We start from the raw sequence: 115,343 nt of genomic DNA, 5'->3' as shown, positions 1-115,343 counted from the left end.
GCGGAGGCTGGCAGTCGCGGGCAGCGGCCTGGCGACCATGGGCATCGGACTGGCGGGCGTCGCCGGACTGCGCGGAGGCATACCGGCGAGCGCCATGGATCTGGCGAACCACGAACCAGATGATGCCGATGATGCCGATGAGCATCGGCAGCCAGACCATGGGGTGTATGAATGCGTATGATTCGATGTTCGTGAAGCCGAACATCAGACCGCCGAAACCGAAAATCGACAGTCCGACGGAGAAGAAGTCGGCTTTGGCGGAAGGGTCGTGCACGCCGAAATTGCGCAGTCCGAAGAATGCCAGGAACAGTGAGATCACGCCGATGATCGTCAAGGTGAAGAAAATCGAACGCCAGCCGTTCAGATCGGTCTGTATGCCGCCCAAAGTGGGGCCGATGGCCGGTGCGACGCTCATGGCCATGCCCACGGTGCCCATGGCCATGCCTCGGCGTGCCAACGGGTAGATCGAGAAGACGGTGATCTGCAGCACCGGCCACATCACACCGGTTCCAACCGCTTCCAGCAGGCGGCCGATCAGCACCAGCGCGAAGGTGGAGCCCAGCCATGCGAATACGGATCCGACGGTGAATACGGTCATCGAGGCGAGTACGATCTGACGGGTCGAGAAGCGGCGGGTCAGGTATGCCGTAAGCGGAACCATCACGCCCATGACCAGCTGGAAAATCGAGGTCAGCCACTGCCCGGTCGTGACGGAAATGCCGAAATCGGTCACGATGGTCGGCAGGGCGGCGCTCAGCTGCAGCTGCGTGAAGTTGCCGACGAAGGTGATGAACGTCAGAATCGCGATGGAAACGAAAGCCGCATGCGTCAAATGGCCGTTGACATAAGCCTCATCACGCGTAAGCACCTGCGATTTTCCCCTCATACCGTTTTTCATGCACCACCTCTGAAACGCCATAATGACTCCAGAATTCTATGCCTACGGTTGGGCATTGCACCGGTGGGCGCAACCCGGCCAGGGGCTGGTTCAGACCTTGCCGAGGAAGGTGAGGATGATGAGGAGAACGTTGAGTGCGACGATCAGCGCGGCGACGGCGATGTTGAGCGCATGTTTGAACGGACCGTCCGCATATTCGCCCATAAGATCCCTGTCATGCGTGTAGCGCATGAGCGGAATGATCGCGAACGGGATGCCGATTGACAGCACCACCTGTCCGACGATCAGCGCTTCGGTCGGATTGCCCGCGAACCACAGCACAATTAGCGCCGGCACCAGCGTAACGATCCGGCAGGCCCACATCGGCGCCTTGATCCGCAGCAATCCATGCATGATCTCGGAGCCCGCGTACGTGCCGACGGACGTGGAGCTCAGACTGGAGGCCAGCAGTCCTACGGAGAAAATCGTGCCGACGACCGGACCCAGCACACTCGCGATCGCATGCTGCGCACCTTCGATCGTATCCGTGCCGGTCATGCCGTACAGCGAATTCGCAGCCAGGATCAACAGCGACAAATTCACGGAACCGGCCAACAGCAGCGCCCAAAACACATCGATCTTGCTACCGTGCAACAGCTGACGGACGGTCGGTTTGTGCTGACCGGGCGCATAATGGTCGTTCACCAGCGTGGAATGCAGGTAGATGGCGTGCGGCATGACGGTGGCGCCCAGCATGGAAGTGGCCATCAACACCGTTGCGGAACCTTTGAAACGCGGAATCAGACCGGACGCCACCGCCCTCGGATCCGGCGGAGCCATGAACAGGCCTGCGATGAAGCCGAACGTGATCACCAGCAGCAATGCGATGATGAGTTTCTCGAAAATGCGATGCGTGGCGCCTTTCTGGAAAATCAGCAGAATCGTGGAAACCACGCCGATGATGCATCCACCGAGAAACAGCGGCAAACCGAACAGCAGGTTGAGGGCGATGGCACCGCCGATCACTTCGGCCAGATCGGTGGCGATGGCGATGACCTCGGCCTGCATGAAGAACATGAACCGACCGCCGTCGCCCATGCGCTCACCAAGGATTTCCGGCAGGCTTTTGCCGGTGACGATGCCAAGCTTGGCGGATTGGTATTGGATCAGTACGCTCATGCAGTTGGCGATTACGAGCACCCAGACCAGCAGATAGCCGTATCGTGCGCCGGAAGTGATGTTGGCGGCCACGTTGCCCGGATCCACATAGGCTACGGCCGCCACGAAAGCCGGTCCGAGAATGCCCGCCAGCGCGTGTCCGTGACGTTCCTTGCCCATGCCTTCCATGCCCTTCCCCGTGATTGGCGGCTAACGAGCAACGTTATAGCGCGATTATGTTACCTTGGCCTGTATTTCAGCTCTCCGGAATGGCCTGCGCGGGGCAGCTGTGGAGTACCGACAGCATGGCCCGCTTCTCCTTGGTGGTCACGGTCAGACCGTACTTGTCTTTCACGCCGATCTGACGCGCGACGTAATCGCAACGGTAATCGCCGTTGGTGGGCAGCCAGTAGGCGGCCGAGGCGGAACCCTTCTCCTGGTTGGCCGGACCATCGACGGCCAGCAGATTGTACATGTCATTGCCGTACTCGTAGCGTTTGGCCTTGCTCCATTCGCTCGCTCCGGACTGCCACGCGTTCTCGAGCGCCACCACGTGGTCGATCTGCACGGCGCTGGACGTATCGCGTCCGCGCTGGAAATGAATGGTCTTGCCGGTGTACGGGTCATCGAGCGTGCCGGACTGCACCTTGCAACCGCCGGCACTTTTGTACTGCACATCCGTCAGGTCGCGGGCCAGCACGTCCTCGCGTACGTCACAGCCGTTGCCGTCCGCGTCCGTCTCACGATAGCCGAATGAGGTACGGTCGTAGCCGGCTTTGCTGGGATTGTCGTCAACCGTGAGTTTCTCCAACGTTTCCGCGGCGGTGCCGGTCGCCGTATACTCGCCGGTGATCTCACCGACGGTCGGGCTTGTTTTCGGCAGAATCAGGCCGATGGTGACGCCGATCACCGCGGCAATCACCAGCAGGCACAGTATGCGTTCGACCGGACCTTCCGCGTTGAAACGCTTCTTGCGAAAGTGGGTGGCGTTACGGCGTCGTGGCATGGGAATCCTTAATCTACGGGGCACTTATGACGCAAACTCGTGGGCTGGCGGGCCGGCTCACCGGAAAACGGTGCCGGTTGCCGGGAATCGCCGATTAGGCGGTTTCCGGAGATATTCGGAATCTCCGGTATTGTCGGCGATTCTCAAAGGGCTTCGACAATGCCGATTCGGCGGTTTCCGGAAGAATCGCGTCGGGTCACCGAATCAGGCGTAGGTGAAGGTAAGCGGATCATGGCCGGCGCGAGTCGGGCCGTCGAGCGCGTCGATGGCCGCATGCTCCTCCTGCGTCAGCGCGAATCCGAACAGGTCAAGGTTCTCCTTCTGACGTTGCGCATGCACCGACTTGGGGATGATGATGGTACCGTTCTCGATGTGCCACCGCAGAATCGCCTGTGCCGGGCTTACATGATGGGCTTGCGCGATGCGTTCGATCGTGCCGTCCCCCGCATTCAGATCGGCGCCGCGGGCCATCGGCGAATACGCTTCGATTGCGATCCCATGTTCCTTGCAGTATGCGACGACCTCACGCTGCTGCCAGGTGGGATGCAGTTCGATCTGGTTGATGGCAGGGTATTCGCCGGTCTCCTCATGCAAGCGGTCAAGATGCTCCGGAAGGAAGTTGCACACACCAAGCGTCTTCACACGGCCTTCCGCACGGAATTCAGCGAAGGCCTTCCAGGTTTCGCCGCTGCGCCAGTCGAACGGGGTCGGCCAATGCAGCATGTACATGTCGACATACTCGAGCTGCAGCAAACCGAGCTGGCGGTCGAAGGCCTTGCGGGCGGAATCATAGCCCTGCTCGGAATCGCGCAGCTTGGTGGTGACCCAGATATCCGCGCGCTTGTCGCCGGTGTTGTAGCCGGTGTTCGCGAGCGCGCGACCTACGCCGGCCTCGTTGTTGTAGCCGGCGGCACCGTCGATATGGCGATATCCGACTGCGATGGCGTTTTCGACGACCGGTGTCACGCCTTCGTCATCGATGCGCAGCACGCCGAGGCCGACTTGCGGAATTCTGTTGCCGTCGCTCAGCGTGATCATTGGCACGTTGTGTTCCTGTGGCTTTTGTGGTTCCCGTGGCTCTGCCATTGCGTTTCCTTCCGCCCGTTGCGTTTCCGTCCGGTTCGGCGAGCCCATCCGATTCGATGATTCCGCCGGATTCGACGGTTTTCACCTGGCTCGATGGTTCCACGCCAACCGACCTTTATTTATTCTTGTGATACTTCCCAGACTAGCTTTATGCCGCCCCGACGCATTCGATCTGTGGCGTGCCATTGCTTGTCGTGTGGGTTTTTGTTGGGGATCGGGATACGGGCCGCCCGGCGGGCGGCGTCCCGCCCGCCGCGCACGCGCCGCGTACGGTCCTTCGGGCCTGGGGTCCCGTCCCGTCTCGCGCACGATCCGCGTCCAAGGCGCTTTGCGCGTATCGTGCGCCCGTGTCCCTCCGGAAACCCGTCCCAGGGGCATGGCTCCCGGCCCCAATCCTCCCGGAACGGACCGTACGGGGGTGCCGGTCGGCGTCGTCCGGGAACACGATCCTCCAAAACCGCCCGGACCGCGCATCGTGCGCGACCACCGGCCGTGGCGGATTCCGGGAATGCGGGCGGCGAATGCCGGCGCGGCCACAGGGGCGATCCGGCGCGCCGATGCGATGTCGTATGCGGCGGGGACCGGCAGGATACCAGGCGCGTTCCACCCGGCAGGGATCGCTACAGGCCATAGGCATCCGGACCGCGCGACCACCGGCCGCCCGCATGCGGGGCGGGGTCCACATCCGGCGGCCCGACCTGACGGGAGGCGCACGATCCGCAAGACCGACCCCACCAACCAACCGGCAATACCGTAGACAATCCGTCGACAAACGGAAATCAGGGGAATCTCGAACATAATCAAATCCCAACAATCCACCTATTTATGCACAAGCAAAAGACGTCACAGCGACTTATCCACAGCAACACGCCGAACATGCATCCTTCGACCACAACTCCCGAATGGACTGGACTACTCACTGCGCCTAGTCATAGCGTCGAAACATGAATGGCAATGAAGCATATAAACCGATGCAACGGATCGCGCTCTCCCAGACGCAACGGCAGGCGCTGCACGAATGCAAGGCCTTCGGGGTGCGCCATCCTGTCAGACATGAGACCGCACTCGCAATATGGGGCATCGAGCAGCCTTCCGGCAACGGTCATTGTCGCTCACGAGCCATGCGGTCTGATCGTGACGAAATCATCGGATATCCCGAATATCCGCCTTCCGATTATGGCTATGCGGAAGATCGCATATCCGCCGAAACGTGGAATGATCCGACCGACACCATGGCGGGCAATGCGCTGATACATGTCGTGCTGTGCAACCGCAATGATCGCAGGGTGCGGAAGAACATTCGCATGCACGTATGGAAGGGGTTGGAGAGCAAGCATGTGCTGGTGATTGACGGGGTGCAGGTGCTTGCGCCCGCACCGACATGGGCGTTGATGGCGGGACCGTTGGATATCGGAGAGCTGGTTATGATTGCGGAATCGATGATCCGGCACCGCCGATTAACGCTCAATGAGCTGCAGGAATTTGTGGACACGGCCCAAATTCCATATCGCAGCAAATGCTTGGATGCGCTTGCGCTGGTGCGGGAAGGATCGGATTCTCCCAAGGAGACCGAGATGAGGTTGGTACTGGAACGATATGGCCTTCCCTCGATGATGATCAATCACACGGTTTCGGATGTGCTATTCGGCAACGGTGCCATGGCGACGCTCGATCTGGCGGACCCGGCACGCAAGTTCGGTTTGGAGTATGACGGCGACCATCATCGCACGGACAAGTGGCAATGGAGGCGGGACAGGGACAAGCGTACGCGGCTCGCCTCCGCCGGTTGGGTGGTGCTGGTGGCGACGCAGCTGGATCTTTCGGATGAGTTGCATCGCGCGGCATTCGCCATGAACGTGGCGCATGCGTTGTCGAATATTGATGGACAGCCGATTACGGTGAATACGCCGATGCCATGGAATGAACTTGCACGTCGGCGGCGGAAGATGGCTCGACCGCGACGTGCGAGAAAACGCTGTCGATGATGGTGGGATTTACAGTTGGCGCTCAGGTGAGTGGATTTTGTAGTGTCGCTGATTGGTTGGTGGGGTCGGTCTTGCGGATCGTGCGCCTCCCGTCAGGTCGGGCCGCCGGATGTGGACCCCGCCCCGCATGCGGGCGGCCGGTGGTCGCGCGGTCCGGATGCCTATGGCCTGTAGCGATCCCTGCCGGGTGGAACGCGCCTGGTATCCTGCCGGTCCCCGCCGCATACGACATCGCATCGGCGCGCCGGATCGCCCCTGTGGCCGCGCCGGCATTCGCCGCCCGCATTCCCGGAATCCGCCACGGCCGGTGGTCGCGCACGATGCGCGGTCCGGGCGGTTTTGGAGGATCGTGTTCCCGGACGACGCCGACCGGCACCCCCGTACGGTCCGTTCCGGGAGGATTGGGGCCGGGAGCCATGCCCCTGGGACGGGTTTCCGGAGGGACACGGGCGCACGATACGCGCAAAGCGCCTTGGACGCGGATCGTGCGCGACACGGGACGGGACCCCAGGCCCGAAGGACCGTACGCGGCGCGTGCGCGGCGGGCGGGACGCCGCCCGGCCGCCGGCCCTATCCCGATCCCCAACAAAAACCCACACGACAAGGAACAAAACACCGTTAGTTGGAACACATGGTGCGCCCTAATCTCCAGCGGGAGCACGCCCGGCAGGAGACAAGACATCGCCCGCCGGCGGGCCTATGCCCGGGTGGTGGCCCGGGCGATGACACGTGACTGGGTGGTAATCAGGGCGGGATCGAGGTGACGTCCGTTGATGCGGTCGATGATGCGACTGACCGCAGTGGGGGCAATCCAGTCGAGGCAGGAGTCCATGGTGGTCAGCGGCGGCTGGAAATACGCGGCTTCCTCGATGTTGTCAAAACCGATCACCTGCACCTGATCGGGCACACCGATACCATTGGCGGCCAAAGTAAACAGGGCACCCAACGCCAACTGATCATTGAAGGCAACGATGCCGTCGAACGGCACACCGGAATCGATGAGCCGCTGCGTCACACGGGCACCGGAACCGATGGTCCAGTCATAGCCGGTGTTGCCGAGCAGACGCGAATCGAACGCGACCCCATGCGCGTTGTACGCCTCAAGTACGCCACGCAGACGCAGCTGGGCATTGCCCTCCACGGCATCGAGCAGACCATCCAGATCCTCGGGCGCGGTTCTGGCACCCACCACGGCAATTCGAATCGCACCGCGGTCGAATAGGTATTCCGTCGCTTGCCTGGCTTCCTGCACATCGTCGGGGGTCACATGATCGGCCTTGCCATGCGTGTCCCGCGCGCCGACGCAGACGAGCGGGTAGTCGACATCAAGATCTTCCGGGGACAGGTCCTCCACTTCGGAGATGGACAGGATCATGCCGTCCGACACGGTGGTGTTGAAGTCTTCGAGCAACGCGCGAGCGCCGCCTGCGGAACCTTCCGCATAAGTGGTGACGTAGACGGAATAGCCGTGCAATCGGGCCGCGTCGATCACGCGATTGGCCAGTTCGGCCAGATATGGCGCGGTGAGGCTCGGTACGGCGAGGGTGATGAATCCGGTGTTGCCGCGATTGAGGTTACGAGCGGCGACGTTCACACGGTAGCCCAGCCGATCGATAACCTCCTGCACCTTTTCGCGCGTGCTTTCAGTCATGCGTCCGCTGTTGTTGATCACGTTGGAGGCGGTTTTCAGCGAAACACCGGCCTCTTCGGCCACATCGCGCAATGTGATGCGCCTTCTGTCCGGTTTCGTTTCGCTCATATCGGGGCTCCTTGCCTGCTTTTCGACCTACGTGTGGCAGATGTACCGGTTCTTCCGCAGCTTTCTGGCTTACATGTGGCAGGTATTCAGCGAAAACCGAAATATTACCATTGCCATGATAAGGCCCGAATCCCGAGTTTTACGATTCATCTGCCACATATAGGACGATTAGGCGCGGAGGAACCGGCGCATTCGACGCCCGCCACCGGCATCGGCACCCCCTGTTACCGCTTGGTAATCAGTATGCCGTTGCGATGAATGACATAGGAGCCCGGTTCTTCCGGCCCAACCTCGCTTTGGAACCGGCAGATCGGTTCGCCTTCGATGCCACACAATGTAACCTCCTGCTTGCCGCGGGGCATGTAGAAGTCGAAGGTCGCATCAGCGGATTTGCGCACGGTATGCAGCACATCGCCGCGCTGGCGGCTGCCATCGCAATCCGAAGTCGTGAGATTGGTGCGGACGAACCTAGTCAGATCGGCCACGTTCAGGTCGCAGCCCACAAAGTAGGCGGTACCGGCACCGTACGGATTGCGGGTGATGGCGGCGGTGCCGTCCAACTCCCATTCGTCCGCCGCCTCTCCCGAATAGGTGGCGAGCACTTCGGTGCCGACGCCTTCCACGTTCACGTCGTTCTGCCACAGGCGGGTCACGGCGCCGGCCATACCGCCGCCCAGCTCGATCGCGCATGGCTCACCTTCCGCCTCACACCCGAGAATGTTGAATTCCTCGCCGCGAATGCCAAGCATCGTGCGCAACAGACCATCGCCGGCACCTGGATATCCGCCGAGCCAGGTGTGGAAATGCTCGTCGATCAGGCCGGTCGCATAGCCGATCACCACCTTGCCGCCGGCGGCCGTGAAGTCGGCAAGCCGTTGCGTGTCGGCGGCGCTCAGCATCAGTACACTCGGCAGCACCACCACGGAGTATGCGCTCCAGTCGTACTTGAGCGGCACCACATCGGCCCGCTCCCCCGCGTCCAGAAATGCGCGGTACCAGTCACGCACGTCATGCCAGTGGCTGAGTTTCATGCTCGGCAGGGTTTCACTGCGCGTGGCCCACTCGGATTCGGCACTGAACAGGATCGCCGTATCGGAGCGCTCGAGCACGCTTCCCTGCATGCCTGCGGCACTCAGATCCCTGAGCACCGACCCGAGCTCGCATACCTGACGGAACACTTTGGTATCCTCTCCGGCATGCGGCAGCATGGCGGAATGGAAGGCTTCGGCACCAAATTCGGAGGCGCGCCATTGGAAAAAAATTGATGGCATCGGCGCCCATGGCCACATGAGCGAGGGAGTCTCGTACGAGCTCGCCCTTGCGCTTGCGGGTGTTGAGCGGCTTCCACTGCACCGCCGAGGTGGAGTGTTCCATCACATACCATGGCTTGCCGAGCGCCAACGAATCCATGAGCGCGTCGGAGCAGGCGAGTTCGTCAAGATGCGATTCGCCTTCATGGAAGTAATGGTCGTTGGAGACGAAGTCCACTTCTTCGGCCCAATCGGCATAGTCCATGCAGCACTGGTCGGTGGAGACCATGAAGTTCGTGGTGAATGGCTTGTCGGGGCAAATTTCGGCGATGGCGTCACGTTCGGCCTTGTAGAAGTCGAGCAGCATATCGTTGCCGAATCGCTCGAAATCCAGCTTCTGCCCGGGATTGACCATGCTGTCGGCACCCATGAAGCGCGGGATGAGCACTTCGTCGAAGCCGTTCATCTCCTGCCCCCAGAAGGTGGTGCCCCAGGCCGCGTTGAGCGCCTCGATGGTGCCGTACTTGCGTTCGCACCATCTGCGGAAGGCGGCCAAGGCGTTGTCGGAGTAGTCTTCGCGGTTGTTCCAGCCGTATTCGTTGCCCATATGCCAGGCGGTGATGTACGGATTGGTGCCGTAGCGTTCGGCGAGTTTGCGGCACATGGTGAGCGCGTATTCCTTGAATACCGGGCTGGTCGGGCTCCACGACTGCCGTGATCCGGCGTTGATCTGATGGCCGTATTTGTCCCGCGGAAGGACCTCCGGATGGCTTTCGTACAGCCACAGCGGAGCGGTGGCGGTGGCGGAGGCCAGGTCGACCGCGATGCCCGCCTTGCCGAGCTTGTCGATGATGCGGTCAAGCCAGCCGAAATCCCAACGATCCTCAGTGGGTTGGATGCGATCCCAGCTGAAGATAGCGAGGGCCACGGTGTTGACGCCGGCCTGCTTCATCAGTCGAATGTCGTCGTCCCACGTCGATTCCGGCCACTGGTCCGGATTGTAGTCGCCGCCGAACGCCATGCCACCGCCATTGCGAGTCAACAGTTTCGGCCAGGAAAATGTTCTTCTTGTCGTCATATAAGCCTCCTGAAAAAACGTTTGCCGCTTCGGATTCTTTGCCAGTCCACATGATACAACGGTGTATCAACGCCCTCCGAATCGATATCTCGCATGGTATGGCGAACCATGCCCCGCCAGGCATGGTCCGCCCCACCTCATTCCTTGACTGCGCCGGCGGCGAGGCCGGACTGCCAATACCTCTGCAAACACAGGAACGCGATCACCAACGGCACGATCGTGACCAACGAACCCGTGATCACCAGGTTCTGGATCGCCTGCCCGCCCGCCGTGGAGGCCTGGTCCTTCCACTGGTTCAACCCGATCGTGAGCGGATACCAATCCGAATCCTTGAGCATGATCAACGGCAGGAAATAATTGTTCCACGTCGCCACGATCGCGAACAGGGCCGTGGTCACGATACCCGGCGCCAGCAAGGGCAGGCTCACCTGGAAGAACGTACGGAACTCGCCCGCACCGTCCACGCGCGCCGCCTCGAGCAGCTCGGTGGGCACGGCCTGGTCCGAGAAGATCCACATCAGGTACAGGCCGAACGTGGACACCAGGCTCGGGATGATCATGGCCCACGGCGTGTTGGTCAGGTTCAGCTTGGCGAACAGCAGGAACTGCGGCACCGCCAACGCGATGCCCGGCACGCTGATCGCGCCGATGATGACCGCGAACACGGCCCTGCGCCCCGGGAAACGGAACTTCGCCAGACCGTAGCCGCCCATGATGGCCAGCAGCGTGGCCCCTCCCGCGCCGGCCACCACGTACAGGACGGTGTTGAGGAACCAGCGGCCGAAGATCCCGCCGTCATAGGTGAACACGGTCCTGATGTTGTCCCACAGGGCGAACGTGCGGCCCAGGCCCAGGCCGAAGGTCGACGTGAAGTCCGCCTGCGTCTTGGTCGCGTTGACCAGCAGGTAGAAGAACGGGAACAGGCAGTACACGGCGAACACCGCGCACACCAGGGTCAGCAGCCCGCTGCGCCTGGGGTTCGCGACGTTCGCGAACCCCGACCTCGCGGCCCTCGCCCGCTCCGCCCGCTCGTCCCTGGCGACGCGGCGCCGGCGCCGCCTCTCCGCCTTCCTGGCGTCCCTCTCCCGCTCCCCCGGCCCCGCCGCGGCGACATTGCTTGCATTGCTCATCTCGATGCTCCTTCGAATCCCTTTGCCCGTGAGGGCGGCGCGACGGCGCGCGCCTACCTCATCTGCTCCTTCATGCTCCTGAGCTGCACCACGTACGCGATCGCCATCGTGATCACCGCCATCGCGATCGCCAGGGCGGCCGCGTAGTTGCTCTGGTTGCCCGAGAAGCTCAGGTTGTACGCGTACATGTTCGGCGTGTAGTACGTGCTGATGGCGTTGCCCGGCACCATGTTCTGCATGATGCTCGGCTCGTTGAACAACTGGAACGAGCCGATGATCGAGAAGATCACCGTGATCGCCAGGCTCCCGCGCAGCTCCGGCAGCTTGATGGCCCTGACGATCTGCCACTCGCTCGCCCCGTCGATCGACGCGGCCTCGTACAGCGAATGCGGGATCGTGGACAGCGAGCTGTAGAAGATCAGCATGTTGTAGCCCGTGAACTCCCAGGTCACGATGTTGCCGATCGAGGCGAGCAGCACGCCCGGGGCGAGCACGTCCAGATGCGTGCCGAAAAAGCCGTTGAACGATCCCACCAGCCCGTACTTCGCGCCGTACATGAACCCCCAGATCAGCGTGGAGACCACGGCCGGCACCGCGTACGGCAGGAACGTGGAGATACGGAAGAACCTCGTGCCGTGCAGCTTCATGGAATCCAGGGCCAACGCCATCGCGGCGGCCAGGAACAGCATGACCGGCACCTGCACGACCGTGAACAGCGCCACCCGGCCCACCGCGCTCCAGAACTGCCGGTCGTGCAGCAGGCGCGCGTAGTTGTCGAACCCCACGAACCGCGTGCCACCGATCATCCGCTGCTGGAAGAAACTGATATAGACCGCGTACATGATCGGAATGACGAACACGAACACGAACACCAGGGCGAACGGCCACACGAACTTCCAACCACGCCAATCCGCACGATGCCTATTAACACGGACCTGCTCGACGGGCGTGTGCAATGGCGCCGCGACGTTTGATGCTGCCTGAGTCATGATTACCTCCTTCTTGCTGCGTTGCGATTGTTGCCGCCGACCGCCTTCGTCGCCTTTCACAATCGCAAGGCATTGCGATTTTCCCACGATTCCCGACATGCGAAGGGCGGGGATTCGCGGGATATCTCCCCGCCTTCTTCCGCCCCCCGCAGTCGGCGTGCATGAGGACCAGCCGGTTTGTTCAGCCCTTGTTGCTGACGGTGTAGCCTTGCTGGGTGCCATGTTCAGCGAGCGCCTTGCCGTAGTTGGCGAAGGCCTCCTCCAAGGTGATCTCCTTGTTGTAGGCCTTGGAGATCTGGTCGCCGAAGGAGGACTGCGCGAACGGGTTGTATGGCAGGTAGGAGAACTCGGAAACCTTGCGTTGGGCGGCCTCGGAGAGCACTTCGTTCACGTTCTGGCCGCCGAAGTAGTCGTTGACCTTCTTGTTGGCCTCGGTGGTCGGGTCGGTAAAATCATCGGAGGTGAGGATGCTCTTGAGGCTCGGGAAGGTGCCGGTATCGGCCATGGTCTTGGCGCCTTCGCCATGGGTCAGGTATTCCACGAACTTGTAGGCCGCGGCCTGCTGCTTGGACTGGGAGACGACGGCGAGTGCGGAGCCGCCGTCCTCGGCGGAGGCCTCATCGCCCTCCTCCCATTGTGGCAGCTGGGCCACGCGCCAGTTGCCGGCCTGGTCGGGAGCGCCGTTCATGAGGTTGACCGGCATCCAGCCGCCGATGGTCAGCGAGGCGATGGTGCCGTCGTTGAGTTCGCGGTTCCAATCGTCGGACCAGTTGGCCGTTTTGGTGTCGATGAGGTCTTCGTCGATGAGTTTCTGCTGGAATTCGATGTACTTCTTCATGCCGGCATCCTTGGTCATGTCGATGGTGAGGTTTTCACCGTCGACTTTCCAGGGTTGGGCTCCGGCTTGCCAGGCTTGCGCGGTGAAGGGCTGGTATTCCATGCTGGAGCCGGAGTTGTTGGTCATGTAGGATCCGATGGCCCTGACCTTCTTGGCGGCCTCGTAGTAGTCGTCCCAGGTCTTGATTTGGGTGCCGTCGACGCCGGCCTTCTTGAATACCGCGTCGTTATAGAAGAACATTTCCGGGCCGGAGTCGATCGGCAGCGCGTACGGTTTGCCGTTGTACTGCAGCTTGTTCCACGGGCCTGCGGAGAAATCGTCGGCGAGCTTGTCCGCACCGAATTGGCTCAGATCGACCAGATCGCCGGTCACCGCGAACTGCGTGACGGTCGGATCCTCGAGCATGACCACGTCTGGCGCGCCCTTGCCTGCCGCGATGGCGTTGCTCAGTGCGGTCTGCGTGTCGGACGCGGTGCCGGTGTTGTTGAACTTCACGGTGATGCCGGGGTTCGCCTTCTGGAAGTCTTTGATGAGGTCGCTCATGGTGTGGCCGGTGTCCCAGCCCCAGAACACGAGTTCGGCCTTGTCGGCGTCACCGGCATTGCCTGCATTGCCGGCATTGCCGCAAGCGGCCAGACCAGTGAGGGTCATCACCGCGGTCATCACCGCGAGAACCTTCTGAGAGTTGCGCATGTTTCCTCCTTCACGAGCCGGCATCGGGCCGTCTTTGCCCAATACGTTCAGAAGCTGCGCCCCGTTTTGATATACCGCTGTACCAACGATGACAGTGGTATATGTATTCCTTGCGTGCGACTTGGGGGGGCTGTTTCTGGGTGGCTCCGTTTCCTTCCTGATACAACTGTGTATCATTGCCTTTTATGATACACAGTTGTATCAGGAAGTCAAATTCACCCTCCCAAGCGTTTGCGTTTCAACCGGTCCTTCGGCGTTTCGCAACCGCCTCATGCCGTTTTCCAATCCATCTCGGCATACCCGATAATCGGGAATCCTCGATAGCCGGGAATCCCTGCCTTGTCCGGAACGGGTTCCCGTAATCGTGCAGAGTTCATGGAACCTTCAGCCGCGAAGAGCGGCGCCTCGGTACGGCACATCCGTTTCGATATGGCATATCCGCGTATCCGGCAGCGCACGATTCCCGAAAAACCGGTTCGTTTGGGAAACGTGCACGCAAGTGAATCCCAAATCATGGGTTAGGGGGTATAAATCCGAGAGACAGTCTCGGAGAACTCCGAGGATGGTTATCCGGGAATGGCAATGCAGAGGGTTGCTGCAAACACGATCTCCGCAAATCCTTGGGATCCGGAATCGTGCACGCCTCCCATCGACCGAATCACCATTTTTCCGACGACATCATCCTCAACGGCGCTCCGATTCATACCCCGGCCCAGCGAAACGTTACAAAGCCGACTCCTGCAGTCATCCGTAATACAAGCCCGAAGCGGGCATCTTCGCCCCGACGGCCAGACCATACGCAACCGGCCTCCGCCCTCAACCGGAACGAGAGCGAAGGCCCTTGCGGCATGGAGCTGGCTACAGACTCAGGAAAAGCTCGTGGATGCGGGTGTCGTCGGTAAGTTCGGGATGGAAGGCCGTGGCGAGGATATTGCCCTGACGCAAACCGACCACGTTGCCGTCCACCGACGTTGCCACCGTCACGGCCGATCCGACCTCAGCCACGAACGGCCCGCGGATGAACACCAGCGGGAAATCCTTCAGCACGACATCAGCCGAGGGAACCCCCACGGCAGTATGCCCGTCGGGATTCCGAACCGAATCCGCTGCCGCACCCGACACAGCCTTCGAGGATGGCGCGGCGAATCCCGGAACATGTTCGCCCGGCGCGACCACGACGGCGGAATCGCCGGCAGCGGAGCCGAAATCGGCGGTGGCGGCAAAGGAGCCGAGCTGGCGACCGTAGGCGTTACGGCGCACCACGGCATCAAGCGCACCGAAGTAGACGTTCGGATCGTTCTCCAGCCGCCGGGCCAGCAGGATCATACCGGCGCAGGTTCCGAACACCGGCTTGCCGGCGGCGATATGCGCGGCGATGGGTTCGAACAGGCCGGTTGCGCGAAGCAGCTTGCCCTGGGTGGTGCTTTCACCGCCCGGCAGGATCACACGGTCGATGGAGTCGTCGAAATCCTCGGCCGCACGCAGCAGCTTCCACGGGGCGCCAAGCCCATCAAGCATGGCGGCATGTTCGGCGAACGCACCCTGCACGGCAAGAATGCCGGTCACGCCATGGCGGGCGGATTCGGCGCCTGAGGCCACATCGGCCGACTTTTCCTTTGCGATGTACTCAACGGCTACAACCATCAGGTCTCCTTGTGCGACGGCAGGCGGGGGCGGAAATCATACGATTCCTTAACCCACCGCACCTGCCGGGAACGGCTGGAATAACTGGAATCATTGGAATGACCGGAACGACGGAGGGCGAACGCCCGCACGGAACGGCGGAACTGGCACGCTCCACCCGCCGGAACGATACGGGTGGAACGGATCACTCGCCCCTGGCGGCCATGATGGTCTCGATCTCGTCCTCGTTGATGCCGACCATGGCCTCGCCAAGATTTTCGGACAGCCGCGCGAGCAGGTCGGCATCCTGCCAGTTGGCGGTGGCCTGCACGATGGCGGCGGCGCGCTTGGCCGGGTCGCCGGACTTGAAGATGCCGGATCCCACGAACACGCCCTCCGCGCCAAGCTCCATCATGAGGGCCGCGTCGGCCGGGGTCGCGACGCCGCCGGCGGCGAAGTTGACGACCGGCAGACGGCCGTTGTCATGCACGTATTCGGCGAGATCGTACGGCACGGCCAGCTGCTTGGCGGCCTCGTACACCTCGTCGTCACGCAGGGAGACGAGCTCGCGGATCTGCTTGTTCATGGTGCGCATGTGGCGCACGGCCTGGATCACGTCGCCCGTGCCCGGTTCGCCCTTGGTGCGGATCATGGACGCGCCTTCCGCAATGCGGCGCAGCGCCTCGCCCAGATTCTTCGCGCCGCACACGAATGGCACGTCGAACCGGCTCTTGTCGATGTGGTACACGTCGTCGGCCGGGCTGAGCACTTCGGATTCGTCGATGTAGTCGATGTCGATGGCCTGCAGAATACGCGCCTCGGCGATGTGGCCGATGCGCACCTTGGCCATGACCGGAATGGACACGGCCTCCTGAATGCCCTTGATCATGGCCGGATCGCTCATACGGGAGACGCCGCCGGCGGCGCGGATGTCGGCCGGGATGCGCTCGAGCGCCATCACCGCGCATGCGCCGGCATCCTGCGCGATCTTCGCCTGTTCCGGGGTGGTGACGTCCATGATCACGCCGCCCTTGAGCATCTGCGCCAGATTCTTATTCAGTTCGTTCCTGTTGTTGGCCATCGCCAGCCTTTCGTCGGTAGTCTTACACTTGATACAGATACTAACGATTTGCGATTACCAAATCATATAAACTGAATATTTCAGTGATTTAAAAAGTTGTTTTTCTTAAATTTCAGGCCCGTTTTTCATCATCAATCATTTTCCTGCGATTTCGATTCCGTCGACAATCGTACGATTTCGCCCGGTTTTCTTGCCTCGCCGGCCGACCGCGCTTTCGAATCGCCGGCAACGCGCGGTATCGGAAAACCGAGCGGCCGACGATTGCCGCACGACCACATTGCGGACGCCTACATGTGCACGATCCCGTCGGCGATGCGCATGGTGGAATCACGGTGCGAGACGAGCACGACCGCACTCCCCTGCCCCGCAAGCCCGTTGATCGACTGCAGGATCACCGACTCGTTATAGGCGTCAAGACGACTGGTCGGCTCATCGAAGAGCACCAGATCGGCGTGACGCAGGAAGACGCGCGCCAGGCCGATGCGTTGACGCTCGCCTTCGGACAGCCGCCCGCCAAGCTCACCGACCGGGGTATCAAGGCCCTGCGGAAGCGAGTCGACCAGCTCAAGTACGGAGGCCTTGCGGAGCGCATCGCGAAGCGTACGGTCGAGATCCGCGTCGTTCCGCGGCCCGGCGGTGGCGGAACCGTCAGCGCACACGCTCTGCGGCAGTGCAATCACCAGATTCTCGCGAATCGTGCCGTCGAACAGGTAGGTTTCCTGCCCCATCATGGTCTGCACACGCCGACGCCAGCAAGCGTCGACCTGCGGCAGCGGCGTTCCCGACAGCTCGACCGCGCCCGACTGCGGATCCCAATACCGCATGAGCAGCTTGAGCAACGTGGACTTGCCCCGGCCAGACGGGCCTTGAATGCCGAGGATTCCATGCTCCGGCACGTCAAGCGAGATGTGCGACAGAACGGGAGTCGTGGAATCAGCTGCTGGGGCATCCGTCGGAACGCAATCCGCCGGGGCAAGGTCGGGCGCTTCGGAATCGCTGGCATGCGCGGCCGTACCGGAATGCGTCGACCCATATCCGAACGTCACATCCCGCACGGTCATGCCATGGTATTCCGGATGTGCGGTTCCGGTCTCGACCACCGCAGGCGCCTCGTCCATCAGCGCGAACAGGCGACGGGCGGAAGCGAAGGTCTGCGTCAGGCTCGCAGGCAGCGCGCTCAACGCGAGCGTCGGGCCGAAGGAGCTCGCAATCAGCACGAACGCGGCGATGAGCTGCGAGACGTTCAACTGCACGGCAATCGGCATGACGGCATTCGATCCGGCATACACGGCGAAATCAGGCATGACCATCGCAAGGAAGACCGCCAGTGCGGTGAACAGCATCACCAACACCGCACCGAGTCCGGCGAAATCGCCATTGCGCGCGCTCAGGCGAGCACGACGGGACCACAGGGAACGGGTGCGTGCGGCAATGCCGGCAAGCCGCGGCCCACCCTGACCGAAGCGGATGATCTCGTCGAGGCCGCGCATGTCGTCAAGCATCTCATCATCAAGCGCGGCGGATTCCTTACGGATTCCGGAGCCCAGGCCACGCACCGCGAGCGCGAACAGCTTCGGCAGCGCCACACCGACCACAAGATGGGCCACGATCAGCAGGATGGCGAAGATCGGGCTCAGCGCAAGCAATGCGATGGCGTAGATGACGGTGGTCACGACGGCGATCACGACCGGCGAGATGGTGTGTGCGAAGAAGATCTCAAGCAGTTCCACGTCGGTGGTGACCAACGCGATCAGGTCGCCCTTGCCCTTGCCCGCAAGTTTGGCGGGCGCAAGACGACGCAATGCGGCGAACGCCTTGGAGCGGAACAGCGCAAGCAGGCGGAAGGCCACATTGTGGTTCATGTACTGCTCGGCGTAGCGCATGCCGCCGCGGATCAGTGCGCAGACAATCATGGCCGCAATCGCCGCGGTCAGATTCATATGCCAGATCGGCAGGCCGATCGCCGCGAATGCCGCGGCCACGCCGAAGACCGGCAGGAAGGTGGCCGCGAGATGACCAAGTGTGCCGCAGGTACAGGCGATGATCATGTACTTGCGCAGGGGGCCGACCTCATGCAGAAGTCGCTTCACGAGCTGCCAGTCCGACATGGAGCCGCCGTCGGAGGGTTTCCGGTCTGCGGCGCCAAGGTCCGGTTCCGCTGCTTCATGCATGTTCGGTTCGGCGGAGTCGGACGAATTCGGGATCCGGGTACCGTTCTGGATGGCCGGTTCGGCGGAATCGGACATTCGGAGGCTCTGGACGGGCGCATCATAGCCCGGTTCCTCCCGCCTTCCGACTCGTTCCACATCGTCCTGCGCGCGGAACAGCCCGGCATATGTGCCGTTGGCCGCCATGAGTTCGGCGTGCGTACCGGTTTCAACGGTTGCACCGTGCGCGAACACCACCACCTGATCCGCATCGACCGCATTGGCCATGCGGTGCGTGACCATGATGACGGTTTTGCCACTGTCGGCAAGCTCGCGGATCGTCTGTAGAATCACCGTTTCGCTTTCCACGTCGACACTGCTGGTCGCCTCGTCGAATACGTAGACGGCGCTGCCGCGCAGGAGCGCACGGGCGATGGCGATGCGCTGACGCTGGCCACCTGACAGATTCGCCGCACCTTGGTCGATGCGCAGGTCGAGCCCCTGCGGGTCGGCCTGTACGAAATCCGCGATTCGTGCCGCGTCAAGGGCGCGCCACAGGTCGTCATCGGTGGCGCCGGGACGTGCCATCAGCAGATTCTCGCGCAACGTTCCGGCGAACAGGTGGCTGTTGGCGCCGACCAAGGTGACGTTATGGGTCAGCGATTCGGAAGTCAGGTCACGCAGCTCGCACGTGGGGCCGCCATGCCCGTCGGGCATGCCTGCGGCCGCCGACGGCGAGTCAGTCAACGGATCAGCCAAGGTGATGGAGCCTTCATACCCGGTCAGGGAACCGGCGAGAAGCTCGGCCACGGTGGATTTGCCGGAGCCGGAGGGCCCTACGATCGCGGTCAGATCGCCGGGGGCTGCGGTGAAGGAGATGCCTTGCAGGGCATCGCCCTCAGTCGCGCCGCGCACGGCGGTTTCCGATTGTGCAGGGTTGGAAAGCGGGGCGTAACGGAAGGTGACGTCTTGGAGGGTGACGGTGACGCCATCGTCGCAAGCGGGCAGCTCGGCCGTACCTCGAGCCGGCTCAGGCGCATCCAGCAAGGCGAAGATGCGCTTTGTGGATGTCATGCCGTTCATGGCGACGTGGAAGAACGAGCCCAACTGCCGCAGCGGAATGAAGAAGTCGGCGGACAGCAGGATCACAATCAGCACTCCGGCAAGCGGCAGCGAGTCCAAATTGGCGAAACGGAAGAAATTCGGCAGCCAGCCATACATGCCGGCCGGATACGATCCGCCAACCATGTATTGCCAGACCGCCACGATGATGCCGGCGGCCGCTCCGCCGTAGGCGACCACATCCATCGCGGTCAGCGAGCGCAGCTGGATCTGCAACACGTTCATGGTCATCACGCGGAATTGCTCGGCCTTGTCGTCCATCCGCCGTGCGGCGCGGGCGTCGGCGTCGAAGGTCTTCAACGTTTCAAGCCCCTGCAGATCGTCAAGGAACGCGGAGCCCATGTCCGTGTATTTGCCCCAGTATTGCTTGAAGACGCGGGCGGCGCGCATCGCCACCAGCCCCACGATCAATACGATGAGCGGAGCGCAGACGAGCAACGTCACGGCGGTCGGCATGTTGATCGGCGCGACGAAAAGGAACAATGTGATCGGAGCCAGTACGGCGTAGAACAATTGCGGCAGGAACAGTTCGAAGAAACTCTGAATCTGCTCGATGCCCTCGCCGGCGGACTGCACCACGTCGGCGGTGCTCACGCGCTGCGAGTATGAGGGCCCCAGCGCAAGCATCTTGTTGAACAGCCTTTCGCGCAACGCGAGTTTGACGCGTTCAGCCGCCTCGGTGCCGAAGTAGGCGGCGGAACGCAGCATGAGGAAGCGGATCACCATGGCGAAGACAATGACGATCGCATAGGCTGCGAGCGCCTCCCCCGGCAACCCCGTGCTGCCGAAGTGGTCGGCGAGGCCGATGATCCGGCCGCTCAGTACGGTGATTTCCGTGCCGAACAGCAGGTACTCGAGCAAGTGCACCAAAGTGAAGACGAAGACGATGTTCGCGAGCAGACCCACCCATTGACACAGCACCTTCGCGGCCACCAGCCGGCCGACGCCGGGAGCCAGGGAGAATAGTCGTTTGTCGAACATCATGCCTCTTTCACAAGTCTCAATACGTCTCACGTCGCAAAGTCGCAAAGATGCGGCATATACGAGTCCACGTCTCAGGCTACCGACTGCGCGTTGCATGCACAACGGTTTTTTCTCACAGCCGGCCCCGGTGACTTCAGGTCAGGGGGTATTTGGAATCCCGTGCATCCTTCGAAAGGCGTGCGGCATCAAAAAAGGCTGGATGTTCGCCATTGAGCAGGCAGCCTTGGCGCAAGGGGTAATTGCGCCAATCGAAAGTCTACACGGACAACGTAGCGATATTCAACAAGCTTCCGAAGAATCAGACATGTTTCGTTTCGGCGGCAACCCCCCTACCGTTTTTCCTCGATCCGTTCGGATTTTCCTATTCCACATCACATCAGGCCTTTTCCCGGGCCGATCATCGTACGGATCCCGGCATTCCCATTTGACGGTTCCGTTCCGTTTGTCAGTTCATACAAAGCGGGTCGAAGTTTTCTTGTCGTTTCTCACAATGCAGACCTACGCTACCGTAACCTATGATATGCAAGGCGTCTCAAGGGTGCATACCCCCTTGCGCAGAGGATCACGCGGCAACACCGCACCGTCACGCGGCCGACTTCCGCGAGAAAAGAGAACACTTCATGCTCACCGAGTACACGACCCCAGGCACATCCGTTGAGGTGCGCGACGACGAATCCATTTACTCCCTGCTCACGGAACGCATTGCACGCACCGGCGAGGACACGGTGATCGCCGCCCGCAAAACCGGGCCGGGCCGGTGGGCGAACGTAACCACCGGCGATTTCCACCGGGCCGTCGTCGCGGCCGCGAAGGGCCTGATCACTTTCGGCATCGAGCGGGGCGACGCGGTGACCATCTTCTCCGCCACCCGCTACGAGTGGGGCGTGCTCGATTTCGCACTGGCCGCCATCGGCGCCGTCAGCGTGCCGATCTACGACACCGATTCCGCCGCCCAGGCCGAACGCATTCTCAACGATTCCGGGGTGAAGCTGGCCATCGCGGACAATCATGAGCGATTCGACCGCCTCGATTCCGTAATCGACCACTGCCCTTCACTGGAGCACATTCTCATGCTCGACGCCAACGCCATGGGCGCATTGGAAGGCATGGGCGTGGCCGTGTCCGACGAGGAGCTTTCCGCACGTGTGAGCATGGTGAAGGCCGACGATCTGGCGACCATCGTATACACGTCCGGCTCCACCGGAGCCCCGAAGGGCGCGGAGCTCTCGCATCGCAATTTCGTTGCGATCACGCGTGCCGCAAGCATGGCCCTGCACGAGATGATCACTGATGATCATCCGCGTCTGCTGCTGTTCCTGCCGTTGGCGCACTGTTTCGCACGTTTCATCCAGTATTGTTCGATTGCCTCCGATGACGGCGTCGTCGGCTATCTGCCGGACACCAAGACGCTGCTTCCGGACGTACGCTCCTTCGAACCGACCTATCTGCTGGGCGTGCCGCGCGTGTTCGAAAAGGTCTACAACGCCGCCTCCCGCAAGGCCGGCACCGGCTGGAAGGGACGCCTGTTCTTCAAAGCCGCCGAGGCCGCGCGCGATTGGTCGCGCATGGAACAGGCCGGCGAGAAGCCGACCATGAAGCAGACCGCGCAGCATCTGTCGTATGAGGCTTCCGTATATCGCACCGTGCGCGGCGCGCTTGGCCCGAAGATCCGTTATGTCGCTTGCGGCGGCGCTCCGCTGGACGCATCGCTGGCGCATTTCTTCGCCGGCATCGGTCTGCCGATGATTCAGGGCTACGGCATGACGGAGACCGCGGCACCGTTCGCCGCGACCCGCGTCACCGACAATGTGATCGGCACCGTCGGCCAGCCGGCACCGGGTTCGTCCGTGCGCATTTCCACGGATGGCGAGTTGCAGGTGAAGGGCCCGAACGTCTTTCTGGGCTACCACAATCTGCCCGACAGGACGGCCGAAGTGTTCACCGAGGACGGATGGCTATGCACCGGAGACCTTGCCTCGATCGACGATGAAGGGCGCATTACAATCACCGGCCGCAAGAAGGACATCATCATTACGGCCGGCGGCAAGAATGTCTCCCCCATTCCGATGGAGCAGGAGATTGCGAAGTGCCCGATTGTGGAGCATGCGGTGGTCGTCGGCGACAATCGCCCGTTCATCGGCGCATTGGTTACGTTGGATCCGGAAGGATTGGCGGCTTGGCTGCCGACCGTCGGCCTGTCGGCGGACACGCCGCTGGATCGCGTGGCCACCACCGCCGCCGTGCACGATGAGATTCAGCAGTATGTGGATAAGGCGAATGCGACGGTCTCGCGCGCCGAGTCCGTTCGCAAGTTCGTGGTCTTGGACACGCAGTTCACGCAGGGCAACAAGTGCCTGACGCCGTCGCTGAAAGTGGTGCGTCCGGCGGTGAACCGCGTCTTCTCCGACGTGATCGACCAGCAACTGTATACCGGCAAGCGCTGAGGCGTTCACAGGCCGCACACGCAGTAGGCGTCGGTGGATGGGGAATCCGCTCAATCTACCGACGTCTAAGTATGTCTGAGCGTCGGTAGATTGGATACCACCCAATCTGCCGACGCTCACCGTGTCCCAGCGTCGGCGGTTTGGGCGCTTCCCCGGACCGCCGACGCTTACGGCACATCGCCTCAGTGACGGTTGTTGAGACGGTGGTACATCTCGCTGATCTCGAGATCGCGCTCGAAATCGCGGGCGGTGGTGTTCTCGTCGATGGTGGCGAGCTCGACGCCGGCGATGCGGGCGAAGTCCTCCCAGGCCTCACGGCCGACGGAGGTGGTCATGCAGGTGTGGTGTGAGGCGCCGGAACGCAGCCAGCACTCGGCGGAGGTCTTCAGGTTCGGGCGCGGCACCCACAGGGCACGGGCGCACGGCAGTTCCTTGAGGGAGCCGTCCGGCTCGACGATATCGACTACGTTCATGGTCAGACGGAAGCGTTCGCGCACATCCGACATGGACACGACCACGGCATCCTTCTTCGGGGCGCCGGTGAAGACCAGGCGCACCGGATCGGCCTTGCCGCCGATGCCGAGCGGATGGATCTCCAGCTTCGGCCTGGCGATGGTGCCGATGGACGGGGAGGCTTCGAGCATGTGGGAGCCCATGATCTTCTCACGGCCCGGCACGAAGTTGTAGGAGTAGTCCTCCATGAGGGACGCGCCGCCGTCGAGGCCATGGCCCATCACGGCGCCGATGCGTACGAGCACGGCGGTCTTCCAGTCGCCTTCGGCGGAGAAGCCGAAGCCGTACTCGGAGGGGAAGCGCTGCGGGCCGACGCCCGGCAACTGCGGCAGGGAGCCGAGGTCTTCGAAGTTGTCGACGCCGGCGGTGCAGCCGTTGGCTCGCATCATGTTGATCATGGCGGCCTCTTCCTTGGCTGCGATGAACAGGGAGTCGTACCTGGCGTCGAGCAGTTCCGGATCGATGTCGTACTTGGCTTTGTAGTCTTCGATGATCCCCTTGACCTGGTCGTCCTTGACGGCGTCGTAGGCTGCGCACAGTTCGTTGACGGCCCAGGTGTTGATGGAGGCACCGAACACGCGCTCGGCCTCGGTCTTGTCGCCTTCGGTGACGGCCACGTTACGCATGTTGTCGCCCCAGCGCATGACCTTCATGTTGTTGGAAGCGTCCCAGCCGGCGCAGGCGCGGGTCCAGGTGGCGATCCGCTCGGCGACTTCCGGGTCGGTGTAGTGACCGACGACGATCTTGCGATTGATGCCCAGACGGGTCAGGATGTAGCCGAACTCGCGGTCGCCGTGGGCGGCCTGGTTCAGGTTCATGAAGTCCATGTCAATGGTTTCCCACGGAATCTCGAAATGATGCTGGGTGTTGAGTTGCAGCAGCGGCTTGGTGAGCACTTCGAGGCCGCGGATCCACATCTTGGCCGGCGAGAAGGTGTGGCACCAGGTGATTACGCCGATGACGTTCGGGTTGGCGGAGGCTTCGACCATGAAGGCCTTGACGCCGTCGGAGGATTTCAGGGTGGGCTTCAGCACGAGCTTGACCGGAATCCTGCCGGTGGCGTTGAGCGCGTCGACGATTTCGGCGGATTGCTCGGCGACCTGGCGCAGCGCCTCCTCGCCGTAGAGGTCCTGCGAGCCGACGCCGAACCAGACTTCCTTGCCTTCGAACGGGTTTTCCATTGTCATGTTGTTTCCTTTACTTCGTTGTTGTTGCGATCGTTGATTGTGCTTTGTCGATTATGTTGCGTTGCCATCTCTGGCGAAGGAACGTTGTCAGTGCTGCCCGTAAACGTTCTGGTAGCGGTCGTTCAGCTTGTCGATGTCCTCCTGCGGAATCGGGATGATGTCGCCCAGCTGCCTGGCGGCCCACATGGTGTGCGCCACCTCCTCGGTCATGGCGGCGGCCTTGACGGCGCCTTCCGCATCCTTGCCGATGGTGAATGGGCCATGGTTCTGCATGAGCACGGCCGGGGACTTCGGATACTTCTTCAGGGTCTCCACCACGCCCTCGCCAATGGCCTCGGATCCGATGAGGCGGAACGGTCCGACCGGTACCGGCCCACCGAACTCGTCACCCATCATGGTCAGGCCGCACGGGATGTTCTGGCCGGTGGCCGCCCAGGCGGTCGCGTAGGTGGAGTGGGTGTGCACCACGCCGTACACGTCGGGCATGTGGCGGTAGATGTAGGCATGGGAGGCGGTGTCGGAGCTCGGCGCCTCGGAGCCGTCGACCACGTTGCCGTCCAGATCGCACACGACCATGCTCGACGGGGTCAGGTACTCGTAGCGCAGGCCGGACGGCTTGATGACCATCAGGTCGGCGGTGCGCAGACGCTGGGACACGTTGCCGGCCGTCCATACGACCAGATTCCACTTGATCAGCTGCTCGTGCAGGGTTGCGACGATTTCGCGCACCTGCCTGACCTCGGCACGGACCTCGGGACCATAATCAGCCAAAGTTGCCATTGTTGTTTTTCCTTTCGTCGGGTCTTGATGTGATTGGCGATGACGTTTGTTCGGAACCCCATGATGCGTGCGGCTCCAAGGCGCGGGACACGAAGTCGTGCGGAAGGTGCGTCGGGCGTTCCGCAATGCGGAGGGCGTTCCTTTATTTGGTTTCCAGAGGGATGTTCGCGATTGCGGCATGCTCGATCGGCAGCCCTTTGCGGAAGCGGTCGAAGAACTCCTCGAAGCCGGCCACGTCGGCGGCATCCGGCGCTTCCGTGGTGGATTCGGCATCGGCGAAGACGCGGGAGTCGAGGAATTCGTCGAGCGGCTGGTCGGCGTGGAACAGGTAGTCGGCAAGGACCGCCATGCCCCATGCTCCGCCTTCCGCCGCGGTGGACATCACCTTGATCGGAGTGTCGAACGCGGCCGCGAGGATTTTCTGCGCGACCTTCGGCGTGGTGAAGATGCCACCATGGCCGACGAGCGAATCGACGGCCACGCCCTCGTCCTTGGTCATGACGTCCATACCGATCTTGACCGGCGAGAAGGCGCTGAACAGTTGGGCGCGCATGAAGTTACCCAGGCTCATGGCGGCTTCCGGACCGCGGACGAACAGCGGACGGCCTTCCGGAAGGCCGGCGAGGAATTCGCCGGAGCGGAACGGGTAGTTGATCAGGCCTCCGCAGTTGGAGTCGACGTCGTCCTCGATTGCGGCGCGGAACAGCGTTCCGTACAGGGTCCCTGCATCGACCGGCTGGCCGATGGCGTCCGCGAACTGGCCGAACAGTCCGACCCAGGCATTCAGGTCGGAGGTGAAGTTGTTGGCATGGCTCATGCCGGCCAGGTCACCGGCCGGAGTGGTGACGAGGTCGACTTCCGGGTGCAGGCGGGCAAGCTTATGTTCAAGCACGACCATGGCGAAAATCGAGGTGCCTGCGGAAACGTTGCCGGTACGTACACGTACGGAGTTCGTGGCGACCATGCCGGTGCCGGCGTCGCCCTCCGGCGGCGCGAAGGTGATGCCCGGCTGCAGGGTGCCGGTCGGGTCGAGAAGCCTGGCACCCTCTTCGGTGAGTTCGCCCGCCGGGGTGCCGGCCACAAGCGGCTCGGGCAGCAGGTCGGCGAGGTTCCATGGCTGCGCCGCGACCTCCGGCAGCGCATTGAACCGTTCGATGAATGCGGTTTCGTAGGCGTGGGTGGCCGGGTCAATCGGGAACATGCCGGAGGCGTCGCCCACACCGAGCACTTTGTTGCCGGTGAGCTTCCAATGCACGTAACCGGCGAGGGTGGTGATGAAACGCACTTTGCCGATATGCTCCTCGCCGTTCAGCACGCATTGGTAGAGGTGTGCGATGGACCAGCGTTCCGGAATGTTGTATTGGAACAGTTCGGAAAGCTTGCCATGCGCTTCGGAGGTGTTGGTGTTCTGCCATGTGCGGAACGGCACGAGCAGCTCGCCATGCTCATCGAAGGCGAGGTAGCCGTGCATCATGGCGGAGAAGCCGATGCGCCCGACATGCGTGAGTTTTTCGCCGTATGCCGATTCCACATCGGCGGCGAGTCTGGCATACGCGGTCCGCAGACCCGTCCAGATCTCCTCCTGAGTGTAGCTCCACAGGCCGTTTTCCAGATGACTGGCCCAGCCGTAGTCGCCAGCCGCGATGGTGGCATACGTGTCGTCGATGAGCACGGCCTTGATGCGGGTGGAGCCGAATTCGATGCCCAGGCTTGTTTTGCCTGCGCGAATCTTTTCGGCAGTCAAGGCGACCCGGTCGTCAAGCTTCTGCTCTTGCGCCATAGTGACAATCTCCTTAGTTTCAAGCGCCTCGCACTTCGTTGTCGATTGAATGTTAGCGCTCACTGTTAACGCTCACTATTCTAAACAGAAACCAGGGACCACACAAGTCCGCCGTGTCATGCCGTTCCCACAAGGCGACCGATTCCGGAAAATCGGACACTCGGACCGCTTCGAACGGCCTGCATCCGTCCGATTCGCCGGAATCGGACACCCACAGGCAGGAAATCGATGAAGCGAGGCGGAACTCAGCGGTGACGCACGGGGCCAAGGGAACTACGGTTCATGACCTTGGCCGGAATAAGGCCCACACCATGCTGCGATGCGGAGAACGAGTTCTCGTCGCCCTCCCCCAGCAGATACAACGCCTCACGCATGGCGGCGGTGCCAAGACGCTCGAAATCCGGGTGAATCGTGGTCAACGGCGGGAACATGTTATCCATCGCGGGCATGTCGTCGAAGCCGACGACGCTGACATCCTGCGGAATGCGCACGCCATGCTCATGCAGCGCGCGGGCCACGCCCACGGCCTGGCTATCGTTCGCGCATACCACGCACGTCGGCAGCTCGCCACCGGTGCGTCCGATGTTGTCAAGCACATGATTCATCTTGCCGTACGCCTCGGCGGCGTCCCACGATTCGCACTGCACGGTCACGGAGCTGACCGAGTTCGCCCCGCACAGCTTATTCCATGCGACCAGTCGGGTCGTCGCATCGCGCCATTCCTTCGGGCCGGCGAAATACAGCACGGAACGGTGACCATATTCGCTCACCATATGCATCACGTCCGCCATGGCACCCCACTGGTCCACACCCACCACGGAAACGCGGCGGCGGTCGGCGGCAGGCATCAGGCGCAGACCCTCCTGCACGCTTACGCTACCATGAGTGGAGGTGACGATCACACGCGGCTGTGAGATCTGCGCACGGCATGCGGCGGAGAACATCACGTCGGTCGGCGTCAGGAAGATGAACGCATCCACGTTCTGCTCGTCGAAGGTGCGGCACAGACCGTCGAATTCGCTTTGCGTGCACAACGCCTCGTGCACCATGCTCACCGACATGAACAGCCCATGGGCTCGGGCCATGGATTCGATGGCGGAAATCGCGGAGATCGGGCCATAGAAGCGTTGCCCGCCGGCGATCAGGCCGATGGTGCGCGAACGATGCGAGGCCAGGGCGCGCGCGGAATTGCTCGGGCGGTAGCCAAGCTCGTCAATGGCTTTCTGCACTTTCTCGCGCGTGGCATCCGACACGTCGGGCGAATGGTTGATGACGCGCGACACCGTCTGGTGGCTCACCCCGGCGAGCTTGGCGACTTCGAACATGGAAGGACGCTTATTCGCCGTTTTCCGTTTGATTGCCATGCCTCATCGCCCTCCACACACGACCGTCGTTGCCTCCGACCATTCTACACGCAACTTCAGTTAGCGCTAACAGGCGTTCTCTCCGCCTGTTTGCCGCAGTATCCGCATGTGTCGGTCGCCGCTGGGACGGCTACGCTCATTCAGCCGCCAGACGGGCAAGCCGAGCCGCGAAATTCGGCCAGTCGGCACGCATGGCGGTCAGGAGCCTGCGCTTGGGCACCTCATCGATCGGTACCCACTCGATCTCCATGCTTTCATCGTCGTTCGCGGCCGGATGCACGTGATGGCCGGGCTTTTCGAAGGCGAAGACGGTGGTGTACGCCCATGGACCGTGGTCCTCACGGTAGGAGCCGACCACTTCGATGTCTTCCGGAGTGATGTTGGCCTCCTCATAGGATTCGCGCAACGCGCCTTCGATCGGACTCTCGCCGTCGGCAGTGGCGCCGCCAGGAATGCCCCACGTGCCGCCTTCCGCGCTCCAGACCGCGCGATGCTGCATGACGATATGCGTCACCTCGCCGGTCGTTTCATCGCGGCGGGCCAGCAATACGCCGGAAGCGCCGTTGATTCCCCAGTGCTTACGGCCGCAGGCACAGTCCACCCAGCCGTCGCCGGGCTGTCGCACGTTCTCCTTGGGAGGCAACGGCTTTGCCGCACCGGTTTTCGCATCATGAGCCACACTCGGGTATCGGTCCTCACGCGTCACATTCCACAGATCGGTCCATTCCACGCCCAGCTCGGCCGCCAGTCGGCGCGCCAGCGGCAGGCTCAGTCCGATGATGCCATGCGGATCGCCCTCGATGGAATCGATGAACGCGCCGCCGAAACCTTCCAGCGTAAAGGATCCGGCGACCTCCAGAGGCTCACCGGTGGCGATGTAGCGTTCGATGTCACGGTCGGTATACTCGCAGAAGTGCAATGTGGCCTTGCTCGCGCCACGGACCACGCGACCGGTGGCGAAGTCGATCATGCAGTGGCCGGTCCATAGTTCGCCGGTGGCGCCTCGCATGGCACGCAGCCGTTCACGGGCGACGGCTTCGCTGTGCGGCTTGCCGTAGCATTCGCCGTCAAGCAGGAACATGGAATCGCAGCCGAGGATCAGAGGTCCGACGGTGGCGCGGGTGAGTCCCGGCTGCCCCTCGACCTCATCGGTGATCGGTTCGGTGACGGTCGGAATGGCGACACCGGAAAAATCGCGGGTCCGCACATCGTCGGAATCCTGGACCGCCTCCGGTCGCAACGTAACGGAATCAGCAGCGGAGCCGGTCTCGAAACCGGCGACTGCCGTATCTCCCGCAATCTCACGGGATTTCAACGGATATCCGATGATTCTCTCGCCCGATGCGGCGGCCGCCGTCGCAGCGACGTCACGATACGCCTCATGCACGGCCTCGGCCTTGGCGGAGGCCAGGATCATCACACGCCGTTCGACCGACAGGTCAGCGACGCCGACCCCGGCTTCGGCGGCGGCACGCTCCAGCGCGGCCGGCTCGTCGACATGCGAAACGCGGATGGTCGGGCAGATGCCCGCCGAGAACAGCACGTCACGACGCGGTTTGGATTTCGAAGCGAGAATCAGCGGAACGGAAGTGCTCATATGCGCTCCACCTGCACGCCCTTGGTGTCGACGCCAAGATGCAGCACACGCCAATGGCCGGAGGCAAGCTCTTCAGCGGCGATCCGCTCGAGCTCCTCACGGGCGTCGCCATGATGCAGCACCAGCACGCACGGGCCTGCACCGGAAACGGTGGAGGCGAACCCGTAGGAGCGCATCTTCTCGATCAGGGCCCAGGACGGTTCCATCAGGGACGCACGGTACGGCTGGTGCAGACGATCCTGCGTGGCGGCATACAGCAGCGCATTGGCGTTCTTCTTCTGGCCGAGGGCGAGCATGCCCGGATTCATGGCGGCCGGCAGCAGGCTCACGCGAGACACATTGTGCACGGCATCCTTGAAAGCGACTTTGTTCGGCAGGGCCTGACGGGCCTTCTCGGTGGACAGCTCGTAATCCGGCACGAACACCGCGGCGGTCAGATCGTCGGCCACACGGTAGTTGATGGTGTGGAAGCCGTTGTGCAGCGGATCGCCGCCCGGGATCGGCACGGAGCCGACGCCTTCCGCGGTCTCCATATCCCACGACATGGTCAGGCCTCCGTACACGGCCGGCGCCACATTGTCGGGATGGCCCTCGATGGCTGCGGCCAGCTCGAACACGGCGTCTCTATTGAGTTCGTCATCCTGCGCGAAGGCGGCCGCCGCGGCGATGCCCGCCACGATGGCCTCGGCGGAGGATCCCATGCCACGGGCCTGCGGAATGCGGTTGTTCGCCTGAAGGATGAAGCCGACACGGCCCAGGCCGAAGGTCTGGCATGCGCGGCGGAAGGTGGAGACCACCAGGTGGGTTTCGTCGCGAGGCAGGGTGTTGGCGCCCTCGCCTTCGATCATCACCTGCGCCGCGGTGTTCACCGGGTCGGCGCTCAGCGTGAATTCAAGTTCGTCGTGGTAGTCCAGGGCCAGTCCGACCGTATCGAAGCCGGAGCCGAGGTTGGCGCTGGTGGCCGGAACGCTTACACGCACCTTGCGAGTAACTGGGGTCATGTCTCGTCGTCCTTCGTCACATCTTCATTACAAACCATGCACCGTATACCCGAACCGGTACAACAGTCAAATCACGGCAGCCGATCATCATCAAAGTCGGGGCCCACGCTTGCCTTGCCTGCAACCGTGGGCCCATCCGATCAGTTCAATACGCGCAGAATCGACGGTTCGCCGACCACGCAGTCAAGCTTGCACACGTCTTCGACGGTTTCGCGCAGGGTGAGCTCGTCGGTCATATGCGTGACCAGACGCAGCTGCTGCAGTTCGCCGTCATAGCCCGGATCCTTGAGGGTGGGCTTCAGATCCTGGTTCACACCGTTGATGGACACGCCATGTTCGGCGAACTTGGCCGCGATGGCGGCGAGCACTCCCGGATTGTCGTGAATCACGAAACGTACGGCGAACTCGGCCCTGGAAGCCTCGATCGGCGCCTTCTTCAGGTCGTTGTACAGAGGAATGACCGGACCGGTGCAGCCCTGCGCGATATGACGCGCCTCGGTGACCACATCGCCGACCACCGCGGAGGCGGTGGGGGCGCCGCCTGCGCCACGGCCGTAGAACATAAGGTCGTCGGCGGCCTCGGCCTTGACGAACACGGCATTGAAGGAGCCATGCACGGATGCCAGCGGATGGCTGTTGGAGATCAGCGCCGGATACACACGTGCGGAGACGCCCGCCTCGGTGTTCTCCACGACGGCCAGCAGCTTGATGACCTTGTCTTCGGCGGTGGCCGCGGCGATGTCGTCGGCGGTGATCCTGGTGATGCCCTCGACGGACACGTCGTCGATGGTCACGTTGGTATGGAAGCCGAGGGTGGCCATGATGGCGGCCTTGTTGGCGGCGTCATGGCCTTCGATGTCGCCGGTCGGATCGGCCTCGGCATACCCCTTGGCCTGAGCGTCCCTGAGCACGTCGTCGAAATCGAGGCCCTTGGTGGTCATCTCGTCGAGAATGTAGTTGGTGGTGCCGTTGACGATGCCGAGCATGCTCGTCACCCTGTCGCCGACCAACGATTCGCGCAGGGGCCTGAGGAACGGGATGGCACCGCCCACGGAGGCCTCGAAGTAGATGTCGACGCCCTTGGCCTCGGCGGCCGCGTAGATCTCCGGACCGTATTTGGCGAGCAGGGCCTTGTTGGCGGTGACCACGGATGCGCCGGATTCGATAGCGGCGAGAACGAACTTGCGAGCCACGCCGGTGCCGCCGATCAACTCGATGACGATATCGGAATTGGTGGCCACGCTCATGGTGTCGGTGGTGACCACGGACTTGTCGATCCACGGGAACGGATCGGTTTCGGCGGGATCGAGGCAGGCGACGCCGGTCAGTTCGATCGGCCGGCCGATGCGCGCCGCAAGCTCGTCCTTCTGCTCCACCAGCAGACGTGCGGTCTGGGAGCCGACGGTACCCGCACCCAGCAATCCAACGCGAATCGGTGCAACATCTTCCTGTGCCAAGGCATCCTCCCTCGAATGTGAAATATCGGTATGACGTTGCTCATTGTACGGGTCTGATATGACGAGCAGCGGTGGAATTCCAAGAAAGGAGTCGCCATTTGCGGTAATTCTGCCACGTACGTCCCTACATGTGACGTACCATGTTCAGTAAACGGTAACCACGAATGCGTTCGTGTCGGCTTCAACGTTGAGCTTCCACCGAACGAAGTCCATGAAAGGGCATGCAATGGCAGGATTCTTCGCTTCTCTGTTCCACAAGAAGGCCGATGCCTCCGTTTCGGATTCCGACGAGGACGCCCTTGTCACATCACCCGCCGACGATTCCTGCGCGGAGCCTCTGCAGGAGGAACGGCTGCCGGTGCGAATCGAACTTTGCTCGCCCGCCGACGGAGCCGCAAAATCGTTGGAGGAAGTGGCCGACGACGTATTCTCCACGAAGGTGCTCGGCGACGGTTTCGCCGTGACGCCGAGCAACGGCCTGATTGTGGCGCCGGTCAGCGGCACCATCACGACCATCGCCAATGCTAAGCATGCGGTGGGCATCACAACGGAGAGCGGCATCGAGGCGCTGGTGCACATCGGCATCGACACGGTGCAGCTCGAAGGCGGACCGTTCACCTTGCTGGTGCAGCCCGGGCAGAGGATCAGCGCCGGCGAGCCGATCGACCAAGTCGACCTAGCGGCCGTGCATGCGGCCGGAAAGCTCACCGACGTGATCGTGGTGTTCACGAACGCCGACAATGTCGACGCAATCGACATCACCGCCCACGGCGCCGTACTTGCCGGCAGTCCGGTGGGCGCCCTGATCACACACTGAGATCACGCGCTGACGTTCCCGTCAGCGCACCCCCGTTACCGGCTGACGTCCCACCCCAGAAGGTCGTCGATGCTCTGACGGCGGATCATCACATGCGCGCCGGCCTCGCCGACGCCCACAACCGCCGGAATCAACGCCTGATTGTAGTTGCTGGCCATGGTGCGCCCGTATGCGCCGGTGACCGGCACGGCAAGGATGTCGCCGCGCGTGATGTCGGCAGGCAACCGCACCTCGTTCACGATGATGTCGCCGGATTCGCAGTGCATGCCCACCACACGGCACAGTCTGGTTTCCGTGGAACCCTTACGATTGGCGAGACGTGCGGTGTAGTCGGAGCCGTACAGGGCCGGACGGATGTTGTCGCTCATGCCACCGTCGACGGATACGTATACGCGTTCATGCACCGGATTGCCGGCCCTGTCGGTGACGTCGCCGGTCAATTGCACCGGCTTGACGGTGCCCACGCGGTAGAGCGTCACGCCGGTCGGCGCGACCGTCCAGCGGCCCGGTTCGAAGGAGATGACCGGAGCGGGCATGCCAAGTGCACGGTTCACGGTGGCGACCGCGTCGGCGAGACGGCCGAGCTCCACGTCGATGTCCATGGAATCCTCGCCATCGGTGTAGGCCACGGAATAGCCGCCGCCCAGATCGACCTCCGGCAACGTGTACGCATCGGTCGCGTAGAAGGTCTTGCGCAGGAGCATCATGCGCTTGGCCGCCTGGATGAAGGCGTCCGCATCATGGATGTTGGAACCGATATGCGAATGCACGCCGACCAGTTCCAGCGCATCCTGACGGCGATGGATGTCCTTCAGCACGGCGAGCGCCGGACCGTCGGCCACCATGGTCATGGCCTCGGCGAGCCTGCGATCGGCTTGCGAGACCTGTTCGTGGCTCATGTCGTACGGGTACCTGATGTCATACCGCAGGCCGGCCTCGCCCGTCTTCTCCCCCGGCCTTGCATTGCTCCCCGCCGGGGTCACGTCCGCCAGGTCGTCCAGTACGTTCAGCCTGCCCGCGTCGGCGCCCGCCGGCAGCAAGGCCACGCCGAACTTCTGGTCCTCGTGCGCGGTCGAGACGAATTCGTGGCCGCCCGCATGGATGCCGGAGGTGACGCGCAGCATCACGCGTGCACGCTTGCCGAGACGTTTCGCGATGTCGGCGATGCGGGCGGGCTCGTTCGGCTCGTCCACCACGATCTTGGCGAAGCCCTGTTCGATGGCGAGCGCGATCTCCTCGTCGGATTTGTTGTTGCCGTGCAATACGAGCCTGCGGCCCGGCACGCCGGCGGCGAGCGCGATGCGCATCTCACCCATGGTGCAGGTGTCGATGAGCATGCCCTCCTCGGTGACGATGCGGCAGATCTCCTTGGACAGCAACGCCTTGCCGGCGAAGCTCACGTGCGTGACGGTGTTGTTGAACGCATGGGCCGCGGATCTCACGAATTTCGAGGCGCGCGCACGCACCTCATCGGTGTCGACGACGTATAGCGGCGAGCCGAACTCGTCAAGCAGGCTTGCGGCGGTACGACCGTGGAAGGTGATCTCACCGTTGCCGTTCACGGCCGACCCGGCCGGCCAAATCGGGGTGATGGGCATTGTCCACCTCACATCCTGTCGGGGGCGGCGACGCCGAGCAGGTCAAGGCCTTCGGCGATCACGGTCCGGACGGCATCGTTGAGCTTCAGACGCGCCGCGGCACGGGCCGGTTCCGGGGCCTTGGCGATGCGCAGGGCCTCGGCGTCCGCTCCGCGGGCCTCCGGATCGGTGAGCTCCATCGGCACCACGCGTTCCACGTTGTACCACTTGTGGTAGGTGGCGGCGAGATCCTCAAGATAGTGGGCCACACGATGCGGCGCACGCAGATCGCCGGCTTCACGCAGTAGGGCCGGCCACTGGGCCAGGGCGGCGAGCACCTCACCGTCGGCCACGGTGTCGAGCAGGCTCACATCGGCGCCGTCGTGGGTGATGCCGGCCACGGCCGCATTACGGTCCACATTGCAGGAGCGGGCGTGCGCGTACTGCACGTAGTACACCGGATTCTCGTTGGAATGCGACGCGAGCAGGTTCAGGTCGATGTCGACCGGGGAGTTGTAGTCGGTGCGGGCCAGTGAGTAGCGGGAGGCGTCCACGCCGATGGCCTCGGTCAGGTCGTCGATGGTCACGACGTTGCCGGCGCGCTTCGACATGCGCACGGCCTTGCCGTCCTTCATCACGTTGACGAGCTGGCCGATGAGGATCTGCATGTTCCTGCCCGGCTCGTCGCCGAACGCGGCACACATGGCCATCATGCGGCCGATATAGCCATGATGGTCGGCACCGAGCATGTAGATGGCCACATCAGCCGGATCGGTTTCGCGATGGCGCTTGTTGCGATAGTAGGCGATGTCGGCGGCGAAGTAGGCGTAGTTGCCGTCGGACTTGATGATCACACGGTCCTTGTCGTCGCCATGCTTGGTGGATGCGAACCAGGTGGCGCCGTCCTTTTCGTAGATGTCGCCGCGCTCGCGCAGGTCGGCGATGGCCTTGTCGACCTCGCCGTCGGAGTACAGGCTGTTCTCGTGGAACCACACGTCGAAGTCCACGCGGAAGTTCTTCATGGACCTGCGGATTTCGTCGAACATCATCGGTACGGCGCGCTTGCGGAATTCCTCACGCTGTTCGGAGTCGCCCTCGCCGAGTGGCTCGCCCTTGTCGTCCTTGCCGCCGTCGACGCGCGGCATATCGAGGATGTCGATGCCGTCGGATTTGGCTTCGTCGATGACGCGCTGCGCGATCTCGTCGATATAGGCGCCTTTGTAGCCGTCGATCGGGGTTTCCTCACCGTGGGCGGCCGCCACGAGGGACTTGGCGAAGCGGTTGATCTGCTCGCCGTGGTCGTTGAAGTAGTATTCGCGAACGACCTTGGCGCCGTTGGCCTCGAGCACGCGGGCCATGGAGTCGCCGACGGCGGCCCAGCGGGTGCCGCCGATGTGGATGGGGCCGGTCGGATTGGCGGAGACGAATTCGAGATTCAGGGTCTCGCCGCCGAGATGGTCGTTCTTGCCATAGGTGTCGCCGGCGGCGAGCACGGCGTCGACCACGGCCGCCGCGGAAGCGGAATCGAGCACGATGTTGATGAAGCCTGGGCCGGCCACCTCCACGGACCTGATGCCGTCGGACTTGGCCAGTTCGGCCGCGAACAGCTCGGCCAGATCGTGAGGCCTCATACCGGCCTTCTTGGCCAGCTGCATGGCCGCATTGGAGGCCCAATCGCCGTGCGCGCGGTCCTTCGGGCGCATCACGGTGAGCTTGGACACCGGGGGGATCAGCTCGTCGGTCAGGGTGCCTGCCTTGCCGGCGGCGACGAGAGCATGGGCAATCTTGGAAATCAGTTCACTTAACGCTTCTGGGCTCATTCTCTCCAGTCTAGCGAGCACGCCGACAGAACACAGGTTCGAGCCCGCGCATCCCTCCCTGCCCTAGTCGGCATCGGAAGAGGCGAATCTGGTCTTGAGATGGTAGCCGGCATAGCAGAGGGCCACAAACGGAATCATGTAGAGCAATGTGGACCGTTGGGAGGGGTCGAGCACAACCAGCACCAGCGCGCCGACGCACATCACGATCGCGGCGATCGGCACGAACGGGTAGCCGGGCGCCCGATACCTGAGCTCGTCGGCCGCATGCCCCTCAGCCAGCCATTGGCGGCGGAACCGAATGTGGCACACGGACACCGACGCCCACACCACGAGCGTGGCCAGGCCCGACACGGCCACCAACGCCAGATACACGGTGGAGGCGGCCACCACGGAGGAGAGCAGCGCCAGCAGGCTTCCCGCCATGCTGAACATCACCGCGAACACCGGCACGCCATGGAAATTCGTCCTGCCCAGCACACGCGGAATCATGCCCTCACGGGCCAGCGACCACACCATGCGCGAGCATACATACAGGCCGGAATTCGCGGCCGACAGCACAGCCGTCAGCACCACGAAATTCATCACATCCCCGGCGAACGGCATGCCGATCGACTGGAACACCAGCACGAACGGGCTGGTGTCGACCCCCGACTTGCGCCATGGGATCAGCGCGGCCATCACCGCGATCGAGCCGATGAAGAAAATCGCCAGACGCAACACGGTCGTATGCACGGCCTTCGGAATCGCCTTCGACGGATCTTTCGTCTCACCGGCCGCGACGCCGACGACTTCGGTCCCCGAGAACGCGAACACGACCGTCAGCAGCGTCGAGAAAATCGGCAGTACGCCGTTCGGCAGCCATCCATCGGCCGCATAGTTCCCGAACAGCGGCGCATGCGTATAGCCGGCGATCGGGATCACGCCGAATATCGCCAGCAGACCGATCACAATGAACGCGACGATCGCGAAGACCTTGATCGACGCGAACCAGAATTCCGATTCGCCGTACAGGCGCACCGACAGTACGTTGAGCAGCAGCACGAGCGCTATGAACATGGCCGACCACATCCAGGCGGGGGAATGCGGGAACCAACGTTGCATCAGCAAGCCGGCGGCGGTGAATTCCGAAGCGAGCGCCACCGCCCAGTTCAGCCAATACAGCACGGCTATGGTGAAGGCCGTGCCGGGGCCGATGAATCGTTTCGCATACAGGTGGAAGCTGCCGGCATACGGCATGGCCACGGACAGTTCGCCGAGGCTGAGCATGATGAAGTACACAAGCACGGAGCCGATGCCGTACGCGACGATCGCACCAAGCGGCCCCGCCTGATGAATCGTATAGCCGGAACTGAGAAACAGGCCGGTGCCGATCACGCCGCCCAGCGAGATCATGGTCAGATGGCGGGTCTCCATCTTGCGTTCGAGTCCGCCCTGCTCGCGTTCGACCGGGGATTCGCCCCCGCTTGCGGACTGCGTGGTCATTCGTTCCAGCTCCTTGCCTGCGCCCGTCTGCGCACTATGGCCGGGCGCATCCACCATGCCACTATACGGTATGCCCGAAGTCGGCCATGACGAACCGGCACGAATGAATGGAAAAGCAGGAGCGCCATACGCCGTTGTACGGCACTCGACCGGTGGAGGAATCCCGCCTTGGGCGGCGGGATTCGGCATATCGTTTCCGATGGGTCAGAGGACCGCGATGGCGTCGATTTCGACAAGGGCGCCCTTCGGAATCATGTTGTTGCCGAAGGCAACGCGCGCCGGCTTCACGGAGCCGATGAACGCCTGCGCGTAGACGGCGTCGATCTCCTTGAAGTCCTCGACGTTCTTCATGTAGATGGTGGCGCGGCACACGTGCTCGATGCCGGTTCCGGCGGTGTCGAGAATGTGCTTGATGTTTTTCAGGGCCTGTGCGGCCTGCTCACCCGCAGTGTCGCCGGCCAGTTCGCCGGTGGTCGGGTCGATGCCCAGCTGGCCGGAGACGAATACGAATCCATTGGCCTTGACCGCCTGGCTGTATGCTCCCAAGGCGGCCGGCGCTTCGGAGGTCGCCACCGCTTCCATCTTCTCGCTCATCTTGCCCTCCTTCGATCACACGCTGTTGTGCGGTGAACACGAGTGGGCTTGATGGGGATCGAACCCACGACCTTCTGTTCCGGAGACAGACGCTCTATCCACTGAGCTACAAACCCGTGCGTCACCCTACTTTACACGCTCTTTCGACGCAATATACGCAATCGCGCGCAAATTGCGTCGAAAAAGCTTCCGTTTGGCTGAAAAACATTATGTTTTCGCCGTTTTCCAAGAATGTCGCCATTACACTGGGGTTATGGGAGAGCATATGGACGATTTCGAGTACACACGCCGCTTCTTCTGCCGCGCGGTACCCACCGAACTGGATGACGGGGATGATCCCACGCTGATCGTGCAAAGCTACTACGTGCACGAGGGCGGCTACGCGTTGCGCGTACGGTTGAAAACACGTTCCGTGCGTCTTGACATGACTCCCGACATTCAGCCGTTGGAGATTCTGGAACGGTATCGTGACGACTTCCGTTCCGGCTCGATCACCGTAAAGGGCCCTTCCGTCGGCGGCACACGCTACGAGGCGAGCCGCGACATCGACGCTCGCATCGCGGGCGAGCTGATTCGGCGCGGCGGCGATGTGACCATCAAGAACCGGTTCAGCGATTGGATCGACGAGGATGGATGGAACATCGACATGTTCGGCGGGGCCAACGCTCCCCTGATCATCGCCGAGGCGGAACGCATCGGACCGGTCACGAATCTGGTGATTCCGAAGTTCTGCATCACCGAAATCACCGACCAGCCCCGATTCAGCAATGAGGGACTGGCCGCGAAGCCATACTCGCTGTGGCGGGCGGAATTCGAACGGGAGCTGGAGGCGCAGGGACCCCAGTTCCTTGAGCTGTTCGGCAGGAACCGTATGGAATAGCGGTTCGATCCGCCATTCAGCATCGGCACATGGCCATCAGTACATGAGCGTGGCCAGACGGCGGCGCGCGCGCTTCAGACGCTCGTCGGTCGGTTCCGGAATGGTGAAATATTCAAGCAGGCGCTGGCGTACCGGCTCGATGTCGGCCTTGTGCCCCGCCGCCACGAAATCCAGCAGACGGTCGAAGGCATCCTGAATCTGGCCGCCGATCATGTCGATGTCGGCCACGGCGAGCTGCGCGTCCACATCATTCGGATTGTCGGCGGCCCTGGCACGCACCTCGCGCACGTTCGCGGAGCCGGAACGGGCCAGCAGCAGCGCTTTCGCGCGTTCACGGGCCGCACGGGCATCGTTCGGATCGGATTCCAGCACCTTCTCGTATGCCGCCGCAGCACCCGCGTAATCGCCTTGCTGGGCCAGCAGGTAGGCTTCCTGATGTTCAGGCGGCACCTGGTCCTGGTCGGAAGCGGCGGAGGCGGAAGCGGCCGCATCGGAATCCGGATCGCCCGAATACGGCGCGGAACCGGTCACGCCGGCCTGCTGGGCCGCGGCGATCAGCTTCGGCACCACGACTTCGATGATCTGCTGCAGTTCCTCGTCGGATGGCAGGCCCTGCAGAATCGGCATCGGACGGCCGCCGATCAACGCGAAAAGCGCCGGAGCGCCCTGCACCTGGAACGCCTGCGCAATGGAAGGATTGGATGCGATGTCGATGCGGGACAGCTGAATCTGGCCGTTGAGCTGGTTCACGGCATCGCCCAGCTTGCGAGCCATGTCGAACAGACGGTCATCGGTCGACACCCACAGCAGCAGCAGAATCGGGAACGTGGTCGAGGTCTGCACCATGGCCTGGAACGTGCCTTCCGTGGTGTCGATCACGTAGCCACCCGCGGCCGGCGCGCCGCCGGCCTGCCCGGGCTCGGCCTTCACCTGATGCTTGAGCGCCTCCAAATCAACGGCTCCCGCCAATGAAACTCCCGGATTGAACGGCCTTTGTTCCGCCATGATGCCTCCCAAGACAAAAAACGTTGCTGGCATCCACTATAGGTACCAGCAACGATTTCAAAGCCTCGGGGGCATATGGTCCCGCTGCGTCACGGCATTGCGGTCAGAGCGCCTCGACCTTGATCGGCTGGCGTTCGGAGCCTACGGCGGTGACCTGCTTGCCCGCGTTCGCCTTCGGAATATACAGCGCCACCACGTTCACATACGTGGTCTTCATGATGCTGGTGGCCTTGCCGTCGCCGAACAACGCCTTTTCGGCGTCTGAGGCAGGCTGCGATTCGCGGCCCTCGCCGGCGGAACGCGTCCATTCGGAATTGATCTGAGCCACCACCAGGTCACCGCCGTCGGAGGAACGCATCACGCATATCGCGTCGTCCACCGGGGTGAAGGTCTGTTCCTGGGTGCCCTTGTTGAGTTCCATGGCCTTCTGCACCTGATCGGTCAGCTCCGATAGCTTCGTACGCAGATCATCGTCGGCGAATTGCGAGGCATATTTGCTGTTCGCGCCGTACTGCAACACGTCGGCGTATTCTGCGACCGCCTCCTTCGGCGTCATCAGCAGGCCGGAATCCTTGTCGGTGCCCTGCTGGCTGCCCAGGCTCGCGATCTCGAACTTCGGCATCTTCACGCCGGAGAACAGACGTGCCACACCCCACAGCTTGTAGTTCTGATGCGCGGAATCCTGCTTGAGCACCAGCAGACGCTTGGACTGCTGGTCCTCGGTGGTGGTGGTGATGGAGAACACCGTACGCGGCCAACCGCTCTCGGTGGAGATGACGGTCTGCGCCAAATCGGTCGGAATGGTGGTCTTGCGGTCCAGATTGCCGGTGGCGCGCGCCACGTCAAGCTCGCTGGTGCGAATGGCCAGCTCCGGGCCTGACAGGATCGAGCCGAGTTCGTCGGTATTGCGATCCTGATTGAATTGGTCGAGCGTCTTGAGAATCTGCGTGCGAATCTTCTTTTCCTGCGCCGCCGTCAGATTGGGCGTGGCCGAAGGCGAGGCCGTGGATGACGCCACTTTCGGCAACTGGCCCTCACAGCCGCCCATGCCGATCATCAGTCCCACGGCGAGTACGGCCGCCGCGATTTTGCTGAAACGCCTGCTCATCACTTGGCCCCTTCCGTTCGATCGTCGGTATCGGATTCGGTATCCGACTGTACCTGTTCCTGCGCAAGTCGCGCGAAGTACGCCTGCAGCTCATCCGCCGAAATCACGGATGTGGCCTCGCTGTCACTGTTCTTGGCGGCTTCCGTGGCTGCAGCGCCATCGGACGGCCCGGCGTTCGATTGCTGATCGGCGACCAAGTTACGCGCCGCCGGATCGATGATGGTCGGCTGCTGGTCATCCGGCACCTGCGTACGTGCCCCGGACCGGTGCGACGCATGACGACGACGCTTGCGTTTGGCCGTCGAAGCCTTTTCATTACGGGAGGCGTTGGCTTCGGCGTCCTTCACCCACGCCGCGACCGCTTCGTCGCCGCCCGGTTCGGTACCGGTGTCGGCCACCGCCGCAGCCTCACGATGACGACGCTTATGTGGAGGCATGGCGAAGACCGAAGCGGCAAGTATCGCCAGGATCACGAACAATCCGCCCGCGAAATACAACGGCATGGCGAAATCGGGAAGCGTCTGCCTGGTCCAATCCAGCGAAACGGTGGCGCTCTTCGCATCACCGAAATCAATCAGCGCAACGGCATTGGTGCTGTCGTCGGTCGCGGTGCCCTTGATCTGCAGACTGGCGGTCCCGTTCTTGCATGTGGTCTTCGTCCACATATCGGAATCCTGCAATGCCACCTGGCTGTCGGACTGGTCCGCCGTCCCCTGGGCCGCGGCCTTCTGCGTGGACAGCGCGGACCAGTCGGACAGTCCGGTGATACGCGTGTATGGCGTGCCTGCAATCCAGCCGGCGACATCACGGGCGGAGCCGATGGCGATGCATACGTTCGAGGAGGCATCCGTGGTCTTCGCGGTGATCTTCACCCGTTGGTCGATCAGGGAGAGCACGCCGGGATCGGTTACGACATAGCGTGAACCGTTCACCAACGAACTGGCGGTGACCTGCGCACTCGGCTTCCACATGGTGGCGTTCAATACGCCGAGAACGATGCACGCGACGGCGAGCAATCCAAGAATGGGCGTAACAATGCCACGCATGATTTTGGCATGGCGCGTGGGGCCTACCTTGACCTGCGGCTGTTCTTGTTCTTCTTGCGGTAAAGTCATAGCATCAACCATTCTACAGTCTCCCCATGTATAGCCCCCTGAACCGGTTAAAATCAAGGTTTTCCGGTATGGTTGAACCCATGCGCAGAACTACTTTCCTCAAAGCCGCCGCAGCAGCCTGCACCATGATCATGTGCCTGGGCGTCTCGGCCTGCGGTAACGGCTCCGATTCGAAGGCTTCCTCCTCTTCATCCGCTTCGTCATCCGCGTCCTCCTCCAGCTCGTCGTCGACCAAGATGCATCAGATCGCGGGCGTGACCGCCACCGGCGAACTCGGCAAGAAGCCGTCCGTCGCCTTCAAGACCCCGATGACCGTCGAAGACAACAGCTATGCCATCCTGCAGAAGGGCGACGGCGCTGCGATCGAAGACGGCGACCGCGTATGCTCGCAGGGCATCGCCATCAATGTCAAGGACGGTTCGGAACTCATGAGCACGTGGGAGAAGAACACTCCGGATTGCTCGACCGTGGTCTCCTCCGACACCAGCCAGATGACCGCGGCCTACTACAACCTGTTCAAGGGCCAGAAGCTCAACTCCACCATCGCCATCGGCGTCAATGATTCGAATTCCTCGGGCACCTCGTATCTGATGGTGCTCACCTTCGTGTCCAAATCGAAGGATCTGACGAAGGCCGAAGGTACCAAGGTCATGGATGTGCCGTCCGACCTGCCGAAGGTGACGCTCGACAAGGACGGCAAGCCGTCGATCGACATGAACGGCTACAAGGGCTCCGATTCGCTGGTGTCGCAGGACCTGATCAAGGGCAACGGCGCGGAGGTCAAGGACACGCAGACCGTTGTGGCGAATTACACCGGCTGGCTGCTTGACGGCACCCAGTTCGATTCCTCCTGGGACCGTGGCGAATCCAGCTCCTTCTCGCTGGACAGCGTAATCAAGGGATGGAAGCAAGGTCTGGCAGGCCATACCGTAGGCTCGCAGGTGCTGCTGGTCGTGCCGCCGGATCTCGGCTATGGGAACAAGAAGCAAAGCTCCATTCCGGCCAACTCCACGCTGGTGTTCGTGGTCGACATCCTCGCCGCGTACTGATCCGCCGTTCAGGCGCATCATCCGATAGTGGGGGCCTTCCCGTTTTGCCAGGAAGGCCCCCACTCGTTTGACACCCATAGAACACGATTGAGAAAGTCCTGGAAGTCGCCCGACACTCAAACTGGGCCAATTGCCCCAATCTACCGACGCTTACAGGGCGCTCACCGTCGGTGGTTTGAGAACGCCGGCTTGGGATTGGGGAAACTTCCCGGAATCTTTGTCAGAACAGACGCAGGGAGTCGTCCTCCACGCCCTTCATCTCCTCGTAATCGAGGATCAGGCAGCGGAAGCCACGGTCCTCGGCGAGTACGCGGGCCTGCGGGGTGATGGTCTGCGCGGCGAAGATGCCGCGGACCGGAGCAAGCAGCGGATCGCGGTTGAGTAGTTCGCAATATCTGGTGAGCTGCTCGACGCCGTCGATACCGCCGTTGCGTTTGATCTCGATGGCCACATGCGTGCCTTCGGCGTCGGTGGCCATGATGTCGACCGGGCCGATGGCGGTCGGATATTCACGACGCACGAGCTTCGCTCCCTTGCCAATACGTTCGATCTGTTCGGCCAGATAGCGTTGCAGATGATCCTCGACGCCATCCTTGGTAAGTCCCGGGTCTTCGCCCAGATCGTAGGATTCGTCGGAATAGATGTGCTGCAACGTCACCTCGAGCACGTCGTTCGACTTGTCAGCCGACGCTCGGATGACTTTCTGTGGCACGGCGGTGTCGACGTCATCGTCGGCATTGTCGGGCGTGATGTCCTTGATGGTGCAGGGCGCGGCCATCCAGTTCAGCGGCTTGTAGGAGCCGAGTTCGGAGAAGATCAGCAGGCTGTTGTCCGCCTTGATCAGCAGCACGCGTTTGGCGAGCGGCAGGAAGGCGTTCAGTCGTCCGGAATATTCGGCGGAGCAGTCAGCAACAATAATTCGCACGAGGCACTACCCTACCATGACCGGATGTGGGCGAGCGGGATCCCGTATACGCAAAGCGGCCTCCCGCCTCAATTGAGGAGGAAGGCCGCTTGCAATCACGCTGCCTGAAAGGGATTACTCGGCGCGCTTGACGTCACGTCCACGCTCGACCGCAACGGTGAGCTTGTTCGAGTCGAAGGAGATGAAGCCGTCGGTCACTTCGAAGGAGTGACGTTCGCCTTCCGGATCCACCACTACGATGGTTCCTTCCTTGATCACGGTCAGCACAGGCTCGTGGTCGGGCAGGATGCCCATTCCGCCCTCAGAGGCCGGAATGGTAACGGACTTCGCCGTACCGTGCCACACGGGGTGGTCGGCGGCGACGATGTTCACCTGCATGATCGATCCGGCCATCACGCACCGAATTCCTTCTGCATGTCGTGCCACTTCTTCTCGAGATCCTCGATGCCGCCGATGCCGGAGAACGCCTGCTCCGGAACGTCGTCATACACACCGTCACAGATGCGGGTGAAGGCTTCGATGGTCTCGTCAGCCGGCACGTAGGAGCCCGGACGACCGGTGAACTTTTCGGCGACGTAGAAGTTCTGGCCAAGGAACTGCTCGATCTTACGGGCACGATTCACGGTGGTCTTGTCTTCTTCGCCGAGCTCGTCGATGCCGATCAGGGCGATGATGTCCTGCAGCTCCTTGTTACGCTGCAGAATCGCCTTGACGCGGTTCGCGCAGTCGTAGTGGGCCTGGCCCACGTAACGCGGATCGAGGATTCGCGAGGTGGAGCTCAGCGGGTCCACTGCCGGATAGATGCCCTTGGAGGCGATGTCACGGGACAGCTCGGTGGTTGCATCCAAGTGGGCGAAGGTCGTTGCAGGGGCCGGGTCGGTGTAATCATCGGCCGGCACGTAGATGGCCTGCAGCGAGGTGATGGAGTGGCCGCGGGTCGACGTGATTCGCTCCTGCAGCGCACCCATCTCATCGGCCAAGTTCGGCTGGTAGCCCACTGCGGACGGCATACGGCCGAGCAGGGTGGACACCTCGGAACCAGCCTGGGTGAAGCGGAAGATGTTGTCGATGAACAGCAGCACGTCCTGGTTCTGCACGTCACGGAAGTACTCCGCCATGGTCAGTGCGGTCAGTGGCACACGCAGACGGGTACCCGGCTGCTCATCCATCTGGCCGAAGACCAGTGCGGTCTTCTCGAGCACGCCGGCCTCTTCCATTTCGCCGATCAGATCGTTGCCTTCACGGGTACGCTCGCCGACGCCCGCGAACACGGACACACCGCCGTGGTTCTGGGCGACTCGCTGGATCATTTCCTGGATCAGCACGGTCTTGCCCACGCCTGCGCCACCGAACAGACCGATCTTGCCACCTTGCACGTACGGGGTCAGCAGGTCGATGACCTTGATGCCGGTCTCGAACATCTGGGTCTTGGACTCCAGCTGGTCGAATGCCGGCGGGTTGCGGTGGATCGGCCAGCGCTCGGACACGGTGATGGTCTCGTCGGCCTTCTTGTTGAGGATGTTGCCGGACACGTCGAACACGTGACCCTTGGTGACGTCACCGACCGGCACGGAGATCGGGCCGCCGGTGTCGTGTACGGTGGCGCCGCGCACCAGGCCATCGGTCGGCTTGAGTGCCACGGTGCGCACGGTGGAGTCGCCGAGGTGCTGTTCGACCTCGAGGGTGATCTTGTGCGTGGTCTCGCCTTCTTCGTGAGCGCCGGTGTTGGTCAGCTCAACGGTAAGTGCGTTGTAAATGTCGGGCAGGTGGCCCACCGGGAATTCGACGTCGATGACCGAGCCCTGGATGCGCGTAACGCGTCCAGCGGTCGGCTCTGCAGCCGTCTCGGGAGCCGCTGTGGTCTGATTGTCAGCCATATGCGTTCCTACTCTTCCTTCTTATTCAGCGCGTCGGCGCTGCCGATGATTTCGGTAAGTTCCTGGGTAATCGAAGCCTGGCGGGAAGCGTTGAGCTTGCGGGTCAGGTCGTCGATCAGGCTGCGGGCGTTGTCTGTGGCCGTATGCATGGCGTTCTGTCGGCTTGCAGTCTCGGATGCCGCCGCGGTGAGCAGGCATTCATGGATACGGGACTGAATGTACTTCGGCAGAATCGCGTCAAGCACTTCGTCGACGTTCGGCTCGAACGCATAGAGCGGGGTCGCGGCGTCGGCATCGGACTCGGACACAGGACCGGAGCCCTGCTGTTCCGGAAGCACGAGCTCAACGGGCAGCATACGCAGCACGCGCACCTTCTGGACCACCATATTCACGAATTCGGTGAACACGATGTAGAGTTCGGAAACCCCACCCTGGTCCGCCGGCTTCATGTAGGCGTCCATCAGTGCCTTCGAGATGGATTCTGCGACTTCCACGCCGGGCTGGTCGGTATCGCCCTCCCAAGTACCGGCAACATCACGGTTGCGGTACTTGTAGTACGTCACACCGCGGCGACCATACACATACAGTTCCGGCTGCTTGCCTGCCGCATCAAGGCGAGCGAGCAGCGATTCCGTTTCGCGGATGATCGAGGAGGTGTACGGGCCTGCCATACCGCGATCCGAGGTGAGGGCGAGGACAGCCACGCGAGGGTTGTCCTCGTCCTTCTTCACGATCGGATGATCGATATGGGTGTGCGCCACCAGCGCTTGCACGGCGTCGAAAATCGCATCGGTATACGGCTTCGCGTTCAGGGCCACGTCACGTGCCTTGGCGATATGCGAAGACGCGATCATCTCCTGCGCGTTGAAGATTTTCTCCAGCGACGCGGTGGAGGCGATCCTAGATTTCAATGCGAGTTGCGAGCCCATGGATCACTTCTCTCCTGCGACGATCTTTTCCTGCTCAACCGGAGTGGCGTTCTTGACGTCAGGCTTCTTCTCGACCAGCGGCTTGCCCGCGCTGGTCACGAAGGTCTCACGGAACGCTTCCACGGCCTTGTCGAGGGCTGCCTCGGTGTCGGCGGTGAAGTCTTCGGTCTCACGGATGGTCTTGAGGATATCGGTGTTGTGATCCAGATAATCCAGCAGGGCCTTTTCGAACGGCAGCACGTCGACCAGTGCCAGGTCATCCATCTTGCCATGGGTGCCGGCCCACACGGAGACGACTTCCTGCTCCATCGAGTACGGGGAGAACTGCGGCTGCTTCAGCAGCTCGGTCAGGTGCGAGCCACGGTTCAGCTGGGCCTTCGAAGCCGCATCCAGATCGGAGGCGAACATGGCGAAGGATTCCAGCGAACGGTACTGCGCCAGCGAGATCTTCAGCGTGCCGGAGACCTTCTTCAGGGCCTTGGTCTGGGCTGCACCACCGACTCGGGACACGGAGATGCCGACGTCCACCGCAGGACGCTGGTTCGCGTTGAACAGGTCGGACTGCAGGAAGATCTGGCCATCCGTGATGGAGATGACGTTGGTCGGAATGTACGCGGACACGTCGTTCGCCTTGGTCTCGACGATCGGCAGGCCGGTCATCGAGCCGCCGCCGAGGTCATCGGAAACCTTGGCGCAGCGTTCGAGCAGGCGGGAGTGCAGGTAGAACACATCGCCCGGATAGGCCTCACGCCCCGGCGGGCGGCGCAGCAGCAAGGAGATCGAACGGTACGCCTCGGCCTGCTTCGACAGATCGTCGAAGACGATGAGCACGTGCTTGCCGTTGTACATCCAGTGCTGTCCGATGGCGGAACCGGTGTACGGTGCGATGTACTTGAAGCCTGCGGAATCGGATGCCGGGGAGGCCACGATGGTGGTGTACTCCATGGCGCCGGACTCTTCGAGGGACTGCTTCACCGATGCGATGGTGGAGCCCTTCTGTCCGATGGCGACGTAGATGCAGCGGACCTGCTTCTTCGGATCGCCGGATTCCCAGTTACGCTTCTGGTTGATGATCGTATCGATTGCGATAGCGGTCTTACCGGTCTGGCGGTCGCCGATGATGAGCTGGCGCTGGCCACGGCCAATCGGCGTCATTGCGTCGATAGCCTTCAGGCCGGTGGACATAGGCTCGTCAACCGGATGACGGTGCATAACGTCAGGTGCCTGGGCCTCGAGAATACGACGGCCTTCGGTCTTGATTTCGCCAAGACCGTCAATCGGGTTGCCTAGCGGGTCCACGACACGGCCGAGATAGCCGTCGCCGACGGGCACGGAGAGCACTTCGCCGGTACGACGCACTTCCTGGCCCTCCTCGATGCCTGCGAAGTCGCCGAGGATAACCACGCCGATCTCGCGGGCGTCAAGGTTGAACGCCAGGCCAAGCGTGCCGTCTTCGAAGGTCAGCAGCTCATTGGCCATGCAACCAGGCAGTCCCGTCACGTGCGCAATGCCATCGCCAGCAGTCGCGACATAACCGACCTCCTGGGTCGGCGTGTCCGACGGCTTGTACGCCTCGACGAAATCATCGAGCGCCTTGCGTATCGTGGTGGGATCAATGGTAAGTTCTGCCATGATCACTCCTTATTGTTGTTTTTAAATTCAGTCAAGTCTTGTTTCAGGCTTGTTCACCGTGCGGCGAACCGCGTCAGGCGGTTGCCTTCACCGTGCGCTGAAGATGCTGCAGTTGTGCGACCACCGTATTGTCGGTGACCTCGTCGCCCACCTGGATGCGCATACCACCCATGACGGTCGGATCGACCACCGAGTTGATGTGCACCGGATGGCCGGTCTTGGCCGAGTAGATGGCGACGAGCTTGTCGATCTGCCCATCGGTCAGTGGCTTCGCCGTGGTGACGATGACCATGGACTCGCCCATATGGCGGGAGAGCTTGTTGATCAGCCACTGGATGGTCTGCAGATAACGACGATTGCGCAGATTGCAGGTCGCATGCTCCGCCAGACGCTTGGTCACCTGGTTGAAGTCCGCGTCACCGATCAGGCTGTACAGCAGTTTGATGCGGGCTTCGGCAGGGACGGTTGCGTCATAGAGCTTGGATCGCACGACCGGCAGGTTGAGCAGTGCGGAATGCAGCTGGGCAAGTTCTACGGAAACCTGCAGCGTGGCATTGGTGTGATCCGCGTAGTACATCATGCCGTCAACGCCGAAATCCTCCACGGCGTTGGCGATATCGGACACGCGGCTCCAACGGCGGGACACCAGGTCGGTCATGATCTCCATCGTGAGCGGATGGGACTGTTCGCCGATCAGGGTCTTCAGCACTGCGACCTTGTCTTCGACAGGGCGCGACGGGTCGGTGAGGGCGCGTTCAAGCTGGATGTTGTGGTCGAGCACGTTGGTGATCGTGAACAGTTCGTTCCCGATGCGCCATGCGTCCTCGCCGGAGCTACGCAGCTTGGGGGCCAGCGAGTCACGCGAAACGCGATCAGCGATGCGCGATGCCTCTCCTCGCATTGGTCACCTCCCTTTCTTGAAGGTTTTCAATCACTTCTTGTCGCTGTCCATGTCGGCGATCATCTGGTCGATCATCGACGACTGCACATCATCATTCTCGAGCTTGCTGCCCAGGATCTTGCCGGCCAGTGCCGTCGCCAGCACGCCGACCTCACCCTTCAGGCTGACCAGCGCCTGCTGCTGCTGAGATTCGATGGAGCGCTGGGCGGTGGCGGTGATCTGCGCGGCGTCGCTCTCGGCACGGGAGCGGGCGTCGGCTATGATGTGCGATGCCTCTGCACGTGCGTCATCACGGATCTTGGAAGCTTCGACGCGGGCGGTGCTCAGCTGGGCCTCGTACTTCGCCTTGGCTTCGTCGGCATCCTTCTGGGCCTGCTCGGCCTTGGCGATGCCGCCCTCGATCTTCGCGGCGCGCTCATCGAACACGGCCTGGAACTTCGGCAGGAAGAACTTGTAGAAGAACACGGCGACGATGATCAGAATGACCAACGACCAGAAAATGTCGTAGCTTTTCGGAAGGAACAGTTCCATCTCGCTAGCTGCGGTCACCATAGTGTCTTCCTCCTTTCATGTTCGTTTGCGTCTTCGGTGTTACCTTGGGTCAAGTCTTACTTGATGAAGGCGAGCACGAAGCCGAGCAGTGCCAGCACCTCGACGAATGCCAGGCCCAGGAACATGAGGGTCTGCAGACGGCTGCCGAGCTCAGGCTGACGGGCGGTGCCTTCGATGGTCTTGCCGATCAGGATGCCCAGACCGATGCCAGGGCCGATTGCGGCGAGGCCGTAGCCAACGACGTTCAGGTTGCCGGCAACCTCAGCGAGGGTAACGATATCCATGATTGTTTCCTTTCTGGTTATTGCTTAGCAAAGCAACACTTACAATGCCGGCGATCAGTCAATCTCCGGATAGCTCATATTGATGTACGCGGTGGTCAGAATGGCGAAGATGTAAGCCTGCAGGCAGGCGACCAGCGCCTCGAACAGGAACATGAACATGCCGGCGGCAAACGTGATGATGCCGAACGGCATCATGAGTTTGTTCGCCACATCAATGAGGAAGAATTGCGTGGCCGAGAGGCACAGCGCAAGGATCAAGTGGCCCGAGACCATGTTGGCGAACAGTCGGATCGTCAACGAGAACGGGCGGATAATCAGCAGCTCAAGCAGCTGAATCGGGGACAGCAGAATGTAGATCGGAGCCGGCACGCCCTTCGGGAAGATCTCGTCCCTCAGGAAGTGGCCAAGGCCCTTTTCACGGATGCCGGCAATCCAGTACTGGCAGAAGCACCACATGGCGAACACCAGCGGCAACGTGACGGATGCGCTTGCCGCGATGTTGAAGCCCGGGATGATGCCGCACAGATTGAAGACCAGCAGCGTGCAGAACACGGTGGTGATCATCGGCACATAACGCTTGCCGCGCAGCTCGCCCATCACCTGATAGACGATGTTGTCGCGAACGAATTCGATCAGCCATTCGACTGCGCCCTGCCAACGGCCGGGGATGAGCTTTGCACGGCTTGCCGTGATGCCGAGAACCAGCATCATGATGATGGTCGCGAGGATGCGGACCAGGATGATGCGGTTGATGGCGAACGGCGTGCCCTGGAATACGAACGGATCGGGAAGGAAGTCATTGATACTCGGCATTTCAGGACCATCAGCAATGGTCAGCATGCCCTCTCCCAATGCACCAATCATTCACGCCTCCTGCTCTTGTGTCAGCTGTCAGTTTAGCCCAACAACCGAGTCGAATGTGACGTTCTGGTTACCAAACCAGTTCGTCCTTCGAAGCATATGCCAACGTGACCGGAGCCGCATCGACACATTCAACTCCGAATGGCTGGAAAGGATTATTAGCCTGTGTCTCGACAACATCTCCACACATGCCTTCTCCCTTACTGCCATATGACGTTTCCGGCGTTTCGCACGGAGCTGCGATTAACTAGACACGGCTTCATGTTCTGTCGGCGGCGCCAAGGTTTCGTCGTTAATCATCATTAATGATAAAACGCTTTATCGAAGTCTACTCCACCTTTGGAATATCACAATTAACACTAGCAGACGTATCGCAATCGGAAAAATCCGATTCCGCCGCACGACCGCCGGCAACGGTGTCGCCGGCGCCACCGGCACAACGGCACGGCCGGCCGCCAGGCACGGCCCGTCTCAACCCTGAATCACGCCATAGCTATCGTGCGAGAACGGCGTGAATGCGTCAACGCGCGGACTTCCCGGCTCATGGCGAATGGAGCGGTCCGTGCCAAGGCGTTTTTCGGCGCGCAGCTGCGGCACCTCGCTCAAATCATATGGCGTGGTCTGGTAGACCCAGTTCAGCCAGTTGCGCCACAGCAGATTCGCATGGGCGCGCCAGGCGAATACCGGTTCAAGCTGCGGATCGTCATGCGGGAAGTAGTTCTCGGGGAACGGCACATTGGTCAACCCCTTCTTCATGTCGCGCTCGTATTCCTCGAGAAGCGTATATTTGCCGTACTCCCAGTGGCCCAGCGCGAACACCTCGGAGAAATCGCGCGTGGCGATCAGACCCGGACCGGATTTCGGCCCCCAGGTGAGCACCTGCAAATCAGGATTGCGTGCGATGTCGCCCTCATCCACGCCGGCGAGACGGGAATGCGGTTGCAGGCTGATCTCATCGAAACCATTTGTCAGGAAGCAGTACTCGTCCTGCAGGTACTGCGGAAACACGCCGAAGATCTTCTCGGAAAGGTCCACCTTGCGCACGCCGTAACGGTAGTTGAGCGCGCCCATCGCACCCCAGCACAGATACATGGTGGAGAAGACGTGACTGCCCGCCCAATCAAGAATCTGCCTGAACTCGTCCCAGTAGTCGACCTGTTCGAAGTCAAGGTGTTCCACGGGCGCACCCGTCACCACGAAGCCGTCGTAATAGTTGTCCTTGAAGGTGTCGAGCGTCTCGTAGAACTTCACCAGATGGTCGGCGCTCACATGTGTGGCCTCGTGCGTGGAGGTCTTCATGAAGTCGATCTCGACCTGCAGCGGGCTCTTCGAGATCAGGCGCAGCAGCTGCGTCTCCGTCTCGATCTTCTTCGGCATGAGATTCAGGATCACCAGTTTCAACGGGCGGACACGCTGGCGTTCCGCTTCGGGCTTTTCGAGCGCGAAGATTCGCTCCGAATCGAGGATGGCTCTGGCCGGCAGGCCGCTGGGGATCTTGATAGGCATAGTCCCTATTATGGTGCGGGCACGGATATGGAACGCTCCCCCATCAGGCCTATCGGTATAGGAAATATTGATAATGCGTTATTCGATAGGGGTTTCGCGATATCGACCACATACGACACGCCGACTTGACATTTACTTCCCTATTCGTAAAGTAGGTAGAGCTGTCACAAAGACAAGCCGACGCGGGATGGAGCAGCTCGGTAGCTCGCTGGGCTCATAACCCAGAGGTCCTAGGTTCAAATCCTAGTCCCGCTACTATGTACGAGGCCGCCAACCCATCCGGGTTGGCGGTTTTTCTATTCCCCATGCCGAGCCCATGACCCTGCGACAGGGCAAGGTGGAAGCCTTTCATGGAATCATCGATTGCGGATTTGTTGCGGAACGCCCTCGACGAGGCATCCCACAACGGTTTTCAATGCAGGACGAGGCAGATCAAGACGACGAGCATGATGAGGGCGAGTGCCAGCAGCACGCAGGAGACACGCCCGCGGCCGGCTCTTGTCAGGGCGGGGTCCGTGACGCGGTACAGGCCGTATTCCAAGGCTAGGAGGATCGCGAATGCCACCAGCAATGACGCCGCCAGCATGACGAGGTCCTTTTCACGGATGGACTGGAACACCATCCCGCTCCCATAGATGACCGTAAGCATCGCGCTCAGGCCGTGCCCGTTGAACGACGAGTTCCCGACCGGCTTGCGGTTCGCCTCGCCGACCCTGCGGACCAGTTCATGTATGCGACCCATATCAACTCCTTAGCATGACATCATAGTGACTAGTGCCTCCACTCCTCCAGCACAGCCCGAAGCAATGAAAGCTGCGGCCACAGGTCCGGTAAGTCCTGCGGCCGCAAGTGTTGCTGGAGCGGCGGCCCATTATCCGGCGATATGTTTGGCACCGTCGTCGTCTCGTATACAGCGATGGGACGGAATCTTGTCTGCAGGGTCAGGAGGCATGCATCAGAGGGGGTATCGCTCATCGTTTTATATACAATTAAACACAAGAAGATCCCAGTGGATCCCGTTTTCTCGATTATGCAAAACGGTGAAAGGCGGTAGTCATGGATACCATTCATCAGATACTATCTTGGGCCGGTATGATAGGAATTATCCTAGCGGTGATGATTTCGGCATACCTGGCATTCGTCCGCCATGAACATACATCGGATATCTCGGTCAGGCTCAACGGCATGCTGATGGCGCTTTCCACGGTACTGTTCGTCGCCGGTCGGCTTCACGGGACGTCGCGATTCGCCATGGTGCTGTGGTGGATCGCAATCGCATTGGTTGCCGTCTCAATCGTGTTGCTCGCCATCGCTTGCCGTCCCTCGGGCAGAGGGTCGACGACGACGCTCATTCGGATCTTATTCGTCCTGTACATCGTGGCGATGGCCGCCCTGCTGTTCAGCCTGCTCTGAAGGAAAACCACCGATCATCACTGTCCGGACGAACCGAACGGCCCACTCGACGAATCCGGTTCCTGATTCCAAAGGCAGGCGTATGCGCCCATACCGGTGCAAACATATTCCAATCGTTATGTTCTCCGATATTTCAGGGAGCGGCGTTCCCTCATATTGCCGTCTTCCGACAACGGCAGAGTTCGTCCGAGCAAGGATTCGGAAAACAGGCCGACACCACAATCGTTCGTGGAACGGACGACCGTTCCGACAGTATTCAAGCGCAATGAGCGGAATTCACCGGCCTTCACACATAGTGTCGGTCGCCACGTCGGTGAAAATCCGGTCGCGGCCCGCCTTCACGAGCGCGTCCTGCCGCAGGTCGGTGGTCTGGTCGCCGGTGCTGACCCTCGCGTATCCGTAAATCATGCTCGCCATATACCACTATCCATCTCAAGCATGGAGTTTTGGAACATTGATTATGGGACGGGTTTTGGAACACTTTCCGCCGGAGTGTCGGGAACGAGGTACGGAAATCACACAGAACCTCATCCATAGACATGGCGGCTAGCCAGCCCTTTACTCCGGAAACCTCCGTTTCCAGGATGCGCCACGACGCGTTCCGACGGGCCCAATCGGATTCACTAAGTGTTGCATGTTGCATTGGTGCAATATTTAAGGATTGTGTCGTTCCAGTCGTCCAAAAACCAGTTGGCGCTCATCGGGCATTGGAACGCCAGAAAGCACCGGAAAACTCGGGGCGCATCCTTACATGGAAGCCGCGGCCCAATGGATTTCAATGTCCTTTGCGCTTCTCCCTCTTCTTCTGTTGCTTCAACAGGAACAGACGCTCTTCCTCCTCCCGCCTCCGTTCCCTGCCCTCCGTCTTCCGGGTCCGCTTGTCTATCTCATGCCGTAACTTCAGCGCCTGCTGCGATTTCGTGCCGATGCCAGTGTCCTTCATCTGTTTCCTCGCATCACGCCGCGCTTTTTTCGGATTCCTTTTCGTCTCCTTGGTCACGGTCCGCACCGCCGGACTGAATCGCAAATCGTAGAAATGCTTCAACACGAATTCATGCAACTCATAATCTTTGGGCTCCGCGCCAAAGGTCACTTTCGCCACAGATAGCCGGTCCTTTTCAATCCTTTCGAACACGCCCACCCAGAACGGTTCCTCGAAATACACCGTCAGTCTTCCAATTGCCCTGTCCATGACAATCCCTCCTCGAATTTGATGGATGGACAAAGAACGGACAACCCGGAGGGGCAGGTTACTTACCACGGATGCTCTTTCCCCGTGACGGCCGGGCTACCTACCGGCTCTGGCACACATCTCTGCATGCGTTGCGTTTTTATCTTTGCATCGCCGATCTGGGCTTCTGGCCCACAATCGGCAATCATCTTGTTTTCGTCGGCGGTAACGCCGCCAAACCATTGTAAGCCAAATAGCCAACATCAACGGTTCGGGAACGGCAACGTTTTGGTAGACTCGACATCGGTTCCACGCCACAGGCGCGCCATGGACGACGGAGGAATTCCCGGATGGACACGCGAAACGATGGCGGCATTTTCGAGCGTCCAGCATCCGACCGGTGACTTGCGGCTCTATTATTCTCCGTATCGTTTCAACTTCCGGCAGCTCAGGCATGACCCTTTGCTTGCGGACGGGATGATTTTCTGATCTCCTCATGGTAGAAAAAGTTGACGATGACCGGCGGCGCTTCAAACGGCCTCTGCATACCGTCATCATTTCGGACATAAGGAAGATCGACGCGTTCGGCGTATGCTCTCATTTCTGCATCGAGCATTTCCCAATAGAGCCTGCTGCCATGGGTGTAAATCTCTTCATACAGCGGGGTGAGCTCCGGATGCTTTTCTCTGATGTACCGCATAATCACGCCCTTATAGCTTCCACGGAGATTGAGATTCTCCAGCCACACCAGATTGCACTGATCCTTTACACGGTCAATGATTGCCTCACAGTCTGTGATGCCAGGGAAGATGGGCGAAATAAAGCAAGTGGTGCGGATGCCCGCATCATGTAGCTTCTTCATCGCGGCAATCCTTCGTTCGATGCTGACAGCCTGATCCATGTCGTCCTTAAAGCTTTCATCCAGCGTATTGATGGAAAAGCCCACTCGTGCATCGGGGAACGTTTCAATCAAATCAATATCCCGCAACACAAGATCGGATTTTGTCTGAATGCTCAGCTTAATGCCGCTGCCCTGCAGTTGCTCCAGGAGGGAGCGCGTGCGTCGGTATGTTTCTTCCTGCGGATTATAGGGGTCTGTAACCGAGCTGAGGAATAGTTCCTTTCCGCGGTATCTCTCCGGGTGCTTGATTTCCGGCCAATACTTTATGTCGAGAAAGGCACCCCATTCCTCCGGGTGGTTGGTAAAGCGCTTCATAAAACTGGCATAACAGTACTTGCATGCATGGGTGCATCCCACATAGGGATTGACCGAATAGTCGCTCACCGGAAGGTTAGACTTGGTAAGGACGGTTTTGACTTCGACTTCTTGTATAATTGGTTCCACCATAGTCACCAGCCTCTCATGCGAATATGCTTATTCCCCTCTCGTGCGGAGCACAATAAACCGCCGGACACGGCAGTGATCCTAAGAGAAAGCTTTCATGTCGGCTTCAATAATCCGCTTGACGATATCGAAATCAACATTACGGCCAGTCCATTCACAGATTGTTCTTCGTTATTAATTGCATCATTAAATTCTATAAAATAAATCACCACTTAAATATTCAATTATTTCCAACTGCCGAAATGTAGCTGTTTCTCAAAATCAGGGGCGGTTTGCTCCAATTCCTTTTCGCTGGGGTCGGCATAACCAATCCCGATGAAAACGGGCATCATGTAGGTTGCCGGCACTTTCAGCTTCTTTTTTTACATCGTCATGCTCCTCGTTGGCCGGAATCCTCATGGAGCAGGCCAATCCTTCGGCGGTTGCGGCAAGGAATATGTTTTCTATGGAGCACCAAATCGTAGCAAAAGGATTAAGCTTGGAAAAACTTCCGCCGCTGACATCCTTTGACCGAAATACGGGAATGATGACGTACGGCGCATCTTCCAACATGGAATACTGCCTCGGCATGGCATGAGCGAACATTTTTTGACCGAGCGTAATCGGATAGGGCCTCGGGATATTCAAATACTTTTCCTCGTCAAATTTAGAGGATTTTTTCTTTGCATATTCAAGAATGGCTTCTTTCTCTTCATCTGTTTTCAAAATGATGAAATGCCAGTTGCGATTATGGTTCCATGTCGGAGTTTTATAACCTGCTTCCAGGATCCGTTTGACCGTTTCAAAACCGACCTCTTTGTCCAGAAACTCTCTGACGGTTCTTCTCTTGTTGATTACATCGTAGAACTCCATTTCAGACCTCTTCCGTTTCGTTCGTTATCAGTTTCTCAAGATTGCATGTAAAGGTGCGGGACAGATCGATAAGCTGCCGTTGCTCTTCTGGCGTGAACATACTCATGGCAGTATCTTCAGCCCATGTGATATGCCGTACGACCTTTTCATAATAAGTACGGCCCGATTCGGTCATTCGCACGATCTTCGTTCGCTTGTTCTCCGGCACTTCCGTTACGGTGACGTGGCCATCTACAAGCAGGTTTTTAATGACAAGATTTACCGATTGCTTTGATTGGAAGGTTTTGTCGCAAATATTCCGCTGCGTCAGGCCATCCGTGGCATAGAACACTGCGTTTACGACAAGCAGCGTTTTCATCAGCATCCCGTGCCGTTTCGCATACGCGTCATACATGGCAAACTGCATGTCCCGAAACTTGCAGTATAGGTATGCGTTCTTTTTTATCCTCTTTCGTCATTCATCGGTCTCCGTATTCGTACATTCCTTTACGGTCAATTTCTATACTATTGTAGCAAATGAAATCTCTCTCGTCAATGAACGGAGTGCGAATAAAGGAACATGGCAAGGACCGTGTCTGGCACTGCTCGCCGTCCATCAAGGCGGGCCAAGGCATCCTCACCGATGAACAGTAGGACGAATGAATGGTGTATTGGCTATTTCACATAAAGTTCCGGCCTATCAATCAACAAACCGTACTTCAAATTAGGTAATCCGATTATGTCGCTATATAGTTCTTTTACCTCTTTGCATGGCCTTAAACTCAAGTGTTCGACATTCTTAAGACTTAAGACGGGAGTATAATCCTTGCTCCTTAGTCGTACAGTCACAAACCTGAAAAATCGTGGTTGATTCATACTGTGCAAAAAATCCAATGACTCCACATGGATATATTGAGGACTCAGACTATCGCCTTCAATGGAAAGACTCTCTAAGTTTTCCAATCCGTTAAGCAAGCTATAATCATTGATTTTCTGAAAGTTTTCAATTGACAAAGCAACTAAATTTTTTTAAGTGCGCGATAGGCTCTATGCTTTGTACGCCTGCACCGGATCCTATATGCAAACATTCGAGTTCTTCAAGATCTGAGATCTTGGAGATGTCAGGATATACGCCCCATTTTATGTATAGTTTCTTAAGATTTCGTTGTGCACAGACGGCATCGAATAACTCCTGAGGCATCCTTGTTCCAAATGACAACTCCGTAAATGCGGTTGTATTGCGCAACAGGAAATCGCACCATTCTTGCAGAACTCGCCTTCTCTCTTTCGAAGTCCTGTATCGGACTGCAGAGACGCCATCCAATTGGGTACAGTTTATTGTCAATGCGTTTTCACCGTTATATTCCGACACTTCCACAATATCTTTGGGATGCGGTTCATCTTTATGATGATAATCGAATCCGTACTTTATCTGCTTTTCACTTAAAATTGACATTTATTTCACCCTTGTTATTGACATGCATTTTTGAAAGGGCAAATTATCGGCATACATCTTCATACTAAATTTCGATTCCCAATGAACGATCCAAAGAATGTCAAGCATGTGTTTTATTTGAATATTCCCCTGCCCTGCCTATGTCAAAGACTTCATCGTCGATATTCGTGTAATCAGATTATTCCCTATCGGTCGAATCATCAACCCGATAATGCGGAAAATATATGCTGTCCATCATGGTCACAAACCCGTCAAGGTTAAGTCTTGACCTTTTGATCCCGGTTCTTTCCTTTCTCTTTCCTTCCACGGGAAGACCGAAAATAAGACGAACGACTTCCGACGGCCTCTTCACCGGCAATCCAAAAGCCTTGTCATCCCTGTCGCCGCATCTCTGTATCCCCATACTTGTCGGGGGTACTCCCACGCTCCGTGATTCACCTAAAGCCGAAGGTTGTTTCTGTAGGCTGAAATCCCTGAAATTTCCAAGGTTCAGCGGGATACATTGACCTCGCTGACTACAACAAGGAGGTCACAATGACACAAGATACCGCTCCTCTGGCAGGAATCAAGGTTATCGATTGGACGCAGGTGCAGTCCGGTCCTTCCTGCACACAGATGCTCGCCTGGATGGGCGCCGAAGTCATCAAGGTGGAGAAGGTTCAGGGCGGAGACCCGACGCGTAACGAAATGAACGACGTGGACGGATCTTATTCCCTGTACTTCCTTCAGCTCAATGCCAACAAGAAGTCCATCACGCTGAACATGAAGGATCCGGAAGGCAAGAAGATCCTCACCGATCTGCTGAAGGATGCCGACGTCTTCGTCGAGAACATCGGCCCTGGAGACGTCGAGAAGCTCGGTTTCGGCTGGGACGAAGTGCATAAGATCAATCCTCGCTGCATTATGGCGTCCCTTAAGGGATTCAACAAGGGCAGCCGCTTCGAACACGTCAAGGCCTTCGAGCCCGTGGCTCAAAGCGCCGGCGGCGCGGCCTCCACCACCGGCTGGTATGACGGCGAACACAATGTGCCGACCCAGTCCGGTGCGGCTTTGGGCGATTCCAACAGTGGCATGCATCTGCTGATCGCCATCCTGTCCGCACTGCTGCAGCGCCAGCGCACCGGCGAGGGCTGCTACGTCTATCAGTCCATGCAGAACGCCGTGCTGAACCTGTGCCGTGTCAAGCTGCGTGATCAGCTGATCCTCGATCGTCTCGGCAAGCTCTCCTATTACGACTGCTATCCGAACTACAAGTGGGGCAAGGCCATTCCGCGTGCGGCCAACGCCGAAGGCGGCCTGGTGCTCGGCTGGTGCTACCGCGCCAAGGGCTGGGAGACCGACCAGAACGCCTATGTATACATCGTGATTCAGCAGTCCAAGAAGGGCTTCGAGAACTTCTGCCACGCCATGGGCTTCGAGGATTGGATCACCGATCCGCGCTTCAACACCGCCAACGCTCGTGATGAGCATAAGGAGGAGGTGTACAAGCGCGTCGAGGAATACACCATGCAGTACGACAAGTACACGCTGACCAAGGAACTGGGCGCCAAGGGCGTTCCGGTCGGCCCGGTGCTGGATTGGTATGAGCTGGAGAACGATCCGGACCTGAACGATGACGGCACCATCGTCACCATCGATCAGCAGGATGCCCGTGGCGACTTCAAGACCATCGGCATGCCGTTCACCATGAGCAACTTCACGCCTGACTATCAGCGCGCACCGAAGCTTGGCGAGAACAACGAAGAGATCCTCAAGGGCCTGGGCTATAGCGATGACCAGATCTCCGAGCTGCTTTCCAACGGTGTCATCGGCAGCAATGACGGAGTGAAGGCCGATCTGAAGTAGCCTTTGCCGCTCGTCACGACTTTCCGCGGGGTCGAATCCTTCCGATTCGGCCCTCTTTTCATATCCCCATCCTTTATATGCCTAGCTATATGGTTTGCCTCTACCGCCACGTCAGTTCCGCTCTTCTATATGCACGCCTGCTACGAGGGACCTTCCCGCACCGAGCCGGACAAATCGCTTCCGATAGGCGATCACGCACGATTGCGCGCCTATCACGCGCCGTCATCATGGCATCGTTCGTGCATGATTCGTCAAACGGCCCTTCCCATAAAACCGTGCACGACGGGTGCTCTCCATCTCAATATATTGATCCTCCAGGCAGCTTGTGGTCCTTGGAAAACAGCGCTTTTTGGAGATCAAGGCCACGGGTCTTGAAGGAGCGATCGCGCACGATCGCCAATACAACCATTTCCGGCGGATCGTGCATGACCGACGGCGATGAAGGAACCCCATCCCTCTCCTCAGCGGCTCCAGTCCCTTCGATATCTCCGGAGCAATCCGGCATAATCCGGTTCGGCGGCTTCCCTACCATGAAGCGAAGCGCACCATCACCGTCAAGTGGATCAAGCCGAAAAGGTACAGGGGCTTGATGCAGTCCTAATCTTCCCACGCATACCCAGGCCCCACAATGCAACAAGGCCCCTGCACCGAAAGGTACAGGGCCTTGCAGATTCACGAAACGGTTCAGTGCACGCAGAACGGCACGAGCCAGATCCACAGCAGGCAGGTGACCGCGAACACGACGGTCGAAACGGCCGTGGTCGAAGCGCCTTCCTTGACATAGATGTTGTAGCGGCTGGAAATGATGATACCGGAGAAGGCCGGCGGCAATGCCACAGCCATGACCAGCATGGAGATCTTGTCCGGATCGCTGCCCATGCCGCACAGCAGGCCGACGCCCAGAAACACGGCCGGGGTGAGGATCAGACGGAAGAACGTGTTCCAGATGGTTTCCCATCCGAGCGAGAACTTCACGGTGGACAGTGCCAGACCGGCGGCGAGCACGGCCACACCGGAGTTGGCCTTGGCGATCAGGTCGAAGGTCGGAGCCACCTGGTCCGGCACGTGAACGCCCAGCAGCACCAGGATGATGGCCAGCAACGGAGCCCAGCACACCGGCTGCTTCAATGCGTTGAGCAGCGCCTGCAGGTTGCCGTTCTTCTTCTTGCCCGCATTCGAGGAACCATGCACCAAAAGCTCGGCGTCCTTATCCGCCTTGGCATCCTTGGACGGATCGACCGTGACATCGCCCTTCACATCGACCACGGCTTCGGCGGACAGTTTCGCACGGTCCTTGGCCTGGCCGAGGTTGATCAGGTACATGCCGATAGGAATGGTCACGGCGTTGACGACGATGGAGATGATGGCGATGACCAGATTCGTGCTCACGGTGTCGCCGTAGATCGGGTCGAGCACTGCGAATCCAAGGAATCCGATGGTCGGAGAGCCTGCAATCAGCGCGGCGACGGCCGCTTCCTGGATGCTGCGGTGAAACAGCAGGCGGCACAGGTAGTAGCAGACCATGAACATGACGATGACGCCGATGAAACCGATGGCGGTCAGCGTTGCGTCCTGTGCGAGCATTTCGCGGGTGGCCTTGATGATGGAGACGAACAGTGCCGCAGGAAGGGCGATGTTAAGCACCACTTTGTTGAGTCCCTGACGCTGATCGTCGTCAAAGTAACTGAATTTGCCACAGACGTAACCCAGTGCCATGATGACGATGATCGGCACAATGTCGTTTATCAGAATATTTACCATTATTCAGTTCTTTCAATCTGGAGCACAGACCCGCGGGCGCACGCATTCCACCAGTCGCGCGCCCGCGGACTTGCACTCACCTAGTTACATGCGTGCGCCGGAGACGTAGTCGTGAGAGGTGACTTCGGAATCAACCAGAGGACCGACCACTGGCTTCGGGTTCAGTGCACCGATGTTGCCGGATTCCTTGCCCGCATATTGTGCAATCTGCACGTGCACGAAGCTCGGACGTCCGGATTCAACGGCCTCGCCGACCATCTTCTCGACGTCCTCAGGGGTGGTGGCGTAATAGCCCTTGCCGCCGAAGGCTTCGATCATCTTCTCGTAGTGGGCCTCATAGGTCAGGGTCAGAGGAGACGGATCGCCGTCATTGCCGAGGTTCTCGAAGTCGCCACGATAGATGCCGCCGTTGTTGAGCACCACGAAGGTGATCGGCAGGTTGTAGCGGCAGGCCACTTCCACTTCCATGCCGTCGAAGCCGAAGGCGGAGTCACCGCCCACGTACAGCACCTTCTTGCCGGTGGAGACCGCCGCGCCGATGGCATAGCCGGTGCCGCAGCCCATGACGCCCCACGTACCGCAGTCCAGACGATGACGCGGCTCGTACATGTTGATGATGTTACGGCAGTCGTCCAGCGAGTTGGCTCCCTCATTGGTGAGGATGAGGTCCTCATGGTAACGGTCGTAGACCTTCTTGATGGCGCCAAGTGCGTTGTAATGACCCATCGGCACCTGATCGGAGTTTTCCTTCGCCGCGAACTTGGCCACGTTCTTGGCGCCGGCTTCCTTCAGCATGCCGAGCCATTCCTCGGAGGCCTTGAACGGGAACTCAGCCAGCGAACCGTTGAGCATGGTCATGGCGGACCTGATGTCTCCGACCACCGGAACGGCGATCTTACGGGCGTTCTCGATCTCTTCCGGATCGATGTCGATCTGGATGAACTTCACGTCCTTGTTCCACAGCTTGCCCTGACCGAAGGAGAGCATCCAGTTGAGGCGCGCGCCCACCAGCAGCACCACATCGGCGTTGCCCAGGGCCAGGGAGCGGCAGCTGGCGGTGCTGTGCGGATCATCGTCCGGAATCACGCCCTTGGCCATGGACATCGGCTGGAACGGAATGTCGGTCTTCTTGACGAATTCACGCACTTCCTCTTCGGCGTGCGCGATTGCCGCACCCTTGCCGATGACCATCAGCGGATGCTTGGCCTGGCGAAGCAGCTCCAGCGCCGCATCAATGGATTCGCGTGCCGGCGGCATGGACGGAGCCGGATCGGTGGCGGTCCACAGCAGCTTATCGGCATCATCCTGGCTCAGCGTCTGTGCGACGGTGTCATCCGGGAAATCGATGTACACGGCACCCGGGCGACCGGAGGAGGCGATGTGCATGGCGCGTGCCACGACCAGCGGAATATCCTCGATCCTGTCCACACGGAACGACGCCTTGCAGAACTGCTTGGCATAGCTCATCTGGTCAAGGCCCTCATATTCGCCTTCGGAAAGATCCACGACGTGACGGGTGGACGAGCCGCCGATCATAATGACCGGATAACCGTTCATGGTCGCCTCAAGCAATGCCGGCAGGCCGTTGAGGAAGCCTGGGGCGGACACGGTCAGGGCCACCGACGGCCTGCCGGTGATGAATCCATCGGCCGCGGCCGCGTTGACCGCATCCTCCTCATGGCGCATGCCGATGAAGCGCATGCCCATGCCTTGGGCGATGCGGGCGAAGTCGGTGACCGGGATACCGACCACACCGTACATGTTCCTGATGCCGTTCTCCATCAGCACCCGTGCAAGGTAGTGCGGGGAATCGGTCAGATCCTGACGCTGGGCATTCTCGTTTTCGTCTGTCATTGTTTCCTCCAATCAAAACGACAACGCCATGATTGTAAATAGGTAAAAATGTGAATTCGTCGGTAGTAAAAAAACGTTCGTTTGCGGCTTAAAATCAACGATTCCCCTGTATTGAAGCCATATGCTTGAACACTTTTGGAGGGTATCGGAAAACCCCTGTTTGATACCCCCATCACATATGGACGGAATACCCCTTACCGACGCCGTACGGCAAACGGCATGAACGCTCCCGCAACTAGCGCGGCAACCATTATGGCAGACACCGGCATGAGCGGCACTCCCGCTTTCGGCATCTCCATCTCATCGGCCGTTGCCACCCGACACGCTCGAGCTCATCGTCGTAGGAACCGGTCGAAGGTCCGACGCGAGTCGCGGTACATGTCTGTGCGGTGGCGGCGATGCTCAAAGGACGCGGACGGTGCGACGTCCTCCTCGATGTGTTGCGGATGACTTTGGGGTCGATATGGGGCAAGTCATTCACAACAAATGATTCATCCGACGCAATCGTCAAAGTTATTCGCTAAAAACGGATTTAGGGGTGTATAAGGTTCCCTTCGGGAATATCACTCCTCTATAATCGGCGGTATGGCAGTAGAAAAGAGCGCGTCCGCGCACACCAGCAAGGCAGCATCGGCGACCGAGGGGAAGCCGGTCCGCAAACGTCGTACGACCAAGGCCAAGGCCGCGGTACCGCAGGTGGTCGGAGAGGCTCCTGCGCCCATCATCGAACGCACGGTACCGGAACAGTTCGGGCGCGTCAACGTCATGGATATCACCCCGACCGCCGACAACGGTCTGTTCCCCGCTAGGGTGGAGCTCGGGGAACCATTCACGGTGACTGCCCAGGTATTCATCGAGGGCCGCACCAAAGCCGGCGCCACCGTGTCGGTGCGCAACGCCCGCGGCCGCGAAGTGAGCCGCACCCCGATGACTTGCACGAACCCCGGTCTGGACCGCTGGGAGGCGATGGTCAGAATCGGGGAACATAGCGATCTCAGGCCTTGGGATGCCGACTACGCGCCCGTTAAGCGCCAGCTGGGCGATTGGAATGTCGTGATCGAAGGCTGGGAGGATACGTATCGGTCCTGGCTGCATGACGCCGCCATCAAGGTCGAGGTGGGCGACGACGTGGAGAACGCGCTGGAAAGCGGCGCGCAACTGCTCGCCCGCTGGGCCGGCTCCAAGGATTCCAAGCTAGCCGCCGCCGACAAGAAGATTCTGCAGGCGGCCGCCAAGACCATGGCCGACAGGTCATTGCCTCCGACCGAGCGCCTCGCCGCCGCCGAGACGGCCGATATCCAGCGTCTGCATGAGACCAATCCGCTGCGTGACGGCCTGTCCGAATCGAATCCGCAGCGGTTCCGCGTGGAGCGCCCGAAGTCCAGCTTCGCCGCATGGTATCAGTTCTTCCCGCGTTCGGAAGGCGCCCACTATGGCGACGACGGCAAGATCGTGCAAGGCGATCTCAAGACCTCTCTGGCCGGCCTGGAGCGCGCAGCCGCCGAAGGCTTCAATATCGTGTATCTGCCGCCGATCTTCCCCATCGGCGTGACCAACCGCAAGGGACGCAACAATTCACTGATCGCCGGCCCGAACGATCCGGGCTCCCCGTTCGGCATCGGCTCCGAGCTGGGCGGCCACGACACCGTGGATCCGCTGCTCGGCACCATGGATGATTTCAAGGCGTTCTGCGAGCGCGCCCATGAGCTGGGTCTTGAGATTGCGCTTGATTTCGCCCTGCAGTGCTCGCCAGACCACCCGTGGGTCAAGCAACATCCGAACTGGTTCCGCACCAAGCCCGACGGCACCATCGCGTTCGCCGAGAACCCGCCGAAGAAGTATCAGGACATCTATCCGATCGACTTCAACGCCGACATGCCCGGCATCGAAAAGGAAGTCGAGCGCATCATGAACCTGTGGATCGCCGCAGGCGTGACCATTTTCCGCGTCGACAATCCGCACACCAAGCCGGTGCGCTTCTGGCAGGACGTGATCGCGGCGGTCACCAAGAAGCACCCCGAGACGTTGTTCCTGGCCGAGGCGTTCACCCGCCCCGGCATGATGCGCGCGTTGAGCTATGTGGGCTTCACCCAGTCGCACTGCTACTTCCCGTGGCGCAACACCAAGGAGGAGCTGGAGAAGTACCTGCTGGAGACCAACGGCGACGACGGCTACTATCAGCACAACACCTTCTGGCCCACCACACCGGACATCCTCACCGATTACGTGCGCGACAACGGGGTGGCGGGCCATGCCGTGCGCGCGGTGCTGGCGGCCATGGGAAGCCCGAGCTGGGGCATCTACAACGGCTTCGAGCTCATCGAGAACAGGCAGCGCCCCGGCTTCGAGGAGCAGATCGACAACGAGAAGTACGAGGTCAAGGTACGCGACTGGGCCGATGCCGATAAGTACGGCATCACCGAGCTACTGACCAGCCTGAACAGGATTCGCCGCGAACACGTGGAGGCCTTCAGCTACCACAATGTGAGCGTCCTGCCGTCGTCGGACCCGAACATCCTCGCGTTCGCCCGCCACACCCCCGCCGAGCTGACGAGCACCGGCAAGCCCGAGACGCTGATCGTGGTGGTGAACCTCGACGGGCACAACGCGCACCAGTCGGTGATTCACCTGGAGATGCCCGACTTCGGCATCGACCCGAAGTGGGGCGCCCATGTGCGCGACGAACTCACCGGACGTGATTTCGCGTGGGGCTGGGACAACTTCGTCTCGCTCGCCCCATGGGCGGACGTGGCGCACGTGCTCCACATCGTCCGCTGATGTCGCTGATGCGCTAACGCAAGACGCATGGCGGTTGCGCTCCGAGGCCCGGCCTCCCGAACGCAACCGCCACAATGAAGCGGGTGGCCGAATCGTTGATTCCGATTCGGCCACCCGCTTCATTTCCTGTTGCTTTGCTGTCGTCACTCCGACTTGTTTTGCTCCAAATGGCACTGATCGTTGAGCACCGCATCCGTATAGTCAAGATGCTGCTCGGTTTCGTCGTTGACGGCGTAGTAGCTCTTACGTGTATTCCACCATGTTATCCACACGTCCCAAATCAGCAGACTGTTCGTATCCGGCGGACTGGAATATCCCGATGCCTCAGGCCTGGCCCCCGCTTCCTTCAAGGATGCCTTCAATGCTTTGATATCGCCAATTTCACCGGAAATCAACGTAGCCTGATCCCACCTCAAATACGCTATCTGCCAGTCATCCTGCGCCCGGTGTAACCCGAAATACGATGCCCCGAGAAGGCAGAAATACACCGCCAACACAATGGCCACGATACGTTTCTTAGTCATATTGATATGTTTCTTACTCATATTTGTACTGCAGCCCATACCAAATCATGTTATACCTCTTCTGCTTATGAGCATTTTCCAAGGATTCAGTCAAAGTTATACTATTTCTATTTGGCGTTTTCTGACAAATAACAGGATTTGCTTTCCCGTTCTTTACTACTACACCAATTACAACCATCGCATGATTAATCTCATTCTTCTGATCCTTTGAATCCCAGTCAACATACAATAAGCTACCTTGCCAAGCCTTCCAAACATTATCGAGACTTGTGTAAGAATGAGAGTAGTTTTTCATATAGTAATAATTACTGTTTGCATTCATCCACGATTTTGTTGTCAAAAGTTCAGGACTAACCGTCGAATAATTCCACAGATGAGTCACCGAAAGGCCTGCCTCATGAAGCGCCTGCGAAGCAAAATTGGCACAATTCCCGTTTTTAAAAACAGGATATTTGGGATTCATTTGTTTTTCATGCTGTTTATTCGTCCACGTATCAGCGTATCTCGACAAGGTTATATAGTTTACCCCGGCTGAATTATCACCGAAATTTCTTTTAGCCATGTCCAAGGCTCTGCTTGACCAAGCGCCTTTCTCATCGGTAGATGATGGCTGTGCATCATCGGAAAGCGTATCTTCTGCAGAAGTCTGAGACTCATTCCCCTCGTCAGCTACATCAATTGTCTTGTCAGACACAATGTCCCATCCCCCCTTCCGATGGAACTACTTTCAGCACATGCCTGTCCGTCCATGAAGTCGTCATAATTTCACGCTGCTGTCCGGCAGTATAGATTATGGTCCCTTCCTCAGGCTTTACGGTTGAATCGACTGTGACATCTGCTTGTATTTCATACCCATCGTCAATATGGCGCGCACTTATTTCTTCTGAAGATATATTTACATTTTTCAGTTCGCAGGCCTTCAGCCTGACGTGTGCTCTCAGTAACTGGCACATTTTTGACTGGACCGAGAGTTAGAGGCAAAATACGCAGATTGTAATGAATCATTATATTCTTTTAGAATTTCTTGAACTTGCCCTTGGCTTATATCAGACTCGGCGCTTGCAACTTGCGCTGTTCCGCCAAGCAATAAGACCATAGTCAGAAACGCTGCAATATACTTTGGCATTTCGCCACCCTCCAGATTCTCTTTGCAACAGCATCGCCCCTTAACTAAGCCATGTTCCCTTTATTTCGATATCCACATGGATAACTTCATGTTCTCATGACCGCAAACGGTGCTTAACCAACGATGCGACCATCAGGCTAGCCGATATTCTCCATTTCACGAAGGAGATGTAACGCATTTCTTTACACAAAAAAAGGAATACCCCTACCCACTCCCCTTCTCCAGGCAAAAGGCTGTCAACCGCATTATCATTACTCACTGTGATAGGAGAAAGCTGCACTGACATCGCACTGGTCGATAACGATGTTTGGTCCGCGAGATTGCTGTCCCAGTGGATAAGCGGTGCCACGAGTAACTACACCATCGCCTGGGTCTCCCTTTCCGGAGCCGAGACGCTTCACCGTTGTTTATTTGGCCAAAAAAACTCCCACCACACTCATTGTCGACATGGCCTTGGGCGATATCAACGGAGATATCGTATGCCGCAGAATCCGTCAGAAAACCGGCAGTATAGGACTTCTCTGCATTACGGCCTACTCCACGGAACGCTATGAGAACGATGTGATTTCGGCTGGCGCTCAGGGACTGTTGGCGAAGGAAAGTCTCACGCAGCAACTGCTCCCGGCCTTAGATCAGGTGTCTCAGGGAAAACCTATCGATAATCGTTTCCTCGATTCCGTAACAGCTCATCGTCTCCTTAGCCGTGAATCAGCATCCATCCCCGCACTCAGCAATCAAGAGCGGGATATCCTGAATCGATACAAACGCGGTCAAACAACCATGGGCATTGCCGAGGATCTTGGAATCAGCCATAACACGGTCTTCACCCACGTTCACCGGATTCTCAGAAAACTAAAGGTCAACAACCGCAACGAGGCACTGACATTATGCGACAAATACGATTTGTTATAACTCGCATTCGCGAGTCGGTACAACATATTCGCCGCAACAGCTTCTCCATGGCGACGAGCATCCTCTACCTCCTGTGCCTGTTTATCTTCTTGATCGACGAGACACGACTGGAAATCATGCCAGCCTATGCACACTGGAATACGATGCTCTGTATCGGTGAAGTGGTCGTATTTCTGCTGGCGGCAACATGGAAAATCCCGGGAAGCTGGCTCGTCATCCTCACCTCCTGGATCGGCCTTGTCACTCCTTTCCACGTATCCGCCGCCCTTATCTTCGGATGCATGTTGGCAATCACACTACTAGGCTTCAACCGATTGTCATACGGCATCAGCGCAGTCCTTCTATACTTCGCCTTGCATATTTCCGTCACCTATGCAAGGCATATGCCAATCAATCGGTCGGATGCGCTGCTCCTTCTCATGACGTTGATGCTTTGCTGTTTCGCCGGTTCCATTCTGCACCGATCACAGATAAACGCAGATAGGCTCAGGCAGCTCATGCAACTCAAGCATCGCCAAAAAGCGGCCATTGAGCTGCATGACCGAACATGTAACAACCTCACCTACGCGATTCGGCTCATCGACGAACGTGCACACACGCAGCCCTCCAAGACCGACATGCAAGAAATCCGAACTGTTTTGCAAAAATCCCTGTCACAGACGCGTAAGGTCATCTCCTATCTCGCCGCGGACGATTCAGCGGAGACCGTGCCACTTACGAACAATACACATCAGCTCAGGCAGTTGGACTCAATCATCTCCGAGGCACGACATCAATTGGGCCAACTGTCATTCCAAGGTGAAATCATCAACTCCATCACTGACCTGCAATGCCTGTCCGAAGAAAACGGCGAGCTGCTATTCGATATTCTCAACGAACTGTTCTCCAACATCATCAAACATGCCGATCCAGAACAAGGCTATTTCGTTACACTCGGCAACCCCGGAAAGGATATCGTCATTTCCGTATGCGACGCTCCGATCAACTCCCGTTCCGAATCTGAGGAACCTACCACTATCGGGCTACTGCGTTATCAGGAAATTCTGCAAGCGCACGGCGGGTCAATGACTATCCGGTCCGCAAACCACCTATGGACGGCAACTGTCACTATCCCACTCATAAACACATCCACTTCGGCAGCCACGACGGGCACTCAATGTAATGAGTAACCGTATCCGCTCCCATCGCATCACGCGCCGGAGCGTCAGGGACAATCTGCAGTGAGCCAATGACGAGCAATGCCGTTAGAACTGTGCTCGCCCATTTACCCATACACGGTCTCAAGATATGATTTTGACGCCGCATTTCAACCTCATTTCCGTCACTGTCGTTCATACGCGTAGCTATTATGCAGGGATTCCCCCTCCATGTCATCCCGCTGTCACAGAAATCTTTACCCATGACGTGCCTGCCGTACTTCGGCGGAAAGAGGTATTGTGGGTATCGGAAATACAACCTGCCCCATCTCAAGGAGAAACGAAATGGCAGAAACCTTCAACGTCGTGGTGGAGATCCCGCGCGGTTCCAAGAACAAGTACGAAGTGGATCACGAGACCGGTCGCGTGTTCCTGGACCGCACCCTGTTCACTTCCATGGGCTACCCGGATGATTACGGCTACATCGATGGCACTCTGGGTGAGGACGGCGACCCGCTCGACGCCCTGGTCATGATTCCGAATTCCGTGTTCCCGGGCTGCGTGGTGGAGTGCCGCGCCGTCGGTCTGTATCACATGGTCGACGAGGCCGGCGGAGATGACAAGGTGCTGTGCGTGCCGGCCGATGTCCGTTTCGATGACATCAAGGACGTCGACGACGTTTCCGAGTACCACAAGGCTGAAATCAAGCACTTCTTCGAGCAGTACAAGGCTCTGGAGCCGGGCAAGGAAGTCCTGCCGGGCGATTACTGGACCGGTGTCGCCAAGGCCGAGGAAGAGATCGTGGCCGCCCGCAAGCGCCTCGAAGAATCCGAGAAGTGATTCTTTTCCACAATGAGTAAGGCTCGCTGATGTCAATCGGCGGGCCTTTTCCGTTTCCGCAGCGGCTTGAACCCCCACAGTCGCTGGAGGAATCATCCCGCTCAGGACACATCCAGCGGCTTGAATCATCCAGCGGCTGGATGATTCGGGCCGTCACATGGCCATATCTTCGCGGGATGCGCTATAGTGGGGTCTTGTAATTCACGGCATGCGAACAGTATTCGCTGAATTCAAAGCCCGCTGGAAGCCATTGGCCCGCGTGCGGCAGTTCTATGTCGGTACCCCTAGGCGTAGGCGGAAATAACGAACCGTCGAGGCCCATCCCGTGGGGAGACCGGCGGGATGAACCTATTAAACCAGCTATGTTGATTCAAACCCTACTCATCGCCGTTTCCGTATCCATGGACGCCTTCGCCATCTCCATCGGCAAAGGCCTGACCATCAAGAAACTGCGCGGCATCGATGCATGCAAAACCGCCCTATGGTTCGGCGGATTCCAGGCGCTTTTCCCTCTACTTGGCTATTTCGCGGCCTCCACCTTCAGCAAATACGTGACCGCCGTGGATCATTGGATCATCTTCGGTCTGCTCGCCCTGATCGGCGGCAACATGGTGCGTGAGGCGTTCGGCGAGGATGAAGAGAACACCAAGGAGACTCCAGAATTCGATTGGCGTCACATGCTGCCGCTCGCCGTGGCATGCAGCATCGACGCGTTTGCGGTCGGCGTGAGCTTCGCCTTCATGTCGCTCAACATCTGGATTGCCGTGATCATCATCGGCGTGACCACCGGCCTGTTCTCAGCCGCTGGGTTGTATATCGGCCGTGTGTTCGGATCGCGTTGGCAGAAGCCGGCGCAGATCGCCGGCGGCGTGGTGCTGATTCTCATCGGCGTGAAGGTTCTGCTGGAGCATTTGGGAGTGCTGGTGCTCTAGGATTTCCTCCTTCGGTTGCGTTTCTCGCAACGGCCGGCCCATCGGCATTTATGGTGAAGGGGTCCGCAATCGCAATGATTGCGGACCCCTTCCATGCATTCGGTTTCAGAACATCTTTCAGAACATGACGGTGGCGAGGGAGGCGATGCCCACCGCGGCACCGGCGAGCATGACCGGCACCAATGCAAGACCGATCCATGGCTTGTTGGCTTTCGGATCGGGGTCGGCGTCGCGCTGCCACAGGTAGGAGCACACGCCGAACGCCACGATGATGGCCAGCGTCACCGCCGAGGCGAGCGCCCATGCCAATGTCGACCCGTATTCAGTGGAGGCCGCATTCTCGCCGTTATGCACCAACGGCAATATCGTCGGCAGGAAACACCAACCGGCGGACGAGATCATCGCAACGCCCTCAACCACATTGTGCGACAACGAACGAATCAGATGCGTACGGTTCTCACGGGCCATCTGACGACCGAACGCGACCACGATCAGCAGCACCAGCAATCCCCCGACGCCGGCGATCCAGCCCTCCTGCATCCAGAACGTGTCGCGATGGGCGAAGTCAGTGGGGAAGATCACGCGTCCCAACATCATCGTCGTGGCGCACACCACCGACAGCAGACCCGCGATCACGGAGATCGCATGTCCGGCAGCGCCGTCGCGGAATGGACTGAATACCGTCAGCAGCACGATCATCGCGACCGAAGCGACGACCGTATACGAGACGATGGCGGGATTGTCGGGGTTCCCGTAGCAGATGCCGGGAACCAGCGCCAACGCGACCAGTACGACATAGGCGACGATCTGTATCGCCAAAACCTTACCGAAGGATCCCCTGAGATCTTGCGGACGAGTCGCGGCATCAGATGCGGTCATCTCAGCCCCCTTTTCATTATGTGGTCAAACCGTATGTGCTAGGAACCAATGTAGCCGCAAGTGTCCACATCATGCGGATACAATCAGTGAAACGCCGGTAACACCACAAGAGTACAATCGCGGCATCAGTAACAAACCAAAGGGGATTAACGTGACGGACCTTACGCTTATGACGTTCGCTAGCGACCCCGCCACAGTACTTCCCTCCCTCGCCCTGCTTTCGCATCGTGTGCGCGTGCTGCCGATGGATGCGGCGAGCCTGGTGAAAATGCCGGAGAACACGATTCTGTTTCTCGATGCGCGTGACGATCTGGCCACCGCGAAAACGCTTTGCCGCCTGATCCACGCATCCGGACTGTCCACACCGATAGTGCTGATCCTCACCGAAGGCGGCTTCACCGTGGTCAATTCCCAATGGGGCATCGCCGACGTGGTGGTCTCCACCGCCTCCCCGGCCGAGGTCGAGGGCCGTCTGCGCCTGGTGTCGGAACGCGGCAACGCTCCGACGGGAGCCACCGCCGGAGCCACCGAAACCGGTGTGCAGAACGAGGACGGGCTCATCCGTTCCGGCGATCTGGTCGTGGATACCAACGGCTACACGGCAAGCCTGCGCAACCACCCGATCGATCTGGCCTACAAGGAATTCGAACTGCTCAAGTACCTCGTGCAGCACCCGGGGCGCGTGTTCACCCGTGCACAGCTGCTGCAGGAAGTATGGGGCTACGACTATTACGGCGGCACCCGTACCGTCGATGTGCACATCCGTAGGCTTCGCGCCAAGCTGGGCGGCGAATACGAACATGTGATCGGCACCGTGCGCAATGTCGGCTACCGCTTCGACCCTCCGGAAGAAGAGGAGGGCGAAAACGCCGCCAAGGCGAGCGCCGCACATGCCGATCCAAGCGAGGCGTAACGCGTAAAACGCCGCAATCGCAAGGCGGCCCGAGTACAATCATGGGCAATGCCACGAGAATCCAAAGCAGCGCGCCTGAAACGCATGCATCACGAATATGAGGAATTGTGCGAGACGATTCCCGAGCCGAAGTGCGCGCTGAATTTCACCAGCCCCTTCGAACTGCTGGTGGCGACCGTGTTGAGCGCCCAGACCACCGACAAGCGCGTGAACATGGTCACGCCCGTGCTGTTCGGGCTGTTTCCGGGACCTGCCGAACTGCAATCCGCCGATCCCGAACAGGTTGAGGACATCATCCACTCCATCGGCTTCTACCGAACCAAGGCAAGGAACATCATCAGTCTCTCGCATGACCTGTGCGAACGGTACGGCGGCAAAGTGCCCGATTCGATGGAGGAATTGACCGCGTTGCCCGGAGTCGGCCGCAAAACCGCGAATGTGGTGCTGGGCAACGCCTTCGGCAAGCCGGGTTTTCCCGTCGATACGCATGTGATCCGCGTGACCGGCCGCCTGCATTGGCGCAGCGACTGGACCTCGCCCACACCTGATCCGGTGGCCATCGAACGCGAGATCACCGCATGCTTTCCACCTGAGGAATGGACGGATCTATCCCATCGGCTGATTCTGCACGGCAGGGCCACCTGCCATGCCCGCAAACCGGACTGTCTCGGCTGCCCGTTGAACGACACCTGCCCGAGTGCGTTCAAGGTGTAGATAGGGTATGGGAGCAATGCCCGTGTAGTATGCGTCCACTACACTCGGGCATATGCAGAAGAACGGGAAGAAGCAGCGCGACCTGCACGACGCGGTTACACGATGGCTGATTTTCTTTGGCGTCGCCATCGCGCTGAGCGTGATGTTGTGGCTGGGATGGTCGCTGGCGAACCGGCGCAATCCGATTCCGGTATTCAGCACACTCACCTCGGACTCCACCGTGTCGATCGGCCTGCGTGACGCTCCCGAATCCCTCGACATCCGTACCCAGCAGGGCCATGCCGTGGAGCAGGCGCTGCTCGGCAACGTCTACGAGACACTGGTCTCCCGCAGCGAGACCAACAAGCTCCAGCCGGGACTGGCCTCATCATGGCAGGTCTCCGACGATGGTCTGACCTACACCTTCACCCTGCGCGGCAACGTGAAGTTCTCCAACGGTCACACGCTTGATTCGGCCGATGCGGTCTGGTCGTTGCAGAACGCGGTCAACAACCATTACGTCGATGCCGATCAGCTCGATGGACTGCAGCAGGTCGACAATCCCGACGCGCATACGCTCGTCATCACCCTGTCCAAGCCGAATCCGCGACTGCTGCGCGCACTCAGCGGGCGGGCCGGCATCGTGTACGACGAGGAAGGCGACAATGACTACGCGAAAACCGCCATCGGATCCGGCCCCTTCACCGTGGCGCGCGCGTCGAAATCCGAAATCGTGCTGCAGCGCAACGACTCGTACTGGGGCACCAAGGCGGCCTCCTCGCAAATCACCCTGTACTACTATTCCTCCGAAAGCTCACTGGCCAGTGCCATGAAAGGCGGCAAAATCAGCATGGCCCTGCCGCTCAGCGCCGACGCCGCCGACACGCTCAACGCGACGCGCGGCATCAGCGCCGACTCAGGCATCAGCTTCGACAAGGTGATGCTGGCGTTCAACAACGCGAACGAATCCATTCTGGCCGACCAGCAAATGCGCAAGGTCATGCGCTATGCCATCGACGCGCAGACGATCGCCGATTCCGCCAATGACTCCTATGGTGCGCTCGGAGGGCCGATCAGCCCTCTGGAAGACGGCTACGAGGATCTGACGGGGCTGTTCCCCCACGACCTTTCGCAGGCGCAGCAGCTGCGCTCCTACTTCGGCACCGGCTACATCGGCACCATCGATCTGCTCATACCCGAGCAGTACGAAACGATCGGCAACACCGTCAAGGAGCAGATCGAACAGCTCGGCGTCTCCGTCAACATGGAGGTCCTCGATGACGCCACCGTGCAACAGCGCATCAGCGACGGCGGCTACACGATCGCGCTGACCACCATGAGCGGTGAGGACGATGCCTCCGTCTTCACCGACGGCCAATCGGTGTTCCACTTCGAAAACGGCGATTGCCAGCAGGCCTATGCGGATGCGCTTGCCGCGACGAATGACAACGACTATCAGGAGAGGATGCGCACCTATGCGCGAACCGTCAGCGAGAACGCGGCCTGCGACTGGCTGTACACGCGTAAGAACTTCATGGCGGTCTCCGACAAGCTGCAGGGTTATCCGAAGAATCTGACCGACCGTCTGCTGCCATTGAACAGGGTCTCGTTGCACTGATTTTTCCGCGATATTCCGGCGATTGACGAGAATCGTCCATATTGACGCCAGTTGTCACAATCGCTTTCTAGACTAACGCTTATGACTGAAAGCCAAGCTAATACCATCAACGCGAACCTCACGCCGTTGCCCGACAAGGTCGGCGTGGACGGTCTCGAAGACAAGTGGCGCGGAGTCTGGGACGAGAGCGGAGTCTACAAGTTCCGGAACACCCGCGACCGCAAGGCCGTCTATTCCATCGACACCCCGCCGCCCACCGTTTCCGGCCATCTGCACGTCGGCCATGTGTTCTCCTACACCCATACCGATGTGATCGCCCGTTTCAAGCGCATGAACGGCTTCGACGTGTTCTACCCGATGGGCTGGGACGACAACGGCCTGCCGACCGAACGCCGTGTGCAGAACTACTACGGCGTGCGCGTGGATACCTCCCTGAGGTACGATCCGGATTTCGTTCCGCCGTTCGAGGGCACCGACGGCAAGAAGATCGATGCCAAGGACCAGGTGCCGATCTCCCGCAAGAACTTCATCGAGCTGTGCGAGAAGCTCACCGCCCAGGACGAGAAGCAGTTCGAGGCGCTGTGGCGTTCCCTCGGCCTGTCCATCGACTGGTCGCAGACCTACCACACCATCGGCGAGCATCCGCAGCGCGTGGCCCAGAAGGCGTTCCTGCGCAATCTGGCCCGTGGCGAGGCCTATCAGAAGGACGCTCCGGGCCTGTGGGACGTGACCTTCCAGACCGCAGTGGCCCAGGCCGAGCTGGAATCGCGTGAATATCCGGGCTTCTACCACAGGGTGGCCTTCCGTTTCGAAGACGGCACCCCGATCTACATCGAGACCACCCGTCCGGAACTGCTGGCGGCCTGTGGCGCGCTGATCGCGCACCCGGACGACGACCGTTACAAGAGGTATTTCGGCCAGTACGTCTATTCCCCGCTGTTCCACGTGAAGGTGCCGATTCTGGCGCACAAGGCCGCGGAGATGGACAAGGGAGCCGGCATCGCCATGTGCTGTACGTTCGGTGACGTGACCGACGTCGAATGGTGGCGTGACCTGAATCTGCCGCTGCGTTCCATCATCCAGCGCAACGGCCGCATCGTCATGGACACCCCTGATTGGATCGAGGACGGCAAGGGACGCGAGATCTTCCAGGAGACGGCCGGCAAGACCACGTTCTCCGCGCGTAAGATCATCGTCGACGCACTGCGTGAATCCGGCGATCTGGATGGTGAGCCGACGCCGACCAAGCGTATGACGAACTTCTACGAGAAGGGCGACAAGCCGCTCGAAATCGTCACCTCCCGCCAGTGGTACCTCAAGAACGGCGGCACCGACCAGAAGCTGAACGCCGAGCTGATCGAACGGGGCAGGGAGCTGAATTTCCATCCGGACTTCATGCGCGTGCGCTACGAGAACTGGGTGCACGGGCTCAACGGCGACTGGCTGATCTCCCGCCAGCGCTTCTTCGGCGTGCCGTTCCCGCTGTGGTATCCGGTGAAGGAGGATGGCACCGCCGACTACGATCATCCGATCGTGCCGAGCGAGGACATTCTGCCGATCGATCCGACCGACGACGTGCCGGAAGGCTACAGCGAGGACCAGCGTGACGTGCCGGGCGGTTTCACCGCCGAGCGGGACATCATGGACACCTGGGCCACCTCGTCGCTCACCCCGCAGATCGTGACCCGCTGGGAGGAGCCGGGCGAGGAGAGCCAAGCCATCTTCAACGCCACCTTCCCGATGGACCTGCGCCCGCAGGGCCAGGACATCATCCGCACCTGGCTGTTCTCCACCGTGGATCGCGCGCATCTCGAGAACAGGTGCCTGCCGTGGGCCAACGCCACACTGTCGGGCTGGATTCTCGATCCGGACCATAAGAAGATGTCGAAGTCCAAGGGCAACGTGGTCGTGCCGGACAAGCCGATCAAGCAGTTCGGCGCCGATGCGGTGCGTTATTGGGCTGCGGCGGCCCGTTTGGGCCTGGATGCCACGTACGACGAAGGCCAGATGAAGATTGGCCGTCGTCTGGCCATCAAACTGCTCAACGCCACCAAGTTCGCGTTGGCCATCGGCCGTGAGGACGAGAACCATCATGTGGCCGCTTCGGCCACCGCAAGCTGGAATCCGGCCGATGTGACCGAGCCGTTGGATCGTGCCGCCATGGCCAAGATGGCCCTCGTGGTGAGCGAAGCCACCGAGAATCTCAACAATTATGAGCATTCCAAGGCTCTTGAGGTCATCGAGAACTATTTCTGGCAGTTCTGCGACGATTACATCGAACTGGTCAAGAACCGTGCCTACGGCACCGCCGATTCCACCGGCAACGCGCCAAGCGAGAAGGCCGTGAAGTCCGCGCGTACGGCTCTGGGCCTGGGCTTGGATGCGTTCACGCGTCTGCTGGCCCCGTACCTGCCGTACGCCACCGAAGAGGTGTGGAGCTGGATGCATGAGGGCGAGGGTTCCGTGCATCGCGCCGCATGGCCGAAGGCCGAAACCTATGCGTCCGCCGCATTCAAGGCGTCTCCGGAGCTGCTCACCCATGCCGGTGAGGCTCTGGCCGCATTGCGTGGCATCAAGTCGAAGGCCAAGGTTTCGATGAAGACCCCGATTCTGTCGGTGAAGCTGGGCGTCTCCGATGACGTGCGCAACTCCATCGAGAGTGCGCTGGGCGATATCGCCGAGGCCGGCCGCGTGGTGGGCCGTATCTCCTTCGTGGGTGCCGCCGCTGCGGCCAAGGTCATCAAGGAGACCGCCGAGGCCGCCAAGGATGCCGCGGCAGCCGCCAAGGCCGAAGCCGAAGCCGCGATCGACGTGATCGTGGCCGACAGCGAGCTCGGCGAACCGCCGGCCAAGAAGCCGAAGAACTAAGGTAGCGGATACGTTTTCTCCCTCCTACGGGCTGATCCGTAGGAGGGAGAAAACGTATCTACGGTACGGAATCCGCCTATAGTACGGGGACGGCGAGCACATATTGGGTGGCGTGACCGGTCCCGCCGGCCGCGCCACCCGCGGTATGTCGATTGCCGAGATGTTGCGCGGCCTCCTGCAGTACGGCGGCCGCATCGGCAAGATCGACGGTCTCATCGATCAGATCACTGGAATCGGCCTCGATCGGCGCACGCGAGCTCGTGATGCAATACGCGCTGACCGGCAGCGTTCCCGCGCCTGCGGAAGCGGAGGCATCGCCCGATCGTGCGGAATCCTTCGTTCCGTTCTTCGCCGTGCCGTCCACTCCCCCGACCTTCGCCATGTTCTTCGATGTGGTGTCGGCGGCGGTGCCGAACGACGAGCGCAGTCCGCCGGCGTAGCTCATCACATCATTCATGCTGATGGCGTTCCTGTCATCCACCAGGCTTTCCATGGTGCCGTCTTCGCTTTGCTGGCGAATCGCCTTGGTCTGTGCGCGTTCGACCCTGCGTTTGGCTTCCTGACGGGCCTTTTCGGCCTTTGCCGGCAGAGTCGTGCCCTCGGAGAGGGTGTGGCCTCCCTGCACGGAAACGATCCGTACCGTGCCGTGCGCGGTCGTCGAGGAGTCCTGCGATGCGGTCGTGGCGGAGTCGCCGGCGGTGCCGCCGGAAGCATCATCGGCCCCAAGCTGATCGGCGAAACGCGCCACGATCTGATGGAAGGCGCTGGCCTGGCCGGTATGTTCGCTGGCGTCCGCCAGAGCGCTCATGGCGTCGTCCACCTTGCCTGCGGCCGCGGCAAGCTTCTTGTTCGCATCGATGCCGTTGCGCACGTCCGCGATCGCCTGTTGCTCGTACTGCGCAGCCGTTGCGGCCGTGGCTCCCAGTTCTTTCAGACGTGCGGTATAGGCGTCGGTGAAATCCATGGAGTACGGGATCATCGCACTCGACAGCTGCGATTGGCCGGCGCTGTAGTCCTTGGCCCCCCGTTGCTGTTCCTCGCCGGCGCGCCTGCTCAGTTCGGCTACCAGCCCCGACGTGCCACGCTGTTCGATGACGCGGATCACGTCATCCACTGCGTCGGCGGCGCCGGCATGCCGGTAGGCGGCGCTCACATCATTCACCGCATTGGCCAGATCGACCACGGACTGCGCCACGTCCGTATCGCCGTTGAGTTCGGCGGCGGTGCCGAGAATGGCGGAGAGTTGCGTGGAATCGCCGATCGAACCGGAAAGGTGGGTCGTATATGAGCCGACATACGAGTCGATATAGCCGTCGAAGGCCTGCCGATGCGTCACGGACCGTTCGGCGATGGTGCTCTTGGCCAGTTCCTTTTCCTGGTCGCGCAGCTTTTTCAGCTGTTCGATGAGCTGATGGTTGCTTTGCGATCCGACATTCGTCAGACCGTCCACCAGATTGGATGCACGGTCCGTCAGATCGTTGAGATTGTCGGCGAAATCGTCGTCGCTTCCAGCCCGTACCGCAGCGATCGCCAATGAGCTCATCGTGAAGTGCTTGGCGTCGACGTACGTGGTGAACGTCAGGTCCTCACCCGGTTCGCCCACTGCGGCGACCAGTGTGGAGGAGCTGCCCGGTATCACGGTCACGCCATCGTCGGAGACGACGTCACTGCCGACGCGGCTGGGAATGGTGAAGGCGACCACGGGCACGAGGTCGCGTGCGTCGTCGGTAATCGTTTGGGTTGCGCCGTCGACGGCCTTCACCGTCAGGCGGATGCCGACCATGCCGGTGGCACCGTTTATCTGCCGCGTGCTCACATCCGGGCCATCCAGCGTGAACGTGGCGTTCACGGACCATGGCAGCGACACCTTGCCGGCGACGATGCGCCGGGAAGCCGTGGAGCCGCCATCCGTCAGATACAGGCGCCCGGGCCGGTCCACGGCCGCGTAGGAGCTCATCACGTCATGCGAAGACACTTCGGCGGCATAATGCCCGTTTTGACGAATCTGCCCTACGATACCGGACACGCCTATGCCGGCCACCGGCAGGCCGCATAGCACGACCGTCGCAACGGCGACGGCGCACGCGCGATCCACCGTACGAATATTGCGATGACTATTGCGCATGCCGGACCTTCCTCGCAATCACAGTATTGTTCCAAAGCAAACAATCTACTGCGCGGCATGCCCGTGGAATCCGGAAAATGGGCAGATCAGGCGAACACGTCGAGTATGCCCGGATCGCCTCCCGCATCGGCGATGCGCTTATGACGGCGTTTGGCTTCGGTCACCACGAATTCGCGGTACATTTCGGCGATATCGGGATCGAGACCGGCATCGACGGCAATGCGATGCAACCGTTCGATCTGGTAGTCCTCACGCTTGTAGTCGGCCGGGGCGAAGCCGGCACGCGCCTTGAGCACGCCCACCTGGGACGTGTATTTGAATCGTTCCGCCAACAGCGACACGATGGCCGTGTCGACATTGTCGATCGACTGACGCAACGACTTGATCTTCGCCACGGTTTCGGCGACCTGGGGATCGCCTTGGGCGGTATCCGCATCGATGACGGTTTCGGTTTCGTCCTGCTCTGCTGGCCGAAGCCAGTCGTGTTCGCTATCGCTCATGGCTACCAGAGTACCGCTATTTTGTGAAGTAACGCTGCAGTACGATCGTGGTTTCGGTGCTCACCGGAACGGTCCGGTGAATGACGTTGAGCAGTTCCTCGAGCTTGCTCGGCGATTCCGCACGCACGGTGAGCATGTAGCTGGGCGAACCGGCCACGGAATCGCACGACATGATGCCGTCGACGTCACGCAGCTTTTCCGGGATTTCGGATTCGCGCGAATAGTCGACGGGAGTGACCGCGATATAGGCGCTGACCGGCAAGCCGCGCTTCTCATCGTCGATGATCGCCTTGTAGCCGCTGATCACGCCTCGACGCTCCAGCTTCTGCACGCGGGACTGCACCGCGGACACCGACAGTCCGGTCGCCTCCGAAAGCTGGGCCAACGTGGCGCGGCCATCCACTTCCAACATGTTCAGGATACAGGTATCGATGCCGTCGATCTGGCATGCGATCGATCGTGCGCTCTCCGCAGTGGCGCCACTACTCGTCATAAACGGTTCCTCCTCATACCAAGCCCCGTATCATCAATATCAGCAATGCCGATACCCCTAGCGACGATCGGCGTAATACCCCTAACCTTACCCACCTCAATGCACATCGAAACGCATTTCTCTCACTGCACAAGCGTCGTTTTTCACCATAAATGGATTTAAGCTGATTATTTTTACCATCATTCCGTCATGTGTTGCAATGTTTACTTTATGCAGACCTAAAAAACATATTTTTTTATTCTTTCCGCGAATAAGAAAATCCTGTTTATATAGTGGCCGCAAAATCGGAATGCCATCATAGGGGGTTCATCGGCAAAAAAGAGGGGCAGGCAGCCGATTCGCTGCATGCCCCTCTGAAGGGATATCGCGGATTTATCCGATCATGGCTCCACGATTCGGCCATGTCTGCGATTCCCGCAGAAGGTATCGTCGGCTGTCAGTTGCCGTTGAACGCGTTGCCGCTCTGCTGAATCAGCGAGGCCATGAAGTCGCGGTTGGTCGCGGTTTTCTTCAGGCGCGGCACGAGCGTCTGGTAGGCCTGTTCCGGTTCGAGACCGCCCAGCAGTCGACGCAGGCGGTAGATGATCGGCAGTTCCTGCGGATCGGTGATGAGCTCCTCGCGGCGGGTGCCGGAGGCGTTCATGTCGATGGCCGGGAACAGACGCTTGTCGGCGAGCTCGCGGCTCAGGCGCAGTTCCATGTTGCCGGTGCCCTTGAATTCCTCGAAGATCACCTCGTCCATCTTGGAGCCGGTTTCCACCAGCGCGGAGGAGATGATGGTCAGGGAACCGCCGTTTTCGATGTTTCGGGCGGCGCCGAAGAACTTCTTCGGCGGGTACAGGGCCTGGGCGTCCACACCGCCGGACAGGATGCGGCCGGAAGCCGGTGCGGCGATGTTGTAGGCGCGGGCAAGGCGGGTCATGGAGTCGAGCAGCACCACCACGTCCTGGCCGAGCTCCACAAGGCGCTTGGCGCGTTCGATGGCGAGTTCGGCGACGGTGGTGTGGTCGGAGGCCGGACGGTCGAAGGTCGAGGAGATGACCTCGCCCTGCACCGTACGTTCCATGTCGGTGACCTCTTCCGGACGTTCGTCCACGAGCACGACCATCAGATGGACTTCCGGATTGTTGGTGGCGATCGCATTGGCGATGTTCTGCAGGGTGATGGTCTTGCCGGCCTTCGGCGGGGACACGATCAGGCCACGCTGCCCCTTGCCGATCGGCGCCACGATGTCGATGAGGCGGCCGGTGAGTTTGTTCGGCGTGGTCTCCTGCTTCAGGCGCTCCTGCGGATACAGCGGGGTCAGCTTGTTGAACTGCGGACGGCTCATCGCCTCTTCCACGGACAGGCCGTTGATGGAGTCGATGGACTGCAGCGGCACGAACTTCTGACGCTGGTTGCGGCGATCGCCCTCGCGCGGGGTACGGATGGAACCGTGCACGGCATCGCCCTTGCGCAGACCGTACTTCTTGACCTGGCCCATGGAGACGTACACATCGTTCGGTCCCGGCAGATAGCCGGAAGTGCGCACGAACGCATAGGATTCGAGCACGTCGACGATGCCCGCGACCGGCACGAGGTCTTCCTTCGACTCCTCGCGGCGCTGCTCGCGGTCGGCGTGATCGTTGCGGTCGGCACGATCATTGCGCTCGTTGCGGTCGGCATCACGGCCACGTCGGTCCTCACGATCGTCGAAATCGCGATCGCGCCCGCGCATGCGTCGGCCGCGACGCTCGGTGCGGTCGTTATTGCGGTCGCGGTCATTGCGGCCACGGCCGTGACGGGTGTACTCACCATCCTCGGCGTCGGCATGACGATTGTCTTCGGCATCGTTCTGCGTGGGCAGGGCGGCGAGAATGTCATCGAGATCGCGTACGACGTCCTCGTCCTTCGTCTCCTCCACGGAGGCGCGGCGACGGCGACGGGGCTCGTTGTCGAAATCATCCTTGCGACGGCGGCGACGATCCTCCTGCTTTGGCTGGGCACCGTCGATGGCGAGCTCGGTGAGCAGGTCGGCCCCGCCTTCGGCGTCACGGCGCTTACGGCGGTCGCGGCGCTGCCTCGGGGCCTCGTCCAATGCGTCAAGCGCATCCACCGCGGCCTTGGCTTCGTCGGAAGCCGCCGGAGATTCATCGATCGGGGCTTCGGCCGAGGCCTTCACGGCCTTCTTGCGGCGACCGGCGTGCCTGTCGGCCGGCGCTTCGGCCTGCGGTGCCGGTTCGGCGGGTTCCGCAGCCTCTTCAATGGGCGCGGCATTCGACTCATCGACGGCAGCATCGGCGTCGACGGCGGACTTGGCCGCTCGGGTGGCCTTCGGTGCACGCACGGTGACGCCGGCCGGCGCTTCACCGCCGGAACGGGCGGCCTGAAGCGTTGCGAGGAGTTCGGGCTTGCGCATGGTGGAGGTACCGCGAAGTCCCATCTGCTTGGCGAGCTCCTTGAGCTCAGGCAGTTTCATATCTTCAAGATTTGGGCTTGTTGCCACTGGTTATGCCTTTCCTTGGCTCTACAGGCGCACGCCTGCAACAGCTTAAAAAAAAGAATTGCGGAAAATCCGCCGTATGAAAGGTTCGCCGCGAATCATCACGGTTTTCGAACTCTGATAACCATACAACGCAATCCAGACCAACGCAAAAACCATGCGCACGTCGCGCGGCCGCCCGCAATGAAAAAGCCCGCCAAGCCGAAGCTTGGCGGGCCGGAGAAGACGCTGCGTTATCTACTTTTCCTCATGATAGGACTTGTCGGTATTGACCGACCACACGTTCTTCTTGGAGGTCTTGCCGTTCCTGATGTTGCCGACGGCCTCGATGGCGGTGGCCATGGAGTGGTCCATGTTGTTGTAACGGTGCTGGCCGTTACGCCCGACGCAGTAGAGGTTGCCAAAGGAGTCGAGGTATTCGATGAGTTCCGGCATGCGGTCATAGGTGTCGAAGTAGGCCGGATAGGCCTTCTTGACACGTTCGCGATGGGAGTCGAGCACATCTTGCGGACCATTGATGACCTGCATGCGGGTGAGCTCCTGGATGGCGAACTTGGTGGCCTCCTCATCGGACATGTTCCAGAAGGAATCGCCTTCCTCGCAGAAGTACTCAAGGCCGATCCACACGGTATCGTCGACATCCTTCACCAGATACGGGCTCCAGTTGTTGAAGATCTGCAGGCGGCCGACCTTGTAGCCCGGATCCTGCACGTAGATCCAGCAATCCGGCACGATCGGCGGGTTGCCAAGGGTCGGGATGTCGGTGGTGTTCTTCAGACGCAGGTGCTTGACGAGCAGGCCGACGGTCACGAAGTCGCGGTAGGGCAGGCCATTGGCGATTTCGGTCATATCGTTCGGAGCGGGCTTGTCGGAGGCGTCCACGGCGTTGACGAGATCCTTGACCGGCATGGACGAAATGAAGTTGTCGGCGGCCATTTCGGTGCGGTTGCCTTCGGAATCCTCATATACGACGGAGGAGATCCTGCCGTCCGCCTGACGGATCTCGACCACGTTGGCGTCGGTGATGACCTTCACGCCGGCGGCCTCGCAGTTGGCCTCGACGGTCTCCCACAGCTGACCCGGACCATACTTCGGGTACCAGAACTCTTCGATGAGGGAGGTCTCGACCTCGGAATTGTCGCGCTTCTTCGGCATGAGCTTGGCGAAGGCGTTCTTCAGTACGCCCACGATGCTCAGGCCCTTGACGCGCTGCGCGCCCCAGTCGGCGGAGATCTGCGAGGGGTGACGGCCCCACAGCTTTTCGGTATAGCCTTCGAAGAACATGGAGTAGAGCTTGCGACCGAAACGGTTGATGTAGAAGTTCTCCAGATTGGTTTCCGGCAGCTTGTGCACCATGGACTTCAGATAGCTGAAGCCGGCAACCAGGGTCAGCTTCGGGCCCATGGCCTTCAGGGTATTGGCGCTCAGCGAAATCGGATAGTCGAAGAAGTGACGATTCCAGTAGATGCGGGACACGCGATGACGCTTGAGCATCACCTTGTCTTCGACCTCCGGATCCGGACCACCCGGTTCCATGTCGTGCTCGCGGCCGAGCTTCCTGTCATCGTAGCTGGGGGCGCCCTGCAGCGGCAGGACCTCCTTCCACCAGTCCATGATGCGTTCGTCCTTCGAGAAGAACCGGTGACCGCCGATATCCATACGATTGCCGTCGTGCTTGACGGTGCGGGAGATGCCACCAAACTCACGGGTTGCTTCCAGCACGGTCACGTCGTAGTTTTCGGAGCCACCGTCTTTGGCAAGCTCCCAAGCAGCGGTCAGGCCGGCAGGGCCACCGCCAATAATCACCACGGATTGCTTTTGCGTCACTTTGAGGTCTCCTTATAAAAACAAAATCAGACACAGTCTACTAGAAGGTAAGGAAACGTACATTGTGCCGTGTGCGGATGCACACAAAATTATTCCCTGAGCCAAACCCGCGATCCTCACGCATGCATGCCCGATGCCGCCTTCCGCTTCCCCACGAAGGGCGGCATCGGGTGATCGGCATCAGCGGCGCATACGCCACACACTCAATGAGATGCCGGCCATCGTCAGACCGACCGCCAGTACGGCGAGCACCGCAATCGTGCTTCCGGTACGTTCCAGCGATGCCGGCCGGCCATCGCCCGCGGACGTCGTCTTGCCGGCACCGGCCGTCTCATCCGTGGCCGTCTTGCCGGCACCGGCCGCCGTCGCATCAGTGCCGGTCGCCGTATCTTCGGACGTCTCCGTCTTCGAGACGGTCTGCTCCACGATGCGGGCATCCTGGCCGAGCGTCTTATGGTCGGACGCGAGGCAGCTCTTCAGCTCGGTCAGCTTATACCACTTCGAGCCGTCGGCGATCGGCGTGCATTCCGAGCGGAACGCAATCTCGTTCTCGTTATACAGCATGCGCACAATGGGCGTGTATGCGCTGCCGGTGGCCGGATCCTCACCCTGCCTGGCGTATACGTCCCACTGCACATTCGTGGCCATCGGCGTCACCGATTCGCCGCGCCACTCGTTGTTGTCGTAGGTGTACACGTCGGTGGTGGAGGCCGAAGCCTGCTGCGTGGAGCCAGGCAGGCCAAGCAATGCGGCGAACGGCATCATGGTCTCGGCATGGGCGAACCGGAACGTCGCCACCGTGGAATCCCCGCTCACTCTTGCATCAATGGCGTTGAAGAAATCATCCAGCAGCGGCTGCGCAATGGAGTACGTCTCGCTCTGACCGGCGTAGCTCGGCCCCTTCTCATAAAAATCCTCGGCATCCAACGCCCAAGCGAACAGTTTGGCGTCCTTCGCATGCTCTCCCTGGAAATACTGGCTGAAATCAAAGGTGTGGTCGCCGGTGTTCTCGTTCTGCATGTCGGCGGCGATGATATACAGGTTGTACAGATCCATCGCTGCGTTGTATTCGTTCTTGATCTTCTTGGAACCGTCGCCACACGCATTGGCGTCTTTGGACGCATCAGCGCCCGGCGCACAGTTCACCGCGCCCTTCTTGGTACCGTCGGCGGTGTTGTACCACGTGTATTCGCCGTCTTCGAGCTTAGCAAGGAATTCGTCGGTGAAGATCTGCGACAACAGGTCATGCGCGGCCTGCTTGACGTCGGCATTGTCGCCGATGGTCTCCTCGGCGCCGGCGATGGTCTCGTCGTTGGCCACGAAATTCTGATAATCATTCGCGATGTCGTATGCCGTGGTGCCCGGCGTCTTTTCGGTACCGTCGGGATTCTGCACCTTATGGAAGTACAGGGTGTCGGGATTCTTCTGGAAATCCTTGCCGTCGCCGGAATCGGCGGGATTCGTCGGCTTGACGACGTTGCCGGCCAGCTTGCCTCCGGAGGCCGCGTTGAAGCCCTTTTCGAAGTTTTCACCGGATTCGGTGGCACGCGCCTCACCGGAGGATTGGTAGGAGATCGTGCCGCCATCGGTTGCGGCCTGATCGAACAGCGACCGATTGCGCTGGTACGCGCGCTCGCCGATGCCGTAATGCTGATCCGCGCCCTGCCCAGTCAGCATGCCGTAGCCGTTCTCGACATTGGCCGCGGTGATGCCGTTCAGATTCCTCATGAACTCGGTTTTGATGGCATCCGACTTGAATCCGCCATCCCGCTCGGCGGTTTCGGCCATCTTCATCAGCAACGCATCATACTTGTAGCTGGACAGGCCCCGTGATCCATGACGGGCCATGCTTTCGGTATAGATTGGCTCGTACCCTTCCGGAGCCTGGCTATAGGATGCCATGGTTGCGGCGCTTGGCGCCACATACGGCTGCTTGCTGCTGTAGTATTGGCCGTCGGATTCCAGGGCCAGAGCCGGGCAGACCGTTCCCGGCATCAGTATGGCGGTCGCGGCGACGCATGCAACGGAACCGACGATCCTCTTCACTGTTCGTGTCGACATCAACATTCACCTTTATCTCATAGGCAATGGGGCGGGCCCGTGTCTCGGGACGCATCATGAATGTTGTATGCGCGCAAATCAAACATGACATGCGCATCAGGTGACATTCCGGCAAACTATGGCCGTACAGTCGGCGAACGGCCGGTATGCGGGAATGAGCCGACGGGATCAGTGGATGTCGTCGGGGATGTCGATATCGGTTTTCTGCACCTCTTCGACGTTCACGTCCTTGAAGGTGACGATGCGCACGTTCTTGACGAAGCGGCTGGAACGATACACGTCCCACACCCATGCGTCGGTGAGCTGCACGTCGAAGTAGACGTCCTGGCCGGCGGAACGTACGTTGAAGTCGACCTTATTGGCCAGATAGAAACGACGCTCGGTCTCCACCACATAGGTGAACAGCTTGATGACGTCGCGATATTCCTTGTATAGCGCCAGCTCAGCGTCGGTTTCGTAGTTGTCGAGATCCTCGGCGCTCATCACTTGCCTTCCCTGTCACGTTTACGGCCGCGTCCCAGTGTACGCCACCAGGCTTCCTTCGAGGTCTTACGTTCGGGGGAACCGTATGGCCAGTTGTTTTCGGCATCGGCATCGCCGTTGACCGATTTGCCGGAATCGGCCTCATCGGCCCGTTCGCCGACCCTGGCCTCGGCGGCATCGACATGGCCGGGTTTCACGCCGATATGCTCGTAGGCCTCTTCGCGGGTCATGCCCGGCTTCTTGCCGGCCTGTTCGTCGGCCTTGGCCCTGGCTTCCTCCTGCGCATTGATCTGAATGGCGATGGAGTGCTCGCGAGCGCTCAGCGCCTCCTTGACGCCGGGGTTGTCTTCGATTACATGCATGCCGAATGCGTCAAGGGAGCGGATCGGATCGAATTCGTCGACCAGTGTGTCCATGACGATCAGATCCTGATACCGGTTCTGCGAGGCGTTCCATAACGCGTCGCGGGAGCGGCCGGACGGTACGAATCCCAAGGACTGGTACACGGAGACGGAGCGTGTGTTCTGTTCGGGCACGGCCACCCAGATCCTGTGCATGCCGAGGCCCGCCGGCTCCGGTGCAAAACCGTATGTCATCACGCGTGGCATGATGTCGCGCGAGTAGCCGCGTCCGCGGAAATCCTGCCCCAGGATCACCTGGATGCGGGCGGAACGGGCCCATCCGTCGATATCGATCAGGAAGATCATGCCGATCACGTTGTCGGAGGAAGCGGCATCGATCTCGCCATTCCCGTCGTGATCGGATTCCGTGATGATCGACCATGCCACGGTACGGCGGGATTCCGGATCGCCCACGCCGGATTCCTTCGAGGTCTCGCCGTTGGCCCATGCCACGGAACGGCGAACCCATGCATGCACGGCGGCGCGTTCGGCGACACGATCCTTGCCGGTGATTCCGGAGGCCCCCGGATATGCGTCGATTACGTCCATGCGATCGAGATCCGCAACCGTCGCCGGACGCAGGTGTACCATTTCGCCACGGATCGGCGGGATGGTGATTCGTGCCGGCAGTTCGCGGGATTCAACGCCCACTGTCGACGACTCAGCATTTTCTGGCATGTCTTCGTCCCTTGCATCGTTACAGGTGCGGCCTATGCCACAACCATTCCGACGGTATTGTACTCGGCTGGAGGATCACTGGGAATCACAAGGGTGAAATTTCGCGTGGAATCTCCCCCGATACCATGAAAGAACACGCCGGAAACCCGTTTTGCGGGGATTCCGGCGTGTGAGTTGGGCCGCGGAGCGAAGCCGCGCCTTACTTGATCTTGCCCATCACGATCTTGGTGACGGCCTTCGCGTCGGCCTGACCGCGGGTGGCGCGCATGACGGCGCCGATGATCGCGCCCATTGGCTTCATGTTGCCGCTCTTGAGCTTCTCGACGATGTCCGGATTGGCCGCCAGAGCCTCATCGACGGCCTTTTCCAGTGCGCCGTCGTCGGATACGACCTGGAAGCCGTGCTTCTTGACGACCTCGGCAGGGGTGCCTTCGCCGGCGAGCACGCCGACGACGGTCTGCTTGGCGAGCTTGTCGTTGAGCTTGCCGTCGGCGATGAGCTTCTCGACTTCGGCCACGTCGGACGGGGTGATCGGCAGCTCCTCAAGACTCGCGCCCTTGGCGTTGGCCTCGCGGGACAGCTCACCCAGCCACCACTTCTTGGCGCCTGCGGCGGTCGCACCGGCCTTGACGGTCTCTTCGAGCAGATCCAGGGCGTCGGCGTTGAGCACGTCGCGCATCTCCAGATCGTTGAAGCCCCACTCGCCCTTCAGACGATTGCGGCGCTCACGCGGCATCTCCGGCATCTGGGCCCGCATCTCTTCGATGTGTTCCTTGGTGATGTGCAGCATCACCAGATCCGGATCCGGGAAATAGCGGTAATCGTCGGCGTCGGACTTCACACGACCGCCGGCGGTGGTCTGCGAGGCCTCATCCCAATGACGGGTCTCCTGCAGAATCTCGCCGCCTTCGGAGAGGATCTGCGCCTGACGACGGATCTCGTACTGCACGGTCTTTTCGATGCCACGGAACGAATTCACGTTCTTGGTTTCGGAACGGGTGCCGAACGGGTCGGACGGGCTATTGCGCAGCGACACGTTCACGTCGGCGCGCATGTTGCCCTGCTCCATGCGGGCATGGGAGATGTTCAGCGCACGAACGATGTCGCGGATGGCGCGCACATAGGCGCCCGCGATTTCCGGAGCGCGCTCGCCCGCGCCCTCGATCGGCTTGGTCACGATCTCGATCAGCGGCACGCCGGCACGGTTATAGTCGACCAGGGAGTGGTCGGCGCCTTCGATACGGCCGTCGGCGCCACCCACATGGGTGTTCTTGCCGGCGTCGTCCTCGATGTGGGCGCGTTCGATCGGCACGCGGAAGACGGTGCCGTCCTCAAGCTCCACGTCAAGGTAGCCATTGCCGTTGGTCGGCTTGTCGTACTGCGAGATCTGGTAGTCGCGCGGCATGTCCGGGTAGAAGTAGTTCTTGCGGGAGAACTGGCTCCACTCGGCGATTTCGCAGTGCAGGGCCAGACCCAGCTTGATCGCGTAATCGACGGCGGTCTTGTTCAGTACCGGCAGGGAGCCCGGCAGACCCAGGCTCACCGGGGTGAGCTGGGAGTTCGGCTCGCCGCCGAAGGAGACTTCGGCCGGGCAGAACAGCTTGGTGGTGGTGGACAGCTCCACGTGGGTTTCCAGACCGATGACCGGATCGAACTTCTTGACGGCATCGGCGTACTTCATCAACTTTTCAGCCATTGTGTTTTCTTTCCTCCGATGCTTCCTACTTGCCCAGACCGTCGAGCCACGGGGTCTTCAGGGACTGCCAGATCGGACCGTTCCAATCCTCTTCGAGGGCGGCTTCGAGAGCCGCGGCCGGCTTGTACATGGCTTCGTCACGCTGTTGCGGGGCGAGGAACTGGAAGCCGACCGGCAGGCCGTCGTCGCTCAGGCCGGCAGGGATGCTCATGGCCGGAACGCCGGCAAGGTTGGCCGGAATGGTGGTGATATCGATGGCGTACATGGCCATTGGGTCTTCGGTCTTCTCACCGAATTTGAAGGCGGTGACCGGGCTGGTCGGGCCGACGAGCACGTCTACTTTCTCGAACGCCTTCTTGAAATCATCGATGATCAGGGTGCGCACCTTCTGGGCGGAACCGTACCAGGCATCGTAATAGCCGGCGGACAGCGCGTAGGTGCCCAGGATGATGCGGCGCTTGACCTCGTCGCCGAAGCCGGCCTCGCGGGTGTAGGCCATCATGTTGGCGGCGGTCTGCGGAACGTCTGCCGGCGGCATCACGCGCAGGCCGTAGCGCATGCCATCGTAGCGGGCCAGATTGGAGCTGACCTCGGACGGCATGATGATGTAATAGGCACCCAGGGAGTATGGCAGATGCGGCAGGGACACCTCAGTGACCTCCGCGCCCATCTCTTCGAGCTTCTTGACTCCTTCCTCGAAGCGGGCCATGACACCCGGCTGGAAGCCTTCGCCGCCGAGCTCCTTGATCAGGCCGACCTTAAGGCCCTTCAGATCACGCTTCATGCCTTCGCGGGCGGCCGCCACCATCGGGCGCGGACCCTCCGGGATGGAAGTGGAGTCACGCTTATCGTGGCCGCCGATCACTTCCTGCAGCAGGGCCGCGTCAAGCACGGTGCGGGAGCACGGACCGATCTGGTCGAGCGAGGAGGCCATGGCGATCGCCCCGAAACGGGAGACGCCGCCGTAGGTGGGCTTGACGCCTACGGTACCGGTCAGCGAACCCGGCTGACGGATGGAGCCGCCGGTGTCGGTGCCTAGGGCGAGCGGTGCTTCGAATGCGGCCACCGCGGCTGCGGAACCGCCGCCGGAACCGCCCGGTACGCGCTCGGTATCCCACGGATTGTGGGTGGTCTGGTAGGCGGAGTGCTCGGTGGAGGAGCCCTGCGCGAATTCGTCGAGGTTGGTCTTGCCCAGCAGCGGCATGCCTGCGGCCTTGAGCTTCTTGATGACGGTGGCGTCGTACGGCGGCACCCAGCCTTCAAGGATCTTGGAGGCGGCGGTGGTTTCGATGCCCTTGGTGACGATCATGTCCTTGATGGCGATCGGCACGCCGGCAAGTTCCGGCAGCTGTGCCTTTTCCTCGTCGGACTTGGCGTCGAAGGCGTCCGCCTGTTCGAGAGCCTGGTCGCCCGAAACCTTCAGGAAGGCCTTGACGCTCGGCTCGGCGGCCTCGATGACCTCGAGGTGGGCCTCGACCAGTTCGCGGCTGGAGACTTCCTTGGCCTTGACCTTGGCCGCCATCTCGGCGGCGGACAGCGTAACGATTTCAGTGGTGCTCATATCACTCCTCCCCCAGAATGCGTGGGGCGACGAACATGCCGGCTTCGGAGACCGGGGCGCCCGCGATTGCTTCCTCCTGGGTCAGCGGGGTCTCCGGGACGTCCGGACGCAGGTAGGCTTCCAGTGGGATCGGGTTGGCGGTCGGCGGCACGTCGTCGGTGGCGATTTCCTGCACCTTGTTGATGGATTCGGCGATGACGTTCAAATCGCCCTGCAGGCGCGTGATTTCCTCATCGGTGAGTGCGATTCGGGCCAAATCGCCCAAATGCACGATTTCTTCTTTGGTGAAAGTAGGCATGCCCTTAACAGTAACGCGTCTGTGTGACGAGTACGCGTCTTTATTCGCCGGCCCAGCATGTTCCCGAGCCGGTCCCTCTCCCAGCCCGGCGCGGCCCGTGCCGGTTCCTCTCACAGCCCCATATCCGACGAATTCCGTCACCCGCCGGAAGGATCGCCCCGCTATGATCGCCCTCAAGATTCCAGTTCATCCAGTCGCCTAAGGAATCCCACGGGGCGTCGGAGTCGTGGAGTTACTGGGTTTTGTTTCGTTTGCCCTCGCTCACGGAAGAATTCCGCGGACCGTCAGAGTCGTGGAGCGGCATGCTGGGTTATCCATGCGTGCATGGAGACCGCGGCCGCGGCGCCGGCATTGATGGAACGGACGGAACCGAACTGGGAGATATAGACCACGTCGTCGGCCAGCTCGAGCGCCTTTTCGGATAGACCCGGACCTTCCGCGCCAAAGAGCATAAGGCAGCGTTTGGGGAAACGGTAGGTTTCCATCGGTACGGCACCGGGAATGATGTCGAGCGCGATGATGCGGGCGGCCTGCAAATCGGCGATCTTCGCTTCCAACTCGGCCAGCTGCACTGCCAGACCCTCGGCTTGGGCTTGGTCGTCAGCGGACGGGGCATCGGCGGACGACGATTGTGCATCTGCGGTTTCGCGCATGCGGAACTTGATGGCCGCGACCTGCGATTGCGCCGCCGCGATTTCACCGGAGATGCGATGCTTCCAGCATTCGACAAGCTCTACGATGGACGGATGGTTTTCGACATGCTGGTACAGCTCGGTCATGAGCGCGCCCTTGCGGTTCCATTTATGCGGCCCGACGATGTGCACGCGGGCTGCCTGGAACGCATTGGCCGTACGTACCATGGATCCGATGTTGAAGTCGTGCGTCCAGTTCTCCACGGCGACTTCGAACTCGTGACGGCCACGCGCATCAAGATCGGCCTTGATGGCCGCGACGGACCAGTAACGGTAGCGGTCAAGCACGTTGCGACGGTCTCCCTCGTCGAGCAGGACCGTGTCGAACCTGGAATCGTGGTTCGGTGATTGGGGATCGTCAGGGCGATCCTCACCTGGATGCGTTTGCGCCCAGGGCCCGACACCAACCTCTCGGAAGGTTGGTTCGCCAGACGCCTTCGCGGCGACATCGATGGGATTGGGATCGTGCACTATTCCTCCAGAATCAGCATGCTTCACCACGCCAAACGTCGTGAAACATCTCGTGAAACATTCCTTAAACCTTGTTAGAAAAATCCTATGGCCGAACCGCGAACCACCTCATGCCGTAAACCGAAATGGCTCGTCAAACGAATCAGTGAAGCTCGGATTCCTTATAAACCTGCACGAACGGCAGTTCCAACCTTTTTCCGGAGACGGGATCGACGACCTTGATGGCCGGCTCGGTCATATCGACCCCGCCGATCAGGGACGCAATGGCGAGCACTTCGGCCCCTTCGTTCTGCACTATGGAGAAATCAAGGCTCAGCTCGTTGCCATTACGCAGAGTAACCAGCGAAGATGTCTGCACATACGATTTTTCGGACAGCCAGGAGTCAAGCAGCACCACACGCCTGCCTTTGATGGACGGCCCCTTGATGGACGGGTACACGAAATCCATGACGAAACCATCCAGATCCTCGCCACGGGAGGCGGCCGCCTGAATCATGGCGGAGACCAGCGGTACCGCGGCGGCGGTCAGGGCGCCGACGGCATCGAAATCATCGACGGAATAGCCGGCCTCCTCCAACGAGTCGAGCAGAATGTGCCCGACAATGGAGGCTCCGCGATGGTCGAACGTCACGGATGCAAGCTCCGAGAACGGCTTGTTCTTCATCTCGGCCTGCAATAGGGTTTTGAGCTGATCACGCGGCTCGAGCATGGCGAAATCGACGGTGGACGGTGCGGCAGCGGACGGTTCGACGGCAATGGTCGTTGCGCCCTCGGTGGCGGCGGGCATGGTCTTACGGAAGGTCTTCTCGTCAGTCATGGCTCCAGCCTATCCTTTCGGCTCGTCAATCCCGCTCATCGTCTACGGTTTCGGGAGCCGTCAGCTCGCGGATATCCGCCTTCTCGGGCGGGAGGATCTCCACGGATTCGATGACCTTGCTCTGATCCACACGCTGCAGCTTGCGAGCGGTGACCAGCACACGGGACTCCAGCGATGAGGCGAACGCATTGTAGGCGCCGACCGTTCTGGTGATCGCCGTGCCAAGTTTGGTGGCACGCTCCCCCAGCACCGCGAAGCGCTCATACAGTTCACGTGATAGATCGAACAGCATCTTCGCGTCATCGGTCAGGCTTTGCTGCTGCCAAGCGTAGGCCACCGACTTCAGCACCGCCCACAACGTAATCGGCGAGGTCAGCGCCACTTTACGGGCGAACGCGTCGTCCATCAGCGTCGGATCGGTTTCCAGTGCGGCCTGCAGCAGCGATTCGTTCGGGATGAAGGCGATCACGAAATCCGGCGCATCCGGGAACGCATTCCAGTAGGCCTTGTCCCCCAGCACCTTCACGTGGTCGCGCACCGCCTTGGCATGGGCCCGCAGCAGGTCCGCCTTGCGTGCCAGTTCCTCCTGCGAAGCGGTATCGGGAATCTCACAGGCACGCTGATAATCGGCATATGGTGCCTTCGCGTCAATCGGGATGGTCTTGCCGCCAGGCATGTGGACCACCATGTCCGGCCGCTGGGTATGCCCATCCGCATCGGTGACGACCACCTGCGTGTCGAAATCGACATGTTCCAGCAGGCCCGCCGATTCGACGATGTTGCGCAACTGCGCTTCACCCCAGGCACCACGCACCTTGTTGTTGCGCAATGCGGCCGACAGCGAGCTCGTCTCACGGTCGAGCCTCGCCTGCTGCTCCCCCAAGCCCTTGAGCTGCTCGCCAAGCGCGCCCATCTCCCGCTTGCGCCCCTCCTCAATCCGGGAGACCTTCTCCTGGAGGGCGTCAAGATTCTTCTGTACAGGGGCCAAAGCGGAGAGCACCTTGCTCTGTTCCTGCAATTGCCGCTCGTTTTCGGATTGCCGACGTTCCGCCTCCGCCGCGGCCTTTTCACGCTCGCGCTCGATTCTCGTCTGTTCGGCACTCTGCGCCTGCGCCAGCTGGGATTTAAGGTAGGTCAGCTGCTGATTCAGTCCTTCCGACTGCGTGCGGTACTGCGCCACGGATGTGGTCAGATCGCCGATCCGCTGCCGATCGACCTCAATCTGCGCCTTCGCCTCGTTCAGATCGGAGGTACGCGCGTCCCGCGCCATCTCCTGCCCCTTGGATCGGCCTGCGAAAAAGCCCGCAGCCGCCCCAAGCGCGGCCACGACCACCATCAGCACCACTATAAACACAGGATTGTCGAACATATGTTCTAGTAAACAGCATGCGGTGGACTATACGTCGGAACACCCCGAATCCGTTCGGCAAACCGTGATTCATCCGCATGGACAACCACCCGATGCCCCGCACTGGATTATGCTGGGAACAGCCGTATGAGAGCGAAGGAACACAAGAGGCTGGTATGGGATTCGATTTGTTCATGGCCGCAGTCGCCATCGTCGTCGCATCCATTGCGACATGGGGCATTCTCAGATTCTTCCTCGGCCGGCCGCCGACCGACGGCGATCCGACAGGCGCGACATCGGCCAGTGGCAAGGAACCCCCAACAGTCGGACCGTCGACGGAAAACCGGCCGAACGGCCCCGCCGCAGGCCCTGATACGGCATCATCGGGGACCGGACGGCCCGATGCCGAACGGCCCGAAAGCCCCGCCTCCATCGATGCCGCGGAACCCCCCGATGACGGCCACCGGCACATCGCCCTGCTGCTCGGCATCGCCACAATCCTCACGATTCCGACGTTCGTCGTCACCATGCTCATGCTTGGCAACGTGACCATGCCCGACTGGTGGACCAATCCGTGGCTGCATGCCATCGTGATCACGCCGGTCATGTTCTATTGCGGCGCGCCGATTCACCGTTGCGGCCTGCCCGCATTGCAGCGGCGCACACCGAATGCGGATTCGTTGATTTCGCTCGGCATGTCGATCGTCTATGTCTACAGCCTGCTGCTGTGTGTGGTGTCGTGGATCTTCCCGGCCGGTTCGCGCGATCCGTACTTCGCGTTTGTCGGCGTGGTCGTGATGCTGGCATTGGCCATTCGCCTGGTCCGTCAGAAATTGGTGATCATACGGTTCCCGTTCGAACATGATGCGACCGGTGCGGGGGACGCGCTCCTGCGCACCAGAATCGGCCATGTGATCCACACCCGTGTACTGCAGATCACCACTGCGGTGACGATGATCGTCGCCGTGTGGACGTTCGCACTGTGGCTGGTGTTCGGCGTGCAGCCAAAGCTTGCGGTTGCGGTGCTCATCGCCGCAACCGTGCTGTCGGTCGCCGGCCTGGTGCTTGAGACCGGCGACCGGCCCTCCTCCCTCTGACGAAGAGAGGGGGACGGCGGAACCGAATCCACCGTCCCCCCTCGGCAAAGCCGGACGCCCTGTCAGAGGGCGCAATCCGGGCTTACTTGCCCATACCCTCCAGCTGATCGCCGGCCCAGGCGGAGAGTTCGAGATGCTCGCCGCCGGTCTGATCCACCAGCACGGTGTCGCCATCGTGCACCTGACCGGCAAGCAGCATGCGTGCCAGCTGATCGCCGACCTCGGTCTGCACCAGGCGGCGCAACGGACGGGCGCCGTACGCCGGATCGTAGCCGGTGTTGGCCAGCCATTCGCGCGCCGAATCGGTCACATCGAGCTTGATGCGACGCTCGGTAAGGCGAGCGGAGACCTGTGCCACCTGAATGTCCACGATGCCGCCCAGCTCCTCGCGGGTGAGCGGGTGGAACATGACCAGCTCGTCCAAACGATTGATGAATTCCGGCTTGAACTGCATGTGCACGGCATCCATCACGGCCTTCTTCTTGGCGTCCGCATCCAAGTCGGGGTTGACCAGGAACTGCGATCCCAGGTTGGAGGTCATGATCAGAATCGTGTTCTTGAAGTCCACGGTACGGCCCTGGCCATCGGTCAGGCGGCCATCATCAAGCACCTGCAACAGCACGTCGAACACTTCCGGATTGGCCTTCTCCACCTCGTCGAACAGCACCACCGAGTATGGGCGGCGACGTACGGCTTCGGTGAGCTGGCCGCCCTCCTCGTAGCCGATGTAGCCTGGCGCGGCGCCGATCAGGCGAGACACGGAGGCCTTCTCCATGTATTCGCTCATGTCGATGCGCACCATGGCCTTCTCATCGTCGAACAGGAAGTCCGCGAGTGCCTTGGCCAGTTCGGTCTTGCCTACGCCGGTGGGGCCTAGGAACAGGAACGATCCGGTCGGGCGATTCGGGTCGGAGATGCCGGCACGCGAGCGCCGCACGGCGTCGGAAACCGCTTCGATGGCTTCCTTCTGACCGATCACGCGCTTGCTGAGGTATTCCTCCATGTGCAGGAGTTTCTCGTTCTCGCCCTGCATGAGGCGGCCGACCGGGATACCGGTCCATTCGGACACGATGCCGGCTACGGAATCGGCGTCGACATGGTCGGGCACCATCGGCTCGGTTTCGGTGGATGCCGCACCGTCCGCATCGTTACCGTCGGCGGCGGCTTCCGCCGCTGCCAGTTCCTTCTGTATCGCGGGAATCTCGCCGTACGAGATGCGGCTGGCCTTTTCCAGATCGCCTTCGCGCATGGCCTTGTCGGCTTCCACGCGCAGGTCGTCGAGCTTGGCGCGCAGATCGCCGACCTTGTTGTGGCCGGCCTTTTCCGCATCCCAACGTGCCTTGAGGCCGCTCAGCTTTTCGCGGGCGTCGGCCAGATCGGCCTGCAGTTTCTCGAGGCGGTCCTTCGAAGCGGGGTCCTCAGCCTTCTTGAGCTGCATCTCCTCCATTTCGTAACGGGTCACCTTGCGCTGCAGTTCGTCGATCTCCTCCGGCGAGGAGTCGAGTTCCATACGCAGGTGCGCGGCGGCCTCGTCGACCAGATCGATTGCCTTGTCGGGCAGCTGACGGCCGGAAATGTACCGATTCGACAGGGTCGCGGCGGCGACCAGCGCGTCGTCGCCGATCGTCACCTTGTGGTGCGCTTCGTAGCGTTGCTTCAGACCGCGCAGGATGGCGATCGTATCCTCCACGCTCGGTTCGCCGACGAAGACCTGCTGGAAACGACGTTCCAACGCCGGATCCTTTTCGACGTTCTCGCGATATTCGTCGAGCGTGGTCGCACCGATCAGGCGTAGTTCGCCGCGGGCCAGCATGGGCTTGAGCATGTTGCCGGCGTCCATGGAGCCTTCGGCCGCGCCTGCGCCGACGATGGTGTGGATCTCGTCGATGAAGGTGATGATCTGTCCGTCGGATTTCTTGATTTCCTCGAGCACGCTCTTGAGGCGTTCCTCGAACTCGCCGCGGTACTTGGAGCCCGCCACCATGGAGCCGAGGTCGAGTGAGATCAGCTTCTTGTTTTGCAGGGTGGTCGGTACGTCGCCGGCGACGATGCGCTGCGCCAGGCCTTCCACGACGGCGGTCTTGCCGACGCCCGGTTCGCCGATGAGCACCGGGTTGTTCTTGGTGCGTCGGCTCAGGATCTGGATGACGCGCCGGATTTCCTGGTCACGGCCGATCACCGGGTCGAGCTTGCCGTCTTTCGCGGCGGCCGTCAGGTCGGTGGAGTACTTTTCGAGTGCCTTGTACGATCCCTCAGCGTCGGGGCTGGTCACTTTCGCACCTCCGCGCACGCCCGGCACCGCCTCGCGCAGCGCCTTGGCGGTCACGCCGTTCTTCTCGAGGATCTCCGCGGATTGGTTCGGCTTGCTTGCCGCGATGCCGATGAGCAGATGCTCGGTGGAGACGTATTCGTCGCCCATCGCCTGCATTTCCTTCTCGGCCTGTGCGATCGCGGCGGTCAGCTGACGGCTGGCCTGCGGCTGCGATGTGGTCGAGCCGCTGGCTGCCGGCAGTGCGACCAATGCGTTGCGCACCGCCGCGCCGATGGCCTGCACGTCGCCGCCCGCAGCCTGGATGAGACCGCGAATCACACCGTTTTCCTGACGTAGCAACGCGTCCATCACATGCAGCGTCTCGACTTGTGCGTTGCCTGCGGCGGACGCGCTTTGAATGGCGTCTCCGATGGCTTCCTGAGCCATCGTCGTGAACTTCTGTTCCATATCATCCTCCATGGTTCGCGTCGTCCTGCATGTCGTCTCTCGCGGCTCATTCACCGCGGAACGACCGCAATCCGGCGCATATGTCGTTGTCTGATATGCTCAACCGACTTCACCGCCATTCTATTCCCAAAACTTGAGCCATCAACGCTCAACTTTCGATTTTCCTTATAGAACAACACCAGAGAAAAATCAGGCATGCCTGATTTTGTTGCGCTAGATGGCTATGAGTTATGGAATCGGCCACGATCGACGCTTCCAGCCACACGACTCTCCTTGGATATACAAAAACTGCCTCGCTGACGGCAACATACGTCATAGCTAGGCAGTTTCAAGGCAGGTTCAGAGGACGGAATAATATTCGATGGAATGCGTCATCCGGCGGTCAGCCGCGCAGCACCACGTTGCGCAACGAACCGATGCCCTCGACGTGCACGATGTCCTCATCCCCCGGATCGAGATGGCCGGACGCGTTCGGCGTGCCGGTCATGATCACATCGCCCGGCAGCAATGTGGTGAAGCTCGAGATCGCGGCGATTTGCTCCGGAATGCCATGGATCAGGTTCGCCGTGGTGCCCGACGCCATCTCTACGTCCTCGCCGTTGAGCGTGAACGAGATCTTCGCGTCCCTCCAGTCCAGATCATCACGCGTCACAATCCACGGACCGAGCGGGCAGGCGGTATCGAAGCCCTTCGCACGCGTCCACGTCGGGTCGAGCCCCTGCAGGTCGCGCAGCGTCACATCGTTCACGCAGGTGAAGCCGAGCACATAGTCCATGGCCTTCTCCACCGGTACGTTCTTGGCGATGCGTCCCATCACCACGGCGACCTCCGGCTCGAAATTCATGTCGTTGGAGCACGGCGGAATCACGATCGGATCATCCGGGCCGATCACGGAAGTGCTCGGCTTGGTGAAGATCACCATATCCTCCGGCGCATGCCTGATTTCGGAATGGCCGGCCTCATGCATGAACCGCGCATGCGCCTCGTAGTTCTTGGCCAAGCCGTACACCTTCGACGGAATCACCGGCGCAAGCAGGCGAATGCCGTCACCATCGACCGGGAAGCGCTCGCCGGTCGGCTTGACAGCGGCACCGGACAGCGGATAGCCGTCCAATGCCACGAGGTAATCCTTGCCGTCGCTCTCGTCGGTCTGCACGAAAGCGTACTGCGGTACATCATTATGCGAAAAAACGTGCGATTCTCATGCCCTTTAGTCTACGCCGATTCAGGCGGCCCGGCCGTTCTCGGCATGCGTACGGAGATTGAGTTGCGCACGCAGGGCATCGACTTCCTGCTCCAGCTCATCGATTCGGCGCACCTGCTGATAGATCATCAGATCGCGCACGTCGATGCTGCCATCACACGTAGTGGTCGGAAAGGTGATTGCACGAGGAGTCGCCTTCGGAATCCGCGACTTTGAGGGAGGACGGCCCGAAGTCACGGTCTCCATCGATGTGAGCACGTGCCCGCCGTCAGCATCCAACCGATCTTCATATTCCAAACCGGACGTCACAACGGAAGTGCTTTTACGCCACCGTGCAAAACAACGTTCGATGCGCTTATAACCAATCAACGCCGGGTCAAGCCCTGCCTCACGAAACAGCTTGACCGGCGACTCACCGGCACGATACCTGCGCATGCATGATTGTTTGAACGCTTCGGAATAGGTGATACGTCTCGATGTGGCCTCGGCCACCGCCGGCAATGTTTTCAGATAGGCAACTTCTTCGGGGCTGAACATTCCTCCGCCATTGGACATGACGGCCCTCCTTCGCCTCGCGCGCGTCTGCGTTCGGGACCACAGTCGAAACCCCTCTTCCATCGTCTCGACGACTACCTAATAAGGATTATCGTATATGAAAATAAGTCTTACCCCAAATGAAATTATCTCATTCCCTCAATCCCCCTATATTGATATCTGAATCCTTATTTTCAGTTGATTTTTCAACATTTCATATACACCCTTTTAAAGAGCGACCAAACCATCCTAATTACCACCTTATTTTATTTTATTTGCTACGCGCATAATTCAGTTGACAGACTCGGTATATATGCCAACACGACTGTGACACCTGGCATGAGATGGTCTTATCATTCCCTTGGCACAAAAAGGTGCCGCCTACGATTTTCGCAGACGGCACTCCATCAGGTCCTTCGGCCATGACTGTTGGGCTGTTATGCCTTGTCAGTCACAATCCACTATCAGGACTCAATCATGGTGTTGCGGGACTTGAGAGCCAAGGTCACGCCGGCACCGGCCAGCAGCAGCGCCACGACGGCGAACAGCGCGGTGCCCGCGGCACCGGTGAGCGGCAGCTGGGTGACGGACTTCACGTTCTTCACCGTGATCGCACCATTATCGGAGGTGGCCAGCTTCAGCACGTTGCCGCTGGTGGTGTCCAATGCGAAGGTCGCCTTCTTGGTGGCCTGGTCGACGGAGACCTTGACCTTGAAGTCGGCCATGAACTGCTTGGAGTAGCCCAGATCCTCACGGGTCGCGGTCTCCGTGACGGTATAGGTACCCTCCGGCAGGCCGAACACCCTGACCTTGCCGTCCGCGCCGGACTTGATGTCCGCGGAGGCGGCCGCGGCGGTGCTCAGCATATAGCCGTTGTCGGTGGCCACGAACTTGAGGGTGGTGCCCTGCGAGTCCTTCACATTGAAGGTCACGTCTTTCAGCTTCTCGTTGTCGACGCCGACCTTGGTGAACTCGAACCTACCGGTGATGAGCTCGACCTCATCGCCGGCTACCACGGTGCCCGAATTCGTATCCACGCTCGGAGTGTTGACCACCGTCTCGCTTTCCTTGACCTCTTCGTTGATCACGCCGGTGTACTGCACGTAGATGGTCTTGCCCGCATTCGCGAGGCCGGCCTCGCTGACCGCATAGTTGGTCAGATCGACCGTGAACTGGTCGGTTCCGTTGCCCTTGAGCTCGTTGGAGGTGAAGCCACCGACCGTATAGGAGGAGGCCGGGATCTCGGTCACGTTGACCTTATTGCCGTCGACGGTGATCTCGGAACTGCCGCCCTCGACATACACCTTGATGTCCTTGTTGACGGTCAGGCCCACGCCCGGCTTATCCATGATCTTGAACATCGGATTGGTCTTGCCCAGCAGGTTCGGCAGCTTGGCCTGGATGGTGTAGTTTGCGACGCTGCCGACGCCCATGGCCTTGGCCTTCTCCTCGGCGGTCTTCGTCGGGGTCGGCGGCGTGTTGGACTTCGCCACGACGGTGCCGAGGGTCAGCGCAGCGCCGGACTTGCGGTTGAACGTCGTGTAGGTCGCACCGTTGGCGGTCACCCGCGTGGCCACGACCGTGGGCACGCCATTCGAGTCGGTGACCAGATACCAGCCCTCAGTCACGCTCAGGGTGACCGTGGCCGCCTCGGTCGCGGCGGTCTGCGCGTCGGCCACGCTTAGGCCGGAGACGTCCATGGCGTCAGCGAATGCGCGCAGCTGCGCGTCGGTGAACGTCGCCACGTATGCGGCCGGATTGTCCTTATACGGATCCGGGATCTCACTCACGCCGCTTGCGCTCTTTGCCGCGTTTTCGACGGCGGTCTTCGCCTCGGCGACGGTGTTGACCTGCACCTTCGTCATCGTCGGCGCGGTGCCCTCCGGGTCGGCGAACTCGGCGAACTTGTACGCCTTGAATTCTGAGCCCGCGGCCGCGTTCGTCACGGTGATCGTGGCTGCATCCGTCGGATTGGCCTGAGCACTGGCCGCACCCAGGGCCATGCCACCCAGCAGGGTCGCCGCAGCGACTACACCCGCAAAAAGCTTTTTCGCGTTCATGATGAGGGAATCTCTCTTTCTTCTTGAATTGTTGCTATGTTTCACAGTTGGTTCGGATGTCGTGTTTTATTAGAATTCATATCCGGCCAAGTCTCCGTTGACTCGGCCGGACACGTCTGCTCAGCCATTGGTTGTCATCATCACCCCCATTAGTACAACCGTTTCTTGTTGCTCCAGATGGAGACGATGACTCCCGCCACGATGGCGATCAGACCAAGACAGCCGCCGATGAACAGCCATTGCCTGCCGGTGAGGCCACCTGTCGCGGGGAGCGTCGCAACCGAGATATAGCGATTGACGAACGCGGACGTCAAATCGGCGACCGGTTGTTGCTTGTCGGTTGCAATGTCCTGGCCATCGCGATCCTTGACCTGCACGACTTGCGTCACCTTCGCCTCGTATTGGCCGCTCGCGTTCTTGGCGACCGTAACGGTCACGTGATATTCGGACCTATCGAAGCGCCAACCGTGCCTGGCTGCGGGCTGTACCTCCATGACGTTAAAGGTGTAGGTGTCGGTACCATCGTTTAACGGGGTCGAGAATGTCAGCGGGTTACCCTTGGCATCAGCGGTAAACGCACCATTTTTGGCAATATCCGCATTCAAATTGCCGATGGAGGTCGTCTGCTTGCCGCCGTCGAGTCCTTTCAGTATCGAACCGGTGTTCTGCATCTTCTGCGCATCCGACGTGATGTCGGTCAGCTCGAAGTCGAAGGACTCCGCATAGTCGTTACCCTGGGTCGTCTTGCTGATCTTCACGCCATCCTGCAACGCAATCGTGTTACGTTGGTTCTGAATCGTGAATTCGTAGGTTTTCAACGGTTGCTGCAGGTCGGCGTCCTTGTCGGCAAGCGCCCACAGCTCATCCTTACTAATCGTCACCGTGACCTTCTCATCGCCGACTTTGGTGTAGCCGTCGATCGCCTCTTCGGAGAGTGTATATTCCCCCCGGTGCAAGCTTGACGAAGCTGTCACTCCAATGGTTGTCGGCATTCAACGTCACCATGTGGTCAACCGCATCGTCGTAGCCTTTGAGATGCATCCGCACTTCGGTACCGTCAGCGGGCTGTGCATCCGCCCATTCCTTGGTTACCGTAACGTTGGCGACCGGTACCTGCAGCACCGGATGCTGATAGTCCACACAGTTCGACCTGTTGTCAGTGGTGTAGCAGACTTGGGCCGTCTCATTGGACCGGAAGCCGGCCTCGCCCGCCGAGGTGGCTCCGGTATCGGCATCACCCGTCGCGTCATAGCCGGTCTTCGCATATGTCTGGTAGGCGAAATCGGTCGGTTCCACGTCATACGACAATGTGTACGTCATGTCGTTCTTGAGTTCGTACGATTCAGCGAACTCGGCTCTGACGACGCCGTTGCCGTCTTCGCTGTACCACAACGTGTAATCCGTATCAGCTACCGGAGGAGTTTCGCCTGCCGCACCGCCGGTGGCATTCAAAGTGACGCCGCCCGTCACCTTGTAGAACGTCTTGCCGTCGAATATCCGTGCAGCGGATTCGTCGTAGACGATGCCGCTCTGTCCGGTGTACCCCGATAGTCGATCGGTGATGGAAACTCCCGTATACACGTGTTTTTCGGTGATGGTCTTTTGAATATCGTCGAAGATCCGCTTCAGCTGTGCGGAGTTAGAGGCCGCATAGTAGTAGTCGCCGGAGGCTCGGGTACCTAGATTCCGGTACCCGGTGGCATTAGGGTAATTACTTGAGATGCCGTGCATGAACCTATTGGTATTGCTGGTATATGCTACATCCTCCGACGGATTCGCACCATTGAAAACGCCGATGGAATATACCGTGGTGCCGGCGTTCTTCAATTCCTTGGATTTTGCAATGGCGGCATTCGCAACAGAGCCTTCAAAGCCGTTATAATGGTTGGGCTCGCCATCAGTGAAGAAAATCACATACTTTTTCGCGTTGGCACGGGTTCCTGCACTCAGCGCCCGCTCCGCAACGGTCATCGCGGCATCCGCATAGGTAGCGCCGCTCGCCCACAGACGATTAACGTTGTTTTTCAGCGAATCGGTATTCGTCGTGAGTCCGCGTACGATTTGTGTGCAATTCCCCCCTCTACAGTTGTCATCACCTATCCAGTCCACACTTTCGTTTGCGTATTTCACCAAGGAGACCGCCACTTTGTCGGCTTCGTTCTCGATTGTGGCATTGGTCTTCGTCGTCTCATCCAAGAAGGAATTCACTGCCTTCTTCAAGGCTTCAAGCTTTTGCCCACTGTCGTACCCATCAAAGGGATACCGCATGGAACCGGACACATCCAGCGCCAAGACGATATCTATCGGTGTAGTGGTTGTGGTGGATGTGGAGGCGTCTTTGCCGGTCACATCAAGTTTGAGCGTGTACTTACCGTTGCCTTGATACTCGATGCTCTTGGTGTGCTTCGGCTCGGACAACCCCGGGGAGGTGACCTTCACCATGCTGAGATATGACGCGGACGTCTGATCGGCATTGCCATCCATCCTGGTGTTCGTGACATTGCCGTGACCTGTCGCATCATCGGCCAGTGCCATCGTACTTGCACCGGCCATGCCACCCAACATTACGAGGGCAGCTACCGCAGCCATGAGTTTCTTTCCAAGATCCTTGTGGTGTCGATTGCCAAGGTCGGCAAGCAAATCCTTGATTTTTTTCATAGCTTGTCCATCTCTTCTTCTTAACGCATGCGGTTGAGCTCCGTCACGCGCCTCATGAAGCGGAGTGTAGGAAAGAAACCTTTGCAGCACATACACCCTCATGGGGGAACGCATAGCCACTTATGACACCGAAAATGGCCGGAATCTCAATGGAATTAACCCCTCTTCCATGACCACTTACGTCATGAGATTCCTTTTTCAAGGACTGTTAAAAAGGCATGCAAGCGCCCCGTGTCGGAACAATCGCGGCAGATCGCGCTTCATCATCAGCATCGCCTGTAATCACGCGATGCGACAAACCGTCATGAGTCAGTCATTCAGCCGCGAGACGGCCAAGAGCCGGCGTGACGCATGATTCTGCGCTTCGGACGAATCAGCCTGAGCACGATGAAGCACAGCAGCGTACCGCCGGTCAGAACGCCGATACCAGCCCACAGGCCGATGCTCCGTGCATCATGGAGGTCGGTCGGATCGGGTGCTGGCATGGGAATCGACACACGATGGCCGGACACCAGCAGGCGTTGGGTGTTGATGCCATACGGCGTGCAGGTCATTAGGGTCAGACGATCCTCTCCCGGCTCGACCTTGAGACGTGACGTGTCATTCGGATCAATCACGCTGATGCGATCCACCTGATAGCCAAGGGTTTCACCCATCACCTTGACGTACATGAAATCGCCTTGTTCCATTTCGTCAAGACGGGTGAACATCATCGCCTCGACCAGGCCACGATGCCCGGTGATCACCGCATGCGTATCCGCACCGCCGACCGGCAGACTCGTACCGTACAGATGCCCGGCGCCCTTGGCGAGCGCCTGCTCCGACGTGCCGTGATAGATCGGCAGTTTCACGCTGATTTTTGGAATCGATATGGCTCCCATGATGCCGGAACCGGAATCGAGCAGACCTTGGTACTCCTCATCCTGACTCGAGGCAGAGTCCTCTTCTTCGGAAGTCCTCGAAACACCCGCAGCTGACGAGAAGGGATCGGCGGCCTCGCCGAGAATCGGCTGTCCCTCCTTGGCAAGACGTGTGTTATAGGCGCGGGCGTCGGTAAGCTGGTCTTCAGCCTGCGGATACGGCCAGCCGGCAACCGTTTTCGCCGCCGAATCGGACGTGTTCGACAGACTTTGCGACGATCGCATCTGCATGGCGGCCGGGAACAGGCCCACGCATAGGGCCGATACGATTAACAGCGTCGCAACCGCGCGCATCGCCACGAATTGCATGAGCCGTATGTGACGCCTGTGCACCACGTCCGATATGTCGATCACCCGCTCGAACGGCTGTGGCGTCCAGGAGTCATCAGTCTTTTGTGTTTCGTCCCGCCGCTGTCCGGCGGTAGCCCCGCGCAGGCGAAGACCTGCGAAGGAAGGCATGGACGGTTCCGAGAGGGGTATCGTCGTGGCTTGAGCATCCTCCTGTCGCGCACGGAATCTGCGAAGCATCATGCGCCTCCTTCGAACGCAACCATCTTCGCATCACGGCTTTCGCAACCTGCACCCCCTATTGGAGGGATTGCCATGATTGCGCCCCTCCAAACGGACAAGAGGATACGGCGGCCCATCGTCTGGACCGTTGAGACCGTTTAGATGAACGCGCGTTCCCCGAAGATGGCGGTGCCCACGCGCACGATGGTGGAGCCCTCCGCGATGGCGAGCTCCATATCGCCCGTCATGCCCATCGACAGTTCCAGGCAACGTTCGGTGCCCGGCGTCTTGGATTCAAGAATCAGGTCGCGCGTCCTACGCAGATGCGCGAAGCACTTGCGAATCGTGGACTCATCGTCGACATGCGCGCCGATCGTCATCAGGCCCTGCAATTCAAGACCGTCCAACGTACCTATCTTCTGCGCGATGCGAATGGCATGCGCCGGATCACAACCCGACTTCGACGCCTCACCGGACTCGTTCACCTCAAGCAACACGCCGACCGTGATGCCACGCGCGACGGCCCGACGAGAAATCTTCTCCGCCAGCTCGACCGAATCCACCGATTCGATCGTATCGACCACCGGCAGCACCTTGCCGATCTTGTTGCTCTGCAGCTGGCCGATCAGGTGGAACGGAATATGCTCGCCTTCCGCATTGCCGGCGGCCGTGTCATCGGCGGCCGCGCCCAACGTAAGACCGCGCTGCGCGCACTGCCCCAGCAATCCTTCGGCCTTTGCCGTGACCTCCTGCGGGCGGTTCTCGCCGATCATGCGCACCCCGGCGTCGATCGCGGCCATGATCTCACCGACGTCACGCGTCTTCGTGGCGGCCAACAGCTTCACCGAGCCCGCTTCGCGCCCAGCCTTGGATTCGGCGGTGGAGACGCGCTCCAGCACACGATGCACGCCGTCCGCGATCTCTTGCGCGCGGGCCGTGTCGATTACCTCATTGGCAAGATTTTTATGATCCATATAAGCAGTCATCTCATCGCCCCTTATGTCGATTCCCAATCCCTGTTCCTAGGGTATGAAGAAGCCCGTACGACCGGCCTTGAAGTGAAGCGATAAAACGGCCGGCTATTCGTACGGGCTGGTATCGGACAGCAGTGGAAGGGGGCTTCTGCGCTCTGCCCGCAGTCCTTTATGCTTCATGCCACTGTGATTGTCGCAGTGCATTCCACAATCTGAGACATTCGTAAGGGGGAGTCACCTCCCCCTGAAGTTCTGATCGTCCAACGGGTATTCAGCACCCGCTGCAATCCCGGCGCCTCCCGCAGCGTTTGCGCCATTCAGGATTCAATGGACTCGAACCGATGCTCGAGTTCGCCGACACGCTGCCGCAACGCGAGCACCTGACAGGTCAGCGACTGGATCTGGCCCATCTGCATGGTGATGAGGCGATTGCGGGTATCGGTCGGCATCACGGCGGCAGCGCCCGGCTGTTTGGCCTCGCTCATGATGTCATCGTCATGCTTCCAGCGCGCGATATTGCGCTCCACACGCTTATGGCCGACGATCATGGGGCTCAGACCGGCCGAGGTGAAAATCACACTCGGCCGCTCCCCCTGCAGATAGCGGCTCATGCAGTTGACCTGAAAATCATGCGAATACGTGATGCGGTTTTCCGTAACCGCCTCGACCGCCGGCAGCGACCGTAGATATTCGACTTCCGTCTGGCTGAATCGTCTTCTCGTCATGCTCCACCCACTTTCACATTGTCATACCGTTGACCCCGCTTACGCGCCGTGCGATATGGATACGGCTTACGTGCTCTGGACGGTTCACCCTATCATTCACGCCTTGAAAATGACGGGGGCGAAATCACCCGTATCGCTGTACGCTAAACCATATGTAATCTATGTCACACAATCGGTTCAACGTTTTATCACCAAATTCACCCCATCATACCCCTCCTCTTGACTTTGTCTTTCCGGCAAGGGAGGTAAAGTCCTATAAGATCAACCAACCAAGGAGGCATGATGCCAGGCCGTTTCGCCCCGACGCCGTCAGGCCGCATGCACATCGGCAACATCTACGCGATGCTGGGCGCATGGCTTTCCGCACGCAGCCGCAACGACGCAATCTACCTGCGCATCGAAGACATCGACAAACCACGCGTGATCCCCGGGGCCGCCGACCTCATGATGGACGACCTACAATGGCTCGGCCTCGATTGGGACGGCGCACCCATATACCAATCCACCCGCCACGATCTATATGAAAACGCCCTGCACACCCTGCAAAATCTCACCATCGACGCTTCCGGAACCGTCACCACCGGAAACGGGACGCCATTGATCTACCCCTGCTTCTGCTCACGCGCGGATATCCGCGCGGCCTCCGCACCGCAGGAAGGCGACCGTTTCATGATCTACCCCGGCACCTGCCGTCGGCTCGCCGAAACGCATCCGAAAGAGGTACGCGCACGGCTTGCGCAGGGCAGACGACATTCCCTACGCATCGCCATGCCCCCTTCGAATTCGACGATCACGTTCGAGGACCGGGTGTTCGGCCACCAGGAATTCGATATGGCCCGCGACATCGGAGATTCGATCGTCCGCCGGGCCGATGGCCTGTTCTCCTACCAACTGGCGGTCGTTGTGGACGATCTTGCCATGGGCGTCGATGACATCGTTCGCGGGCGCGACCTGCTACGCTCCAACGCCCTGCAAATATGGATCCGACAGGCCCTCACCGACTCCGCCGACTACTCCTACGCCCACCTCCCCCTCATCGACAACGCAACCGGCCAACGCCTTGCCAAACGCGAGCGATCGCTGGACATGGGCATACTTCGCGCCCACGGCGCCACCCCCGAACGAATCGTCGGCTACTGCGCCTGGCTGCTCGGCATCCAGGGCGACCCGCAGACCACGCACCCGCAACCCATGAGCACCAAGGAGGCCCTAGCCGAATTCAATTGGGCCAAAGTCAAAGCCGACACCGCCGACCGCACCCTTGACCCGCAGGCATTCAACGCCTATTTCGGACTCTAGGGAACGCACCGGCCGCTACTTGATCCACAACTCGCCATCAAGCGGATATTCGTTGGTCGCGCACCCATCCAGATGCATGGACTGCTCCTGCATCAGCGGCGCGAGCTGACCGGCCCCGGCGCACGTCGTCTCGTTATCGGTGTGGCCAAGCCGATGCCCCACCTCATGATTGATCACCATCACACGGTATCTCGCCATGTCCCCGCCCGCGGAAAGCCAATCGTTCGTGCCACCATTCCAACGATCGTCATTGATGATCACGTTCTCATCCACACGGCAACTGTATTCGGTGGAGCAATCCGGCGAAAACGTGGTCATATACCGCGCTTCGGAAAGCACGATATTGAAATCGCAGCTCCCATCCGCACCCTGCACGAACGTGGCACCGGCACGCGACCATCCGCGCTCGCCGTTGAGAATGCGGTAGACGGCGTTGGCGAAGTCGTCAAGCGAGCCGACATCACCTTTCTGCGCCACGCAATACGTGTACTGGGTGGGCTCATGTCCGTTGTCCCTCGCCGTCTGCTGGGCCTTGGCGAGGATCTCGTTCCTTTGGTCGTCGGTCAGCGGCGCCGACTGGTTCTTCAGTTCGGCCTGCACCAAATCCTCCGTATCGGCATTGTCGGCATTGTCCTGTGACTTTTGCGACTGCTTGCCGGACGAGTCTTTCTTGGAATTCTGCCGTTTTGCGGTCGTCTTACCCGTTGACGTCGTCGATTGCGAGGCCTGCGCGGCCCGTTGCGCATGCATCTTCACCCCGTACACACCGCAGGAGACCATTGCGATGACCAGAACCGCAATCACGCCGGCCACCACGCAACGGCGGATGCGAAACACCTGACGCGAATCCATAGTCACGGCCGTCTTCGGATTCAGCGCACGCAGCACATATCGTATGAATCGCACCCTGACTCCTTCCCGCAATATGAGAAAGGTCCGCGGACGATTGTCCACGGACCTTCAAGCATAGTCGAAATCAGGCGAACAACGACTTGAAGAGGAACGCGCCGACGATTGCGCCGACGATCGGCGCCACAACCGGAATCCAAGCCTCGCCCCAACGGGAGGAGCCCTTGTGCGGAATCGGCAGGATGGCGTGCAGCAGGCGCGGCATGAGATCACGGGCCGGATTCAGGCCAGGACCGGTCGGGCCGCCCATGGAGGTCACGAGACCCCATACGATGAAGCCGACCACGATGGAGGCTGCGGCATGATCCGCCTTGCCCCACGGCATTTCAAGGCAGCACAGTGCGCCGAGTACCAGCATGAGGGTGCCGAAGAACTCGTTGACGAAGTAGTTGATGCGGTCGTTGTGGGCATCGGTGGTGCAGAAGGTGCCGAGAATGGCGTTGGCGTCTTCGGTGTCCTTGTAGTGCGGCCAGTAGGTGATGTACACGATGAGCTGGCCGGCGATGGCACCCAGCAGCTGGGCGATGATGTACGGCAGCACCTGACCCCACGGGAACATGCCGTTGATGGCCTGGGCAAGGGTCATGGCCGGGTTGATGTGCGCGCCGGAGACGCCACCGAACATAAGCACCGGGAACATGACGCCGAAACCGTAGCCCATGGCGATGTTCAGCCAGCCGGCGCGATAGCCCTTGGTGTTCTTCAGCTCCGCGTTGGCGACGGCGCCGTTGCCGAAGACCATCAGCACGGCGGTGCCGACGAATTCAGCGGCAAGTTTGGTAAAGAGTGAGTATTCCACTTCGTCTTCCTCTTAATTGCTTCTTCTCGCGTTGGCGAAAGGTTGATTGCGATTCCGCTCTAAGCGGACAACAGGGCAAAATACTACTCCCACCCATGTCATTTCGGGCCGGCGGATGAGTCACCCCAAAAATTACGAGAATCGTACTCCGGAATCGCATCGAGCGCTCACTTACCACCCTTGCAAGCGGGAGGGCCGGGGTCAAGATCGGGATTGACAAGAAGATGCATGCCAGTATCGTCAGGGGGCTTGATAGCAGGAGCG

At 60.2% G+C, this 115,343-nt stretch carries 90 protein-coding genes, 2 tRNA genes and 5 pseudogenes (1 of these 97 only partly in view); 19 read left to right on the top strand and 78 right to left on the bottom strand.

Annotated elements, in window-relative coordinates; translation table 11 throughout:
• From BMOU_RS02185 to BMOU_RS02170, 4 genes are all read right to left on the bottom strand, one after another.
• Window positions 1–898: the 5' portion of an MDR family MFS transporter gene (locus BMOU_RS02185; RefSeq protein WP_034874360.1), read on the bottom strand. Its footprint begins 695 nt before the window's first position; the window shows 898 of its 1,593 coding nt (coding positions 1–898); the start codon lies at window positions 896–898; its stop codon lies off the left edge, out of view.
• A 90-nt stretch (window positions 899–988) separates the two neighbouring features.
• Complete coding sequence (locus BMOU_RS02180) at window positions 989–2,215, bottom strand: Nramp family divalent metal transporter (RefSeq protein ID WP_034874358.1); 1,227 nt, start codon at window positions 2,213–2,215, stop codon at window positions 989–991.
• Window positions 2,216–2,291: 76 nt separating this feature from the next.
• Entirely contained in the window at window positions 2,292–3,041 is a 750-nt protein-coding gene (locus tag BMOU_RS02175) for an HNH endonuclease family protein (RefSeq protein ID WP_034874356.1), read from the bottom strand.
• Window positions 3,042–3,245: 204 nt separating this feature from the next.
• Entirely contained in the window at window positions 3,246–4,127 is an 882-nt protein-coding gene (locus BMOU_RS02170) for an aldo/keto reductase (RefSeq protein ID WP_051428857.1), read from the bottom strand.
• Between the two features lie 971 nt (window positions 4,128–5,098).
• Here BMOU_RS02170 and BMOU_RS11385 point away from each other — a divergent pair.
• Entirely contained in the window at window positions 5,099–6,112 is a 1,014-nt protein-coding gene (locus tag BMOU_RS11385) for a hypothetical protein (RefSeq protein ID WP_171002114.1), read from the top strand.
• A 697-nt stretch (window positions 6,113–6,809) separates the two neighbouring features.
• On the opposite strand, the gene BMOU_RS02155 is transcribed toward BMOU_RS11385, so the two are convergent.
• From BMOU_RS02155 to BMOU_RS02115, 8 genes and pseudogenes are all read right to left on the bottom strand, one after another.
• Window positions 6,810–7,871 (bottom strand): LacI family DNA-binding transcriptional regulator, encoded by a 1,062-nt coding sequence (locus tag BMOU_RS02155; RefSeq protein WP_034874354.1) that lies wholly within the window; start codon window positions 7,869–7,871, stop codon window positions 6,810–6,812.
• Between the two features lie 224 nt (window positions 7,872–8,095).
• A pseudogene (locus tag BMOU_RS02150) lies at window positions 8,096–10,199 on the bottom strand (beta-galactosidase).
• 137 nt (window positions 10,200–10,336) lie between these two features.
• Window positions 10,337–11,329, bottom strand: a complete 993-nt coding sequence (locus BMOU_RS02145; protein WP_034874352.1) for a carbohydrate ABC transporter permease — start codon at window positions 11,327–11,329, stop codon at window positions 10,337–10,339.
• A 53-nt stretch (window positions 11,330–11,382) separates the two neighbouring features.
• Entirely contained in the window at window positions 11,383–12,318 is a 936-nt protein-coding gene (locus BMOU_RS02140; RefSeq protein ID WP_034874477.1) for a carbohydrate ABC transporter permease, read from the bottom strand.
• Between the two features lie 181 nt (window positions 12,319–12,499).
• Window positions 12,500–13,849: an ABC transporter substrate-binding protein gene (locus tag BMOU_RS02135; RefSeq protein WP_034874350.1), complete on the bottom strand. Its 1,350-nt coding sequence runs from the start codon at window positions 13,847–13,849 to the stop codon at window positions 12,500–12,502.
• 858 nt (window positions 13,850–14,707) lie between these two features.
• Window positions 14,708–15,493: a pyridoxal 5'-phosphate synthase glutaminase subunit PdxT gene (pdxT, locus tag BMOU_RS02130; RefSeq protein WP_034874348.1), complete on the bottom strand. Its 786-nt coding sequence runs from the start codon at window positions 15,491–15,493 to the stop codon at window positions 14,708–14,710.
• 184 nt (window positions 15,494–15,677) lie between these two features.
• Window positions 15,678–16,553: a pyridoxal 5'-phosphate synthase lyase subunit PdxS gene (gene pdxS / locus BMOU_RS02120; protein WP_034874344.1), complete on the bottom strand. Its 876-nt coding sequence runs from the start codon at window positions 16,551–16,553 to the stop codon at window positions 15,678–15,680.
• Between the two features lie 287 nt (window positions 16,554–16,840).
• On the bottom strand, window positions 16,841–20,803 hold the full coding sequence (locus BMOU_RS02115; RefSeq protein WP_034874342.1) for an ABC transporter ATP-binding protein/permease: 3,963 nt from the start codon (window positions 20,801–20,803) through the stop codon (window positions 16,841–16,843).
• A gap of 623 nt (window positions 20,804–21,426) precedes the next feature.
• Here BMOU_RS02115 and BMOU_RS02110 point away from each other — a divergent pair.
• Window positions 21,427–23,250: an AMP-dependent synthetase/ligase gene (locus BMOU_RS02110; RefSeq protein ID WP_034874340.1), complete on the top strand. Its 1,824-nt coding sequence runs from the start codon at window positions 21,427–21,429 to the stop codon at window positions 23,248–23,250.
• Window positions 23,251–23,432: 182 nt separating this feature from the next.
• On the opposite strand, the gene araA is transcribed toward BMOU_RS02110, so the two are convergent.
• From araA to BMOU_RS02075, 8 genes and pseudogenes are all read right to left on the bottom strand, one after another.
• Complete coding sequence (gene araA, locus BMOU_RS02105) at window positions 23,433–24,950, bottom strand: L-arabinose isomerase (protein WP_034874338.1); 1,518 nt, start codon at window positions 24,948–24,950, stop codon at window positions 23,433–23,435.
• 87 nt (window positions 24,951–25,037) lie between these two features.
• Entirely contained in the window at window positions 25,038–25,730 is a 693-nt protein-coding gene (locus tag BMOU_RS02100; protein WP_034874336.1) for an L-ribulose-5-phosphate 4-epimerase, read from the bottom strand.
• A gap of 142 nt (window positions 25,731–25,872) precedes the next feature.
• Entirely contained in the window at window positions 25,873–27,510 is a 1,638-nt protein-coding gene (locus BMOU_RS02095; protein ID WP_034874333.1) for a xylulokinase, read from the bottom strand.
• Window positions 27,511–27,755: 245 nt separating this feature from the next.
• Window positions 27,756–28,874, bottom strand: coding sequence for a LacI family DNA-binding transcriptional regulator (locus BMOU_RS02090; RefSeq protein WP_034874331.1), 1,119 nt, complete (start codon window positions 28,872–28,874; stop codon window positions 27,756–27,758).
• Between the two features lie 136 nt (window positions 28,875–29,010).
• A pseudogene (locus BMOU_RS02085) lies at window positions 29,011–30,078 on the bottom strand (Maf family protein); the annotation flags it as partial.
• Window positions 30,079–30,170: 92 nt separating this feature from the next.
• Window positions 30,171–30,471 (bottom strand): annotated as a pseudogene (locus tag BMOU_RS11785) (Maf family protein); the annotation flags it as partial.
• A complete protein-coding gene (gene thrB, locus BMOU_RS02080; RefSeq protein WP_034874326.1) occupies window positions 30,468–31,472 on the bottom strand; it encodes a homoserine kinase in 1,005 nt (334 codons plus the stop codon). The pseudogene BMOU_RS11785 and the gene thrB, both read right to left, overlap by 4 nt.
• 140 nt (window positions 31,473–31,612) lie before the next feature.
• Window positions 31,613–32,929, bottom strand: coding sequence for a homoserine dehydrogenase (locus BMOU_RS02075; protein WP_034874324.1), 1,317 nt, complete (start codon window positions 32,927–32,929; stop codon window positions 31,613–31,615).
• 211 nt (window positions 32,930–33,140) lie between these two features.
• On the opposite strand from BMOU_RS02075, the gene BMOU_RS02070 reads away from it, so the two are divergent.
• Entirely contained in the window at window positions 33,141–33,746 is a 606-nt protein-coding gene (locus tag BMOU_RS02070; protein WP_235143651.1) for a PTS sugar transporter subunit IIA, read from the top strand.
• 35 nt (window positions 33,747–33,781) lie between these two features.
• Here the strand turns inward: BMOU_RS02070 and BMOU_RS02065 are convergent, their stop codons facing one another.
• The 5 genes from BMOU_RS02065 to BMOU_RS02045 all read right to left on the bottom strand — a co-directional run bounded on the left by BMOU_RS02065 (window position 33,782) and on the right by BMOU_RS02045 (window position 39,335).
• On the bottom strand, window positions 33,782–35,344 hold the full coding sequence (locus BMOU_RS02065) for a diaminopimelate decarboxylase family protein (protein WP_034874321.1): 1,563 nt from the start codon (window positions 35,342–35,344) through the stop codon (window positions 33,782–33,784).
• An 8-nt stretch (window positions 35,345–35,352) separates the two neighbouring features.
• Window positions 35,353–37,143: an arginine--tRNA ligase gene (gene argS, locus BMOU_RS02060; protein ID WP_034874319.1), complete on the bottom strand. Its 1,791-nt coding sequence runs from the start codon at window positions 37,141–37,143 to the stop codon at window positions 35,353–35,355.
• Between the two features lie 63 nt (window positions 37,144–37,206).
• The gene (locus tag BMOU_RS02055; protein ID WP_171002099.1) at window positions 37,207–38,625 is read right to left on the bottom strand and encodes an amino acid permease; all 1,419 of its coding nucleotides are present in this window, start codon (window positions 38,623–38,625) and stop codon (window positions 37,207–37,209) included.
• 204 nt (window positions 38,626–38,829) lie between these two features.
• Window positions 38,830–39,219 carry a Rid family detoxifying hydrolase gene (locus BMOU_RS02050; protein ID WP_034874315.1) on the bottom strand — a complete coding sequence of 130 codons (390 nt, stop codon included), beginning with the start codon at window positions 39,217–39,219 and terminating at the stop codon, window positions 38,830–38,832.
• A 43-nt stretch (window positions 39,220–39,262) separates the two neighbouring features.
• Window positions 39,263–39,335: transfer RNA gene (locus tag BMOU_RS02045), tRNA-Arg, on the bottom strand.
• Between the two features lie 149 nt (window positions 39,336–39,484).
• On the opposite strand from BMOU_RS02045, the gene BMOU_RS02040 reads away from it, so the two are divergent.
• Window positions 39,485–40,099: a CYTH domain-containing protein gene (locus tag BMOU_RS02040; RefSeq protein WP_307722481.1), complete on the top strand. Its 615-nt coding sequence runs from the start codon at window positions 39,485–39,487 to the stop codon at window positions 40,097–40,099.
• Window positions 40,100–40,135: 36 nt separating this feature from the next.
• Here the strand turns inward: BMOU_RS02040 and BMOU_RS02035 are convergent, their stop codons facing one another.
• The 3 genes from BMOU_RS02035 to BMOU_RS02025 form a co-directional block, all read right to left on the bottom strand.
• Window positions 40,136–41,104 carry a tetratricopeptide repeat protein gene (locus BMOU_RS02035; RefSeq protein ID WP_034874312.1) on the bottom strand — a complete coding sequence of 323 codons (969 nt, stop codon included), beginning with the start codon at window positions 41,102–41,104 and terminating at the stop codon, window positions 40,136–40,138.
• 103 nt (window positions 41,105–41,207) lie between these two features.
• Window positions 41,208–42,212 carry a hypothetical protein gene (locus BMOU_RS02030; protein ID WP_034874310.1) on the bottom strand — a complete coding sequence of 335 codons (1,005 nt, stop codon included), beginning with the start codon at window positions 42,210–42,212 and terminating at the stop codon, window positions 41,208–41,210.
• Window positions 42,212–43,339: a hypothetical protein gene (locus BMOU_RS02025; RefSeq protein WP_034874308.1), complete on the bottom strand. Its 1,128-nt coding sequence runs from the start codon at window positions 43,337–43,339 to the stop codon at window positions 42,212–42,214. Before BMOU_RS02025 ends, BMOU_RS02030 begins: the two co-directional genes overlap by 1 nt.
• A gap of 68 nt (window positions 43,340–43,407) precedes the next feature.
• Between BMOU_RS02025 and BMOU_RS02015 the strand changes: the two genes are divergently transcribed.
• Window positions 43,408–44,376: an FKBP-type peptidyl-prolyl cis-trans isomerase gene (locus BMOU_RS02015; RefSeq protein WP_171002045.1), complete on the top strand. Its 969-nt coding sequence runs from the start codon at window positions 43,408–43,410 to the stop codon at window positions 44,374–44,376.
• A 220-nt stretch (window positions 44,377–44,596) separates the two neighbouring features.
• Here BMOU_RS02015 and nucS read toward each other — a convergent pair whose 3' ends face one another.
• The 10 genes from nucS to BMOU_RS01965 all read right to left on the bottom strand — a co-directional run bounded on the left by nucS (window position 44,597) and on the right by BMOU_RS01965 (window position 53,843).
• Window positions 44,597–45,301 carry an endonuclease NucS gene (gene nucS, locus BMOU_RS02010; protein ID WP_034520816.1) on the bottom strand — a complete coding sequence of 235 codons (705 nt, stop codon included), beginning with the start codon at window positions 45,299–45,301 and terminating at the stop codon, window positions 44,597–44,599.
• Window positions 45,302–45,415: 114 nt separating this feature from the next.
• The gene (locus BMOU_RS02005; RefSeq protein WP_003838708.1) at window positions 45,416–45,694 is read right to left on the bottom strand and encodes a F0F1 ATP synthase subunit epsilon; all 279 of its coding nucleotides are present in this window, start codon (window positions 45,692–45,694) and stop codon (window positions 45,416–45,418) included.
• On the bottom strand, window positions 45,694–47,178 hold the full coding sequence (gene atpD / locus BMOU_RS02000) for a F0F1 ATP synthase subunit beta (RefSeq protein ID WP_034874301.1): 1,485 nt from the start codon (window positions 47,176–47,178) through the stop codon (window positions 45,694–45,696). Before atpD ends, BMOU_RS02005 begins: the two co-directional genes overlap by 1 nt.
• Window positions 47,179–47,186: 8 nt before the next feature.
• Complete coding sequence (locus BMOU_RS01995) at window positions 47,187–48,107, bottom strand: F0F1 ATP synthase subunit gamma (protein ID WP_003838704.1); 921 nt, start codon at window positions 48,105–48,107, stop codon at window positions 47,187–47,189.
• Between the two features lie 3 nt (window positions 48,108–48,110).
• Window positions 48,111–49,739: a F0F1 ATP synthase subunit alpha gene (gene atpA / locus BMOU_RS01990; RefSeq protein ID WP_034874298.1), complete on the bottom strand. Its 1,629-nt coding sequence runs from the start codon at window positions 49,737–49,739 to the stop codon at window positions 48,111–48,113.
• Between the two features lie 73 nt (window positions 49,740–49,812).
• Window positions 49,813–50,640: a F0F1 ATP synthase subunit delta gene (locus BMOU_RS01985; protein ID WP_034874296.1), complete on the bottom strand. Its 828-nt coding sequence runs from the start codon at window positions 50,638–50,640 to the stop codon at window positions 49,813–49,815.
• Window positions 50,641–50,670: 30 nt separating this feature from the next.
• A complete protein-coding gene (locus tag BMOU_RS01980; protein ID WP_034874294.1) occupies window positions 50,671–51,192 on the bottom strand; it encodes a F0F1 ATP synthase subunit B in 522 nt (173 codons plus the stop codon).
• A gap of 56 nt (window positions 51,193–51,248) precedes the next feature.
• Window positions 51,249–51,476: an ATP synthase F0 subunit C gene (gene atpE, locus BMOU_RS01975; RefSeq protein ID WP_003809874.1), complete on the bottom strand. Its 228-nt coding sequence runs from the start codon at window positions 51,474–51,476 to the stop codon at window positions 51,249–51,251.
• A gap of 54 nt (window positions 51,477–51,530) precedes the next feature.
• A complete protein-coding gene (atpB, locus tag BMOU_RS01970; RefSeq protein WP_034874290.1) occupies window positions 51,531–52,340 on the bottom strand; it encodes a F0F1 ATP synthase subunit A in 810 nt (269 codons plus the stop codon).
• Between the two features lie 468 nt (window positions 52,341–52,808).
• The gene (locus BMOU_RS01965; RefSeq protein ID WP_034874288.1) at window positions 52,809–53,843 is read right to left on the bottom strand and encodes a homoserine O-succinyltransferase; all 1,035 of its coding nucleotides are present in this window, start codon (window positions 53,841–53,843) and stop codon (window positions 52,809–52,811) included.
• 181 nt (window positions 53,844–54,024) lie between these two features.
• Here BMOU_RS01965 and BMOU_RS01960 point away from each other — a divergent pair.
• Window positions 54,025–54,098, top strand: a tRNA-Met gene (locus tag BMOU_RS01960).
• A 157-nt stretch (window positions 54,099–54,255) separates the two neighbouring features.
• Here the strand turns inward: BMOU_RS01960 and BMOU_RS01955 are convergent.
• On the bottom strand, window positions 54,256–54,585 hold the full coding sequence (locus BMOU_RS01955; RefSeq protein ID WP_034874286.1) for a hypothetical protein: 330 nt from the start codon (window positions 54,583–54,585) through the stop codon (window positions 54,256–54,258).
• Between the two features lie 314 nt (window positions 54,586–54,899).
• On the opposite strand from BMOU_RS01955, the gene BMOU_RS01950 reads away from it, so the two are divergent.
• Window positions 54,900–55,256 (top strand): hypothetical protein, encoded by a 357-nt coding sequence (locus BMOU_RS01950; RefSeq protein WP_034874284.1) that lies wholly within the window; start codon window positions 54,900–54,902, stop codon window positions 55,254–55,256.
• Window positions 55,257–55,532: 276 nt separating this feature from the next.
• On the opposite strand, the gene BMOU_RS10865 is transcribed toward BMOU_RS01950, so the two are convergent.
• From BMOU_RS10865 to BMOU_RS11380, 7 genes are all read right to left on the bottom strand, one after another.
• Window positions 55,533–55,664, bottom strand: a complete 132-nt coding sequence (locus BMOU_RS10865; protein WP_137648340.1) for a recombinase family protein — start codon at window positions 55,662–55,664, stop codon at window positions 55,533–55,535.
• 367 nt (window positions 55,665–56,031) lie between these two features.
• Entirely contained in the window at window positions 56,032–56,517 is a 486-nt protein-coding gene (locus tag BMOU_RS01945; protein ID WP_235143650.1) for a YjdF family protein, read from the bottom strand.
• Window positions 56,518–56,544: 27 nt separating this feature from the next.
• Window positions 56,545–56,883 (bottom strand): DNA-formamidopyrimidine glycosylase family protein, encoded by a 339-nt coding sequence (locus BMOU_RS11780; protein ID WP_412093558.1) that lies wholly within the window; start codon window positions 56,881–56,883, stop codon window positions 56,545–56,547.
• A complete protein-coding gene (locus BMOU_RS01940; RefSeq protein ID WP_034874280.1) occupies window positions 56,876–57,775 on the bottom strand; it encodes a radical SAM mobile pair protein B in 900 nt (299 codons plus the stop codon). The genes BMOU_RS11780 and BMOU_RS01940 overlap by 8 nt, the downstream gene beginning before the upstream one ends.
• 258 nt (window positions 57,776–58,033) lie before the next feature.
• On the bottom strand, window positions 58,034–58,624 hold the full coding sequence (locus BMOU_RS01935) for a nitroreductase family protein (protein ID WP_051428856.1): 591 nt from the start codon (window positions 58,622–58,624) through the stop codon (window positions 58,034–58,036).
• Between the two features lies 1 nt (window position 58,625).
• Entirely contained in the window at window positions 58,626–59,030 is a 405-nt protein-coding gene (locus BMOU_RS01930) for a MarR family winged helix-turn-helix transcriptional regulator (protein ID WP_200864814.1), read from the bottom strand.
• Window positions 59,031–59,606: 576 nt separating this feature from the next.
• Window positions 59,607–60,059 carry a hypothetical protein gene (locus BMOU_RS11380; RefSeq protein WP_200864813.1) on the bottom strand — a complete coding sequence of 151 codons (453 nt, stop codon included), beginning with the start codon at window positions 60,057–60,059 and terminating at the stop codon, window positions 59,607–59,609.
• 534 nt (window positions 60,060–60,593) lie between these two features.
• Between BMOU_RS11380 and frc the strand changes: the two genes are divergently transcribed.
• Complete coding sequence (gene frc / locus BMOU_RS01920; protein WP_034874274.1) at window positions 60,594–61,904, top strand: formyl-CoA transferase; 1,311 nt, start codon at window positions 60,594–60,596, stop codon at window positions 61,902–61,904.
• 298 nt (window positions 61,905–62,202) lie between these two features.
• On the opposite strand, the gene BMOU_RS11170 is transcribed toward frc, so the two are convergent.
• The 3 genes from BMOU_RS11170 to oxc form a co-directional block, all read right to left on the bottom strand.
• The gene (locus BMOU_RS11170; protein ID WP_137648344.1) at window positions 62,203–62,436 is read right to left on the bottom strand and encodes a hypothetical protein; all 234 of its coding nucleotides are present in this window, start codon (window positions 62,434–62,436) and stop codon (window positions 62,203–62,205) included.
• A gap of 152 nt (window positions 62,437–62,588) precedes the next feature.
• A complete protein-coding gene (locus BMOU_RS01915; RefSeq protein WP_034874271.1) occupies window positions 62,589–63,665 on the bottom strand; it encodes an AEC family transporter in 1,077 nt (358 codons plus the stop codon).
• 84 nt (window positions 63,666–63,749) lie between these two features.
• Window positions 63,750–65,519, bottom strand: a complete 1,770-nt coding sequence (gene oxc, locus BMOU_RS01910) for an oxalyl-CoA decarboxylase (RefSeq protein WP_034874270.1) — start codon at window positions 65,517–65,519, stop codon at window positions 63,750–63,752.
• Between the two features lie 585 nt (window positions 65,520–66,104).
• On the opposite strand from oxc, the gene BMOU_RS01905 reads away from it, so the two are divergent.
• Window positions 66,105–68,297: an alpha-1,4-glucan--maltose-1-phosphate maltosyltransferase gene (locus tag BMOU_RS01905; protein ID WP_034874268.1), complete on the top strand. Its 2,193-nt coding sequence runs from the start codon at window positions 66,105–66,107 to the stop codon at window positions 68,295–68,297.
• Window positions 68,298–68,440: 143 nt separating this feature from the next.
• Here the strand turns inward: BMOU_RS01905 and BMOU_RS01900 are convergent, their stop codons facing one another.
• Window positions 68,441–68,842, bottom strand: coding sequence for a hypothetical protein (locus tag BMOU_RS01900; RefSeq protein ID WP_003843355.1), 402 nt, complete (start codon window positions 68,840–68,842; stop codon window positions 68,441–68,443).
• On the bottom strand, window positions 68,835–69,515 hold the full coding sequence (locus BMOU_RS10855) for an amidase domain-containing protein (RefSeq protein ID WP_137648345.1): 681 nt from the start codon (window positions 69,513–69,515) through the stop codon (window positions 68,835–68,837). The genes BMOU_RS01900 and BMOU_RS10855 overlap by 8 nt, the downstream gene beginning before the upstream one ends.
• Before the next feature lie 879 nt (window positions 69,516–70,394).
• Between BMOU_RS10855 and BMOU_RS01895 the strand changes: the two genes are divergently transcribed.
• The 4 genes from BMOU_RS01895 (at window position 70,395) to BMOU_RS01880 (ending at window position 73,767) form a co-directional block, all read left to right on the top strand.
• Entirely contained in the window at window positions 70,395–70,859 is a 465-nt protein-coding gene (locus BMOU_RS01895) for a LuxR C-terminal-related transcriptional regulator (RefSeq protein ID WP_003844292.1), read from the top strand.
• A gap of 47 nt (window positions 70,860–70,906) precedes the next feature.
• Window positions 70,907–72,028: a sensor histidine kinase gene (locus tag BMOU_RS01890; RefSeq protein ID WP_235143649.1), complete on the top strand. Its 1,122-nt coding sequence runs from the start codon at window positions 70,907–70,909 to the stop codon at window positions 72,026–72,028.
• A 312-nt stretch (window positions 72,029–72,340) separates the two neighbouring features.
• Complete coding sequence (locus BMOU_RS01885; protein WP_034874260.1) at window positions 72,341–72,835, top strand: inorganic diphosphatase; 495 nt, start codon at window positions 72,341–72,343, stop codon at window positions 72,833–72,835.
• Between the two features lie 362 nt (window positions 72,836–73,197).
• Window positions 73,198–73,767: a manganese efflux pump MntP gene (locus BMOU_RS01880; protein WP_034874257.1), complete on the top strand. Its 570-nt coding sequence runs from the start codon at window positions 73,198–73,200 to the stop codon at window positions 73,765–73,767.
• Window positions 73,768–73,884: 117 nt separating this feature from the next.
• On the opposite strand, the gene BMOU_RS01875 is transcribed toward BMOU_RS01880, so the two are convergent.
• On the bottom strand, window positions 73,885–74,646 hold the full coding sequence (locus BMOU_RS01875; RefSeq protein WP_034874255.1) for a hypothetical protein: 762 nt from the start codon (window positions 74,644–74,646) through the stop codon (window positions 73,885–73,887).
• Window positions 74,647–74,815: 169 nt separating this feature from the next.
• On the opposite strand from BMOU_RS01875, the gene BMOU_RS01870 reads away from it, so the two are divergent.
• The 4 genes from BMOU_RS01870 (at window position 74,816) to valS (ending at window position 80,738) form a co-directional block, all read left to right on the top strand.
• Window positions 74,816–75,559, top strand: a complete 744-nt coding sequence (locus tag BMOU_RS01870) for a winged helix-turn-helix transcriptional regulator (protein ID WP_034874253.1) — start codon at window positions 74,816–74,818, stop codon at window positions 75,557–75,559.
• Between the two features lie 48 nt (window positions 75,560–75,607).
• On the top strand, window positions 75,608–76,273 hold the full coding sequence (nth, locus tag BMOU_RS01865; protein ID WP_034874250.1) for an endonuclease III: 666 nt from the start codon (window positions 75,608–75,610) through the stop codon (window positions 76,271–76,273).
• A 52-nt stretch (window positions 76,274–76,325) separates the two neighbouring features.
• On the top strand, window positions 76,326–77,870 hold the full coding sequence (locus BMOU_RS01860) for an ABC transporter substrate-binding protein (protein WP_034874248.1): 1,545 nt from the start codon (window positions 76,326–76,328) through the stop codon (window positions 77,868–77,870).
• 81 nt (window positions 77,871–77,951) lie between these two features.
• Window positions 77,952–80,738 carry a valine--tRNA ligase gene (gene valS / locus BMOU_RS01855; protein WP_034874241.1) on the top strand — a complete coding sequence of 929 codons (2,787 nt, stop codon included), beginning with the start codon at window positions 77,952–77,954 and terminating at the stop codon, window positions 80,736–80,738.
• A gap of 76 nt (window positions 80,739–80,814) precedes the next feature.
• On the opposite strand, the gene BMOU_RS01850 is transcribed toward valS, so the two are convergent.
• The 15 genes and pseudogenes from BMOU_RS01850 to BMOU_RS01785 all read right to left on the bottom strand — a co-directional run bounded on the left by BMOU_RS01850 (window position 80,815) and on the right by BMOU_RS01785 (window position 98,692).
• On the bottom strand, window positions 80,815–82,863 hold the full coding sequence (locus tag BMOU_RS01850) for a hypothetical protein (RefSeq protein WP_034874234.1): 2,049 nt from the start codon (window positions 82,861–82,863) through the stop codon (window positions 80,815–80,817).
• An 86-nt stretch (window positions 82,864–82,949) separates the two neighbouring features.
• Window positions 82,950–83,363 (bottom strand): chorismate mutase, encoded by a 414-nt coding sequence (locus BMOU_RS01845; protein WP_034874227.1) that lies wholly within the window; start codon window positions 83,361–83,363, stop codon window positions 82,950–82,952.
• Between the two features lie 16 nt (window positions 83,364–83,379).
• Window positions 83,380–83,856, bottom strand: a complete 477-nt coding sequence (locus BMOU_RS01840; protein ID WP_034874205.1) for an Lrp/AsnC family transcriptional regulator — start codon at window positions 83,854–83,856, stop codon at window positions 83,380–83,382.
• Between the two features lie 436 nt (window positions 83,857–84,292).
• Window positions 84,293–86,341, bottom strand: a complete 2,049-nt coding sequence (rho, locus tag BMOU_RS01835; protein ID WP_034874190.1) for a transcription termination factor Rho — start codon at window positions 86,339–86,341, stop codon at window positions 84,293–84,295.
• Window positions 86,342–86,575: 234 nt separating this feature from the next.
• Window positions 86,576–88,165 carry an NAD(P)/FAD-dependent oxidoreductase gene (locus tag BMOU_RS01830; protein WP_034874178.1) on the bottom strand — a complete coding sequence of 530 codons (1,590 nt, stop codon included), beginning with the start codon at window positions 88,163–88,165 and terminating at the stop codon, window positions 86,576–86,578.
• A gap of 180 nt (window positions 88,166–88,345) precedes the next feature.
• On the bottom strand, window positions 88,346–90,232 hold the full coding sequence (locus tag BMOU_RS01825; RefSeq protein WP_137648347.1) for a histidine-type phosphatase: 1,887 nt from the start codon (window positions 90,230–90,232) through the stop codon (window positions 88,346–88,348).
• A gap of 162 nt (window positions 90,233–90,394) precedes the next feature.
• Window positions 90,395–90,709 carry a DUF2469 domain-containing protein gene (locus BMOU_RS01820; protein ID WP_003838651.1) on the bottom strand — a complete coding sequence of 105 codons (315 nt, stop codon included), beginning with the start codon at window positions 90,707–90,709 and terminating at the stop codon, window positions 90,395–90,397.
• Window positions 90,709–91,788, bottom strand: a complete 1,080-nt coding sequence (locus BMOU_RS01815; RefSeq protein ID WP_034874162.1) for a GNAT family N-acetyltransferase — start codon at window positions 91,786–91,788, stop codon at window positions 90,709–90,711. Before BMOU_RS01815 ends, BMOU_RS01820 begins: the two co-directional genes overlap by 1 nt.
• A 199-nt stretch (window positions 91,789–91,987) precedes the next feature.
• Entirely contained in the window at window positions 91,988–93,484 is a 1,497-nt protein-coding gene (gatB, locus tag BMOU_RS01810; RefSeq protein ID WP_034874160.1) for an Asp-tRNA(Asn)/Glu-tRNA(Gln) amidotransferase subunit GatB, read from the bottom strand.
• Window positions 93,485–93,509: 25 nt separating this feature from the next.
• Window positions 93,510–95,045 carry an Asp-tRNA(Asn)/Glu-tRNA(Gln) amidotransferase subunit GatA gene (gene gatA / locus BMOU_RS01805; protein ID WP_034874158.1) on the bottom strand — a complete coding sequence of 512 codons (1,536 nt, stop codon included), beginning with the start codon at window positions 95,043–95,045 and terminating at the stop codon, window positions 93,510–93,512.
• 1 nt (window position 95,046) lies between these two features.
• Complete coding sequence (gene gatC / locus BMOU_RS01800) at window positions 95,047–95,343, bottom strand: Asp-tRNA(Asn)/Glu-tRNA(Gln) amidotransferase subunit GatC (RefSeq protein WP_034874156.1); 297 nt, start codon at window positions 95,341–95,343, stop codon at window positions 95,047–95,049.
• Window positions 95,344–95,627: 284 nt separating this feature from the next.
• On the bottom strand, window positions 95,628–95,996 hold the full coding sequence (locus BMOU_RS11775) for a TrmH family RNA methyltransferase (protein WP_371851398.1): 369 nt from the start codon (window positions 95,994–95,996) through the stop codon (window positions 95,628–95,630).
• A 29-nt stretch (window positions 95,997–96,025) separates the two neighbouring features.
• Window positions 96,026–96,506: pseudogene (locus BMOU_RS11770) on the bottom strand (RNA methyltransferase); the annotation flags it as partial.
• Window positions 96,507–96,648: 142 nt separating this feature from the next.
• Window positions 96,649–97,323 carry a type I phosphoribosyltransferase gene (locus tag BMOU_RS01790; protein ID WP_034874152.1) on the bottom strand — a complete coding sequence of 225 codons (675 nt, stop codon included), beginning with the start codon at window positions 97,321–97,323 and terminating at the stop codon, window positions 96,649–96,651.
• Between the two features lie 25 nt (window positions 97,324–97,348).
• Complete coding sequence (locus tag BMOU_RS01785; RefSeq protein ID WP_034874150.1) at window positions 97,349–98,692, bottom strand: DNA recombination protein RmuC; 1,344 nt, start codon at window positions 98,690–98,692, stop codon at window positions 97,349–97,351.
• Between the two features lie 155 nt (window positions 98,693–98,847).
• Between BMOU_RS01785 and BMOU_RS01780 the strand changes: the two genes are divergently transcribed.
• Window positions 98,848–99,768 carry an ATPase P gene (locus BMOU_RS01780; protein WP_034874148.1) on the top strand — a complete coding sequence of 307 codons (921 nt, stop codon included), beginning with the start codon at window positions 98,848–98,850 and terminating at the stop codon, window positions 99,766–99,768.
• An 82-nt stretch (window positions 99,769–99,850) separates the two neighbouring features.
• Here BMOU_RS01780 and clpB read toward each other — a convergent pair whose 3' ends face one another.
• The 9 genes and pseudogenes from clpB to BMOU_RS01740 form a co-directional block, all read right to left on the bottom strand.
• Entirely contained in the window at window positions 99,851–102,487 is a 2,637-nt protein-coding gene (gene clpB, locus BMOU_RS01775; protein WP_034874146.1) for an ATP-dependent chaperone ClpB, read from the bottom strand.
• A gap of 382 nt (window positions 102,488–102,869) precedes the next feature.
• Window positions 102,870–103,692 (bottom strand): annotated as a pseudogene (locus BMOU_RS01770) (fumarylacetoacetate hydrolase family protein).
• A 20-nt stretch (window positions 103,693–103,712) separates the two neighbouring features.
• Complete coding sequence (locus tag BMOU_RS01765) at window positions 103,713–104,246, bottom strand: hypothetical protein (protein ID WP_034874144.1); 534 nt, start codon at window positions 104,244–104,246, stop codon at window positions 103,713–103,715.
• A 443-nt stretch (window positions 104,247–104,689) separates the two neighbouring features.
• Window positions 104,690–106,285 carry an isopeptide-forming domain-containing fimbrial protein gene (locus BMOU_RS01760; protein WP_034874142.1) on the bottom strand — a complete coding sequence of 532 codons (1,596 nt, stop codon included), beginning with the start codon at window positions 106,283–106,285 and terminating at the stop codon, window positions 104,690–104,692.
• Between the two features lie 149 nt (window positions 106,286–106,434).
• The gene (locus tag BMOU_RS11490; RefSeq protein WP_235143648.1) at window positions 106,435–107,166 is read right to left on the bottom strand and encodes a Spy0128 family protein; all 732 of its coding nucleotides are present in this window, start codon (window positions 107,164–107,166) and stop codon (window positions 106,435–106,437) included.
• A 10-nt stretch (window positions 107,167–107,176) separates the two neighbouring features.
• A complete protein-coding gene (locus BMOU_RS01755; protein ID WP_235143647.1) occupies window positions 107,177–108,943 on the bottom strand; it encodes a DUF7604 domain-containing protein in 1,767 nt (588 codons plus the stop codon).
• A gap of 317 nt (window positions 108,944–109,260) precedes the next feature.
• Window positions 109,261–110,322, bottom strand: a complete 1,062-nt coding sequence (locus tag BMOU_RS01750; protein ID WP_034874471.1) for a class C sortase — start codon at window positions 110,320–110,322, stop codon at window positions 109,261–109,263.
• Between the two features lie 209 nt (window positions 110,323–110,531).
• The gene (locus BMOU_RS01745) at window positions 110,532–111,359 is read right to left on the bottom strand and encodes a YggS family pyridoxal phosphate-dependent enzyme (protein WP_034874140.1); all 828 of its coding nucleotides are present in this window, start codon (window positions 111,357–111,359) and stop codon (window positions 110,532–110,534) included.
• Between the two features lie 305 nt (window positions 111,360–111,664).
• Window positions 111,665–112,072 carry an HTH domain-containing protein gene (locus tag BMOU_RS01740; protein ID WP_034874138.1) on the bottom strand — a complete coding sequence of 136 codons (408 nt, stop codon included), beginning with the start codon at window positions 112,070–112,072 and terminating at the stop codon, window positions 111,665–111,667.
• Between the two features lie 282 nt (window positions 112,073–112,354).
• Here BMOU_RS01740 and BMOU_RS01735 point away from each other — a divergent pair, with 282 nt between their 5' ends.
• Window positions 112,355–113,371 (top strand): glutamyl-Q tRNA(Asp) synthetase, encoded by a 1,017-nt coding sequence (locus BMOU_RS01735; RefSeq protein WP_034874136.1) that lies wholly within the window; start codon window positions 112,355–112,357, stop codon window positions 113,369–113,371.
• Between the two features lie 15 nt (window positions 113,372–113,386).
• On the opposite strand, the gene BMOU_RS01730 is transcribed toward BMOU_RS01735, so the two are convergent.
• The gene (locus BMOU_RS01730) at window positions 113,387–114,277 is read right to left on the bottom strand and encodes a DUF3152 domain-containing protein (RefSeq protein WP_235143646.1); all 891 of its coding nucleotides are present in this window, start codon (window positions 114,275–114,277) and stop codon (window positions 113,387–113,389) included.
• A gap of 70 nt (window positions 114,278–114,347) precedes the next feature.
• Window positions 114,348–115,079: an MIP/aquaporin family protein gene (locus BMOU_RS01725; protein ID WP_034874134.1), complete on the bottom strand. Its 732-nt coding sequence runs from the start codon at window positions 115,077–115,079 to the stop codon at window positions 114,348–114,350.
• Window positions 115,080–115,343 lie beyond the last annotated feature (264 nt).

The organism is Bifidobacterium moukalabense DSM 27321 (assembly GCF_000522505.1).
In the GTDB taxonomy this organism is placed as follows: Bacteria; Actinomycetota; Actinomycetes; order Actinomycetales; family Bifidobacteriaceae; genus Bifidobacterium; species Bifidobacterium moukalabense.
Note: the sequence above shows the minus strand (reverse complement) of the source record. Positions and strands in the feature narration are given on the sequence as shown.

Excerpts from the sequence above, each read along its gene's own strand:
- BMOU_RS02180 (WP_034874358.1), bottom strand. The coding sequence starts at position 2,215 with ATGGGCAAGGAACGTCACGGACACGCGCTGGCGGGCATTCTCGGACCG.
- BMOU_RS01995 (WP_003838704.1), bottom strand. The coding sequence starts at position 48,107 with ATGGGCTCGCAACTCGCATTGAAATCTAGGATCGCCTCCACCGCGTCG.
- BMOU_RS01885 (WP_034874260.1), top strand. The coding sequence starts at position 72,341 with ATGGCAGAAACCTTCAACGTCGTGGTGGAGATCCCGCGCGGTTCCAAG.
- BMOU_RS02025 (WP_034874308.1), bottom strand. The coding sequence starts at position 43,339 with ATGGTTGATGCTATGACTTTACCGCAAGAAGAACAAGAACAGCCGCAG.
- BMOU_RS02155 (WP_034874354.1), bottom strand. The coding sequence starts at position 7,871 with ATGAGCGAAACGAAACCGGACAGAAGGCGCATCACATTGCGCGATGTG.
- BMOU_RS02035 (WP_034874312.1), bottom strand. The coding sequence starts at position 41,104 with ATGGCGGAACAAAGGCCGTTCAATCCGGGAGTTTCATTGGCGGGAGCC.
- frc (WP_034874274.1), top strand. The coding sequence starts at position 60,594 with ATGACACAAGATACCGCTCCTCTGGCAGGAATCAAGGTTATCGATTGG.
- BMOU_RS02055 (WP_171002099.1), bottom strand. The coding sequence starts at position 38,625 with ATGACCACGCAGTCCGCAAGCGGGGGCGAATCCCCGGTCGAACGCGAG.
- BMOU_RS01765 (WP_034874144.1), bottom strand. The coding sequence starts at position 104,246 with ATGTCCAATGGCGGAGGAATGTTCAGCCCCGAAGAAGTTGCCTATCTG.
- BMOU_RS02015 (WP_171002045.1), top strand. The coding sequence starts at position 43,408 with ATGCGCAGAACTACTTTCCTCAAAGCCGCCGCAGCAGCCTGCACCATG.
- pdxT (WP_034874348.1), bottom strand. The coding sequence starts at position 15,493 with ATGGTTGTAGCCGTTGAGTACATCGCAAAGGAAAAGTCGGCCGATGTG.
- BMOU_RS11380 (WP_200864813.1), bottom strand. The coding sequence starts at position 60,059 with ATGTCAATTTTAAGTGAAAAGCAGATAAAGTACGGATTCGATTATCAT.
- argS (WP_034874319.1), bottom strand. The coding sequence starts at position 37,143 with ATGAGCCCAGAAGCGTTAAGTGAACTGATTTCCAAGATTGCCCATGCT.
- BMOU_RS01930 (WP_200864814.1), bottom strand. The coding sequence starts at position 59,030 with ATGCAGTTTGCCATGTATGACGCGTATGCGAAACGGCACGGGATGCTG.
- BMOU_RS02175 (WP_034874356.1), bottom strand. The coding sequence starts at position 3,041 with ATGCCACGACGCCGTAACGCCACCCACTTTCGCAAGAAGCGTTTCAAC.
- BMOU_RS11385 (WP_171002114.1), top strand. The coding sequence starts at position 5,099 with ATGCAACGGATCGCGCTCTCCCAGACGCAACGGCAGGCGCTGCACGAA.
- BMOU_RS02005 (WP_003838708.1), bottom strand. The coding sequence starts at position 45,694 with ATGGCCGGATCGATCATGCAGGTGAACATCGTCGCCGCCGACCACCCC.
- BMOU_RS02065 (WP_034874321.1), bottom strand. The coding sequence starts at position 35,344 with ATGCCCATCACCCCGATTTGGCCGGCCGGGTCGGCCGTGAACGGCAAC.
- BMOU_RS02030 (WP_034874310.1), bottom strand. The coding sequence starts at position 42,212 with ATGAGCAGGCGTTTCAGCAAAATCGCGGCGGCCGTACTCGCCGTGGGA.
- BMOU_RS02090 (WP_034874331.1), bottom strand. The coding sequence starts at position 28,874 with ATGGCAATCAAACGGAAAACGGCGAATAAGCGTCCTTCCATGTTCGAA.
- gatA (WP_034874158.1), bottom strand. The coding sequence starts at position 95,045 with ATGAGCACCACTGAAATCGTTACGCTGTCCGCCGCCGAGATGGCGGCC.
- BMOU_RS02140 (WP_034874477.1), bottom strand. The coding sequence starts at position 12,318 with ATGACTCAGGCAGCATCAAACGTCGCGGCGCCATTGCACACGCCCGTC.
- BMOU_RS11775 (WP_371851398.1), bottom strand. The coding sequence starts at position 95,996 with ATGCGCGAAACCGCAGATGCACAATCGTCGTCCGCCGATGCCCCGTCC.
- clpB (WP_034874146.1), bottom strand. The coding sequence starts at position 102,487 with ATGGAACAGAAGTTCACGACGATGGCTCAGGAAGCCATCGGAGACGCC.
- araA (WP_034874338.1), bottom strand. The coding sequence starts at position 24,950 with ATGACAATGGAAAACCCGTTCGAAGGCAAGGAAGTCTGGTTCGGCGTC.
- BMOU_RS01840 (WP_034874205.1), bottom strand. The coding sequence starts at position 83,856 with ATGACGAGTAGTGGCGCCACTGCGGAGAGCGCACGATCGATCGCATGC.
- BMOU_RS01745 (WP_034874140.1), bottom strand. The coding sequence starts at position 111,359 with ATGACTGCTTATATGGATCATAAAAATCTTGCCAATGAGGTAATCGAC.
- BMOU_RS01820 (WP_003838651.1), bottom strand. The coding sequence starts at position 90,709 with ATGAGCGCCGAGGATCTCGACAACTACGAAACCGACGCTGAGCTGGCG.
- BMOU_RS01965 (WP_034874288.1), bottom strand. The coding sequence starts at position 53,843 with ATGCCTATCAAGATCCCCAGCGGCCTGCCGGCCAGAGCCATCCTCGAT.
- atpE (WP_003809874.1), bottom strand. The coding sequence starts at position 51,476 with ATGGATATCGTTACCCTCGCTGAGGTTGCCGGCAACCTGAACGTCGTT.
- oxc (WP_034874270.1), bottom strand. The coding sequence starts at position 65,519 with ATGACAGACGAAAACGAGAATGCCCAGCGTCAGGATCTGACCGATTCC.
- BMOU_RS02100 (WP_034874336.1), bottom strand. The coding sequence starts at position 25,730 with ATGGCAACTTTGGCTGATTATGGTCCCGAGGTCCGTGCCGAGGTCAGG.
- BMOU_RS02145 (WP_034874352.1), bottom strand. The coding sequence starts at position 11,329 with ATGAGCAATGCAAGCAATGTCGCCGCGGCGGGGCCGGGGGAGCGGGAG.
- BMOU_RS01905 (WP_034874268.1), top strand. The coding sequence starts at position 66,105 with ATGGCAGTAGAAAAGAGCGCGTCCGCGCACACCAGCAAGGCAGCATCG.
- BMOU_RS01940 (WP_034874280.1), bottom strand. The coding sequence starts at position 57,775 with ATGGTGGAACCAATTATACAAGAAGTCGAAGTCAAAACCGTCCTTACC.
- BMOU_RS02050 (WP_034874315.1), bottom strand. The coding sequence starts at position 39,219 with ATGAGCGAGAAGATGGAAGCGGTGGCGACCTCCGAAGCGCCGGCCGCC.
- BMOU_RS02095 (WP_034874333.1), bottom strand. The coding sequence starts at position 27,510 with ATGGCGCAAGAGCAGAAGCTTGACGACCGGGTCGCCTTGACTGCCGAA.
- BMOU_RS01955 (WP_034874286.1), bottom strand. The coding sequence starts at position 54,585 with ATGGGTCGCATACATGAACTGGTCCGCAGGGTCGGCGAGGCGAACCGC.
- valS (WP_034874241.1), top strand. The coding sequence starts at position 77,952 with ATGACTGAAAGCCAAGCTAATACCATCAACGCGAACCTCACGCCGTTG.
- atpD (WP_034874301.1), bottom strand. The coding sequence starts at position 47,178 with ATGGCTGACAATCAGACCACAGCGGCTCCCGAGACGGCTGCAGAGCCG.
- BMOU_RS02040 (WP_307722481.1), top strand. The coding sequence starts at position 39,485 with ATGGACGATTTCGAGTACACACGCCGCTTCTTCTGCCGCGCGGTACCC.
- atpA (WP_034874298.1), bottom strand. The coding sequence starts at position 49,739 with ATGGCAGAACTTACCATTGATCCCACCACGATACGCAAGGCGCTCGAT.
- nth (WP_034874250.1), top strand. The coding sequence starts at position 75,608 with ATGCCACGAGAATCCAAAGCAGCGCGCCTGAAACGCATGCATCACGAA.
- BMOU_RS01790 (WP_034874152.1), bottom strand. The coding sequence starts at position 97,323 with ATGACTGACGAGAAGACCTTCCGTAAGACCATGCCCGCCGCCACCGAG.
- BMOU_RS01980 (WP_034874294.1), bottom strand. The coding sequence starts at position 51,192 with ATGGTGACCGCAGCTAGCGAGATGGAACTGTTCCTTCCGAAAAGCTAC.
- BMOU_RS01760 (WP_034874142.1), bottom strand. The coding sequence starts at position 106,285 with ATGAACGCGAAAAAGCTTTTTGCGGGTGTAGTCGCTGCGGCGACCCTG.
- BMOU_RS10865 (WP_137648340.1), bottom strand. The coding sequence starts at position 55,664 with ATGATTTACGGATACGCGAGGGTCAGCACCGGCGACCAGACCACCGAC.
- BMOU_RS01740 (WP_034874138.1), bottom strand. The coding sequence starts at position 112,072 with ATGACGAGAAGACGATTCAGCCAGACGGAAGTCGAATATCTACGGTCG.
- BMOU_RS01915 (WP_034874271.1), bottom strand. The coding sequence starts at position 63,665 with ATGGTAAATATTCTGATAAACGACATTGTGCCGATCATCGTCATCATG.
- BMOU_RS01825 (WP_137648347.1), bottom strand. The coding sequence starts at position 90,232 with ATGTTGATGTCGACACGAACAGTGAAGAGGATCGTCGGTTCCGTTGCA.
- BMOU_RS01895 (WP_003844292.1), top strand. The coding sequence starts at position 70,395 with ATGGCCTTGGGCGATATCAACGGAGATATCGTATGCCGCAGAATCCGT.
- BMOU_RS01850 (WP_034874234.1), bottom strand. The coding sequence starts at position 82,863 with ATGCGCAATAGTCATCGCAATATTCGTACGGTGGATCGCGCGTGCGCC.
- BMOU_RS02135 (WP_034874350.1), bottom strand. The coding sequence starts at position 13,849 with ATGCGCAACTCTCAGAAGGTTCTCGCGGTGATGACCGCGGTGATGACC.
- BMOU_RS11170 (WP_137648344.1), bottom strand. The coding sequence starts at position 62,436 with ATGGTAGGGAAGCCGCCGAACCGGATTATGCCGGATTGCTCCGGAGAT.
- BMOU_RS01890 (WP_235143649.1), top strand. The coding sequence starts at position 70,907 with ATGGCGACGAGCATCCTCTACCTCCTGTGCCTGTTTATCTTCTTGATC.
- BMOU_RS01950 (WP_034874284.1), top strand. The coding sequence starts at position 54,900 with ATGGATACCATTCATCAGATACTATCTTGGGCCGGTATGATAGGAATT.
- BMOU_RS01755 (WP_235143647.1), bottom strand. The coding sequence starts at position 108,943 with ATGAAAAAAATCAAGGATTTGCTTGCCGACCTTGGCAATCGACACCAC.
- BMOU_RS01750 (WP_034874471.1), bottom strand. The coding sequence starts at position 110,322 with ATGCCTTCCTTCGCAGGTCTTCGCCTGCGCGGGGCTACCGCCGGACAG.
- BMOU_RS02170 (WP_051428857.1), bottom strand. The coding sequence starts at position 4,127 with ATGGCAGAGCCACGGGAACCACAAAAGCCACAGGAACACAACGTGCCA.
- BMOU_RS02070 (WP_235143651.1), top strand. The coding sequence starts at position 33,141 with ATGAAAGGGCATGCAATGGCAGGATTCTTCGCTTCTCTGTTCCACAAG.
- gatC (WP_034874156.1), bottom strand. The coding sequence starts at position 95,343 with ATGCCTACTTTCACCAAAGAAGAAATCGTGCATTTGGGCGATTTGGCC.
- BMOU_RS01815 (WP_034874162.1), bottom strand. The coding sequence starts at position 91,788 with ATGCCAGAAAATGCTGAGTCGTCGACAGTGGGCGTTGAATCCCGCGAA.
- BMOU_RS11780 (WP_412093558.1), bottom strand. The coding sequence starts at position 56,883 with ATGCCTGAGCTGCCGGAAGTTGAAACGATACGGAGAATAATAGAGCCG.
- BMOU_RS01780 (WP_034874148.1), top strand. The coding sequence starts at position 98,848 with ATGGGATTCGATTTGTTCATGGCCGCAGTCGCCATCGTCGTCGCATCC.
- BMOU_RS01985 (WP_034874296.1), bottom strand. The coding sequence starts at position 50,640 with ATGCGAGGAGAGGCATCGCGCATCGCTGATCGCGTTTCGCGTGACTCG.
- BMOU_RS01735 (WP_034874136.1), top strand. The coding sequence starts at position 112,355 with ATGCCAGGCCGTTTCGCCCCGACGCCGTCAGGCCGCATGCACATCGGC.
- BMOU_RS01900 (WP_003843355.1), bottom strand. The coding sequence starts at position 68,842 with ATGAGTAAGAAACATATCAATATGACTAAGAAACGTATCGTGGCCATT.
- BMOU_RS02115 (WP_034874342.1), bottom strand. The coding sequence starts at position 20,803 with ATGTTCGACAAACGACTATTCTCCCTGGCTCCCGGCGTCGGCCGGCTG.
- atpB (WP_034874290.1), bottom strand. The coding sequence starts at position 52,340 with ATGATTGGTGCATTGGGAGAGGGCATGCTGACCATTGCTGATGGTCCT.
- BMOU_RS01880 (WP_034874257.1), top strand. The coding sequence starts at position 73,198 with ATGTTGATTCAAACCCTACTCATCGCCGTTTCCGTATCCATGGACGCC.
- BMOU_RS01785 (WP_034874150.1), bottom strand. The coding sequence starts at position 98,692 with ATGTTCGACAATCCTGTGTTTATAGTGGTGCTGATGGTGGTCGTGGCC.
- BMOU_RS01860 (WP_034874248.1), top strand. The coding sequence starts at position 76,326 with ATGCAGAAGAACGGGAAGAAGCAGCGCGACCTGCACGACGCGGTTACA.
- pdxS (WP_034874344.1), bottom strand. The coding sequence starts at position 16,553 with ATGGCCAACAACAGGAACGAACTGAATAAGAATCTGGCGCAGATGCTC.
- BMOU_RS02110 (WP_034874340.1), top strand. The coding sequence starts at position 21,427 with ATGCTCACCGAGTACACGACCCCAGGCACATCCGTTGAGGTGCGCGAC.
- BMOU_RS01875 (WP_034874255.1), bottom strand. The coding sequence starts at position 74,646 with ATGACCGCATCTGATGCCGCGACTCGTCCGCAAGATCTCAGGGGATCC.
- BMOU_RS01870 (WP_034874253.1), top strand. The coding sequence starts at position 74,816 with ATGACGTTCGCTAGCGACCCCGCCACAGTACTTCCCTCCCTCGCCCTG.
- BMOU_RS01845 (WP_034874227.1), bottom strand. The coding sequence starts at position 83,363 with ATGAGCGATAGCGAACACGACTGGCTTCGGCCAGCAGAGCAGGACGAA.
- thrB (WP_034874326.1), bottom strand. The coding sequence starts at position 31,472 with ATGACCCCAGTTACTCGCAAGGTGCGTGTAAGCGTTCCGGCCACCAGC.
- BMOU_RS01935 (WP_051428856.1), bottom strand. The coding sequence starts at position 58,624 with ATGGAGTTCTACGATGTAATCAACAAGAGAAGAACCGTCAGAGAGTTT.
- gatB (WP_034874160.1), bottom strand. The coding sequence starts at position 93,484 with ATGGCTGAAAAGTTGATGAAGTACGCCGATGCCGTCAAGAAGTTCGAT.